Below are 108,843 nucleotides of genomic sequence, written 5' to 3'. Positions count from 1 at the left end.
TCGACGGTAGCGTTGGCCACTGCGGCGGCGGCGGCGAAGGTCTGCTGTTCCTCTACCGTTGTGCTTAGATTGGTTAGGGCCTGCCGGCGCTTCGATTTAGTCGCCTTCAGCTTGAGGTCGGCAGCGGCCTCAGCCAAGTGCGCTTTGCTGACCTCCAAGGCGACCTGGTAGTCGACCGGATCGATGACGTAGAGAACATCGCCCTGCCGCACATATTGGTTGTCGTCCACATGCAGCTCGACGATCTGACCGGAGACCTGGGGAGCGACGTTCGCGACCTGGACGCGGACGTTGCCGTTGCGTGTCCACGGCCCGAGCACGTAGGTCTGCCACGTGACGATTGCGACCAGGACTGCAATCATGGCAATCACCAGCGTGGCCAGACGCTTGCCAGCCGCAGCCAGGAATCGCAGCAGGGTTTGCGATGGCGTGGCAGATGGCAGGCCTAGCGCAAAGCGATCGTCGCCACGGTCTTCGGGCTCTGAGCTCTCCAACAGCGTCGGCCCGGCAATGTCCCTTGGTGCTTGCGGCGGGACGACATCGCCGCCTGCCCTGGAGGAGTATTCTTCTGGCAACGGCAGTTTCACGTGCGTATCGTGCATCGACTCCTCCCTAGTAAAACAGCGTCAGAAGACCAAAGACGGCGACATACAGACTGAGCTCAGCGACCTGTGGGCGAATGAAGTACTTCGAGAACCCGATCAGATGCAGGAGAGGACGGAGCAGCAGGACAAGCAAGAGCGCGACGATCGCATCCGAGACGATCGGAGCAACCAGGACGCCGCCAAGGACCAGTTCATCGAACACATGGGTCATGTCTGTTGCTCCCCCGCCGAGGAAGGCGTTGCATGAAAGGCCATCGCCGCCACGACCAAAGCTGCGCATGCCGCAGGCGGTGGAACGCCATAGACCTCAGCGCCAGCGTGCAGGCGATAGGCTGCGTCGATCAGCAATTCGGCGTCCCGCCGGAACAGCGCATGGCGTGCCAAGCGCGCTGTTTCGACGAGCGCAGCGTGCTCCAGCCGCTCCAGTTCGTCGGTACAGCGGCGAAGTGCGGCGGCCTGGTCGAAGCTGCACATGGCCTCATCCAGCACCGCCGGATTGCCCCCCGCAAGGCCTGCGATCTGTCCGACCCGAAGCGCGGCATAAAAGGCGGCCTCTTCCGAAGCCAAGTCTTTGCGCCATTGCGATTGCGGCCGCTCGAGATCCGTGCGCGCCTCTGCCAGCAGCTGCCGGACCTGTCGCGCGGTTGACATCGGAGGCACGACCAGCTGCAAAGCGAACAGCAGGCCGGTCGCGACGCATACGAATATACAGGCGACCAGGAAGGTCTCGGGGTTGTAGTTCTGCGGATTGCTTGGCGAAACGAGCGCGATGATGAACACCATGCTCAAGCGACCGATGCTCGACAGGATGGGGTTTGTCAGCGTTATCAGCAGCGCGCAACCGATGATGAAAGGCGCCATGCCGATCGCCAACATCGGAAACCCGGTCGCGCCGTCCAGAACGGCGAATTGCAGGATTCCGGCCAGTACGCAGGCGAACGGAGCAAGCAGAACCGCCAGCTTGGTGAAGGCCACCTGGTCAGGCGCGGTTGCACCGAGGCCAATCAGGAGCGCCACGAATGCGAGCGCTGCGGCGACCGATGGCCAATCGACCATCTGGAACAGGGTCGATGCCAACACGAAGTAGGTAGCCGCCTTGAAGCCCCCCTCCAAGGCGATGCGACGCGATCGATAGAGTGGCGTTCGCCAGGGCTGCTCCGGAAATCTCCCCGCCTGGAGCCCGTCGAGGTCGCTGCGAGACGCCGCATCCCTTTGGTGGAACTCGGTGGCCAGCAACTCGCGCGCCATCGCGAACAGGACGTCGAGTTGTCGCGGGCGGCCCGTGTCAGCGAGTGGCCGGAGAGTGGCCTCGGCATGCCCTACCGAATTCGGGATGCGACAAGGCAGAGTTGCTAGGGCACGGGCCGCGGAAAATGCCGCGACCAGTTCGACCACAGCCGCCCTGGCCGACGCCGCCCGCGCCTCGCCGCTGCTCGATTCGCTCGCCAGGCTTGCGATGTCGGACCGCAGCTCGGTGACCTCGCGCAGCAGAACCGCCGCGGCCGCCGCGGGCATTGCCTGCCCGCGCAACGCGTTCCAGCCGCTGTCCATGACCCGGTCCTGAAGCGACTTCAATTTGGCGAAAACCTTGGGATGGTGGTCGGGCGCGCCTAGAATGTCGTTGATGAAGGTGATCGCCAGAACGCCGATAACGATTGCCGAGCCGCGCGCGATTCCTGCGTCAAACACTTGTTGCGGAGCATCGATCTGCTCGATCGCGACAATCGCGACAGTCGTAACCCCGAGCGATGCGGCATAGGCACGGTTCCCGTCCAGGGTTCCGACCACGAAGACGCACAGTCCGATCCAAGCGGCGAACACCCAAAGCATGATGACACCGCTTTGCGCAAAAACGCCGACGATGACGAACGATGCGGCCACACCGAGCCCGGTAGCAAGAAGACGGAAGACCGCCTTGTTTAGCCCTTGGCCGCGGGTTGGCAGCGCCAAGATCGCCACCGTGATTGCAGCCGAGGATGGGGCGTCCAACTCAAGCCAGAAGCTGACATAAAGCGCGAGGATGACCGCGAGCCAGATCCGGATTGCGTATGCCCAGGACGGTCCGGGAAATCCCGCAAAAGTGAACGGCCGCAGAGTAGCTGCGATGCTTGGCGTATCCTCCTCCGTCATTGCAAGCCTTCGCGGAGGTTGGTCCTCGGAACCGGAAGGTTCGGCCCGGAACAAGGCATCCCGAACAGGACCTCCCCGCCAACCCAAGAGGACGCGATCGGGTGCATGCCATCGCCCTGCACATCACGGTTCTCCGGTGCCACCGAACGTGGCGTCAACTGGAAAGTCATCTGTAGTATAATGGGAACCGAGTGGTTCTTGAGCATCGTCATGTTTCTCCGCGAATAGGACTCAGGACCACTTCCAATCCTTCGTGTTCACGATCGGCCCGACCTACGGTAGCTGCGAGGCCGTCAGCGCGGATCGTTGCGGGCGGCGCAGTGAGCAATCCATGCCTGCACACCCTGCAATGTTTGGAAGTCGTCCAAGGATCGCGCCGGGATGTCAGGATAGTCGGCCGCGGCCATTCGACTCAAAGCAGTACCAGGACCTAGCTCAAGAAATGCGTTTGCTCCGCTTTCGACACATGCCTGAAGGCAATCGGCCCAACGGACGGTGTGGGATATCTGCGCCGCCAGTTTGCCGAGGCCCTGATAGAAATCGATAACCGGCGTGCCATCGATGCCACTGAGCAGCCGTACATGCGGGGGAGATGCGGCCGCCGGGGTAACGCGAATAAGCTTTTCGCAAAAAACGGCAGAGGCCTTCGCAAGGCGTGGTGTATGGGACGCAACCTCGACTGGCAGAACGATCACGCGCAAGGCGTTCATCGCCCGCGCCTCGATCGCCATGGCGTGTAGTGCGTTGTGGCTTCCGCCCAGCATAAAGGCGTCGGCCGGATTGATAATGGCAATCGCGGCCTCGTACCGTTCGCACAACCCGTCGATCGCTTTACGCGACAGACCGCGAACGAACAGAAGCCCGTCGCCGGGCTGCGATACGGCATCCATCGCCTCGGCCCGGAAAGCGGCGAGGCCCAGTGTTTGGATCGCATCTAACCGGCCGGCGACACCCCAGGCGGCCAGTTCGCCGACGCTGTAGCCTGCGACGACGATCCGATCCGGTATTGCGCCGTTTAGCACGGCCGCGGCCGCCAATGGCTGCAGCGTGCAGAGGATCTGACCGACGCGGTCGTGATGAAACGCCTCCGCGCCATCGGTTCGCACGATCTCGCGGGGATCACGACCACCCAGCAGAGCCGTCGCTTGTTGGAACAAAGCGCCAGCCCGAGGTGCATCGCCCGTCAACGCGAACATACCTGAATGCTGTCTGCCTTGACCCGAACAAAGGATAGCTAGGCTCATGAACGCCACTCAGGCCGGAAACAGCAAGGCGATGGCGGTTGCCATGGTCACGACGCTGAGGATCGTGCTGGCAGTCACCATTGATCCCGCTGCGCCGGGGTCCATGCGGTAGTTCACTGCGAACAGGATCCCGAAGAAACCCGACGGCAACGCCGCCAGCAGAACCGCAATCCTGGCTGTCTCGGCGGGTATCGGCAAGCTGAAGGTGATCGCCGCCGCCAGTAGCGGCCTGGCGATGTCAGCAACCGCAGTGGCGCCGACGATCTTCCAGTCCAGCCGGAACGTCTGCGACGAGAGAATAAGGCCGGTCAGAAATAGGGCGACGCCCGGCGCGGCGTGTCCGATCAGCAGCAGGCAGGCATCGATCACGGCACCAGTTTTCAACCCCGACAGCGACACCAGGATGCCCAACGCAGGCGCGAGGACCACGGGCTTGGTAAGCGCATGCCGGATGGAGCGCAGGACACGTTTAGTCGCCGTCTCTGCTCCGTCCGCTTTCAGGCCGAGGCTCATCTCGACGATGATGAGCGAAAGCGGGCTGACAAGGATCGAGCCACTTGCCAGCGCTATGGCGAGCGGCACAGCGCCGCTTGGCCCGACGACAGCGGACAGGATGGGGAGCCCGACGCCTGCGAGATTCGGGAAGGCTAGCGTCAGCGCCTGAAGGGACGCGTCGGCGGGACTATCCTTCAAGATGATCTTCGCACCAAAATACCAGGCGAAAAACACGCCGAGCATTACGGCGCCGAGAATGACGAATAGTGGCGCTTGAGCCACCATCTCGCTGCGCGAGGCGGAGGCGGTCGCAGCGAACAGCGATGCCGGCAGGGCAAAGTTCATGATCAGAGCGTTGAGGCTGTCGACCTTGTGATTGTCAACAATCCGGTGCCGCCCGGCGCCATAGCCGAGCAGCAGGACGAAGAAGATGGGAGAAAGCGCCAGTAGGATCGCGTTCGACATCACGTTCGTTCCGCTTCGCAGGCGCTGACGAAAAGGCTCATGGCGAGGATATCCGCCGAGCCGCCGGGACTCAGCCGACGGGCGACGAAGCCTTCATGCACGGCGCACGCTCGGGCGCGCCAATCGGGCTTGGCAACACCACCGCGGCGAATGAATTGCCGGGCTTTGTGGCGGGCGAACCGAAGACCGTCCGTTCCTCCGCGGTGCAGGAGATTGGTGTCCTCGAGGGAAGCGATCAGGGCGAAGCAAGCCTCGACCCTCTGGGCCTCTTCGTCATCGGGCGCCGCGAGTGCTCCCTTGCGCAGTGCCGGCAGCCCAATTTCATAGAGACTTGGAAAGCCAAGCGATGCCTCCATCCGCGCCCCACCCGAACCGTAGCGGCGACGCGCCCGCTCGCCGTGGCTGTGAAGCAGGACAGGGCCGTTGACGATGTCACGCCCCCATCGCGACGCAACGACCGCGCCAAGTGAAAGAGCTCCGTCCGCTAGTCCGACAGTTCTTGCGCCGAAAGCCGCGCATAGGAGGCCAAGCCCGAATATGGCACCACGATGCGTGTTGATCCCCGACGTCGCATCCATCATAGCTGCCTCGGCATCGAGGCCGATGATCCTTAGGCGATCCATATCCCATGCCTCTGCCCCAGCATTCGCCAGGGAAGCAAAATATGGCTCGATCGCCCGTGCACTGGCGCGGAACATGTCGGCGTCCATATCGTCGTGGCTGCCGCTGTCGATGTGGCTGACCAAGCCCGGCTTGGGCCAAGTTTCCAGCTCCAGCACCAAGCTGCGCGCGGCGAGTGCGGCGATGACCTCGCCATTGTGCAGGACTATCTGCTGCGGGCGCAGACCATCGAACTTGGGAGCCGAAAGCGCGGTCGCGGTCCTCATGTAGGAATCCTCCCGGAAATGAACTGGTCCGCGCTGAATAGGGTGATCCCGACAATGGTCTTGACCAGCACGTCCCGCCCGCCGGCGTGAAGCTCCCGCCAATTGACGGCGGAGCCGCCACGGATCAACTCACCGTCAAGCCGCATCGGCGCGCTGGCTTCGATGCGCTCCACGGCTTCTGTAAGGCGGCACAGCTGCGTATCGCGGCGGACATACATCGCGAAATCGAGATCCGAGCTATCTGTCAGATAGTCCAGGCCGGTGATCACCTGCCACGCTAGGCTGCCAAAGACCCTGGCTTCAACCCCCTGTCCCGATGCGAGCTGGCCAAGACGCAGCAGCGTTGTTCGCCACGACGGTGGCGCCGCACGGAGGGTGAAGGCCAGGTTCGGCGACGGCGCCACTGCGACGACATCTGCGGGTCTTACCACGACTGCGAGCCGCTTCTTGCCGGCGAAAGGCGGAAGCGGCAGGCCAAGTGGCACACCACGCCCTTCTCCTGCGTTGGCACGACGCCCGACCATTGGCCACCCCCGATCGACCCAGCTCGCAACGATGGGATCTGTGGCCAGTTCTACGCGCGTCCCTACCAAGGCTTTCCATGCGAGCGGGCTAACGTAGACGAGATCGTGGCGGTTCATCGCAGTTCACCGAGATTGGAGGCCGAGGCCGCGGACGCGCTCGGCGATCTCGTAGGCTTTCGGCCGCCCGCCACGCTGCTTGCCAAGCAGACCTCGGCCGTCGTCGATATCAGGTAAACTTGCCAGGAGGGTTTCCAGTTGGTCTACGAGCGGAACCCCAGCGTCCCAGATGACGTGGACCGCGCCGGTCTGAGCGAGATTCTCCAAGCCGGGGGCAAAGACAGGCGTCGACTTGGCCTTCTCTTCCAGTACCTCAAGTGAAAGCTTCGTGACCTTGGACATCGACGGCAGGTCCATCACCACGGGCGTGGCACCGGGCAGTCCGACCAACACCCGAGTGGCAAGCGCCGTTGAAAGAAATGCTCCAGCGGCGGTGTGACCATAGAGAAGGCCGATCGTAGGCCGGCCGTGACTGTCGGCGTAGATGAGGCACTTGCCTAGATGGGCCAGAAATTCGTTCAGGCCCAAAAGCTCGTCGCGCTTGCTCATGCGCTGGCTATCGCTGTCTACGACGACGAGAATAGGCCCGCTGTCACGCGCGATCGAACGCAGGACGTGGGCGGACAGAATGATGGCATCATCGACCCCAAGGGGTAGCCGGTCGGCGACACCCACCACCAATGCAAGCCCGCCAGAGCGCAGGGAGCCTGATCCGTACACCACCCCCTCGTCGTTCTTCACGTCATGACCTGCTGGAAACATCGAGGCAAGAATCTCATCGAGTGTCATGGCTGATCCTCCGAACATGGTCGGCGACAGCAATGAATTGATTGACCGGCAAGGCAGGGACGGCTCCGGCGTCGGCAACACCTTCCGCGGTCCAGATATCGACAGCGTCGGCGCAACTGCCAAAGTCCCGCAGCCGTGCCTCGAGCCGGACCTGCTCGTTCGTGAGCGTATTGAGTTCAAAGCCACCCACCTGCTCCAGTAGCACCAGCGCTGCATCGCGAAATGCCTGAATGGTATCGTCGACGAAGGCATCGGCGGCACCGAGCAGGCGGCGGTGCTTTCCACCCATCGTGCGCCAAACAAGTGCCCGATCGCGCGAATCGAATTCCTCGACGCCGCGATTGGTTTCGATGACCTCCGGACCCGATACCGCGATGCGGCCCTGCTCGGACACGGCCAACGCGGAACAGCAGCCGGCGATCAATCCGCCACCCCCATAGCAGCCGGCGCGGCCGCCGATCAGCCCGATCACCTTTGCGCCAGCGCTACGCGCTTCAATGACAGCACGCATGATCTCGGCAATGGCGAGTTCGCCGGCGTTGGCTTCCTGCAACCTCACCCCGCCTGTATCGAACAGGATCAGCACCGGCATAGAGGCAATGTCGCGCGCGGCGCGCAGCAAACCAGTCAGTTTGGCGCCATGCACCTCGCCAAAGGCTCCGCCCATGAAGCTGCCCTCCTGCGCGGCGATCAGCACGCTGGAGCCGCCAAGGCTACCGTGTCCGACCAGGATGCCATCGTCGAACTGTTCAGGCAGATCGAAAACCTTCAGGTGCGGGCTCACTTCTCGCTTCTCCGGACCGACGAACTCCATGAAGCTTTCTGGATCGAGCAGTAGGCGGACTCGTGTCCGGGCCGAAGCTTCGTACCAGCTGGTAAGGGCGGCGGGCGCTATCGCGGCCTGCATTGAGGTGATGCTCATTGCTCTACCTCCATCAGGCGAACTGCCTGGGCTAGGCGAAGGGACACCGTGTCTGGTCGCGCGCCGCCATCATTGATCGAAAACTTGAGACCGCCGGGCGAATAGCGATCGACGAAATCCGCGACAACGGCGTTCCAGACAGCGCCAAATCCTTCGGCGGTCGTACGGATCTCGACGAGGCATTCGCGCTCGGGCACAACGCGCTCCACCAGCACTTCGAGATTGCCCGAAGCCACCACGCCTATAATCGCCATTTTCCTCGCGCCCCCGGCAGGCTGGCGGGCGTCATGACGTAAGCTGAAATCTTCCATCGGGATGCTCCAGTCACCAGTTGCGAAATTTCGAAGGCGGTGCGTAGAGGCCGCCCGACCAGTGCACGATATCCTTGATGGATCGGGCCGCGAGGATGCTCCGGTCGGCGTCGAGCGGATTGATGCCGAGATCTTCCGGTCTGCGAATGACGCCGCGCTCGCGTAGACGCTGGACCTGCCCGAGGTCGCGGCCTCGTCCGACATCGGTATAGCCAGCGATCCCGCGTATTGCTTGCTCGCGCTCGTCCGAACTGCGGCAGAGCAGCAGATTGGCAATACCTTCTTCGGTAACGATATGGGTGACGTCGTCGCCGTAGATCATCACCGGCGCCAGATCGAGATTCAGCTTTTCTGCCAGTTCAAGTGCGTCGAGCTTCTCGACGAACAGCGGCACGTTCTTGTCGCCGAACGTCTCTCCGATCTGCACAACCAGCTTGCGACCACGCCGCAATAGCACGTGCCCATCAGGATCTGCTTCTTGTCCTGCCATTAGCCAGGGTTCGCTCGGATGCCGGCGACCTCGTGCATCCGCCCCCATATTCGGCGCGCCGCCAAAGCCGGCGATGCGCGACGTGGTGACGGTCGAGGAGTTTCCCTGCAGGTCAATCTGCAGCGTCGAGCCGATGAACATGTCGCAGGCGTACAGACCAGCAGTCTGGCAGTAGGCGCGGTTCGAGCGAAGAGAGCCGTCCGCGCCGGTAAAATAGATGTCAGAACGGGCTCGGATATAGTTTTCCATGCCCACTTCGGAACCGAAGGAGTGGATTTGCTTGACCCAGCCGGATTCTATCGCCGGAATCAGCGCCGGATGAGGGTTCAGAGCGAAGTGGGTTGCCACCTTGCCCTTTAGGCCAAGCTTCTCGCCATAAGTCGGCAGCAGTAGTTCGATCGCGGCAGTGCTGAAGCCGATTCCGTGGTTTAGGCGCTGGACGCCGTAGGGTCCATAAATCCCCTTGATCGCCAGCATGGCGGTCAGGATTTGCCCTTCGGTGATGGCGGCGGGGTCGCGCGTGAACAGCGGTTCGACAAAGAAGCGCTTGTCAGCCTCAACGATGAAATGCACCCGATCGGCCGGGATGTCGACGCGTGGAACTTTGTCGACGATCTGATTGACCTGGGCGACGACAACGCCGTCCTTGAACGCTGTAGCCTCGACGACGGTCGGCGTGTCCTCGGTATTAGGTCCGGTATAGAGATTGCCGTCCCGGTCCGCACTGACCGCGGCGACCAGGGCAACGTTCGGCGTCAAGTCGATGAAATAGCGCGCGAAGAGCTCGAGATAGGTATGTACTGCTCCAAGCTCGATCTTGCCGCCGAACAGCATCGTCGCGATGCGCGCCGACTGTGGACCGGAATAGGCGAAGTCCAGCTTCTTCGCCACGCCACGCTCGAATACATCGAGATGCTCAGGAAGAACGACCCCCGACTGCACCATATGCAGATTATTCACTTTCGCGACGTCGACTGACAGCAGGGCTGCCGACAGCAGGTCGGCCTGCTTCTGGTTATCACCCTCTAGGCAGACCCGGTCGCCTGGCCGAACGATTGCTTCAAGAAGCCGTGTCGCGTCACGAGCTTCGACAATCTTTCCTTTTGCCACCGCCGAACCGGCTTGAACGCGCGCGTCGCGCGCTTCTCTTTCAAGTTGCCAAGTCGCCATAACCTTCTCCCGAATTTCGTTGGAGCGCATCGGCCGCGGATGGATCAATGGTGCTGGTCAACGCGCTCTGGTCTGATCTGGACTGGACGGCCGCAGAAGTCGCTGAAGGCCAAGGGCTGTCCGTCGCGCATACCGAAACCCCGTCGTCTGATTAATGCGAAGGAGCGTCGCCGAGCCGCTGATTGCTACGCCCTGCTCCATCAGCACTTGGCCATCGCGCGCAGCCCTAGCCTCCTGCCGCGGCGTGGTAGGCTGGATCGTCTTCCTGGATGCCATGGAAAGGTGACCACCTTTTGGAGCAAAGAGCCCGAGAGTTGCACTCAAACGAAGGAGGGTCTTTCCAAAACGCCGCGCCGATTCAAGCTTTACCCGTCTTCAAGCTTGCTTAGGCATAGCTACCGGCTTTGCGCGCTGCTGGACGGTGCCAAGGCCGCTGCAGATATTCAAGAGGCTTCCGATTCGGCCGGAGGGACCTCCGGCGTTCATCGCAGAGGTCGTTTGGCGGGCCACCAATTCCAAGCGATCTTGGGCGACATTTACGCTACTGAGCGTCGCCGATAGCAGAAGAGTGCTTCTTCGATAGTGGGTCTGGGGATGTAGCGGTCTCCCGACTCGAACCCCTGAACTCACACAACCATCCTATTTATACGCCCTGACCGCGATTTAACGCACGGCTTGATCGGCTCCCTTCCGGCGGAGGTTGATACAATCTAGCATGATCTCTGAACGGAATTCCCTGCACCAGGGCGGACAAATGCCGGTGGCAGATCATGAAAAGCGACAGCCTCTCCTACCCTCCTCGGGGTCTCTCACGCGAAGAAGCCGCCCGATATGTTGGCGTAGGTATAACCAAATTCGACCAGATGGTTTCTGACCGCCGCATGCCTAAGCCGAAGAAAGTTGACGGCCGGGTGATTTGGGACCGGCTCAAACTCGAAGCAGCGTTTGCCGAACTACCTGGAGACGATGATGAGAATATCGTCGACTTCCTGTTGCAAGGGAATCATCGCAGGGGATAGATTCATTCTGCTATGACTGACAAATATCCTGGCCTCTCCTCCTACACCGATCGCCACGGAAAACTCCGGTGGCGCTATCGGACAAAGGAGCGTGTGGTCAGCTTGCCGGCCCCCAATCAGCCGGGGTTCAAGGACGCATACCAGGCAGCGGTCGAGGGCCGGAAAGTCCCCAGGGCTCCGGTCGTCCGCATGCCTGGAGCCGCCCTGCCCTGCACGTTTGGAGCGGCCTTTCAACGGCTGAAGATCTCAGTCAAGTGGCTGGCCCTTGACGGAGCCAGCAAGCGCAAGAACATGCGGTTGATTGAAGAATTTCTGGAACTGCGGGTGGTCGCAGATTACCCACTTATCTGGCGCGACGTACCGGTCAAGAACCTTAGACGTATCCATGTCGAAGAGCTTCTTGGACGCTTCATTGCCACGCCCCATAAGGCCAAGCATCTGTTGGTGGGCATACGCAAGCTCGTCTATGTCGCTCTTCGGCAAGACTGGATCGAAATCGATCCCACAGCGGCGGTCGAGTGGCGACCCGCTTATGCCGGTTGGAAGGCCTGGTCGCGCGAAGCGATGGCACAATTCGAGAATCGTTGGCCGCTCGGCACTGCGGCGCGCACGTGCTACGGGCTGGCACTTTGGCTCGGCAACCGCCGCAGCGACGTCGCCGGACTGCGCTGGGATCAGAGGGTCACTCGTTGTGTGTTCATTGATGGCGTCGAGAGTCACTTCGATGGCTTTGATATCGTTCAGGCCAAGAACAAGGGACGAACCGGCGGCAAACGGCTTTTTGTGCCGATTACACCGATGCTGTCTGAGATTTTAGATGCGGCCGACAGGCGCGGCGAGACGGTCCTGGTCAACGGCTATGGTGGGCCGTTCTCCGCAAAATCGCTGACTGGAATGATGGCGCATTGGTGTAAGCTTGCCGGTCTGCCGAAGGGGCTGACACTGCATGGGCTAAGGAAGTCGCTCGGCGTTTATCTGGCGGAGGCTGAGGCCTCGACCAGACAGCTGATGGACGTGCTTGGGCACGACGATATTGATCATGCCGAACTCTATTCGCGCGAGGCATCGCAGGTTCGCCTGGCGGTGCAAGGGATGGATCGCGTCGTACGCCTCGTGACCCGCAAGCCGATGCTTGGCGAACCTGTTGGCGAACCTTGTGGCGAACCGGCCAATAAGCAATTGATAAATAACGATAATGGTGGGCCCGGAGGGACTCGAACCCCCAACCAAGCGGTTATGAGCCGCCGGCTCTAACCATTGAGCTACAGGCCCCACGAGCGCTGGATTAGTGTTTTTCCTTGCGCCGCACAAGGCTTTCCGGACGGGCTGGCCGAGATCGCCCAAATCAGCCCATATTCGCATCCTAGTCGACAGGCGCGACTGGATCGCAGACTGAGGAGATTTTCATGACCAGACATCTTTTGCCGCTCGCACTTGCCGGCGCAATCGCTTTTCCGGCGATTGCCACCGCCGCCGATTCGCCGCCCCCGCCCCGCATCATCGTGTCGGGTGAAGGCCAGTCGACCGTGGCGCCCGACCTGGCGCTGCTGACGCTCAGCGTCATGCGTGAGGCCAAGACGGCGCGCGCCGCACTCGACGCCAACAACGACGCCATGGCCGCCGTGATCGCGGCGATGAAATCGGCAGGCATCAAGGACCGCGACCTGCAGACCGCCGGCATCCAGATCAATCCGCGCTACAACTACACCAACAAGCCCGACGGCAGCCAGGAAGCCGAGTTGGTCGCCTACCAGGTGACCAACACGCTGTCCGTGCGCATCCGCGACATCGACAAGACAGGCGAGATTCTCGACAAGGCGGTATCGCTCGGCGTCAACCAGGGCGGCGGCATCTCGTTCTCCAATGAGGACCCGAAGGCAGCCGTCACCGAGGCCCGCAAGAAGGCCGTTGCCGACGCCATGGCCAAGGCCAAGACGCTGGCCGAGGCTGCCGGCGTCAGCATCGGCCGGGTGCTGGAAATCACCGACCAGAACATCGCGCCGGCGCCGATGCCGATCAACGCCAAGGCCTTCGATGCGGCGGGTGCTGCGGTTCCGGTGCAGGCTGGCGAGAATGCCTATGCCGTGCAGGTCACCGTCACCTTTGAGCTCAAGTAGCAGGCGGCCGCTGGCCGGATGCGGCCGGCTGATGGGCTGAGCTGGTCGCCAATTGTTTGCAGACATGAAAAACCTCGGAGGACTTGGTCCTCCGGGGTTTTTTTCGAGCCGCACCCTTCCGCTGAGGGAAAGGGGCTCCTGGCTGACCCTCGAAGAAGGTCGCCGCTACCGATCTTCGCTTAGCGATAAATAACCGGGCAACCGCGCTCATTGGCGAACACGACCACTACGCGATCGCCATACTGGCGGCCGGCGACTTTTACCACGCGGCGGTTGATGTCGACGAGGCGGACGCGGTGCAGGCCCATGCGCTCGGCCTTGTCGAGGGCGCGCTCCGGCGAACAGCGGCGCCAATTGCGCTCGCGGCGAAAGCCGTCATCGTCGTCGCCGGTATAGACGCCGACGCGGCGGTCGTGGTTGTTGCCGAAGCCGAGATAGATCGAGTCCGCATGGGCGGGGACTGCGGCAAGCGTGCCGAGGGCTACGAGACCCGAAAGGGCTGCCGTTTTGATCGTGTTGAACATTGTCTTCTCTCCTTGTTGAGGGCTGGCGCCCGACTTCGTGGAACCGATGGGGGGAGAATGCGCCTTGCAGTCTGAACTCTTTGCGAACCGGCCGTTCATTTTCGGTTAATCTGCCGGACAGGTCGCAAGCAACCGCCCCTTCCGCCACTGCAAACGATCCGGACCGTCAAAAACGTCCGATGGCCCAGAACGGCTGGCGGCCCTGTCCGTTCCAAACCATCAAGGCTCGTCGTCGAGCATATAGTCGAAATAGTCGTCCGGTTCGGCAAGGTCGGTCTCGCTGGCGCGAACCCGGCCGCGAATGGAAATGCCGGCCTCATGCACGGTCTCGGCACTTCCCGACACCAGCCTGTGCCACCAGTAGAGATCGTGTCCCTCGGCAACCAGCCGGTAGGCGCAGGTTTTCGGCAGCCAGCTGATGGTGCGCACATTCTGCGGCGTCAGCCCGACGCAGTCCGGCACCCGCGCCAGCCGGTTGGCATAGTCCGAACAGCGGCAGGTCTGCCCATCGAACAGCCGGCAGCCGACCGATGTCCAGTAGATCTCGCCGGTATCCTCGTCCTCGAGTTTCGACAGGCAGCATTTGCCGCAGCCGTCGCAGAGCGATTCCCACTCGGCCGGCGTCATCGCTTCCAGCGACTTGGTTTTCCAGAACGGGGTTTCCATTATGGGGTGAGATGTGGCCCTCGCTGGCGGTGAGGTCAAGCTGTACCGCCGCCGCAAATGCCGCCTGCACCATACGAAAAACATGAAGTTGCCTTCAAAAGGCCGGTCAATCGTCCTTGGTTGCGGGTAATGCCTGCAAACCGGAACCAATCCGGTCATGGACAGTTTGGGCAGGGATGGGACCCCATAAGGAGAATTTCTGATGAAACGCCAACCACGGATTCTGGCAGGCACTGCTATATGCCTGTTGATGGCATCCGCGCCGTTGGGCGCGTTCCCGCTTCAGGGAAGTGCCGTGTTCGGCCCCTTGCAGCACAATGGCACACCGCTGATCCTGGCCCAGGACGACCCTGCTGCAGATGGTCAGCAGACCGACCAGGAACTGCCACGCAAGAAGAAGCACAAGCAGGCCGAACAGGCGCCGGTAGAGCAGCAGGCCGCACCCGCGGCCGAGCAACCCGCGCCAGCCGTCGAGGAACAGCAGCCCCGCAAGAAGAAGCACGAACAGCAGCAGACCGAGCAGGCTCCCGCTGAACAGGCCGCCCCGGTTGAAGAGCAGCAGCCGCGCAGGAAAAAGCGCAATCAACAGCAGCAGATCGAGGCAGCGCCGGCGGAGCAGGCAGCTCCTGCTGCCGAGCAGGCAGCACCCGCGGTTGATGAACAGCAGCCCAAGCCGCGCAAGAAGAAGCGTGACCAGCAGCAGCAGATCGAGGCTGCACCAGCGGATCAACCGGCCGAACAGGCCGCGCCCGCAACCGACGAACAGCCGCTGAAGCCACGCAAGAAGAAGCGCGACCAGCAGCAGCAGATCGAAGCGGCGCCTGCTGAACAGCCGGCCCAGCAGCCTGCAGAGCAAGCAGCGCCCACCGAACAGGTGGCGCCGGCAAACGACAACAATGCGCGCAAGAAAAAGCGCAAGCAGGATCAGCAGATCGAGGCCGCCCCCGCCGAACAGGCGCCAGCCACCAAGGTTGCCCCTGCCGGAGAACCCGTACCGCAGGCGGAGCCGGTCCAGCCCCCGGCCGATCAGCAAGCCGCTCCCGCCGAGGGCGAACAGCCCAAGGATCAGGCCAAGAAGAATGGCAAGAAACCTGTTGGCGAACAGCCGGTGACAGGCGAACAGCAACCCGCGACTGGCGAACAACAGCCTGCGACCGGTGAACAACCCGCCACCGCCGAGCAGCCAGCGCAGGGCGAGGCCACGACCAATCCCGACGAAGCACCCATTCTGGACAGCCAGAAGGACGCCAGGCGCAAGCACCGCAAGGACCAGGGCGGCCAGGACGCCGATGGCCAGAATGCAGGCGGCCAGACGGGCGAGCAGCCCGCGCAGGACGGCACCCAGGCGCAGAACCCGAAGCCGGCTCCTGTCGATCAGGGACCACCGCCCACCGACGACAAGGCTGCGCAGCAGGAGATCAAGCCTGAAAAGATCGTTCCGGTGACGGAGGAACAGGGCACGCGTGTCGAGCGCGCTCCCGACGAGAATGTTCGCGACCGCCGGCGTCCCAAGGGCGCGGACGTGCTGAAGGAGATCGGCGACCGCGTCATCATCCAGTTCAACAACCAGACGATCGTCGAAAGCAATGACGGCCCGCGTATGAATCGCGGTGCCAAGGATGTCTACTACGAGGATCTCCCGCGCGGCCGCACCCGCGAAACCGTGGTGCGCGCCAACGGCGTCCAGATCGTCACCATCCGCAACCGCAACGGCGACGTCATCCAACGCTCGCGCATCACGCCGGATGGCCGCGAATATGTGCTGAGCTATGTCGACGAGCGGCACTATGACGACGATAATGACTGGCGCGATCCCGGCGACGACCTGCCCCCGATGCGGCTGACCATCCCGCGGCGGGAGTACATCCTCGATTCCGAGGATGTCGAGAGCGATGACGATTACTACGACTTCCTCGAGCAGCCGCCGGTGGAAAAGGTCCAACGCCTCTACTCGGTCGACGAGGTCAAGCGTTCGGCCCGCGTGCGCGACATTGCCCGTCGTGTCGACCTCGACACGCTGAACTTCGAATTTGGCTCGGCTTCGGTCTCCGACACCGAGGTGCAGAAACTGGAAGGCGTCGCCAGCGCCATGGAGAAGCTGTTGAAGAAGAACCCGGCCGAAACCTTCCTCATCGAAGGCCATACCGACGCCGTCGGCACACCGGAAGCGAACCTTGCTTTGTCCGACCGGCGCGCCGAGGCGGTTGCCGAAGCGTTGACCAATGCCTTCGGCATCCCGCCGGAAAACCTGACCACGCAGGGCTATGGCGAGGAGTATCTGAAGGTCAACACGTCGGCGCCCAACCGTGAGAACCGCCGCGTCGCAATCCGCCGCATCACCTCTCTGGTGGCGCCGGTAGCCAGCAACAATTGATCTGATTTTTCAATATCTTGAATGGCTTTCTGGAATCAGATCGGCAAGAAAGACCCATCCCGGCAGACCGGGATGGGTGGACGTACGAACCACAAGCCCAGTCAACAAGAATTGTACAAGCATTAGAGCCGGCTCATTGAATCACGAGGCGGCAAACCCCAGATTCGGGGGTGGGCGTTCCCTGCCCCGTCCCGACTCCAGCGGGACGCATTGAGCCCCGCCGGGCCTCCCGGCGGGGTTTTTTTGCGTCGCAGCGAACGCGACGCGCTTTGGCCTTGCAAACCGCGGCAAGCTGACCGAAATACCCCATTCGACCGAGAAAGCTTGACCGGAACCGCTGCATGAAACGTCTCGAACTCGCCATCGAATCGATCATTCTCGCCTCCCGCTGGCTGCTGGTCGTTTTCTACATCGGGCTGGCGCTGGCGCTGGCCGTCTATGCGCTGTCGTTCGGCAAGAAGCTCTACGAATTCATCACGGTGGCCTTCACGCTCGACGACACCGACACCATCCTGAAAATGCTCGGCCTCATCGACGCGGCGCTGGTCGCCTCGCTGGTGGTGATGGTCATCATCTCCGGCTATGAGAATTTCGTCAGTCGCTTTGACGAGAATGACGGCGAGGTCCATTGGCTGGGCACGATCGATGTCGGCTCGCTGAAGGTCAAGGTCGCCTCGACCATTGTCGCCATTTCCTCGATCCACCTGCTGCAGGTGTTCCTCAACTCGGCCTCCTACACGACCGAGCAACTGATGTGGCTGACCATCATCCACCTCGCCTTCGTCGTCTCTGCATTCATGCTGGCCTATATCGACCGGCTGATGGGCCTGGCCAAGGGCAAGAAGTCCGAGGAATGATCTAGCCCTTCTCCCCGTCACGATACGGGGAGCTGAGGGGGTGGTCCGCGCAGCGGACGAAAAGCCAATTGCTTGGCTTTTCGAACGATGAACGCCGGCAGGCGGATGAGGGACAGCGCCGACGCGGGATTGTCGCTAGTAGATGCTTTTGACGTTCGTCGTCGAATTGGCAAACACCTCGTCCGGCACAAAAAAGTCGCCGGCCAGCGGACCGGTCGCGCCCGGCGCGTAGGCCGTGAAATCCGTCACGCCTTCGGCGCGCAGCACCTCTTCGTCGATGTAGAAATTGCCTGACGTCTCGCGCGACGGCCGCAGGAAGATGGCATGCGCGGCATCGGCCATGATGTCGGGCAAACGGCTCATCGCCGCCACCGTCGCGCCGCCGAGCAGATTGCGCACAGCCGCCGTGTCGATGGTCGAGATCGGCCACAGCGAATTGACCGCAATGCCGTCCTTGGCGAACTCGGCGCTCATCCCCAGCGTGCACATCGACATGCCGAACTTGGCCATGGTGTAGGCGACGTGGTTCTTGAACCATTTTGCCTTCATGTCGAGCGGCGGCGCCAGATTCAGAATGTGAGGATTCTTAGCCAACTTCAGGTGCGGAATGCACATTTTGGAGACCAGAAAGGTGCCACGCGTGTTGATCTGGTGCATCAGATCGTAGCGCTTCATGTCGGTCTCCAGAGTGCCGGTAAGCTGGATGGCGCTGGCATTGTTGACGCAGATGTCAATGCCGCCGAACTTTTCCACGGTCTTTGCAACCGCCTCGGCCACCTGCGCCTCCTCGCGGATATCGCACAGCACAGGCAGCGCCTTGCCGCCCGCCTGCTCGATCTCTTCGGCAGCCGAATAGATCGTGCCCGGCAGCTTCGGGTGCGGCTCCGCAGTCTTGGCCGCGATCGTCACATTGGCGCCGTCACGCGCCGCCCTGAGCGCAATCGCCAGCCCGATGCCGCGCGACCCGCCGGAAATGAACAGCGTCTTACCCTTGAGCGACATTTTTTCCTCCGCGTGCTTTGTCTCGTTGCGCGATCCTTGCCTGTGGCGGCCTAGGACACAAGAGGCTGTGGCGGCAAGCGATGGTGACGCAACGGAGGGCTCACAGAACCTGGGTTCCTCGCCCCCACGGATGTGGGGGAGAGGTGGCTCGGCGAAGCCGAGACGGAGAGGGGGATTACGTGAAAAACGTGACGTGGACCGTCTGGGCGCGCACAAGGCAGAAGCTAATTTCGTTCGCTGGCGCTGCCCCCTCTCCGTCCGCTACGCGGCCATCTCTCCCCCGCTCTTTGCGGGGGCGAGGAACCCAAGCTTTCCTAAACCAGCACCAGCCCCTGCCGCATGGCAATCGCGATAGCATCAGTGCGGTTAGCCGCACCCAGCTTGATCAGAATCGCGGCGACGTGGAACTTCGCCGTGTGCACGGAGATGTTCAGCCGCCGCGCGATCACCTTGTTGGGTGCGCCTTCGGCGAGCAGCGCCAGCACTTCGGCCTCACGCGGCGACAGTGCCGGTCGGGGGGCGTGCTCGTCGGCGAGGTCTTCCTCGGACGGCTCGCCATCACCGGCATGAAAATCCCCGTGGCGCCCGCCGTCGCCTGAGACCCGGTAGCCCGCCGCCGCCAGCCGCACCGCTGCGGCGATCAGCAGATCGTCCGCGCCCGCTTGCATGATAGCGAACACCTCGCCCGCCGGCTGCTCGCCGCCGGCGCGTCCAGTCAGCAGCACCCGTGGCATGGCGGCCGGCACCGCGCCGCCACTCCTGTCGTCAACAATGGCAACATCGGCTCTGCCGTCGCCGGCTGCGACAGGCAACAGATCGTCGCTGGCTGCAAGGGAGGCAGCCAGACGCTCGGCGCGGCCTGCGTCGCCAAGCGCGATCAGCACCACCAGCCGCCGCGAGGCGGGGCCGTCAGCCATGATCCGATCGTTGGCGAACGTGTCCATCAACCCTCTCAGCTCAGCGGCTTCTCACCGATGGTTATGGCGACATCGCGCTGCTCGCCGCCGCGCACCACGCCGAGCGTCACCGCGGCACCCGCGCTATCCGGCCCAAGCTTGCGGATCAGTTCGCGCGGCCCATGCACGGCATCGCCGTTCCACGCCACGATGATGTCGCCCAGCGCAAGGCCGGCGGCCTTGGCCGGGCCATTGTCGTCGAGGCTCATCACCATCGCGCCGCGCGCCGCGCCGTCACGGATCGGGTGCAGGCCGGCGCCGAGATAGCCGCGGGCGACATGACCCTTTTCACGCAGCGTCGCCACCGCCCGCTCGATCGTCTCGTAAGGCATGACCAAGGCGCGGCCACGCGGCCCGAACAGCAGCATGCCGATCAGCGCGCCCTTGGCGTCGAGCACCGGACCGCCCTCGAAACGGCCGCCGGCATTGACGGCAAGATTGATGCGCCGGTCGATGGTGCCGCCGCGCATGGAGCGCCAGGCCGGACCGACCTCACCGACCGAGCCGGACACCGCGAGCGCCGAGCCCTGGCTGCTGCCAATGGCGATGGCGACGTTGCCCGGCCGCACCGCATCCGCCTTGGAGAGCGGCGCGGCACCGACCGCACCTGCCGGCTTCAGAAGCGCGACGCCGGTCGAGGGATCGCGACCAACCAGTTCGGCCTTGACCGTCTCGCCCGAAGCCAATGCAAGTTCGATCTCCTCGCCGGCCTCGACGGCTTCCTCGGCGGTGACGAAATAGCCATCCCGCCAGTGGAAGGCGCTGGCCGTGCGATGGTGATGGGTGGCGAAACTTGCCGTAGCGGGTGCTGCCGCAGCCGCGACATCGGCGATGGCCTCGGAAAAGGCGCTGAGATTGAAGTCGCTCATTTTGGTCTCCTGGGTTTCCTTGCATGCCCCAGATATCGCTCGGCAGCCGGCTCGCAGATACTCGCCTGACGGCTAGTTCAAGGTTTCACTGGCCATCTGGTCAGGTCGCGGCACTTCCAGCCGCTTCGCACATATAGTGCGTGTCGCCCAAAAGTGCTCAGCGGTTTTGGGATGAGACACGCACAGGAAAAAATCACGAACACGCCTGAAAACACGGAGCCCAGCCATGGCCCTCGCCGCCGCCAAATTCCAACCGGACGACACACTGCTCGACGCCTATTCGACGACAGTGGCAGACGCGGTCGACCGCATCGGCCCCGCCGTCTGCCGCATCGAGCGCGTCGGCGGCCAGGGCGGCCATGGCTCCGGCTTCGTCATCGCGCAGGACGGGCTGGTCGTCACCAATTTCCACGTCGTCGGCGACGCCAGGACGGTGCGTGTCTCGATGCCCGACGGCGCCTCCAGCGAGGGCCGCGTGCTTGGCCGCGATCCCGACACCGACATCGCGCTGGTGCGTGCCGACGGCAGCTTTGCCGATGTCGCGCCGCTGGGCGATTCCAAGCGGCTGCGGCGCGGCCAGATCGCGATTGCGATCGGCAATCCGCTCGGCTTCGAATGGACCGTCACCTCAGGCGTCGTCTCGGCGCTCGGCCGCTCGATGCGCGCCTCGACCGGGCGGCTGATCGACGACGTCATCCAGACCGATGCGGCGCTCAACCCCGGCAACTCGGGCGGGCCGCTGGTGTCGTCGGCCGGCGAGGTCATCGGCGTCAACACGGCCATGATCCATGGCGCGCAAGGCATCGCCTTCGCGGTCGCCTCCAACACCGCGAACTTCGTCATTTCGGAGATCATCCGCTTCGGTCGCGTGCGCCGCGCCTTCATCGGCATCTCCGCCGACACCACCAATTTGCCGCGTCGCGCAGCGCTTCTGTCACAGGTGTCGACCAACACCGCGGTGCGGCTGCGCAGCGTCGAGAAGAACGGCCCGGCGGCAAAGGCTGGCCTCAAGGAGGGCGACATCATCGCCGCAATAGACGGCCGCCCGGTCACCGGGGTCGACGACCTCGTGCGCATGCTCGACGCCGAACGCATCGGCCGCGAGACGCTGTGCACCGTGGTGCGCCGCACCGGCGTCAGCCAGGTAACGGTGACGCCGGTGGCGAGGGCGGGCTGAGTCTCATCGCTGCTTGAGCACCCGGCCGAGCAGCGACACCAACAGCCGTGCGAGGTCGCCATTCGGGTCGAGGTCGGGATCGTAGATCGTCATGTCCATGCCGATGCAGCGCTGATCCGCCGCCAGCGCCGACAGGATGGCGACGAGATCGTCGGGATCGATGCCGGGACTGCCGGGCGAATCCACCGCCGGCATGATCGTCTGGTCGAGCACGTCGACATCGAGATGCAGCCAGTACGGACAATCGGCGCGCGCCAGCGTCGCTCTCGTCGCCTCCAGCACTTTTTCGGCGCCGAGTTCCCGCGCGGCAAAGACATCGATGCGCGTGATCGCTGTCGAATTGATGTCGGGCCAGGCAAAATCGGCATCACGGCTCTCGCGTTCGCCGATCTGCACCACCGCCTCGTCGGCCACGAGCGGGCCGGCAATGCCGGGCCACTCGGTCAACAAGGACTCGCCGCGTCCGGTGGCGAGCGCCAGATCCATGCCGGCGGCCGAGCCGAGCGAGGCGTCGACATCGTAATTGCCCGGATGGCGGAAGTCGCTGTGGCCATCGACATGGATAAGCGCGACCGCGCCTGCGCGTCGCGCCGCCGCCAGGGCGCCCAGCAGGATCGAACAATCGCCGCCGATGACTACGGGGAACTCGCCTTGCCCAAGCGCACCGGCGACGATCTCGGCAAGTTCGAGGTTGAAGCGGCGGATCGCCGGACCGTTGCGCAGGCCGGTGCCCGGTTGCGGCTCGGTGCTGTAAGCGGGCCTTTCGAGATCGACCACCCGCCCCGGCGCCAGCACGTCGACCAGACCAGCCTCACTCAGCGCCTGCGGCGCCCGCCAGGTGCCGGGCACATGGCCGGGGTGCAGCGGTCGGAGACCAAGATTGGAGGGCGCACGAACAAGGCAGATGTCACGCATGCGGCAGGACCAGCTTCAACGTCGTCCACCATAAGCCGCGTCGCGTGATCCCGGCCACAGCAGCTGGAGCCGCTGCGGACACTTGCTGCCATCAATCAGGTGCCCGCCGCGCCCTCCGCGAATTGCGCCTGAAACTCAGGGCTGAGCGGGATCGGCTTGATGACGTCGATCAGCACGCCATTGGGATCCCTGGTGATGAAGTGGCGCTGACCGAAGGGTTCGTCGCGCAGCGGGCACAGGATCGGCAAGCCGGCCGCAACGACCCGTTCATAGACTGCGTCCGGATTGCGAACCTCGAAATTGATCAACAGCCCCGATGTGCGGCCGCGCCCCTCCTCGGGGATCGTCTCGTGGTCGCCTTGGACGATGCCGAGATTGACGCGCTTGTCCTCGACCGACTGCAGATGCACATACCAGTCGCTCTCAAACAGCGGCCTGAAACGAAAGTGCTTGATATAGAAGGCTTTAGTGCCTTCCACATCGCCCGTCATCAGCACTGGATAATAGCTCGTCGTCTTCATCTTTCTTTCTCCTGCCAATTAACATACAGTCTGCATGTAAGTTGAAATAACATACAGGCTGCATGTATGCAACGAGAAACTGCCCGCCGTTCCAATCGTGATCGCACCGAAGCGACGCGCGCCGACCTGATCGCCGCGGCGCGCAAACTGTTCATCGAAAAATCCTATGCCGAGACCGGCACGCCGGAGATTGTTGCGGCCGCCGGCGTCACCCGCGGCGCGCTCTATCACCACTTTGCCGACAAGCAGGCGCTGTTTGCCGCCGTGGTCGAGCAGGAGGCGGCAGTGGTGGCGCAAGAGATCGATCGCGCCTCGCCGCCTTCGCTGTTTGCCCGCGATGCGCTGATCGCCGGCTCGGACGCCTATCTCGCCGCCATGCGCATCCCCGGCCGCACGCGGCTTCTGCTGCTCGACGGACCGGCCGTACTCGGCCGCGCCGCCATGGACGCAATAGACGACCGCCACGGCAACCGTTCGCTGCGCGAGGGCTTGGTCGCGGCGATGCGCGAGCAATCGATGATGAGACTGCCGCTGGATGCACTCACCGCCCTACTTGCTTCCGCCTTCGACCGCGCGGCGCTCGCCATCGAGGCCGGTGCGTCAGCCGAAGACTATCGCGTCGTGCTCATGGCGCTGATCGACGGACTGGCTCCGGCTCGTCCACAGGCACCTGGCCCGGTTCGAACTCGTTGAAACAGCCGAGCTGGCTTTTGAACTGGTCGATCAGCCAGGCCGCCGCCGGTTTCGGACTGCGGTCGACGCGGTGCATGGCATAGAGCGGCCCCTTCGCCTCCTTGAACGGTTCGAGGTCAAGCTCGACCAGCGTGCCGCTCGCCAGGTCGTCGGCGATCAGCCAGCGCGGCAACCCGCCCCAGCCCAGTCCGGCGCGCATCAGCACATGCTTGGTGCGCATATCCGTCATCCGCCAGGTGCGGTAGGCAAAGACGCCGTAGTCGCGTCCCTTGGTGCGCTCGGACTGGTCGGAGACGACCAGCTGGATGTGCTCGCGCACATCCTCGAGCGCCACCGGCTTCGGCAGCAGCGCCAGCGGGTGGTTGGCTGCCGCGGCCGGCACCATCGACATGAAGCCGATATTCACCAGATGCACGTCGACCTCGCCCAGCAGCCCGCCAATGCCGAGGTCGGCCTGTCCGCTGAGGACAAGGTCGGGGACCAGACCGAGCGTGCCGGCGTGCAGGCGCAGCATCACCGTTGGAAACTGCGCTTCGAACGCCTTCAGCACCCGCACCAGCACCGGCGCCGGCAGCGCCACGTCGAGCGCCAGCGCGAGCTCCGCCTCCAACCCCTGGTGGTGGCCGTCGACGCGCGAGCGGATGCGCTGCAGCACGCCCACCATGCGCCGCGCATCCTCCAGCATCGCCCTGCCGATCTCGGTCAGCTGCGGCTCGCGCGTGCCTTCACGCTCGAACAGCTTTAGGCCCAGTTGCGCTTCGAGATTGGCGATGCCGTAGCTGATGACGGACTGCGCCCGGTTGAGCTTGCGCCCGGCGGCCGAAAAACTGCCGGTGTCGGCCACCGCCACCAGGATCTGCAATTGGTCGAGGGTCGGATTGGGTTGCATGATATATCTATTTTATGGATGGATAACATAGAAAATATAACAGTTTTTTGAATGGATCGATAGGCCCATATCAAGCGGGACAATTCAATTCCCAACTGGAGAGAACCGTTATGTCCATCCTTCTTGTCACCTCGAGCCCGCGTGGCTCTGCTTCGCACTCGACCCGCATCGCCACCGAATTCGCGCAGAAGCTTGTCGCCGCCGATCCGTCGGCCGAGCTCGTCGTACGTGATCTCGTCGCCACCCCCCTGCCGCACATCGACGCCGATTATTCCACCGGCATCTACACGCCCGTTGAAGCTCGCACCCCGCGCCAGGCCGAGGTCGTTGGTGTTTCCGATGTCGCGCTCGACGAGCTGTTCGCGGCCGACACCGTGATCGTGGCCACCGGCTTCATCAACTTCAACATCTCCTCGACGCTGAAGTCGTGGGTCGACCACATCGCCCGGTCCGGCAGGAGCTTCTCCTATGGTGAGGGCGGCCCCAAGGGGCTCGTCACTGGCAAGAAGGTCTACATCGTGCTCGCCTCCGGCGGCATCTACTCGGAAGGCGCTGCCGTGCAGATGGACCACGCTGTCCCCTACTTGCGCTCGGTGCTCGGCTTTCTCGGCATGACCGATGTCGAAGTCATCCGCATCGAAGGCGTCGGCATGGGCGCCGATGCCGTGACGGCAGCGCTTGCCAAGGCAACTGCCAAGGTCGACGCCGTGGTGGCCGCAACCGCCAGCCAGCAGATCGCAGCGGCGGCGTAAAGCGCCGACGTTCATCCACCTAAAATAGAAAAGGCAGGCGCCTCGGCGCCTGCCTTTTTCGTACTGCTCAGCAAATTGTCCCTAGCAATTGCTTTAAAAACAACGGGTTAGAGAAATTTTATCGATTCAACCTTTGACCCGCCCTACCCAAAAATCTTCTCGCCCTGCTCGTCGACGAGCTGGATGCCCTTCTTGATTGAGATGTCGACGGCATCATCGAGCCCGGCGAAACGGTCGGCGCGGATAAAGCGGTGCTCCTTCATCACGCCGCCGACTTCCTTCGAAACCACGCCGCAGGTCTGGTACTGGCCGTCCGCCTTGTAGGGCGTGGCGCTGACTAGGAATCCCTTGTGCTCGATCTGTTTTGCCGGAGCGGCGTTCTTTGGTTCGCCGGCGTCACCGCCACCACCACTGCCGAAAAGACGTTTCAGAAAAGACATGGGGGATCCTCCAACGGCAATCATCCCGCACCGATAGAAGGTGCAGGATGATTTTCAGTACCGTTCCTCAGTCGAACGGGCAAGGGTCGTATACCACTCCCCCGCCAGAGGTCAGCCGCGCGACAGCGCCTCAAGAGCTTCGGCGGCGCCTTCCAGTATGGCGATCGCTTCGGCCTGCTTTTCGGCCGGTGCATCGACGATCTCGCCGAGCGCTGCGCGCAGCCGGTGGCGGACAGTGCGGAACTCGTCGCGGGCTTCCGAACGGCCGCCGCGGCCACGCCGTCCGCCCTCCTCGCTGTCGTCGTTCCAGCCGAACCACTCGCGCGCCTTGGCCATCTTGCGACCGAAGCGCTCGAGATGCTCGAGCACGCCGTCGATCATTTCGCGGTTTTCGTTGAGGTGCGCCTGCCCCGCCTCGGTGATCGAAAATACCTTCTTGTTGCCGTCCGCGGCCGAGGCGGCATAGCCGGCCTCTTCCAGGAAGGTCAGCGTCGGATAAACGACGCCCGGGCTCGGGCTGTAGATGCCGCTGGTGCGCTCTTCCAGCGCCTTGATGATGTCGTAGCCGTGGCGCGGCGCCTCGGCCAGCAGCGACAGCGTGATCAGCTTGAGATCGCCGTCGGCCAGCATGCGCCCGGCGCGAAACATGTCGCCCGGGCCGCCGCGTCCGCCGCCACGTCCGCCGTGACCGAATGGGCCGAAGCCGCCGCCCCCTCTGCCACCAAATTTGCCGCCGAACTTGCCGGCCATATGCAGGAATGCGCGCTCGGCGCGCTCGCCAAAGGGATGATGTCTGTGCATGAATTGCTCCTTGAGTTATATCTTACGATACATCTTAAGTAGGCTCGCGCCATCGACGAGTCAAGATATATCTTACGATGTATCTAAAGGCAGTGCCAGATGGTTGATTTCACCGACGCCGACAGCTAGAAGGCACGTGAGGGGCCCGACCTCTCCGTAAGCGTCTGACGTCAAGCAACGCATCCAACCCCGGTCTTTCCGGGCAATTTCGCCGGAAACCCGGCGCAATGGATGCCAAATGCGACGGACCGGATACTTCAGGAAAATCCAAAAATGACCACGACCCGTAAGCGCGGCAAGCTGCCGGCGCGCTATGCTGCCATCGTCAGCCCACTGGTGCTGTCGCTGCTGATGACCTTCATCGTCTCGTTCATCTCGACGCTGAAAAGCCTTGGCCCTCAGCCCAACCTGCCCTCTGTCTGGCTCACCGCCTGGGGCTTGTCCTGGCTGGTGGCGTTTCCGACGCTGCTGCTTGTGTTGCCGGCCGTGCGACGCATCGTCGGCTGGCTATGCGAGCTGCCGGCCCGGTAACGCTCACGACGGCAGGCCCGAAAAAAATTTCGGGCTTGCCTCTTTACCAGCGGCCTTTGCGCCGGTTCCAGGCATAGAGAAGGTCAGCAAAGCGATCATAGGCGAACCGGGTCAACGGCAGTGCGATCGGATTGCCGAACAGCGCAGCCAGCCAGCCCTCGCCCGGCGTCACCCTCCAGACGGCAACCGCGACGTCGGCGCCGACCAAGAGTTTGCCCTCGGTATCGGTGGCATGCAGCCGGCGGCGGATGTCCTCTAGCGAGGCGCCGTAGCCGGCTAGAGCCGCCGGTTCGAGGTTGATGTCACGAAACGCGATGCGGCCGGCCTTGATCGCCTCGATCAGCCGCCGTTTCTGCCTGGTGATGCCGCCATCGCAGACCGGACAGCGCGTGTTGTACCAGACAGTCAGCAGAGCGCCCGCCATTAGCCGTGGTCGTGCCGGTGGTGCAGATCGGGATAGTGCGCGTGCGTATGGCGCATCGGCGTATGCCGATGCCGGTGCGAGTGCGGTTCCGTCACCATCCCATCATGATCGTGCTGGTGGTGCTCGTCATGCACATGACTATGCTCATGCTCAAGAGCCTGGTGATCATGCTCATGATCGTGGCGCTCGGACAGATGCAGCCACAGGCCGACGCCCATCAAAAGTCCGGCAATCACCAGCTTCAACGTCAGGGGCTCACCGAGGACAGACACGGCAAGCAGAGCGCCTATGAACGGCGCCAGCGAATAGTAGGCCCCTGTGCGTGCCGTGCCGAGATGGCGCAGCGCCAGGATGAACATAACCAGGCTGATGCCGATGGCGAAGAAACCGGCTGTCGCTGCCGCGGCGACGATGGACATAGCGGGAAATGATGCGCCGGCAATCAAGCCGAGCCCGACATTGACGATGCCTGCCACCAGCCCCTTCAGCATGGCGATCACCACCGGGTCGGTAGCGGAGATTTTCCGGGTGAAATTGTTGTCCAGGCCCCATGCCAGGCAAGCTCCGGCAACCAGCAACGCGCCAAGGTTGAAGGCAACACCCTGGCCTTGCCATGACAACAGAACCGCACCGGCAAGGATGGCGAAGGCACCAAAAAGCAGTCGACGGTCGACATTCTCGCGGTAGATCAGCCAGGCTATCGCCATGGTAGCCAGCCCTTCGAGGTTGAGCAACAAGGCGGAGCTGGATGCGGTATTCAGTGTAAGGCCGAACATCAGAAGCACGGGGGCGACGATGCCACCCATACCGATCGCCAGCGCCAGCCATGGCATGTCCTTGCGGGCCAGTTGTGCTTCGCCGGTGGCTGCCTGCACGCCTCGAAGCAGGCGAAACACAGCCAGCCCTATACCCGCGCCGAGATAGAGCAGGCCCGCCAGCATGAAGGGATTGACAGTATCAAGGAGCAGCTTGGAGAGCGGCGGCGCCGCGCCAAACAAGGCGGCAGAGCCAAGCGCAAGCGGCACACCGGGCCATAGATGCGAATGTGAGAGAGGTTCAGACATGACCCGCATTCTACCACGGCGCCGCGTCCCGTCTTCCCCTTGCGCGCGGCAAATCAGAAATCGTAGCCGAAGCGTTCGAAGTCTCTGACATAGAGCCGCCGTACGATCGCTTTCGCCTCGTCGTCGTACACCGCGCGATAGTCGACCGGCGGGCTGACATTCGATCGGGGAAGCTCGCCGGGAAGGCCGAGCCGCTCGGCCAGGACATTGAACTGCTCGGCTAGCGTTTCGAAGCGCAGGACCTCGTCGATAATCAGCTTTCCATCCCTGTCTGAAATCCAGCTCGTCTGATCCACCCGCGCCAGCCGGTTCTTGCGTTCGAGATAGCGCAGGAACGCCTTGAAGTCCCAGCGTTGCGCCTGGCGATGCCGGCGCCGCGAGGTTTTCCGGCGCAAATGCTGGTAGTTGGAAACCACCAGCGCAAAAGGGTTACGCACCACGGCGAATTTGTAGGCGCCGTCATAGAGCTGGGGCGGCAATTTGCGCCGCAGCCAGGCGGCTCTGTCATGCTGGTTGAAATTGGCCTTCTCCGGCGCCTCTGGCACCGGCAGGCGCGACAGCAGACGCCGCCACGGCGTCGGCGTCGGCTTCAGGCACCATGGCCGCAGCGCACGGGTGATCGAAGTCCCGGCCGTCTTCGGGATGTGGATGAAAATGAAGTTCTTCTCGAGCGAGAGGAGCATTTCCCCTCAATATCGGCAGCTCAGGCGCCGTCAAGCGGCACCCCGCATTGATCTCCCGGAAATGCTTCTGACCTCGTTACTTCACGTTGCCGGTAACTACCCGAGCGAGGTGACGATCTCGCGATAGGCAAATTCCGGGAAAGCCTTGAGCGTTCGCGTCCGGACGCTGCCGCCCGCCCCCAGCATCAGCGCAAAACGCGCCAGCACCGCGTCGTCGGGTGCTTCGACCACGGCCACCATGTCGCATTCGCCCATGGTGAGGTAAAACGCCTTGAACGATCCGCCCATGTCGGCCAGCTGCTTCTTGGCGGCATCGAGCCGTTTTGGTGACTCGCGCACGTTCCTGGCGCCCTGTTCGGTCCAGTTCATCAGCAGGATGTAGGTTGTCATCGCACACCTCCCTCCGGCGCCACGGAGCACGGCTCAGGTCCTGGACCTGCGCCGGGGCGAACATCCGGTTTATCACCCAGAACACGCATCCGACGGGGAAGTATCCGCCCGCAGCGAGCTTCGTGCAAGGACCGCCGCGCCAGCCCGTTGATGCGTGAAGGCGATTTTCTCCCAGGCGCCAGGGCGGCGGCATGGCGACGACCGCAAAACTGTCGGCGCCGACCAGGGAAAGCCGGTTTAAAAATCCGCCTGACTACGGCAATCTCCATAGTGGCCATCGACCTGGCGGAAATCCGCCGCCGATCCAGCCATTGGAGAGCTTCATGCGCGAGACCACCATCGACCTGCCGCCGGGACAGATCGAAATTCCTGCCGCATGGACTGGCGCGGAAATGGCGAAGCATCCCGAAAATTGGCTGGTCGAATTGGACAGGCAGGATGTCGCGGAACTGGAATTGGCGGCAACCGGCTTTCTCGCCCGCTCGCAAGATATCGGCGAGCTGAGCAAGGCCGATTTCCCCTTGCCCCGGCTTGCCGGCCACCTCGCCGCCCTTCGTGAAAAACTCATCACAGGCATTGGGTTCGAGGTGCTTCGCGGCCTCCCGGTCGAGAACTATTCGGCGCAACTGGCGGCAACGATCTTCTGCGGGCTTGGCGCGCACCTTGGCAGCGCACGGTCGCAGAATGCCCAGGGCCACATTCTCGGCCATGTCCGCGACACAGGCGCCGACGCCAGGGATGCCACGACGCGCATATACCAGACGGCGGAGCGCCAGACATTTCACACCGACTCCGCCGACGTCGTCGGTCTGCTCTGCCTTAGAGATGCCATGCAAGGCGGCGAGTCCCTGCTGGTCAGCACGGTGACGATCTACAACGAGATGCGCAAACGACGGCCCGATCTGGTCCGCCTGCTGTTTGATCCGATTGCCACGGACCGGCGCGGCGAGGTGCCGGAAGGCGAAAAGCCCTACTTCGAAATCCCGGTCCTCAACTGGCACGAGGGATTGCTGACCGGCATTTATCAGCGCCAGTATATCGACAGCGCCCAGCGCTTCCCGGATGCCATGCGGCTAAGCCCTGCACATGTCCAAGCGCTGGACCTGTTCGACAGCCTTGCCAATGACCCGGAATTGAACCTGTCGATGCGGCTGCGGCCCGGCGACATGCAGTTTGTCTACAATCATTCGCTGCTTCACGACCGCATGGGTTTTCGGGATTGGCCGGATCCGGACAGGCGGCGCCATATGCTGCGCCTGTGGCTGTCTGTACCCGGCGACCGTCCGCTGCCCGAGTGCTTCAGGCAGCGTTATGGCTCGATCGAGATAGGCGACCGCGGCGGCATCATCGTCAAGGGGACGCGGCTGAACGTGCCGTTGTAGGGCAAGTCAAAGAAACCACGGGAACGAGAAAGGGCGCCTCGATGGGCGCCCTTGATCTCTTTGCAATCGGTAAGTGTCAGCTGTCGAGGAAACTGCGCAGCTTGCGCGACCTGCTCGGGTGCTTGAGCTTGCGCAGGGCCTTGGCTTCGATCTGGCGGATACGCTCGCGGGTGACCGAGAACTGCTGGCCAACTTCTTCGAGCGTGTGGTCGGTGTTCATGCCGATGCCGAAGCGCATGCGCAGCACACGCTCTTCGCGCGGCGTCAGCGAGGCCAGCACGCGCGTGGTGGTTTCGCGCAGATTGGCCTGGATCGCCGCGTCGATCGGCAGGATCGCCATCTTGTCCTCAATGAAATCGCCCAGATGCGAATCCTCCTCGTCGCCGACCGGCGTTTCGAGCGAGATCGGCTCCTTGGCGATCTTCAGCACCTTGCGCACTTTTTCGAGCGGCATTGCGAGCTTTTCGGCCAGTTCCTCCGGCGTCGGCTCGCGGCCGATCTCGTGCAGCATCTGGCGCGACGTCCGCACGATCTTGTTGATCGTTTCGATCATGTGCACCGGGATGCGGATGGTGCGCGCCTGGTCGGCGATCGAACGCGTGATCGCCTGCCGGATCCACCATGTCGCGTAGGTCGAGAACTTGTAACCGCGGCGGTATTCGAATTTGTCGACCGCCTTCATCAGGCCGATATTGCCTTCCTGGATCAGGTCGAGGAACTGCAGGCCGCGATTGGTGTATTTTTTGGCGATGGAGATGACGAGGCGCAGATTGGCCTCGACCATTTCCTTCTTGGCGATCGCGGCTTCGCGCTCGCCCTTCTGCACCTGGTTGACGATCTTGCGGAATTCCAGGATCGAGATCGCCGTCTCGGTGGCGAGGTTCTGGATCTCCGAACGCAGATCCTTGATCGCGTCCTTCTCGTTCTTGGTGAATTCCTTCCAGCCGCGCGAGGTCAGGTTGCCGATCGAGCGCGTCCAGTTCGGGTCGAGCTCGGAGCCCTGATATTCCTTCAGGAACTCCTCGCGGCGCACGCCATAGCTTTCGGCCAGGCGCAGCAGCTTGCCTTCGTTCTGCACCAGACGCTTGTTGATGTCGTAAAGCTGCTCGACCAGCGCCTCGATGCGCGCGGTGTTGAGCGACAGCGACTTCACAGCCTTGATCAGCTGGTCCTTCAGCTCCTTCAGGCGGCGGTCCTGGCTGGGCGACAGCGTGCCGGCCGCGGCCAGGCGGTTCTCGACCTGCTGGTCCTGCAGCTTGCGAAGCTTCTTGTAGGTGTCGGCGATGACGTCGAGCGTCTCCATCACCTGCGGGCGCAGTTCGGCTTCCATCGCCGCCAGCGACAGGCTGGCCTCGTCCTCGTCTTCCTCGTCGTCATCGACCAGGCCGCGCGTGTCGGTGCCGACATTGGTGATGTCGTCCTCGTCGTCACGGCCGCCGCGGCGCGGCTTTTCCTCGGGCTTCGGGGTTTCCTCGATGCGCTCTACCACCGGCGCCTGCTTGGCCTCGGGGCCGGCATAGGTGGCTTCGAGGTCGATGATCTCGCGCAGCAGGATCTTGGATTCGTTGAGCTCGTCGCGCCAGATGATGATGGCTTGGAAGGTCAGCGGGCTTTCGCACAGGCCCGCGATCATCGTCTCGCGGCCGGCCTCGATGCGCTTGGCAATCGCAATTTCGCCCTCGCGCGACAGAAGCTCGACCGAGCCCATTTCGCGCAGATACATGCGCACCGGATCGTCGGTGCGGTCGGTCGGCTCTTTCTTGGTGGTCGTGGCGGCGACGGCGGTGCCGGTCTGCTCGGCCAGTTCGTTGGCGTCTTCCTCGGCGTCGGCAGTGCTGTCGGCGGCCTCGGGCTCCTCGCCCTGGTCGTCATCCTCGACCACGTTGATGCCCATGTCGGACAGCATCGCATTGATGTCCTCAATGCGATCCGGATCGGTCTCTTCCGAAGGCAGCACCGCATTCAGCTCGTCGAGGGTCACATAGCCGCGCTTCTTGGCGGCCTTGATCATCTTCTTGACAGCATCATCGGAAAGGTCGAGCAGAGGCCCATCGGTGGCGCCTTCACGTTCGGTCTCGACCTCTTCCTTTTCCTTTGTCGCCATAGTCTTTATCTTCTCCTAGCGGCCGAACAGCGAAGCCGCGTAAGCTGCCGCACCGGTCAAATTATGCGCTCGTAACGAAACGCGCTTCACCGGGCCGGTAACCGCATCAACTCTTTTGTTTGGTTCATATCGTACCCCAAAACCGGTTTTCACTTTTGGGCGACATGCATTAAGTCCAGATTAACCCTGATATCTGTGGCAGGCTAACAGCCTGTCCAGTGATCAGCACCTCGCATCGCTGCATTTTCCATCGACGCTGGCACGGGTTAACGTTTCGAATCGTCCTGATTCCGTCATTCTGCCAGAAGGTCAAGCGCCTCTCGCATGATTCGCATCAAAAAAGCGAATCAATTACCCGACTTAGAGGCGTCGATTCGACGCGCAGCACATTACATCATTCATTCTTGCGCAGGTTTCGACCTACACACGCCCAGCCTTGCCCGAGGACACGCCGAACCCTTCGATCAGCGCTTCCGTTGCCTGCACATCACGAAATTGCGCCTGAATCTCGACGAGATGCCGGTAGTTTTCGTCTGTGGGATCACTGGCGAGCGCTGCTTCCGCCTGTTTCAGCTCCTTATGTAAGGTGCGCGCGCTGCGCTGCAAGTGCAGCGCCTGGTTGAAGGCGTCGCGGGCATCGTCAAGGGCGGCGGTTTCCAGCGCCGGCCACTGCCTCGCCCGCTGGATCAGCGCCACCGCGCGCCCCCAGATCTCTGCGCAGCCGGCACGCTCGATCGTGCTGACCACCGCACCGCGGTCATTGGCCATGTCATGCGCCATGGCGTCGAGTATGGCGGCGTGCAGCCGCTGCAGATCGCTGTTGGCGAGATCGAGGAACTCGACATGGGCGAAATTCTCGTCGATCAGCGCGGGGTGATTGACGAGGGCGACGATGATCGTCGCCTCGCGCACCGACATCATCTCGCCGCCGCGCTTGACCATGGCGGAACGGCCGAGACTTTCGGTGATCGCGGCGCGCGCGCCGACTCCGCTGCCTTTCGCGAACTGCCCGCCGGGTGCCGGCGTTTTGCCCTGCCCCGGCTTCCAGTCCTGGCGCGGTTGCCGAACAAAGCGCTGGGCGCTGAAGAAGGTTTGCTCCCGCTCGCGCATCCACTGCTGGTAGTGATAGCGCTGGCTCTCATCGCGGATGCGGCTGGTCAGTTCGCGCAGCGTCTTTGTCAGCCCTGCCCGCCGCTCGGGCGTGTCGAAGACGCCACCGGATGTCTCGCGCATCCACAACAACTCAGCGAGCGGCCGCGCTTCCGCCAGAACATTACGAAAAGCGTCCGGTCCCTCGGCCTTGACCAGATCGTCGGGATCCTTGCCCTCGGGCAACAGTGCAAAGTGCACCGAACGTCCCGACTGCACCGACGGCAGCGCAAGATCAGCGGCCCGCCATGCCGCCTTCAGCCCGGCCTGGTCGCCGTCGAAGCACAGCATCGGCTCGGGCGCCATGCGCCACAACAATTCGAGCTGGTTTTCGGTCAGCGCGGTGCCGAGCGGCGCCACGGCATTTTCGAAGCCGGCCTGCGCCAACGCGATGACGTCCATATAGCCTTCGACGGCAATCACCGTGCCGCCCTTGGCCAAGGCTTTGCGGGCGCGGGCGAAATTGTAGAGCACATTGCCCTTGTGGAAGAGCTCGGTGTCGGGCGAGTTCATGTATTTGGCCAGCGCATCGGGCGCCAGCGCGCGGCCGCCAAAGGCGATGATCTTGCCCCTGGAATCCGGGATCGGGAACATGATGCGGTCACGGAACCAGTCATAGGAGACCGGGATATCGTCGCCATGGCGCACCAGCCCGCAGGCCTCGATGTCGGCCTTGGGCACACCCTTGGCAGCAAGATGCTCTTTCAGCGCATTGCGGCTGTCCGGTGCGAAACCCAGCCGGAACGATTGCTGCGTCGCCGGCGTCAGCCCGCGGTCTCTGAGGTAGGCGCGCGCCTTGGCGCCTTCCGGCCCCTGCAGCCGTTCCTGGAAGAAGACAGTCGCCATCTCCATGACGTCGGTCAGGCTGGCGCGCTCCTTCTCGCGCTGTTCCTCCCGTTCATCGCGCACCGGCATCGGCACGCCGGCCATCTCGGCGATCTTCTCGACCGCCTCAGGAAAGCTCATTCCGTCAAGTTCGGTCAGGAACTTGAAATGATCGCCGGACACCGAACAGCCGAAACAGTGGTAACGGCCCTTCTTGTCCTCGCAGTGAAAGGACGGGCTCTTCTCGCCATGGAACGGACAGCATGCCCAGTAATCGCCGCGCGAAGCGTTGGTCTTCCTCCTGTCCCATGCGACGCGCTGGCCGATAACCGATGAAATCGGCACACGGTCGCGTATCTCGTCGAGAAAGGCGGGCGGAAAGCGCATCGGGAAACTCGTTTCCCCACCATATAATCATGCCGGCGAAATCCGACGACCCCGAATACCGGCCATACCCGGTTTCCACAGGCAAAAAGAAAGGCGGCCGTATCGGGCCGCCTCCCTTTCAGGTCCAACAGTGCGGCCTACTGCGCGGCAATGGCGCCGAAGATGATGCCGGACAGGACGCTGACCAGCACATAGTCATTGCCGACGCGGATCCACTCCTGGCCTCGGCCGGGACGATGCAGGCCATAACGGCCATAGTCGCGTATCGGCTGGTGCTGTCTCCAGCTCGAATATTTCTGGCCATTGCGCCAGTTGTTGCGCTTCACGACCAACTTCCTTTCGAAACGCTTGTGGATCACGCGCTTCTGGATCACGCGCTTCTTGAAATCCCTGTTGGTGGGCTTCTGCCAGTCGACATTGGTGTAGTTCGACTGCGGTGCGACCGGCGCGTTCACCGGTGCGGCCTGGCCGGTCAGCGAAGTAGCAGTCAGCATCGAGAAAGCGAGGGCGGAAAGAACAATGCGTTTCATAACGGGGCTCCTTGGTTGTCGATGCCAGAGGAGTAGCGTTCGAAGGATGAACTGAAACTGAACACCAGCATTACAATTATGTAATGAAATCCTCCATTTAACGAAGATATTTCAACATCATCGCGAAATGTGGGGCCGACACACAAGCGAACCCGTCTCGACGCAGTCGCACAGCGTAAGCGCTCAAAATTCCCGCATTTCCGACACCCGTTGTCGTGCGCCGACGCGCCCTTGAAATCGACAATATTTTATTACCCGGCTAAACTAATCGAGCTATTATCAACTGCAGCCATGATCATGATTCGCACCTCCACGTTCACTGCTGTTCGCGTTGCTGCTTCTCTTCGCATGCAGGCGTCGACATGAGCGGTTCCGTCGTCCTCCTGCATCTGGCCGGCGCCGTGGCGCTGATGCTGTTTGCCACCCGCATGGTGAAAACAGGCGTGGAACGTGCCTATGGCGACGTGCTGCGACACAAACTGCGCGCCACCATGCGCAATCCGATCATGGCGGTGCTGGCCGGCTGCGGCCTGTCGATCGCGCTGCAGAGCTCCACCGCCGTCACGCTTCTGGTCGGCTCCTTCGCCGGCGCCGGCATCGTGTCCGGCATATCGGGCCAGCTTGCGGTGCGCGGCGCCGAGATCGGCTCGGCGCTGGTGGTCAAGCTCTTGACCTTCGATCTCACGCTGCTGGTGCCGATCTGCCTTGTCGCCGGCACCGTCATGTTCATGGCCACCGAGCGGCGCGACTGGCGCCAGTCCGGCCGCATCCTGGTCGGCATCGGCCTCCTGCTTCTGTCGCTGGAGATGATCGGCCAGGCATCGGAGCCGCTGCGCCAGAGCACGCTGATGCCGCTCATCGTCAACTATTTCTCCGGCGATTTCGTCACCGCCTATCTGCTTGCAGCCCTGATCACCTGGCTGTTCCATTCCTCGATCGCCGCGGTATTGCTCCTGGTCACGCTCGCCGGCCGCGGCTTCATACCGCCGGAACTCGGCATCGTGCTGGTGCTCGGCGTCAATCTCGGCTCCTCGATCATCGCGCCGCTGCTCACCCGCAGCGCCGAGCCCGGCGTGCGCGTCGTGCCGATCGGCAATCTGTTGATGCGCGGCATGGGCTCGCTGGTCATGCTGATCCTGTTCATGACGCTGAAGCCGCCGGTCGCCTTCCTCGGCACCACCGTGCCCGACCAGATCGTCAACGCCCACATCCTGTTCAACGTGCTGATCCTGCTTGCTGGCCTGCCACTTGCCAGCCTGGTCTATCGCGCTTCGGAGAAGATCGTGGCGATGGGCACCAAACCGGTGCCGGCCGCAGCACTCGACGTGGTCGAGCTGTCCGCGCTCAACGACAGCGCGCTCGACGTGCCGAGCCAGGCACTGGCCAACGCCACCCGCGAGGTGGTGCGGGTGTGCGAGACCGTTGAGATCATGCTCAAGCGCATCATCGAGCTCTATGAAAGCGCCGACGGCGACAAGATCAAGGCGCTGGCCGCCCTCGACGACCGCGTCGACAGGAAGCACGCGGCGATCAAGCTCTATCTGGCCAAACTGACCAGGAACTCGCTCACAGAGGACGAGGCCCTGCGCTGCCAGGAATTGATCGGCGCCTGCGTCAAGCTCGAGCAGGTCGGCGACATCATCGTGCGCAACATGCTGGTGCATGTGAAGAAGAAGCTCGAGCGCGGGCTGGAGTTCACGCCCGAGGGCTGGAGCGAGTTGCTCGCCTTCCATACTTCGGTGCTGGCCAATGCCAGGCTTGCCTTCAACGTGCTGGTCTCGCGCGATCCGGAAACCGCGCGCCAGCTGGTGCTGGAGAAGGACCGGTTGCGCGACCGCGAGAAGGAAACCAGCGCCAGCCATTTCGTGCGCCTGCGCGACGGCACCGCCAAGAGCGTCGAGACCAGCTCCATCCACCTCGACACCATCCGCGACCTGAAGCAGATCAACTCGCTGCTGGCGTCGATGGCCTACCCGGTGCTGGAAGAGCGCGGCCTGCTCGGCGGGTCGAGATTGAAGGCGAGCTAGGCCCGAACCAGCGCCGGCAAAATTAGTCTTTGCGCCTCCAGCCATCCGTCGGCTAAGCATCGGCCAGGCCACCGGGAGGAAAATCGATGGACACTCATTCGCGCAGCTTTGCCAAGGCGCTGTCGTGGCGCGCCACAGGCACCATCGACACGATGATCATCTCACTTGTCATCACCGGCAGCATCAAGCTTGCCGCAGCCATCGGCGCCACCGAGGTCGTCACCAAATCCCTGCTGTATTACCTTCATGAGCGGGCGTGGCTGAAAATCCCCTACGGCAGAAAGAATGCCGCTTAGGCTTGGCGGCCGACCGCCCGATCGGAATGAGCCCGATCAAGAAAAGCTAAAGCGGCGTCGACAATTTCTGCATTGCCGGCAAGCACCATCCATGATTTGAGGCGACCTCATTCAAGGATCGCTTCCGCGCCATGCTTCCGCTCATTGCCCTGTTCATTGCCGCCTTCGCCTTCGGCACCACCGAATTCGTCATCGCCGGTGTATTGCCGCAAGTGGCCGATGGTCTCGGTGTGTCGATCCCGACCTCCGGCTATCTCGTCTCCGGCTATGCCGGCGGCATCGCGGTCGGCGGACCACTGCTGGCGCTCGCCACCAAGCGCATTTCCCGCAAAACCCTGCTGCTTGGCCTCACCGTCGCCTTCACCATCGGCCAGGCCGCCTGCGCGCTGGCGCCCGACTTTACCTCGATGCTGCTGCTGCGCATTGCCGTTGCCGTCGCGCATGGCGCCTATTTCGGCGTCGCCATGGTGGTGGCTGTCAGCCTTGTCCCCGAGGACAAGCGCGGCATGGCGGTCGCCGTCATTCTCTCCGGCCTCACCGTCTCCAATGTCATCGGCGTGCCGGCCGGCACCGCGATTGGCAATCTCTGGGGCTGGCGCGCCACCTTCTGGGTGATGTGCGCGCTGGGTGTGGTGTCGTTTGCCGCCATGGCCGCGCTGCTGCCGCGCAAAACGGGCGCATCGAGCCCGTCCACCAGCCTTGGCAGCGAGGTTCGTGTGCTGGCGCGTCAGCAGGTCTGGACCTCGCTCATCCTGATGCTGATGCTGATGATCGGCCAGTTCGGCCTGTTCACCTACATCACCCCGACACTGCTCGAGGTCACCCACCTCGACGAGAGCCTGATTCCCTGGGTACTGCTGCTCAACGGCGTCGGCGCCACGATCGGCGTCTTCCTCGGTGGCAAACTGTCGGACTGGAAGCTGATGCCGTCGCTGATCACCATGCTTGCCCTGCAGGCGGTGATGCTTTGCGTGATCTATGTGGTCAGCCCCTACCCCGTGCCGATGGTCGTTGCGATTTTCCTCTGGGGTGGCCTCAACTTCGCCATCGGCACGCCGATCCAGACCCGCATCCTGGCCTGGACGGCGGACGCCTCCAACCTCGCCTCATCGCTCATCCCCTCGGGCTTCAATGTCGGCATCGCGCTCGCGGCATCGCTGGGCGCTGCCATGCTCAATGCCGGTTACGGCTATCGCAGCCTGCCGGTGGTCGGCGCCGCGGCCATGCTGGTCGCGGTGGCGGTGGCGCTGGCCTCCTACATCTGGGAAGGGCGCAGCCGGGCAGCCCCGCCGCTGCCTGCCGCGGCGGAGTAGCAGCACCGATCGCCGTTGGCTGCATCAGACCGGAGCGGGCGCGTGTCCGGGGCTGCCCGCAAGGATCGACACGAGGCTACGCAAGCCCTGTTCGAGCCTTTCGCGGCTAGCCGCCGCGCCGAGTGCCAGGCGCACGCCTTTGGCTGGATCAGGCGCGACGGAAAACTCCTCCGCCGGACTGAGCGCCAATCCCCGGCGCCGTGCGAGATCGGCGAGTTCCAAAGAACCCAACCGCCCGTCGAGCGGATACCAAAGATGCAGGCTGGATGGCGCTGAGGCGAACCCTCGGGGCAGGATCATGCGCGCCACCTCCAGTCTCGCTTGCGCTTCGACGCGCACCGCGGTGGTGATCTCGACGGCAAGGCCATTGCGTATCCATTCGCAGGCAAGGCCAGTCATCAGCGGCGGGGCCATCATCGTGGTCCCGCGGATTGCTTCGGCTATCGGCTCGATGGTCTCGGCGCCCGGCCCCACCAAAAACGCGGTGCGCAGGAACGGGGAGACGCATTTCGCCATCGTCGCGATATGGATGGTGCGCTCGGGCGCCAGGCTGAGGAAGGACGGCGGAGGCGCTGCAACCAGGGGGCTGTACGGATCGTCCTCGATGATGGTCAGACCCAGCCTGCCTGCCACCCGCGCCAGATCGCGGCGTCGACCCTCAGGCATGACCAGCGCCGACGGATTGTGCATCGTCGGATTGAGATAGAGGACACGGGCGCCGTGCCGCCGCACCGCGTCCTCGAGATAGTCCGGCCGCATGCCTTGATCGTCACGTCCCACACCGGCCAGTTCGCGCTTCGTCGTCCTGGCAAGCGCTTTCAGGCCTGGATAGGTCAGCGCATCGGTGACGATGGTGTCGCCCTCGCGGGTTTGCGACAGAAGAACGGCTGCCAGCAAAGCCTGCGCGCCTGAACCGACAACCACACGACCGACCGGCAGCCTGTCGCCGGATGCAGAGAGCCACGCGGAACCGGCGGCACGCTCGGCGGGCGAGCCTGGCCCGGGATGGTAGGCCAGAAGCGCCTCCGCGCTCGAACGGCGCAGCAGTCCGTCTATGCCGCTGCGGATCAATGCCGGCAGGCTGAGGCCCGCAGGCGCAGGCGGGATGTTCATGCTCAGATCCAGGATCGGTTCCTCGGCTTCCCCCGGCGTGACGAACGTGCCGCGCCCCGCGGCGGCGTCGATGAGATTGCGGCGGCGCGCCTCGGTGAACGCTCTCGTGACGGTGGTCAGATCGACCCCCAGCAACCGGGCCAGTTCACGCTGCGCAGGCAATCTGTCCCCTGGCTGCAGGCGACCGGTCGAGCGGGCGTCGGCAAGCGCGTCGACGATCCTGAGATAGATCGGCCCCGAGCCATCTCCCAACCCGGAAAACCATCCGAACTCGCCGTCACCAGTCATCCTGCTACCGCATTCATTTCTCGGATCCATACATTTTGTCGCATTGTATGCATACAATCATGATACTAGTATGTATCACGGACCTCAAGGCCGGATGAGAGTGCCCTTGATGAGGTCGGTTGGAGTGACCATCATGCACGATCACGCGCACTATCCCCCGCTTGTGCCATGGCAAGTCGGAATTCGCGGCCGTTGCCCCCGCTGCGGAGAAGGCAGGCTGTTCAACGGGTTTCTGACGCTTGCGCCAAAATGCGAGGTTTGCGGGCTCGACTACTCTTTTGCAGATCCGGCCGACGGCCCTGCCTTCTTCGTGATCTGCTTCGCCTGCGTGCCTTCCGTGCTGTTCGCCGTCTGGGCGCAAGTGACCTTTGAACCCTCCATGTGGTTCCATGTCTTCGTTTCTTTGCCCATAGTTTTTGCCACATGCATTCCACCCCTGCGGCCGCTCAAGGGTTGGCTGGTGGCAAGTCAGTTTTACCACAAGGCGGAAGAGGGTAGGCTGGCCAAGCCCGGCGAATAGCGCCTGACCCGCGCGCTACAGATCGATCCGGAACAACAAGCTCTCGGCGCCGCCATACACGGCGTCCTTGGTGAACGGCCCAACTAACCGGCCCCCATTGGCCAGCACCACCTTCTGCGAGGCCGGATTGTCGAGGTCGGTGGTGAGCTCTACATAGGCGAGGCCGACTGCCCTCGCCTCGGGAAGCATCAGCCGCAGCGCTTCAGTGGCATAGCCGCGTCCTCGCTTCCAGGGCACCACGGCATAGCCGATATGGCCGAGCACATGCGACGGCAGCGCAGCCGTACCGGGCTGCCAGCGAAAGCCGATCGAGCCGGCGGCCTCGCCGTCCCAGATCCACCGCCGGAAGCCAGGCAGCCGCGGCACTGTCGTGCCGTCGGGCAGAGCGATCGGCGGCCCCTTGGCTTCGGGATCGTCGAGGCTTGCGAGGAATGCCACCGGATCCTCTTCGATCGCCACAAGCTGCTCGCGCGTTGCCTCTTCGAGCCGCACATTATCCGGCGACCAGCCGCGCTCGAGCGCGGCCTTGTAGGATGGCAGATGTTCGAGCGCGGGTTTGACGATTTCGATCATGACGACAGACGGCTTGGCGTCCGGCCCGCAGGCCGGACGTAGCGAGAGACAATACCTACTGCAGCAGGCCTTTGACGATGCCGCTCGCCTTGCCGAAATCCATCTGGCCGGCATATTTCTGCTTCAGCGCGGCGATCACCTTGCCCATGTCCTTCTGGCTCGCCGCACCAGTGGCTGCGATCGCCTCGCGGGCCGCCGCCGTCACTGCGGCGTCGTCCAGCTGCGTCGGCAGGAAGCCGCGGATGATCTCCATCTCGCCGCGCTCCTGCGCCGCCAGTTCCGGCCGCTTGCCGTCCTCGAAGGCCTTGGCCGATTCCTCGCGCTGCTTCACCATCTTGGCCAGGATCTGCAGGATCTCCTCGTCGCTGGCCGGCTCCTTGCCCGAACCGCGATTGGCGATGTCGCGGTCGTGGATGGCGGCCTGGATCAGCCGCAGCGTCGGCAGCCGGTGCTTGTCCTGCGCCTTCATCGCGGTCTTCAGGGATTCGGCGATTTTTGCGCGCATGATGCTTTCTCCTTCAAACGGCGCGGACAATAACCGTGGCGAACCTGTAAAGCAAACCCGCCAAGCCTATGATATCGTTCGACGAAACAAATGTCCGCCGTTTTGGCCCGGCATCATTGACCGCTCTGGCGCCTTCCCCTATGTACTCGGCCTTGCATAAGACAATGAATTTACGCGCGCAGGCTCGAGAAATCGGCCGCGCCGTTTGCTGCGCCGATGGCCCGCCATCGAAGCGCGCAACCTGACAGGAGCGCCGCCATGGCCGAGATAACGCCCGGACTGACCCCGCCTTGGGCAACCGAAAAGCCGACCGCCCTTCTGGTGCTGGCCGACGGCACGGTCATCGAGGGCCGCGGCCTTGGCGCCACCGGTTCCGCCGTTGCCGAAGTCTGCTTCAACACCGCGCTCACCGGTTACCAGGAAATCCTCACCGACCCGTCCTATGCCGGCCAGATCGTCACCTTCACCTTCCCGCATATCGGCAACATCGGCACCAATGACGAGGACATCGAAGACTTGAACCCGGTCGCCCGCGCCGGCGCCGTCGGCGCGGTGTTCAAGGCCGATGTCACCAACCCGTCCAACTACCGCGCCGGCACCGGGCTCGACCAATGGCTGAAGAAGCGCGGCATCGTCGCGCTCTCCGGCATCGACACCCGCGCACTGACCGCGCTGATCCGCGAAAAAGGCATGCCCAATGCCGTCATCGCGCATGCACCCGACGGCGTCTTTGACCTTGATGATCTCAAGCGCCGCGCGGCCGCATGGTCCGGCCTGATCGGGCTCGACCTCGCCAAGGAAGTCACCTCGGGCCAGTCCTCGGTCTGGCGCGAAACGCCCTGGGTCTGGAATGAAGGCTTTGGCGAACAGGCCGAGCCGTCGATGCACGTCGTCGCCATCGACTACGGCGTTAAGCGCAACATACTGCGCCTGCTTTCCGGCCTCGGCGCCAAGGTCACCGTGGTGCCTGCCAACACCGGTTCGGAAGAGATCCTGGCCATGCAGCCGGACGGCATTTTCCTCTCCAATGGCCCCGGTGATCCCGAAGCCACCGGCGACTACGCCGTGCCGGTGATCCAGGACCTGCTCAAGACCGACATCCCGGTGTTCGGCATCTGCCTCGGTCACCAGATGCTGGCGCTGGCGCTGGGCGGCAAGACCGCCAAGATGCATCAGGGCCACCACGGCGCCAACCACCCGGTCAAGGATCACACCACCGGCAAGGTCGAGATCGTCTCGATGAACCACGGCTTTGCCGTCGATGCCGACTCGCTGCCCGAAGGTGTCGAGGAAACCCATGTCTCGCTGTTCGACGGTTCGAACTGCGGCATTGCGCTCACCGGCCGCCCGGTGTTCTCGGTCCAGCACCACCCCGAAGCTTCACCCGGCCCGCAGGACTCGCACTATCTGTTCCGCCGCTTCGTCAACCTGATCCGTGAAAAGCGCGGCGAGGAATTGCTGGCCGAGCGGGCCTGAGCCTACGCCACCGGCCGGCCTTCGCTCGCCTCCAGAATGGCGAACCATTGCTGGCGGTCGAGGGTAATCTCCAGCGCTTTGACCATGGCCGCCAGCCGTTCCGGCTTCATCGTGCCGAGCACCGGCACCAGCCGCGCCGGGTGGCGCAGCAGCCAGGCGATGGCAACCGCCGCGAGATCGCCCACGCCGGTTTCAGCTGCCACTGCCGCGATTGCTGCCCTGACCCGCGCCTCGCGGCCTTCCTTGCCGGTAAACAGCGAGCCGCCGCCGAGCGGCGACCAGATCATCGGCGCATAGCCAAGGCGCTGCGCATGATCCAGGCTGCCATCGGTCAGCGCATTGGTTTTCAGCACCGACATCTCGATCTGATTGGTGGCCAATGCAAACGGCAGCTGCGAGGCCAACAGGTCGAACTGCGACGGGGTGAAATTGGAAACGCCAACCGCCCTCACCTTGCCCGACTTGACCAGGCCGGCAAGGGCCGCCGCCGTCTCGTCGGCATCCATCAGCGGGTCCGGCCGGTGCAGCAGCAACAGGTCGAGATAGTCGGTGCCGAGGTTGCTGAGCGAGCGGTCGACCGAAGCCGTTATGTGACCGGCACTGGTGTCGTAATGCTTCAGTCGGTTTTGCGGCCGGTTGTCGGAGGCCAGCATGATGTCGCACTTCGAGATTAGCTCGATGCTGTCGCGCCTGCCCTTCCAGCGCGACAGTCCGGCGCCGAAGGCGGCTTCGACCTCGTAATTGCCGTAGATATCGGCATGGTCGAAGCTGGTCAGGCCAAGGTCGACTGCGTTGCCGATCAACCGGGCGACCTGATCGGCATCCGGGCGGGCGGCACTGTCGAGCAGGCGCCAAGCGCCGAACACCAGGCGCGATAGCGACACCCCATCCTTGGTCAGCTTTATGCGGCTGTCATGGCTCATACCTGCGCTCCATCTTCAGCTACGCCGGTGGCGGCGCTTCTCACCGCCGTCGGCCGCGCCACTTTCGTCACAAAGACGATAACTGCAAGCGTGAGGAAACACGCGCCGAGCAGATAGGGCGCGCCACCGAAGACGACCGGCGCATTCGGCCCGGTGAACCAGGAAAAGATCGCGGTATAAAGCAGCGGCGTGATGATCGAGGTGATCGAGAAGATCGAGGTCATCGCGCCCTGCAATTCGCCCTGCGCCGAAGGCGGCACCTTGGCGGCGGCAAGGCTCCTCAGCGGCGGATCGGCCAGCGCTTCCAGGCAGCCGACGACGATCACCGCATAGATCATCCAGCCTTGCGAGGCGAAGGCGTAACCGAAGGCGCTGGCCGCCGTGAATGTCAGGCCGATGACCGCCGTCCTCCATTCGCCAAGTTTGGGAATCACGCGCGGCAGCACCGTCGCCATGACGATCGCACCGCACAGGCCGAAGGCGCCAAGCGAGAAGCCGATCTGCTGCTCGCTCCAGCCATAGCGATAGTTGGAAACGAACGACCACACCGCCGGATACATCATATGGCCGAGCGTCATCAGGAAGAAGGTCAGCCCGATCCAACCTATGCCTTTGTATTGGCGCATCTGCAGCAGCGTGCCGACCGGGTTGGCGCGTTTCCATTCGAAGCGGCGGCGGTGCTTTTGCTCCAGTGTTTCCGGCAGGAAGAACAGCGCGATCAAAAAATTCACGAAGGCAAGCCCAGCGGCGAAATAGAACGGCACGCGCGGCCCGAACGTGCCGAGCAGCCCGCCCAGCACCGGCCCGATGACGAAGCCGACGCCGAAGGCTATTCCGAGCAGGCCGAAATTCTTGGCCCGGTTGTCGTCGTTGGAGATATCGGCGATGAAGGCCGACGTCGTCGAATAGCTGGCGCCAGAAATCCCGGCCAGCACACGGCCGATGAACAGCATCGGATAGGACCAGGCGATGGCGCAAATCAGATTGTCGATCGAGAAGGTGAGCACGGAAGCAAGCAGGATCGGCCGCCGCCCGAAGCGATCGCTCAAGCCGCCCATGATCGGCGCGAAGAAGAACTGCATCGCGGCATAGACGAAGAACAGCCAGCCGCCCTCGATCGCCGCTTCGCTGATGCCGACGCCGCTCAATTCCCTGAGAAAGGCGGGCAGCACCGGCATGATCATGCCGAAGCCGATAATGTCGAGCAGCAGCGTGGTGAAGACGAGCGCAAGGCCCCGCCTGGCGGTTTTGGGGTCGATCATGATGGCGTCTGCTCCCTGGGACCGCCCTTGGGCGGGCGCTCGTTATAAGCGAGGCGTCACTTTGGAACAATAGGAGAACGCCTTAGGCGTTCTCCTCCTGACATCTGTTGCCGGTGATGAATCGGCCGTCGACGGATGCGCTTTCAACCCTGGCGACTGAAGCGTGCGAGCGCCTCAGATTGGACCTGTCAGCGTGTTGCAATCCGACAGCTTGCCGCTCTTGTAGCCGCGCGCCAGCCAGGTCTGCCGCTGCTGCGAGGTACCGTGGTTGAAGCTTTCCGGCACGACATAGCCCTGCATCTTCTTCTGCAGCGTGTCGTCGCCGATCTGCTTGGCGGCGTTCAGCGCCTCTTCGATGTCGCCTTGTTCCAGAATGCCCTTCTGCGCGGTGAAGTGTGCCCACACGCCGGCGAAGCAGTCTGCCTGTAGCTCGATGCGCACCGACATCTGGTTGGCCTCGGCCTCGCCCATGGACTGCCGCATCTGGTTGAACTTGGGCAGGATGCCGGTGAGGTTCTGCACATGGTGACCGACCTCATGCGCGATCACATAGGCCTGGGCGAAATCGCCCGAGGCGCCGAACTGCTGGTCGAGCTGCTGGAAGAAGGTGGTGTCGAGATAGACCTTGTGGTCGCCGGGACAATAGAACGGACCGGCGGCCGTCGAGGCGGAGCCGCAGGCCGAGCGGATTTGCCCGCTGAACAGCACCAGCTTCGGGTCCTCGTACTTCAGGCCCTGTGACTGGAAGATGCCGGTCCAGGTCTCTTCGGTCTCGGCCAGCACCGTCGCCACGAACTGCTTCATCTCGTCGGAAGCAGGCGTACCGGCACCCTCGTCCTGGCCGCCGCTGTTGTCGGTGATCTGGCCGCCGCCGCCCGGTAGTACGCCGCCGCTGTCGCCTGTGCCCAGGATCTGCGATGGATCGAAGCCGAAATACCATCCGGCCAGCACCACGAGGATGACGAGCAGGATGCTGCCACCGCCACCGGTGCGGCCGCCGATCGGGACGCGGAACTGGCCAGGGCTGCCGCCGCCGAAACCACCGCCGCCGCTGTCGCTGCGCTCGTCCTCGACATTGTCACTCTGACGGCGGCCCTTCCAGAGCATGGCAACTCCCCGTGATGCAAAATTCCCGGCAGACCCGGCCGATGGTATGGCCCGGTCCGACCCAACAAACGAATATCCCAATGGTTGCATCAAGTCACAGTATTTTTCGCGGCAGCGGCATCGCGGCTTCGCCTCTGGCCGAGGCGGCCTGCGCACTGTAGCATCCGGTTCGAAAGGGGGTGTCGGGGGCTTGCGGACGATCAGCCGATTTCTGTTGCTGGCGGTGCTGTTGTGCCTCGGCTCATGGCCGGTTTGCTCCGTCACGCTCGATTCCAGCGTCGCCGTCACCGATCCCGACACGCTGCAGGCGCTCGAGCGTGGCGGCCTGTCGATCAGCCGCCTGCTCGGCCCGGCGCTCGGCCTGACGCGTGAGGTCGACAATCGCGGCCTGTTTTCGGTGCGTGCGCTGACCCCGGTGCGCAACGCCGTAAAGCAGGAGATCGCCGACGAACCGGCCGGCAGTCCCGACCCCTATGTCGCCGCGATGGCGAAGTCGAAGGACCCCAGCCAGAAATTCAACCCGAAATACATCGACGATGACGGCTCGACGCTGGACCTGACCGGCGTCGTCAACCGCATGGACCGCGGCTATCTCGGCCACACCGAATGCGGAGAGATCAGGCTGATCTATCGTTTCCATTATTCGGTGGCGGAGAAGCCGGCGAAGGGAAAGCCAATCGGGGGAAAGACTGCCCAGCGCATTTCATCGCGCCTGCCGCTGACCATGAGCCTGGTCTTCAATGCCAAGCCTGGTGAGGCCCGCGCCCGCGCTTCGAGAGACCGTCCAAGCGCTACCGCCGCGTCGTGTGCGGACGTCGCCGAGCGCTGGCTGGCCGCCGGCCAGAAAGATCTTGCGCCCGATCAGCTGGCGGCGTGGCTGCGCTCCGATGAAGGTCCGCTGTCCAACGCCATGTTGAATTCCTCGCAGATCATGCGGCTTGAACTCAACATGCAGGTTCTGCGGCTGTCGGCGTCGAGCCGGCGCGATTTCGGCGGCCATGCCGAATATCTCCTGAAAATTTTCAAATGGGATCCGGCGAGCTCGACTTTCCAGGAATCAAAGATGGAGAACCAGATCGACAGGAAGATCGTGCTGGCCGATCGGCCGGCCTTCGCCAAATGGCTGCTCACCGACCGCAACATCTATGATCTCGATCGCGGCCGGCTGGTGATCGACGACAAATTCCTGGCGACCAGCGCCGTCTCGGTCGCGCCCGGCGGCATGGCCAGATCGCAAAACAACATCGCCTATGGGCTGCTCGACGATGCGGCAATAGAGAAGGCGCTGAAGGACTACGTCGCCAGGGGCAACGAACTGCGCAGTGTGAAATCGGTGGCTGGCTTCAATCTTCGCCTGAACGAGATGACCTGCACCGGCTGCCACCAGACGCATGGCATTGCTGGCTTCCACTATACCGGCGCCGATCCGGCCAGCGAGCCGCGCCGCAACGCCGTCTTCGTGCCGGGGTCGGCTGTGTTCTTCGCCGACCTGCCGCGCCGCCGCGCAATCGTCGAGGACTTCGCCGCCGGCGGTCATCCTGATTTCACCAGAGGTTTCGCCGCCCGCCCGGATGCCAAATATGCCGAGGCGCTGAAAGGCACCGACCTCTACAATGGCTGGGGCTCGATCTGCTATCGCGGCGAGGATGCGAGCTTCAAGGACTGGAGCTGCGGCGCCGGCCTGCGCTGCGCCGGTGTCCATGAAAGCGCCATCCATCCGGGCTTCGGCACCTGCGTCAGCGAAAAGGGCACCGCCGTCGGCGACCCCGTCGAGTTCGGCGAGATCAAGATGTCGACATGGGGCAGCGACCAGTATTGCCGCCTCTCGCCCGCTACGGCAAAGGCCTGTGCCATCGATCCGGCGCGCGACAAGAAACCGGTGATCAAGCTCGCCGGCTACGGCGCGGCGCGCCAGCGCTACGACAATCCCGAGCAGAAGACCGGCGGCTTTCCCGGCGGCATGCTGCGCAAGGCGAGCTGCGACAAGCTTCCCGAGGAGGCGACATGCGGCCGCCTCGCCAAGACCGGCTTCAACGATTGCATCGCATCGGGCAAGGATCACAAATCCTGCACCAGCGAATTCACCAAGACCGCCGGCCTGCGCGCCTGCGACAAGGCGCACCCGTGCCGCGAGGACTATATCTGCACCGCCGGCTACGACGATCTGGCCGAAGCCAAGCCCGGCAAGGGCACCTGCATCCCGCCCTACTTCATCTTCCAGTTCCGCGTCGACGGCCATCCGCGCAGTTGGGTGCAGGATGTGAGCGAAGAATAGGCTGCGCGCTTGCGACGGGAATTCAGCTCTTCTGCTTGGCGCCGGCGCTCTTGCCGTCCGAACTCCTGGAGCGTTCCTCGAAACGCGCGGCGCCCTTCTTCAGTGGCCGGCCAGTTTCGGCTTCGGTCTTGCGCTCGTCCTTTGCGGCAGCCTGTTTCAATCCCTTGGCAGCCTGTTTGCCCTTCGCGGTCGGTGCCTGTTCGACGCCCATGATTTCCTCCTTGTCGCGTGACGCGATCTCAGGAGCAACGTGCGTCGAATGCGGAGGTTCCGGTGGACTTTGGTCCGGGGTCGGCGAGCCTTAGCGCGGCGCGGTCATCGCTTTGCGGAAGGCTTCGAGCGTCTCGGCGCTGACATGATGCTCAATGCCTTCGGCATCGATGCGCGCCGTCTCGGCGCTGACGCCCAGCGAGCGCAAAAAGGCCTCCACCGTCTGGTGGCGAATGCGGCTTTCCTCCGCCACCTTGCGGCCGGCATCGGTCAGGAACACGCCGCGATAGGGTTTTCTGGAGACAAGCCCGTCAGCGCACAGCCTGGTCAGCATCTTGGCCACCGTCGGCTGGGCGACGCCCAGCCTTGCCGCGATATCAACCTGGCGCGCCTCGTTGCCGTCCTCGATGAGATCGGCGATCAGCTCGACATAATCCTCTACCAGCGCGCTGCGGCGCGCTTCGCGCGTATGCCGGAAGCCTTCGGAATGGACATCGGCGTCCGGAAGCGGCTCCTCGCGTCGAACCGGTTTATGCTTCAGCGCCAATACCTGTTCCCTCTTTGGCTTTCGACAAATCAATCGCCCTTTGCCATTCATAGCACGGGCTTAACTGTTCCAGCCGTTTATTTGCATTCCAGGGCAGGCGCAACCGGCGTTTGCGATCACCCCCAGCGCGTCCATCGGCTGCCCTTATAGGAAGCACATACAATGAAATATAGCCTATTGCATAATGTTGAGCCCTGGCATAGATAGGATGACATCAACCAATCCATCCAGTGGAAAGCCCTCCATGTCCGAAGCCGACGCAACCGTGGGATCAGCCTGGCGATTTGACAGGCCGGAGGACAATCCGCCGAGCCTGCGCGAGGTGAATTCCACGATCGCGGTGCCGCAGACCGGCGTCTGGTTCCGCCGCCTGTTCGCCTTCATGGGACCGGGCTACATGGTTTCGGTCGGCTATATGGATCCGGGCAACTGGGCGACCGACCTCGCCGGCGGCGCGCAGTTCGGTTACACGCTTTTGTTCATCATCATGCTGTCCAACCTGATGGCGATCCTGCTGCAGGCGCTTGCCGCCCGGCTTGGCATCGCCACCGGCCGTGACCTCGCCCAGGCCTGCCGCGCCTACTATCCCCGCCCGGTCAGTTTCGTGCTGTGGATCGCCTGCGAGCTCGCCATCATCGCCTGCGACCTCGCCGAAGTCATCGGCACGGCGATTGCGCTGCAGCTTCTGTTCGGCATTCCGCTCATCGGCGGCGCCATGCTGACGGCGCTCGACGCCTTCATAGTGCTTTTGTTGATGAACAAGGGTTTCCGCTATCTCGAAGCCTTCGTCATCGCGCTTTTGATCATCATCTTCGGCTGCTTCGCCATCCAGATCTTCGCCGCCGCCCCGCCGGTCGGCTCGATCCTGCATTCGATGTTCGTGCCGTCGACGGAGATCGTCACCAACCCGGCGATGCTCTACATCGCCATCGGCATCATCGGCGCCACCGTCATGCCGCACAATCTCTATCTGCATTCCTCGATCGTGCAGACGCGTGCATATGAACGGACCGAAAAAGGCAAGCGCGATGCCATCAAATGGGCGACGACGGACTCGACCATCGCGCTTGTCCTGGCGCTGTTCGTCAACGCCTCCATCCTGATCGTCTCGGCTGTCGCCTTCCACGGCACCGGCCACCAGGATGTCGCCGAAATCGGCCAGGCCTTCGAGCTACTGTCGCCACTGCTGGGCCTCGGCATCGCCTCGATCCTGTTTGCGGTGGCGTTGCTCGCCTCCGGCCTCAACTCGACCGTCACCGCAACGCTTGCCGGCCAGATCGTCATGGAAGGCTTTCTGCGCCTGCGCATCCCGCAATGGGCGCGCCGGCTGCTGACGCGCGGTATTGCCATCGTCCCGGTGGTGGTCGTCACCGCGCTCTACGGCGAAAAGGGCACCGGCCAGTTGCTGGTCTTCAGCCAGGTGATCCTGTCGATGCAGCTTCCCTTCGCGGTCATCCCGCTGGTGCAGTTCGTCTCCGACAAGAAGAAGATGGGCAACCTTGCCATTCCGCGCGGCGTCGCCGCGCTTGCCTGGGTGGTCGCGGCGATCATCCTGGTGCTCAACTTCAAGCTGCTCTACGACACCATCTTCGGCGTCGGTTGATTTTTCTGCTTCTTCCGAGCGAGACAAACCGGCGCTTCGCGCTATTTTGTAGCGCATCATGACAAGTGTCGAAGACGCAAGAAAATTCTATGCGCAGCTGATGGCGGCCAGTGCCGGCTCGGTCGATCCGCGCCTCGAAGAGGCTTTCGCCGCAGTGCCGCGCGAGGCCTTTCTCGGTCCCGGCCCGTGGACGGTGGTCGCCGGCAGGGCGCTCATCACCGGCACCGGCAAGATCATGACGCCGAGCGCCGATCCGGTTCACATCTATCAGGATGTGCTGGTGGCGCTCGATGCCGACAAAGGCATCAACAATGGCGAACCCTCGCTGCACGCCATGTGGATCGGCAGGATCGCCCCCAGACCAGGCGAGGCCGTCACCCATGTCGGCGCCGGCACCGGCTACTACACCGCCTTGCTGGCCCGGCTGGTTTCACCGGGCCGGGTGACCGCCTTCGAACTGGAGGCCGACCTTGCCGCCAAAGCGACAAAGAACCTCGAAACCTATCGCAACGTGAGCGTCGTCCGTGCCGATGCGGTCACGAGCGATCTGCCGCCATCCGACATCATCTATGTCAACGCTGGCGTCGTCGCCCCACCGGTTAGATGGCTGCGGGCGCTGAAGCCCGGCGGCCGTATGATCTTCCCCTGGCGCCCGGCCCAGAGCGTCGGCCTTGCGGTGATGGTGACCCGCACCGACAAGGGCTTTGCCTGCGACCCGTTCATGCGCTCATGGTTCATCCCCTGCGTAGGCGCCTCGGTCGCCGGCTCAGCGGCTAAAATCCCCGACCTCCAGCAAGCGGCGCGAAGCCGCTCCATCTGGCTGACATCGGACAGGGCGCCGGACCGGACCGCCACTGCTGTCATCGGCGACGTCTGGTTTTCGTCGCAGGCGCTTGGCGGCAGGCGACAGCGGCAATAGGTGTCGTTTTTTGCCGTTACCTGTCGGATGGCCGCTGACTTGTGCGTCCTTGGATCGAAGTCCGGCCCTGACGGCGCGGACCAAAGAGAAGGAAAAATCCAATGCGAAAGATCATCGCCGCCACCTTCGTCAGCCTGGACGGCGTCATGCAAGCGCCAGGTGGTCCCGAGGAAGATCCGGTCGGCGGCTTCAAGTTCGGCGGTTGGACCTTCCACTACTTTGACGAGGTGGCCGGCGTCGCCATGGAAGAACTGTTCTCCAAACCTTTCGCCCTGCTGCTCGGCCGCAGAACCTACGACATCTTCGCCGCATACTGGCCTTACCAGAACGATCCGATCGGAGATGCCTTCAATCCTGCGACCAAATATGTGGCGACGCATCGGCCTGACACACTCACCTGGGAGAACACGCAATGGCTTGGCGACGATATCGTCGCGGCGTTGCGCCGCCTCAAAAAGGAGGATGGACCTGACCTGCTCATCCAGGGTTCGGGCGAGCTGATCCAGACCTTGCTCGCCAACGGGCTGATCGACGAGATCCGGCTGATGATCTTCCCGCTGCTGCTGGGCAAGGGCAAGCGGCTGTTCGATGGTGGCGCGATGCCGGGCCGCCTTCAAGCTCGTCAAGTCGCAGGCCACGACCACCGGCGTCATCATGGCGACCTACGAACGCGGCGGCGAGATCAAGGTCGGGTCGTTTGTCACGCAGGAGCCGTCCGACGCTGAACTCGAGCGACGCAAGAACTGGAAGTAGCTTTACAGGACTTGGGTTCCTCGCCCCGCAAAGCGGGGGAGAGGTGGCCGCGAAGCGGCCGGAGCGGGGGCTTCGTAGGGCGGATACCTTGTGAAAACTTGGCACCGCAGCGCCAATCCCCCTCTCCGTCTCGGCTTCGCCGAGCCACCTCTCCCCCACAWTCGTGGGGGCGAGGAACTAGTGGCCTGGCCTATGCCGCCACCGCCCGCCGCGCCAGTCCATCCCGGATATACCGCGCAAACTCCTGCGCCGCCGGGGCCGCGCCAAATCTTGGCAGATGCAGGTTGATCGAGAAATTCGGCAGCGGCGGTAGCCCGGCATCGAAGGGCAGAATGTCGAGATCGGCAGGCACGGTGGAGGCGAGCCAGGCGGTGACCGCGAGGTCGGAGCGCACCGTCGCCGTCGTCGCGTCGATGTTGCCGTTTTCGAACACGGTGCGCCATTCCAAACCATGCTCGTTCAGCGCCGACAACACCACCGGGCGGAAGGCACAGGTGTCGGCGACGATCGACACCGGCAGCGGCCGTTTGGCGCGGGCAACGCCGCCCTTGGCCCCGACCCAGACCAGCCGGTCGATGGCGAGGCACTCGCCGGCCGTCGGGCCAACCCGTTCCTCAATGACGGCAAGATCGATCGTGCCGGCCGCAAGGGCAGCGGTAAGGTCCGGCGAGGCAGCGCAGAGCAGCGAGATTTCGACCCGTGGATAGGCTTCCGAATAGGCCTTCAGCACCGGCGCCAGCAAGGTGCCGACGAGGTCGTAGGGCACGCCGAGCCGCACCTGGCCGGCAACCTCCGTGCCCGCCATCTCGGCCCAGATCTCGTCATTGAGGCCGAGCAGCCGCTTTGCCTTGCCGAACAGCCGCTCGCCAGGCCGCGTCAGCCGCAAGCCGCGCCGGTCGCGCTCGAACAGGCTGCAGCCGAGCGCCTCTTCAAGCCGCTTGACCTGCTGGCTGACGGCGCCTTGCGTCAAATGCAGCGCATTCGCCGCCGCCGTCATGCTGGCCTTGTCGGCGACGGTGACGAAGGTGCGGATCAGCGCCGTGTCGAGGTTTCGGATCATGGCTTGCATTATACCTGCTAATGCTGGGCATCGCAAACATTGCATTTACTGAAGTAGCTGCGCGGCTACGATGGCAGCCCACCGAGGATATCAGTATGTTCGAGCCCATCATTCCCCTTGTCGTTTTCGCAATCATTGCAACCGGCACGCCTGGCATTGCGACCACGCTGTCGACGGCCTCCGGTGCGCAATTCGGCTTCCGCCGTTCCGTCCCGCTGATGACGGGCAGCGCCACCGGTCTTGCCACGGTAACGGGAGCCGCGGCCGCCGGGCTCGCCGGACTGCTGCTCGCCGTGCCATCGCTACAGCTGGCGATGAAACTTGTCGGCTCGCTCTATCTCGTCTGGCTGGCGATCAAGATCGGCCGCGCCGGGCCGCCCAATCTCGATGTCACGATGGCCAAGCCCACCAGTTTCCTCAGCGGCGCCGGCATCCAATGGCTGAATCCCAAGGGTTGGGCGATGGGCCTGGGCGCCGCGGCTTCGTTCGCAGCCCTTGCCGACGGACCGGGACAACTCGCACTGCTGCTCGGCTCGACCTTTGGCCTGGCGGCCGCCGTGATGTTGTCCATCTGGTGCGTCGCCGGCATGGTGCTGGCACGGCTGCTCAAGACCGAATGGCAATGGCGCGCGCTCAACATCGTGCTGGCGCTGGTGCTGGCGGCGTCGATCATTCCGATGTGGCGGGGGGCTTAGCGCTAGTTCCTCGCCCCCATGAAATGGGGGAGAGGTGGCTCGGCGAAGCCGAGACGGAGAGGGGGCTGGCGCAACGATGGTAGCGAGACTCCGCAAGGCATCAGCCCTACGAAGCCCCCTCTCCGGCCGCTTCGCGGCCACCTCTCCCCGCTTTGCGGGGCGAGGAACCCAAGTCCTGTCAGCTCAAGCCGCGTAGCGCGCAGCCGGCTTGTCGGCGTGCAGGTTGCCGTAGAAGGCCTGCCTTGCGCCAAGGAAGGTGTCGAGCTTGGCCGCATCGGCAAGCGCCGGCACGGTGACGGCTTCACCCCGGGACAGACCAACGAGCGCGGCATCGACCATGTCGTCGGCGCTCATGATGATTTCCTTCGGCAGCTGGTCGATATCGCTGCCGGCAAGCTCCCAGAAATCGGTGCGGGTCGCACCCGGCAGCACTGCCTGCACCTTCACATTGGTGCCCGCGACCTCGCGGTGCAGTCCCTCGGTGAAGTTGACGACATAGGCCTTGGTGCCGCTGTAGATGCCGCCGAACGAGGTCTCATAGGCGAGCACCGAGGCGATGTTGACGATGGCGCCGCGGTTGCGCGCCAAAAGCCCCGGCAGCACGGCGCGGGTCAGGCGGGTCAAGGCAATGACATTGACCTTAATCATGCGCTCGGCCTCGTCTGCGTCGGCCGTTGCCACCACGGCCTGGCCGCCGATGCCGGCATTGTTGACCAGAAGCGTCACGCTGTCGTCGGCCGCGATCGCCTGTTCGACGCGGCGCATATCATTGTCGTCGGCGAGATCGGCGGCAATCACGCTGACCTTGCGCTGGTAGGCATAACGAAGCTTTTCAGCCAGTTCCTCGAGCCGGTCGGCGCGCCGCGCCACCAGCACCAGATCGTAGCCGTGCCCTGCCAGCCGGTCGGCATAGACCGCGCCGATGCCCGCCGATGCGCCGGTGATGACTGCCGTGCCCTTGTTGTCCTGTCCACTCATTGTCCTGTTCCTTTTGGTGCTGCCCGGCGAGACGGAAATCTCTCATCCCGCCGCCTGATTTCTAATTAGTGGCATATACAACTATCAACGAAATAGGTATATGCCACTATCTTGTCAACGGCGGCGACAGAAACTATTTCTGCGGCATGCCGGCAGACGCTTTGCCGGCCAAGGAGCCGTGATGACCAAGACTGCGATGCCGGGATTCAGCCCTTGCAACAACGCCACGCTGCGGCGCGCCGCGCGCAAGCTCAGCCGCTTTTATGACGATGTGATCGCGCCTTCGGGCCTGAAGGGCACGCAATACGGCCTGCTCTACCAGATCTATGTCGGCAGCGAGCCGGCGATGGGCACCATAGCCGAAGAGATGGTCATGGATCTGTCGGCGCTCGGCCACACACTGAAGCCGCTGATCCGCGACGGCTATATCGAGACCTTCGCCGACAAGGACGATCGCCGCATCAAGCGTGTGCGCCTGACAAGCCAGGGCCTCGCCAAGCTCGAAGAGGCGACGAAATTGTGGAGCCTTGCCCAGCAGCGTTTTGAGGACATGGTCGGCAAGGACCGGGCGGCAGAGCTGCGCGCCATGCTGGATGAAGTCGCGGCGCTGGATTACGAAATGCCGGCGGCCGCCCTTCAGGACTGAAAGAGCGGCCGTCAGTAAGGTTCTACAAGCAGGTTACTCCGCCGGCACGGCGACCGGGCGGGCCGCCCAGCGGCCAGCCAGCACCACGCCAAGCCCGATCAGCGGGAAGATTGCGGCGATGAGGCCGAGATCGGCCGGCACGCCGTAGCGCAGCACGGCACCGCCGACCACCGCGCCCAGCGCAACGCCGAGATAGAGCGCCGACGCGTTGAGCGACAGCACGATCGGTGCTGCGTCGGGCGCCAGCTTGATGATGCGGCTAGCCTGCGCCGGCGGGAACGCCCAGCCGACCATGCCCCACGGCACCATCATGGCCATCAGCACCGGCCCGGCGATGTGCTGCGGCAGGAAGGTCGGCACGACCGAGAGCATGACCAGCATCGCGGCACTCAGCGCCAGCGACCAGCCGACGGTGCGCGTCGCACCGAACCGGTCGGCCGCCTGACCGCCGGCAATGTTGCCGATGACGGCGCCGACACCGAAGGCGAGCAGCATGCCGGGCAGCGCCAGCGGGCTCAAACCGCCGCTCTGGATGGCCAGCGGTGCGATGTAGGAAAAGACCGAGAAAGCGCCGATCAGGGCGAGAGCCGTGGTCAACAGGATCGGCATGACGCCGGGGCGCAGCGCCGCGGCCAGCCGGCGCCGCAGCGGCAGCCTGGTGCCGACAATGCCGCGCGGCAGCCGATACCACAGGATGGCGCCGACCAGCGCGCCAAGCCCGGCGATGGCAAAGAAGGTACCGCGCCAGCCGGCAATCGTCGCGACCAGCGCACCGAGCGGGGCGCCAAGCGCCACCGCCACGGTGGTGCCGCCGACAACCACGGCAATGGCTCGCGCCCGGTGATGGTCATCGACCAGCGCCACCGCCGTGCCTTGCGCGGTCGCCGCGAACAGGCCCGACGACAGCGCCATGATGATACGGGCAATGAGCAGCAGTTCGAAGGAGGAGCTTAGTGCTGCCACCAGATTGCCGATGACAAAGAACACCAGCGTCCACAGGATGACGCGGCGCCGGTCCCATTCGCCGGTCAGCGTCGCCAGGATCGGCGTGCCGATGGCGTAGGCGAGCGCGAAAGCGGTGATCAGCGTGCCGGCCAGCGGAATCGAAATGCCCGCGTCGCCAGCGATATCGGGCAGCAGACTGGAAATCACGAAGCCTTCGGTCGAGATCGTGAACGATCCGAGCGCAAGCCAGAAGAGGCGCTTGTCCATTGGGGGTGTCCTTAGTTCAAAAGTTATTGAACAATTGGACATAACAGGGCATGATGTCAATGAAGCCAGGCGAAAATAGCTGAAGCCTGCTGACAGCCCTGTGTCAGGACAGCCATTGGGCCAATAGCGAAACGGAGAAACAGTATGTACGGGCACAGAAAGAGCCACGCGTTGAAATCGCCACCGACTGTGCTTAGTTTCGGGCCATGACCTTGCCGCACCCCAACACAGACCAGATCAGCCTGCCGATCGTGCTCGCCGTGCTTGGCGACCCGACCCGGCTCGCCATCGTGCGCTATCTCGCCAGCAAGGAAGGCGTGGCGCTGAACTGCAGCCAGTTCCTCGACTTCGGCTCGAAGACCAACCTCAGCTATCACCTGGCCAAACTGCGCGAAGCCGGCGTCACCCGCGCCGAAGTGGTCGGCACCAACCGCATGATCACGCTGCGCCGCACCGATCTCGACGCCCGCTTCCCCGGCCTGCTCGACAGCGTCATCGCCGCGGCTGGCGACGACCCTGCTTTGCCCGCGGTCGGCGGCCACGACATCGAACTGCCGGCCTAGCCGGTTTCGAAGTCAAGTTCTCCTAGCGCTGCCAAAACCCGATATGCGGGGCGAGGAGTTCCTCGTCCATCTCGGGGAAGGGACCGTGGACCTCGACCGGCTTCTGCCCGGAGGCGAGGACCGTGCGCGACGAGAGGTTCATCGTCGGATTCTCGGCATGGTCGCCAGTCAGCGCGAGAAGCTTGGTTTCCTCATAGCCGTAAACCAGCCGGCCGATATTGGCCCAGTAGAGCGTTCCAGTGCACATCGCACAGGGCTCGCCAGTGGTGACCAGCGTGCAGGACCAGAGGAATTCCGGCGGATAGGCGTCCGCGGCACGCCGGGCGAGTTCGGTTTCGGCGTGGCGCACGGTGTTGATGTTGCCTTGCCGCATCAGGATGCGATCGTCGGGACCGACGAGCACACAGCCGAAAGGATGATGCCCGTGCGCGGCAGTCTCGCGCGCGACCTCATTGGCGGCGCGCAGGTGGGCAACCATCTGGTCGCGGGTCATCGCCTGGTCCCTCCAAGGCTGTCTTGAGCAGATCTCCCCCAGATGAACTCTGGAACGGTGTGGACGCTAACAGATGGCGTGCTTCGACGAAAGCCAAGGGGCTTCCGGCTGAGGCAGGGGCTTGATAACGAAGACGGGCCGCAAATACTCCAGTGCGGCTGCACCAGGGAGCCCGCCGCATGCGCATAGCCGTTCTCGCCGACATCCACGGCAATGTGCTGGCACTGGATGCCGTGCTCGCCGATCTCGAGCGGCGTGGCGGCGCCGATCTCACCATCAATCTCGGCGATTGCGTCTCCGGCCCGCTGTGGCCGCGTGAGACGTTCGAGCGGCTCGAAGCGCTCGACCTGCCGACCGTGCGCGGCAACCACGACCGCCGCGTCGCCGTCGACCCCGCCGACGAGACGATGTGGGCTTCCGACCGCTACGCGCAGGAACGGCTGACATCGGCGCAGCGCGAGGCGCTGTTTGCTTTGCCTTTCATGTTGGAGATCATTCCCGGCGTGGTCGCGTTCCATGCCCGGCCCGACCATGACGAACAATATCTGCTCGACGCGATCGTCGATGGCCAACTGGTGCGCGCGCCGCTTGCAGCTATCGAGCGGCGGCTGAAGGGGCTCGCCTGCCGCATTGTGCTGTGCGGACACAGCCACCGCCCGGAGCTGATCCGCATCCCCGGCGGCCCCGTGATCTTCAACCCCGGCAGTGTCGGCGCCCCCGCCTATGACGACGACACCCCGCCGGCGCATGTTTCGGAGCAAGGCAGTCCGCATGCGCGCTACGGCATCGTGACCCTGGATGGTGGCGGACCCGACCGTTTCGAGACCATCGCCGTCGACTATGACCACGAGGCGGCAGCCATTCAGGCCGAACAGGCGGGGCGGCCGGAATGGGCGCATGCGCTGAGAACCGGCTTCATGCCCAAATCCTCTGGGCAAGGCTCCGTGTGACTGCACCGCCCCCTTGCCTGCGCCTCCCGGCACCAAACATCGGACGCATTTTGGACTTACATGGCGCCGCATCGTCCCTTATAAAACCGCCCGGGCATGTGGCAGGACCTGCCGCGGCTAGAGCAATTCCAGGAAAAGTGTGAAGCGGTTTTCCGTCCGGAATTGCGAAGGGCAAAGGTACAGAGTATCAGTGCACGGCCAATGATGAGGCGCATCCTTACGCTCCGAACTAGTTTGCATGCGCTGATTGCCGCTCCGCTGCTGACGGCGGCATGGCTGGCTATTGTCCCGGCCCACGCCGAAGAGGCGCCCTTCATCTCCTTCGTCACCGGGCTTGCTCCCGACGATCTGCTCAACATCCGCGCCAAGCCATCTCCGATCGGCAAGACCGAGGCGCGGGTGGCTGCCGGTGCGAGCGTGCGCAACCTCGGCTGCAACGACATTGACGGACATCCCTGGTGCAAGGTTGTTTCAGACAATCCCAGCGCCACCGGCTGGGCGCCGGCGCGCTATCTCGTCCCGGTCAATCCGGCGACCGTGCCCGAATCTGACCAGCCGGCGGATGCGCCCACAGTCGCCACGGCCACCGATGCCAACCCGGACGCCACGACGCCTCCCCCACCGCCCGCACCTGCGCCGCCGCCTGACCTGACGCAGCGTCTCGGCGGCTCGGATCCAGACGCGCCAAAGTCCGCCGCCGAGATCGGCAGGATCGCGATGGACGATGCCTATGGCATGGCATTCGCGGCGATCGAACCCTCCCCTGCTCCGCCCGCGCTCGGCATCCCCTGCGCGCGCCATGTCGGCGAGCCGATGACCCAGTGCCAAATAAGCGTCGCCCATACCGGCGGCGACAGCGCCGTGACCGTGACCTGGCCGGACGGCGGCGCGCGCATCATCAACTTCCATGGTGGCTTGCCAGCCGGCTCCGACTCTGCCGACGAATTCCGCTTCACCCGCGAAGGCAGCCTGAACATGATCCGCATCGGCGTGGCCGAACGGTTCGAGATTACCGATACGCTGGCGTTCGGCGACTAGGGGAATAAGGCAGTAGGGCAGTAAGGCAGTATGTGAAAGGCCGAGAGGCCGCTGCCCTACTGCCCTACTGCCCTACTGCCCTACTGCCCTACTGCCCTACTGCCCTACTGCCCTACTGCCCCCACAATCCCGCATTTTCGGGGTTACATCCGCCAAAACTCTTCCCTATAAGGCCCTCCTAGCCTGATACCAGAATCGCAAGCACAACCGGCCGGGTCTTCCCGTCCCGGTTTTTCGTGCAAGCCGCTCGCCGAACGGAACTCATAACGATGCCAAGACGCACTGACATCAAGTCGATCCTGATCATCGGGGCCGGCCCCATCGTCATCGGCCAGGCCTGCGAGTTCGACTATTCCGGCACCCAGGCCTGCAAGGCGCTGAAGGAGGAAGGTTTCAGGGTCATCCTGGTCAATTCCAACCCGGCCACGATCATGACCGACCCGGAACTGGCCGACGCCACCTATATCGAGCCGATCACGCCGGAAGTGGTCGCCAAGATCATCGCCAAGGAGCGGCCGGATGCGCTGCTGCCGACCATGGGCGGCCAGACCGCGCTCAACACCGCTTTGTCGTTGCGCCGCATGGGCGTGCTGGAGCGGTACAATGTCGAGATGATCGGCGCCGATGCCACGGCCATCGACAAGGCCGAGGACCGCGCGCTGTTTCGCGAGGCGATGAAGAAGATCGGCCTGGAAACGCCGAAGTCGATGCTGGCCAACGCCACCGACGTCAAGAACACCGACCGCAAGATGCATGAGGCCGAGCGCGCCGCCGTCAAGGCCGAGGCCCCTGCCGATCTCGATGCCGCGCTCGATGCGCTTGAAACCCGCTGGAACCTCGGCGAAGGCGACCGCAAGCAGCGCTACATCAGCCACGGCATGGCGATTGCCGCCCAGGCGCTCGACCATGTCGGCCTGCCCGCCATCATCCGCCCGTCCTTCACCATGGGCGGCACCGGTGGCGGCATCGCCTACAACCGCGCCGAATTCTACGACATCGTCCAGTCCGGCCTCGACGCTTCGCCGACCACCGAAGTGCTGATCGAGGAAAGCGTCCTCGGCTGGAAGGAGTATGAGATGGAAGTCGTCCGCGACAAGGCGGACAATTGCATCATCGTCTGCTCGATCGAGAATATCGACCCGATGGGCGTGCATACGGGCGATTCCATCACCGTCGCCCCTGCCCTGACGCTCACCGACAAAGAATACCAGATGATGCGCAACGCCTCGATCGCGGTGCTGCGCGAGATCGGCGTCGAGACCGGCGGCTCCAACGTGCAGTTCGCCGTCAACCCGGCCGATGGCCGCCTCGTCGTCATCGAGATGAACCCGCGCGTCTCGCGCTCGTCCGCTTTGGCCTCCAAGGCGACCGGCTTCCCCATCGCCAAGATCGCGGCAAAGCTCGCCGTCGGCTACACGCTGGACGAGCTGGAGAACGACATCACCGGCGGCGCGACGCCGGCCTCGTTCGAGCCGAGCATCGACTACGTCGTGACAAAGATCCCGCGCTTTGCCTTCGAGAAATTCCCCGGCGCCGAACCGGTGCTGACCACCGCCATGAAGTCGGTCGGCGAAGTCATGGCCATCGGCCGCACCTTCCAGGAGTCCTTGCAGAAGGCGATGCGTGGTCTTGAGACAGGCCTCACCGGCCTCGACGAGATCGAGATCCCCGGCCTTGGTCATGGCACTGCGCCCGCCAGCCACGTTGACGACCGCAACGCCATCCGCGCCGCTTTGGGCACGCCGACGCCCGACCGGCTGCGCATGGTGGCGCAGGCGATCCGCATGGGCACCTCGCTCGAAGACGTGCACGCCATGTGCAAGATCGACCCGTGGTTCCTCGAACAGATCGCCGGCATCCTCGCCATGGAAGCCCGCATCCGTGAGCACGGCATTCCCCAGGACGCCGTCAACCTGCGCATGCTGAAGGCCATGGGCTTCTCCGACGCCCGCCTCGCGTCGCTGACGAAGACCGACGCCGAAGTGATTCAGAAGATTCGCGAAAAGCTCGACGTTCATCCGGTTTATAAGCGCATCGACACCTGCGCCGCCGAGTTCGCTTCGCCCACCGCCTATATGTACTCGACCTACGAAGTGCCCTTCGCCGGCGCGCTTGCCAACGAAGCGCAGGTCTCATCGCGCAAGAAGGTTGTCATTCTCGGCGGCGGTCCCAACCGCATCGGCCAGGGCATCGAATTCGACTATTGCTGCTGCCATGCCGCCTTCGCCCTGCGCGACGCCGGCTACGAAGCGATCATGATCAACTGCAACCCCGAGACCGTGTCGACCGACTACGACACCTCCGACCGGCTCTACTTCGAGCCGCTGACGGCGGAGGACGTGCTGGAGATCCTGCGCGCCGAACAGGCGTCGGGCGAACTGGTCGGCGTCATCGTCCAGTTCGGCGGCCAGACGCCGCTGAAGCTCGCCGACGCGCTGGAGAAGGCCGGCATCCCGATCCTCGGGACGTCGCCCGACATGATCGATCTCGCCGAAGACCGCGACCGCTTCCAGAAGCTGCTGCACAAGCTCAACCTCACCCAGCCGAAGAACGGCATCGCCTATTCGGTCGAGCAGGCCCGTCTCGTCGCCGGCGAGCTCGGCTTCCCGCTGGTGGTGCGTCCCTCCTATGTCCTCGGCGGCCGCGCCATGCAGATCATCCACGACGAGGGCATGCTGCAGAGCTACCTGCTCGACACCGTGCCCGGCCTGGTGCCGGAGGACATCAAGCAGAAATACCCCAACGACAAGACCGGCCAGATCAACACGCTGCTGGGCAAGAACCCGCTTTTGTTCGACACCTATCTCTCCGGCGCCATCGAGGTCGATGTCGACTGCCTCTGCGACGGCAAGGACACGTTCGTGTCGGGTATCCTCGAGCATATCGAGGAGGCCGGCATCCATTCGGGCGACTCGGCCTGCTCGCTGCCGGTTCACTCCCTGCCTTCGGAACTGGTCGACGAACTGGAGCGCCAGACAGCCGCGCTCGCCCGCGCACTCAATGTCGGCGGCCTGATGAACGTGCAGTATGCGATCAAGGACGGTACGGTCTATGTGCTGGAGGTCAATCCGCGGGCGTCACGCACCGTGCCCTTCGTCGCCAAGACCATCGGCCGGCCCATTGCGAAAATCGCCGCCCGCATCATGGCCGGCGAAAAGCTGGAAGACGCCTTCGCCCATTACGGCGCCATGCCCGACCCGAGAAACCCCGGCCACATCGCGGTCAAGGAAGCCGTCTTCCCCTTCGCCCGCTTCCCCGGCGTCGACATCCTGCTCGGCCCGGAAATGCGCTCGACCGGCGAGGTCATGGGTCTCGACCGCGACTTTGCTCTGGCCTTCGCCAAGAGCCAGCTCGGCGCCGGCGTCGACCTGCCACGCTCCGGCACGCTGTTCGTCTCGGTGCGCGACGAGGACAAGAAAGGCATATTGCCGGCGGTGAAGCGCCTCGCCGGCCAGGGTTTTAAAGTGCTGGCGACGTCCGGCACGCAGCGCTTCCTCGCCGAAAACGGCGTCGACGCCCAGAAGATCAACAAGGTGCTTGAGGGACGCCCCCACATCGAAGACGCCATTCGCAACCGCCAGGTCCAGATCGTCTTCAACACCACGGACGGCCAGAAGGCGGTGTCGGACTCCAAGTCGCTGCGGCGTGCGACGTTGATGCAGAAGGTGCCATATTACACGACGCTGTCGGGCGCTGCTGCGGTGGCGGAGGCGATTGCGGCGCTGAAGGCAGGGAGCCTCGAGGTCAGGCCGCTGCAGGAGTATTTTGCGTGAGTATGGCTGATCTCCCCACCCGTGGGAGATCAATGGCAGCCAGAGGGGTTGCTGCGCCTATTGGGTTTCAGCGCCTCCAGCGGTCCCTAACCAATCGCCCGCAACACCCGCAGTTCCCCCGGGCGTTTTTGTATGGCTGCCAGCGAACCGAGGCCGAGCCAGTCAGCCACGTTGGACGTGAACTTGCGGGGGCCGTCTATCTGGACTTCGCCGCTGGCGATTGCACCGGCAAGGCCCTGCGAACCGATCCAGATGCGCACCATGGTCTTGAGCGGCGCTTCGATCTGCACATCGATCTCGAAACCCGGGTCGATGTAGCAGAGGTCGACATCCCGGCGTTCGAACACCAGCCAATGCAGCCGCTTGCCTTCCGCCGCATCGGGGAAATGGAAGCGGACGACGAAACGGTCGGGCAGGCTTGGCAGGCGGCGGACGTTGCGCCTTATGTCCCACATCAGGAAATCGGTATCGACGTCGGCGAGCGACGGTTCGACATCGATCCATTCCTGTCCCCAGACAGCGATGGCGCGCACCACCTCGCCCAGAGCCAACCCCGCCTCCGTCAGCCGGTAGACGACCGGCTTGCCGGCGCCCTCACTGCCCCGGGACACGAGACCGTAGGATTCGAACTCCTTCAGCCTCTGCGCCAGGATCGTGCGCGATATCAGCGGCACCCCGCGCCGGATCTCGTTGAAGCCGGTCGATCCTTCGAGCAGCTGGCGCAGCACCAGCACGGTCCAGCGGTTGCACAGGATGTCCGCCGCCATCGAGAGCGGACAGTACTGACCGTAGCCATTGTGCTCCTGCATATCGACCGGTCCGCCCCGCGAAACCGCCAGAGAAAACTGCCAGAAAGACTGCTTGAGATTCTATAGGCCCCCGCAGGCCGCGCTACCAGTCCGGTTTCCGGACTAGTTGTGCTCGCCTTCCGGTGCGAGCATCGTTCGCGACGCCGGCGATTGCGGCGATCGAGAGAGGGTTCGAACCATGGCACAGGCTGACCCGGACATCCTGACGACCATCGCCGAGCTTCGCGACATCGTTGGCCCGGTGGGCGAGAAGGTGGCCAACAAGACGATCGACCATATCGACGGGATCTGCGCGACCTTCATTTCCATGTCGCCATACCTCGTCATGGCGACGAAGGGTCAGGACGGTCTGCTCGATCTCTCACCCAAGGGGGATCCCGCCGGTTTTGTCGAGGTGCTGGACCGCAAGACGCTTGCCATTCCCGACCGTCTCGGCAACGGCCGTTTCGACAGCTACGAGAATCTCATCGCGGACCCGTCGCTTGCCCTGATCTTCCTCATTCCGGGCCACACCGACACGCTTCGTGTCGCCGGAGAAGGCCGTATCAGCCGCGCCCCCGAACTGCTCGCCCGCTATCCGGTGAATGGAAAGGAACCGCGCTTCGTTCTTCTTGTCACGGTGCGCGAGGCCTTCCTGCATTGCGCCAAGAGCATTGTGCGGGCCGGCCTGTGGCGCCAGGAAACATGGCGCGACTCGTCCTGCGTTCCCTCGCTTGCACAGGCGATGGTCGCGCATGGCAAGCTGGCGCTTGGCGTTGCCGAGATGCAGGAGATCATCGACAGGGACGGCAAGACCCGGCTCTATTGAAGCGCGTGGTTACCCCACCGCCACACATTCAATCTCGATATCGAACTCCATCGGCCATGACGCCACGGGGACAAAACTGCGCGCCGGCGGATTGACGCTGAAGTACTTCGCATAGACCCGGTTGATGGCGTTGTAGAAGCCGGAATTGACGGCGTAGATGCGCACCATCACGACGTTGTCCAGCGAGGTGCCGGCCGCTTCCAGGCAATGTTTCAGCGCCTTCAGCGATGCCTCTGTCTGCGTTTCGATGTCGCCGCGCATCATCTCGCCGGTCACCATGTCCACCGGCGGCGTGGCCGAGATGAACACGAAGCCATTGGCCCTGACCGCCGTCGAGCACGGCAGCCCAAGCGCCCGCACCTTGGCCGACATGACGGGCACTTCGATGACTTCTTTCTTCATGGCATTCTCCCTGGGTTTGCCAGCGAGCTTATCGCGCGCCCGGCCGAACGCCAGCGCCGAGCCATGGTCCAGAGCTCACCCCACCGCCACACACTCGATCTCGATATCGAATTCCATCGGCCATGACGCCACCGGCACGAAGGTCCGCGATGGCGGGTTTTCCGGGAAATGCCGGGCATAGACGCGGTTGATGGCGTTGTAGAAGCCGGCATTGGCGGCGTAGATGCGCACCATCAGCACGTTTTCCAGTGAGCTTCCCGCTGCTTCCAGGCAGTGTTTCAGCGCCTTTAGCGATGCCTCGGTCTGCACCTCGATGTCGCCCTTGACCAGTTTGCCGGTCAAGAGATCGAGCGGCGGCGTGCCGGAGACGAAGACCAGCCCCGCCCCTTTGGTCACCAGCGACAGCGGCACGCCAAGCGCCCGCACTGCAGCCGACAGCACCGGCACTTCGATGATTTCCTTGGGCATGATGGATCTCCTTTGGTTGGGAGCGAGCCTATCGCGGCGGCGGAGGAACGCCAGCGGCGTTCTTCCCTTCTCCCTTGTGGGAGAAGGTGGATCGGCGCGATAGCGCCGAGACGGATGAGGGGTGTTCCAGGAAACACCAACGCCTCACTCCGCTGGAACACCCCTCATCCGTCGCCTTCGGCGACACCTTCTCCCACAAGGGGAGAAGGAAAGGCCGGCGCCTCGCTCACCCCTGCCCTGGATACGGCATGCCGTCCTTGTGCAGGAACCGCCCATCCGAACTCGGGCTCATCATGTCGATGTCAGAGCAGGTGATGACATCGTCGGGGTTCCGCGAGCCGACTTCGAGATAGCGCGCGGTCGCCGAGGAGCGGTTGATCATGTGATGGCCGTTGCCGCTGTTCTTGGCGAAGGTCGCGCAGTCGCCTGCCTTGAGCAGCGTCTCGCCGCCATCCTCGACCAGCACCAGTTCGCCTTCCAGCACATAGACGAGCTCGTCCTCATGGCTGTGCCAGTGGCGCTGGCTCGACCATCCACCGGGCGGAGTGTCATCAGGTTGACGCCGAAATCGCCGAGGCCGCCCGCATCGCCCAGGCGCTGGCGCGTGCGGTTGGCGCATGGGGCGTCGAAGGGCGCGGGGTAGCCCGAGCCTTTGCGCACGGGCACGGTGGACAGGTCGATCTTGGGCATGGCTGCCTCCAAAGTTCTGCATCGCATTGTAAATTATAGCTGCCGCCGAAGCGCGCTTTACCTTCTCCCCCTGTGAGAGAAGGTGGCCTCGCGAAGCGAGGTCGGATGAGGGGTGTTCCAGCTTGGCGATACGCCCGTGTTACAACCGCCTCATCCGCACAGAGAAGGCGACAATCGCCACCGTCTCATTCCTTCCAGCACCCCTCATCCGTCTCGGCGCTGCGCGCCGATCCACCTTCTCCCACAAGGGGAGAAGGTGAAGCCGCCACCCTCAATGACAACACCCATATTGCAGCTGCTCGTGCCAATCCGGCCGCCCTTCCGGCGTGAAATCCATCAAATTCCACAGGATCTCGCAGGGACCGAGGGCGCGGGGGTCCTGGCCGGGATCCGTTGGCGCGAAGCCGAGCTCGGACGACCAGAAATGCCTGATGCCGTCTCCATCGCGGTGAAACACCGACATCAGCGGCAGCTGCGCACCGTCATCGGCCTCGGCGTGGTAGTCGCGCTTGAAGGTATTGCCGGCGGAGGAAACGAACCGGATGTTCCTCCAGCCGCGGTCGCGGCCGAGCGCAACCATGTTTTCCAGCGCGGTCTTGGCCACCACGGCGAAGTTGAAGCCGGCGCCTTCGAGATGGCCGATGGCGCCGTCGAGCTGATCGAGCAGTGCCGTGCAGGACGGGCAAGGCTGGTCCTTCCTTGCCAGCTTCGCGGTTTCGCCGCTTGCCGCCACATCACGCGTTTCCTGCGGATGGCGCGGAAACATCATGTTGTAGAGGAGAAGCGAATCCTTGCCCGGTTCAAACAACTCCGACAGTTTTATCCGCGCCGGCCTGCCGTCCGCATCCAGCCCATCGAAGACATAATCCTGCGGAACCAGCCCGCCCGGCGGCAAAGCGCGCCTGGCGACAGCCACGGCCTCCATGGCGCGGCGCAATTCTAGTTCCTTCTGCAGGAGTTTTTCGCGGGCGGTGCGATATCTGGCGGATTCGTTGGGGAAGGTGATCATGATCGTCTCCTTGGCGTCGCGCGGCGTCCCGGCGCGGATTGCTCTACGGCCCAAGGACGTTTCACTGCGATCGGTTCCGACATTTTTGATCCGGGAAACGGGCCCGCCTTGCCGTATTCTTCCTGTCAGCTAGATCTCTGTGGATCAGGGGAGCACACATGCACGAGCAGAACGCCGAAGAGATCGACCTGCGTTGCCCGCAGATCGTCGCCGACAACGCAGCCAGGGGCCTCAGGCTGCGCAAGCAGTTCGGCCGCGGCGGTACCGAGATCGGCGTCGCCCGTGCCACCGAATTGAAGAACCGCGAAAAGCTGGCGCCCTCCACCATCCGCCGCATGGTCAGCTATTTCGCCCGCCACGAGGTCGACAAGCGCGGCAAGAACTATGGCAATGAAGACAATCCGTCGGCCGGCCATATCGCCTGGCTGTTGTGGGGCGGCGATGAGGGCCGCGCCTGGGCGCTCGATCTCAAAAAGAAGATCGGCAACGCTCCTGATATTTGAAGGCTGGCAGTAAACGACTGGCGGGCCCCAAACCCCCGCCTGGGACCCGCCAAGGAGTGGCTGAACACATGCCGGTGCAGCCCCTCCACATCAGCCAGTCGTCGATCCGCCATCGGTCGAAAGGCATGGATGCTGAAGTAGCATCCGGTTGCAGCGGCCTATGTGAAGCAGTTCACAAATCGAAGGATTTCAACAGCCGTTCTAGCCCTCCCAAGGGACTTGAATCATTCCCAGCCGCTCGTAGAGCCTGAGCGCGGCGGCGTTCTCGACCGTGTTGGTCTTGAGGTCGACATGGGCAGCGCCTCGATCGCGAAAGGCGTTGAAAGCCTGCCACATCAGCGCTTCGCCAATGCCTTTGCCGCGCGCCTCGGGGTGAACGGCGAGGTCCTTGACGAAGGCTCTCGTCCAGCACAGCGCTGCCGCCGCCAGCCTTCCCTTGGCGTCGATGACCAGGAAACACAGCGCCGGGTCGAATTCGGCATCGCTGGAGATACGCGGCCACCATTCGTCGAACGGTCCGTCGGTGCCGTCGTCGAACACCTCGGTCAAAAGCGCATGCAAGGGCAGTGCGTCACCGTGTTCGAAGCAGCGCATGGCAAAACCGTCCGGCCAATGCGGTGCAACGAGTGTCTCGTCGAGGATCTTGCGCAGCCGGATGTCGTTTGGAGCCGGCGGGCGCGGTTCAGGCATAGCGCTCAGGCGTCGGGCTGCAGCCGGCGGCGCTTGCGGTCGACGCCGAGGCCGGTGGCCTCGAGCAGGCCCTTGCGCTTGGCGTCGAAATAATAGCCGGTCTGGTAGAGCCAATCGGCCTTCTTGGCGTTGCCGTCGGCACACAACCAGGCGCCGCGCAGATATTTGACCGCGTACTTCAGATTGGTCTCGGCGTCGAAGAGGCCCTTGGCCGGCCCATCATAGCCCATGCCGCGCGCCGTCGCGTGCTTGATCTGCATCAGGCCCCAATGGCCGTTATTGTAAGCCTTGGGATTGTAGGTGCTTTCGCGGTTGACGACATGGCGCACCAGATCGACCGGCACCTCGTAGAGTGCGGCGTATTTCTGGATCAGCTGGTCGATGTCGCCGCGCATGCCGGTCGTACGCTCTTCTGCTGGCGCGGAGCTGAGCGGGGCGGCCGGGAACTGCACCAGGGCAGCCGGATTCTGCGGCCCGACATAGGCCACCTGCTGCACGCCGGGCAAGGTTTTCTGGCCGCCTGCGGCAGTCGCCGGCATGACAAGCCCGGCGGTCGTGTATGTCTCAGCAGTGACTGGCTGCCCGGCTTTGGCCGGCGCCGGCGCCTGCCAGGCATTGGCGGTCATTGCCGCGGGCATGGCTGCCACGGTCGGCGTCGCGCCGGCAAAGGCCGCGGTTGTAACAACCGGCTGCGCGGCGGCATCGAGCGCTGGTGTGGCAGGTGTCACTTCGGTCACCTGGACGGGCGATATGCCCGAGGATTGCGGCAGCACCGAAACCGTGTCGGGCAGCGGCACCGTGAAGCCGGCATCGCTGCCGGCGGCAGTCGCGGTTTCAGTCGGCGCAGGCGTAGCCTTCACCTGCGAAGTCGATTGGCAGCCGCTGAGTGCGGCCGCACCGACGATCACGCAGATCGCAATAAGGTTGAATTTTGCTGGCAAGCCGCGGGGGTCCGGTTTGTCGGGTTGTTAAGAAGTCCTTACACCAGCGATTCCTGGTGAGCAATCGGGGCCATCTGGTGGTTTTCGGGTGGCGAGAGCTGGGCCCAGATGCCATATTGTTCTGCATATGTACCGGTCGGTATGCCGGTTTTCGCCACTTTGCGGAAAGGAACGCATCATGGAAACGACATCTTCGATCACAGCCGGCCACGCAGTGTTAGAAACAGTGATCGGCTTCATGGGCATCGCCTGGAGCGAAAAGGGCCTGATCCGGCTCTGCCTGCCCGAAAAGAGCCGCGAAGCGGTGGAGCGCCGGCTGATGCGCCATGCCGGCGTCGCAGCCAATACGACCGCCAACATTGGGCAGCCGCAATGGGTCGTCGAACTCATCGCCTCAATCAAGGCCTACGCCTCAGGTGAGGACGTCGATTTCTCCGACGTGCCGGTCGATCTGGATGGCGTCGACGACTTCCGCCTGGCCATCTACGACGCGGCGCGAAAACTCGGTTATGGCGAAACAACCACCTATGGCGAACTGGCCAAGCGCGCCGGCCAACCCGGCCTGCCGCGCGAAACCGGCGCAGCGCTTGGCGCCAACCCGGTGCCGCTGGTCATCCCCTGTCACCGCATCCTGGCCGCGGGCGGCAAGATCGGCGGCTTCTCGGCGCCCGGCGGCTCGACCACCAAGGAAAAGATGCTGGCCATGGAAGGCGTGCGCGTCGGCCCGCCACCCCCGGCGCAGGTCTCGTTCGGGTTCTAAGAGCTTGAAATGGTATGCCGGCTGGGTATGTTGAGATTCAGGTCAGGCCGCGCCGAGAACTATGGTCTTCGAGAACCGGAGCGGAGCGTACTTAATGTACGTGAGCACCGGAAGCGCAGAAGACCATCGTTCGCAGGCCGGCCTCACCTGAATATCAATATGCCCTAATGACGGCGCAGGAAGCGGCGATGAAAATGGTCGTTCTCGATCCGCTTGCAGAGATAGACCGGGCAGGATTTCGTATCGGCGCTCGGCACATAGGCGCGCTTCCTGACCTCGCCGAAATTGCAGAACGCCTGGCTCTGCACATAGCGGTCGAAGAGCGGCAGGCCCGGCACCCGCGTCGACTGGTAGCGCAGAATCACCGCACCCTGGCGGGCGATCGTGCCTTGCACCCTGTCGCAGCTCATATGGGTGGGGTCGTAGCGCGAAATCGCCTGCGCCTCGGCCGCCGCCAGCGTCAGGCAGGCGGCAAGCAGAATGGTTTTCACTATCGCTTTCATGGTCGTCTCCCAAAACCGGACTAACGCCGCGCAGCGTGCCGATCTTCCCGATTGCTCAACGCTTTCATGCGATTGGGGCGGCCTTTGGGCGGCGCCACGGCGTCGCCTTTTTTCGAGCCATCTTGTTTTTGGTGCAAAACCCGCCTATATCAGGTCCATTGATATTTCGGCCGATCGATCCGGGCCTCGCGATCTTCGCGTTTGCTGACGTCTATCTCCAAAATCTCGATACACACCGGCTGAACCTCGGTTCGGTCAAACCAAAGCAAATGCGAGGACTATTCATATGGCAACTGGTACGGTCAAGTGGTTCAATGCCACCAAGGGCTTCGGCTTCATTCAGCCTGATTCGGGCGGCGCGGACGTTTTCGTCCACATCTCCGCTGTCGAGCGCGCTGGACTGTCGACCCTGGTCGAAGGCCAGAAAATCAACTTCGAGATCGAGCAGGACCGCCGCACTGGCAAGTCGTCCGCTGGTTCTCTGAGCAAGGCAGCCTGATTTTGCAAACAGCGCGCGCCGAACGAGAGTTCGGGGCGCGCGGCAAGTCACGGATGTACTGACAGTCGCGCGAGAAGCGCGCTGGAGCGGAGAGACCCGATCAGCTGGATCAGCAGATAGCTGCCAGCCCGGACTTGAAGCTCCCGATCAGGCTACCGAAAATGGGAAGGCGGGATTTATCCCGCCTTTTTGTTTGTCTGGGGTTAGCATCCTTCCCCCCCCGTTTGCGGGGAGTTGAGGAGTGGTCCGCGAAGCGGACGAAAAGCCAATTGCTTGGCTTTTCGAATGACGAACGCCCGGCAGGGCGATGAGGGGCAGCGCCACCTCATCAGAACTCCCCATCACCAGACCAATTTATGGAAAGCCGGCGCCGCCCCTCATCTGGCTGCCGCCATCTTCCCCCCGTGAACGGGGAGAAGGACGCTAATCATCAGCGCCGCAGATGCAACGGCACCACCTTGTTGTCAGCGCCCAGCAGCGCCTCGATCGACAGTGGCTGCCGGTTGAGGAGCGTACCCGCCAGCGCCGGGCGCCCGAGGTGATACCCCTGCAGCAGGTCAACACCACCATCTAGCGCGACGCGCAGATGCACGGATTGCTCGATGCCTTCGACCAACACCTTCGCGCCGCGATCGTGCAGCGACGAGACAAGCGGCCGGAAGAAACGCTCGGCAGCAGTGTGGCGGCAGAATTCGGCGAACCAGCCGCCGTCGATCTTGACGATATCCGGTTGAAGCAGGTTCATCCGCTCCGCGGTCGAATGGCCGGTGCCGAAATCGTCGATGGCGATGCGAACGCCGTGGCGCCGCATCTCGCGCACCAGCGGGGCCAGCACATGATCGTCGGCGGCCTGCTCGGTGATTTCGCAGACCAGCATGCCGGTGTGCAGGTCGAGATCGCCGAGATGCCGGGTCATCAGCCGGATCTCGGCCAGCGCACGCCCGAGATGATCGTTGATCATCGGGTTGTAGTTGAAGAACAGGTCGAGCCCTTCGACGCCGATGTTGCGGAAATTTCTCAGATGCAGCATCCGGCACATCGTCTCGACAAACAGCCGGTCGGCCGCCGCGACGCTGTCGAAGAACACGGCCGGCGCAACCGGCATGGCCGCGCGGTGCGGTTCGATCAGCGCCTCGACCGCGACCGCGGCCAGCGCTCCACCGCGTGGCGCAAAGATCGGCTGGTAGGCGCTCTTCAGCCGAAACGCGCCATGGACGCCATATTCGATGCCCACCTCGTCGGCAAAGATCGCTTCTGCGACGTCACGCCGCCGCTCGCGGTGCCCGGTCATGGCCCGATCCTGCGCCCGAACACCCTGCCCGGCCGCGCTGCAGCGGTCCGCCCGACAGGCGCCTTGACTGGCTCGGCCGCCGCGCCAGGTGCCTGTGCATCCTTGCCGAAAACGCGAAAGCTGGTCGGCGCCAGTTCCGGCTTCGCCAGCACGAAACCCTGCACCATCGAGGCGCCCGATTTCTCGGCCAGTTCAAGCTGCCAGCCCTCCTCGATGCCCTCGAACACGGTGCGGATGCCTTGCTGTTCGAAGTTCGTCACCATGGTGGTCAACAGGGCAAAGCCGGCGCCGGACTCCATCAGCTGCGTGATCCAGTGCGCATCGAATTTGACGATGTCTGGCTTGAGTTCCTTGATGCGGTTGATGTCGGATTCATCGGCGCCGTAGTCATCGACAGCGATGCGGAAGCCATTGGCCCGCAGCGCCTCGACGAAGCTGTAAAGCGTTTCCTGTGACGCCGACTTCTGCTCGGTCACCTCGCACACGATGCGGCGCGGATCGATCCCGGCCTCGTGCAGCACCAGCCGCATGTCGCGCAGCGCGTTGTCGGCGATGGAACGCTCGGTAAACACCGACGGGTCGAAATTGATGAAGATCGAGGCCTCTTGCGGCAGGCAGGCGCCGGCGTTGAGCAAATGCAGCGTGCGCGTCAGCGCCTCGATATGCAGGCGGTCGCCGGCCGGACAGGTCGAGAAGAAATTCATCGGCGATTGCGGCTCGCCGTCGCGGAACGGCCGGATCAGCCCCTCGAACGCCACCACCGACAATTTGCCCTCTTTGAAGGCAAAGATCGGCTGGAAGGCGCTTTGCAGCGTATAGATGCCCCAGACACCTGAAGAGGTGCCGTCATCGTTGCGGATGGTGTGGGCAAGCCCGATGCTGCGCGACAAGGGTCCCTCGCTCCGCGAGACAGGCGAAATGGCTGGCGATCCTGCCGTCAAAGGTTTTAGCGGCCGTTGATGAATTTATTCTTGCCGCGGACGCGCTCTGTGGATTGCTTCACACGAACGAGGTGTAATCCCGGCGCAGGCGGTGTTCCAAAGCCGATCTTCACAGGTCCTTGACCCTTGGCTCATCCGACAATGCTTGCACTTGGCGGGTTGATGCGACATGAGAAGCGCCGCAGCTGTTCCCGGCTGCGCCGACCCCTTTGGAGATATCTGGTCATGGCCTTTCTTGCCGACGCCCTTTCCCGCGTGAAGCCTTCCGCCACCATCGCGGTGACGCAGAAAGCCCGCGAGCTGAAAAATGCCGGCCGTGACATTATCGGCCTCGGCGCCGGCGAACCGGATTTCGATACGCCAGACAACATCAAGAATGCGGCGATCGAGGCGATCCGCCGTGGTGAGACCAAGTACCCGCCGGTTTCGGGCATCGTGCCGCTGCGCGAGGCGATCGCCAAAAAGTTCAAGCGCGAGAACAATCTCGACTACAAGCCCGAGCAGACCATCGTCGGCACCGGCGGCAAGCAGATCCTGTTCAATGCTTTCATGGCGACGCTGAACCCGGGCGACGAGGTCATCATCCCCCGCCCCTATTGGGTCAGCTACCCCGAAATGGTGGCGATCTGCGGCGGCACATCGGTGTTTGCCGACACCTCGATCGACAATGGTTTCAAGCTGACGCCGGCTGTGCTGGAAAAGGCGATCACGCCGAAGACCAAATGGCTGCTGATGAACTCGCCGTCCAACCCGTCGGGCGCCGCCTATACGGAGGCCGAGCTGCGCGCTCTGGCCGATGTGCTCTTGAAGCATCCGCACGTCTGGACGCTGACCGACGACATGTACGAGCACCTGACCTATGGCGACTTCGTCTTCAGGACCATCGCCGAGGTCGAGCCGAAACTTTATGAGCGCACGCTGACCATGAACGGCGTGTCGAAAGCCTATGCCATGACCGGCTGGCGCATCGGCTATGCGGCGGGTCCGGTACAGCTGATCAAGGCCATGGACATGATCCAGGGCCAGCAGACCTCCGGCGCCTGCACCATCGCGCAATGGGCGTCGGTCGAGGCACTCAACGGTCCGCAGGATTTCGTCGCCAAGAACAAGGCGATCTTCCAAGGGCGACGCGATCTCGTCGTGTCGATGCTCAACCAGGCGCGCGGCATTACATGCCCGTCGCCGGAAGGCGCCTTCTACGTTTATCCGTCCTGCGCACAGCTGATCGGCAAGAAGACCAAGGCCGGTAAGGTCATCGACACCGACGAAGCCTTCTGCTCGGAACTGCTCGAGGCCGAGGGCGTCGCGGTGGTGTTCGGCTCGGCCTTCGGCCTCGGCCCCAACTTCCGCATCTCCTACGCCACGTCGGAGACGCTGCTGGAGGAAGCCTGCACGCGCATCCAGCGCTTTACCGCGTCGCTGACCTGATCAGGCCAGCCTGAAACAGAAAACCCGGCGTCATCGCCGGGTTTTTTGTTGGCGCCTCACGCCTCTTGCTCCGGCATAGCCGGTGGCGCTCAGCCGCCATATTGTTCCGGGGTCACCGCTTCCATCCAATCGGCATGGACGCCATCCAGCGCTTCCTGCATGGCGACATGGGTCATCGTCGTCTTCGGACCCGCGCCGTGCCAGTGCTTTTCGCCGGGTTCGAACGAGATGACGTCACCGGCCCTGATCTCTTGGATCGGCCCGCCCCATGTCTGCGCAAGGCCGGCGCCCGCGGTGACATAGAGCGTCTGGCCAAGCGGATGCGTGTGCCAGTGGGTGCGTGCGCCGGGCTCGAAGCTGACCAGCGTAGCCCTGAGCCGCGCCGGCGCTTCCTTCTCGATAATCGGCGTCTGCAGCACTCGGCCGGTGAAATACTTGTCCGGCGCGATGATGGTCGGCACGCTGCCGCAGGCAATGATCTTCATCTGGCGATCCTCAATCCGGCAAAACCTTGCCCCTGCCTACCACCCCAGCCGCGGCCAGAACAGGCCGGCACGCCCACGATAGGCCTTGTACGAGTCGGCAAGCGGCGTGCGCGAAAATTTCTTCTCTTCGTCCAGCGCCGCAAACACGTAGAGGATGGCGATCCCGGCGACCGGCACCACCGCCCAGATCGACCAGGTCGCGATCCCCCATCCGATCCAGAAGACGATGTAGGACGTGTAGAAGGGGTGGCGGACATAGCCATAGGGGCCGTCGGTGAGCAGGCTGTGCGGATTGTCGGGTGCGAAGGCGAAGCGCAGCCGCGCCTTGCGCGACGTGACAATCGCCCACCAGAACAGGGCAGAACTCGCCAGTTCGATGGCAAGTCCGGTGAGTTTTGCCGAAACCGGCTGCGACTGGATCCACAGTATGGCGAGAAAGAACAGCGCCGTGGCGACGACCGCTGCCGATATCGCCATGGCGCCTGGAGACATGGCCTGCGGTTGGAAATGCGCCCGCATCGACCAGACATATTGGCCAAGCGTCGCGATGCTGCAGATCGAGACAAGAAGATCGAGGACTGGTTCCATTGTCGAGATTCCGCGGTGGTTGCCATGCAGCCGGTGGGCACGCCGACTGTCGATTTCCAGAAATCCTTTCTTAACCACATGTTTAAAGAACATATAGAGCCCCCGATGCGATGTTGGCCTTCAGGCAAATCTGAGGGTCTAATCCAGCATGAGCGTCACTGACCGCACCATCCGCACGCCGCAGGCCGATTTGCGCCTCAGCCAGTCGTCGGGTTCCGGCATGCCCATCGTCATGATCCATGGCTCGGGCGCCTCGCGCGCCGTGTTTGCCCGCCAGTTCGACAGTCCGCTCGCCGATACCCACCGCCTGATCGCCTTCGATCTTCCTGGCCATGGCGATTCTTCCGATGCCCGCGACCCGGCTGCCGCCTATACGATTACCGGTCTCGCGCAGACGACGGCCCGCCTTCTCGACGCGCTGGGCATCGACCGCGCCATCGTCTTCGGCTGGTCGCTCGGCGGCCATGTGGCGATCGAACTTGCCAGCTTCCACCATGCGGTGAACGGTCTGGTGCTGACCGGGGCGCCGCCGGTGTCGCGAGGACCGCTCGGAATGCTGCGCGGCTTTCACGCAAACTGGGACATGCTGCTCGCCTCCAAGAAGGTCTACTCGGAACGCGACATCGAGCGCTTTGAGGCGCTTTGCTTCGGCGACACCGCAAGTCCGTCTTTCCGCGAAGCCATAAGGCGCACCGACGGCAGGCTGCGTGCGGGCGTGGCGCGCAGCATGTTTGCCGGCAAGGGCGCCGACCAGAAACAGGTGGTGGAACACGCCCCGTTCCCGGTTGCGGTGATCAACGGAGAGCATGATCCGCTGGTACGGCTGAGCTACTTCGAGACGGTGGCCTACGCCTCGCTATGGGAGCAGTGCCATATCATACCAGGCGCCGGCCATGCGCCCTTCTGGGAACGCCCGGACCTGTTCAACCCGCTGTTGTCGCGCTACGCCGAGACGGTGGTGAGGCAGACCGCAGCCACGCCGGCGCGCCGCACCCAGGCTGGCTGAAAATCTCCCGACGGTTTCTGATCCAGGCTCTGGCCCTGTCCGCCTGGACGGCGGCGCATTTCTATTTTCCTTGCCCTGTCGCCTAACCCGTGGGACGATGGGTTTGGGCAGGTGGCTAAATGAAAACAACCCCGCCCGCGACGGTCGAACAGGCCGGCCGCCGCTCACGACAGGGTGCGATCGGCGCAAAACCGTTTCCACTTTTGCTGATCGTACTCCAAGGCCAACGCCTGAGTGGAGGTCAGCCATGGGTACTCGCGCCGGAGGACGACGCACGGGACCGAAATGCATTGCCATAGTCGGTCCCTTTGCAAGCGGTAAGACGACACTTCTCGAAGCCATCCTCGCCCGTACGGGCGCCATCCCCCGCCAAAATCCCGTTTCATCGGGAAGCACAGTTTCGGATCATTCGCCCGAGGCGCGGGCGCACGCAATGAGCGTCGAGGCGACCTTTGCCACCACCGAATTCATGGGCGAGCAGATCACCTTCGTCGACTGTCCCGGCTCGATCGAATTCTCCTTCGAGGCCGAGCCGGTGCTGGCCGCTTGCGACCTCGCCGTGGTCGTCGCCGAGGCCGACGAGAAGAAGATCCCCGCCTTGCAGCTCATCATGCGCAAGCTCGACGATCTCGGCGTGCCGCGCATCCTGTTCCTTAACAAGGTCGACAAGGCGATTGCCGGCGTGCGCGACACGCTGAAGATGTTGCAGCCGACGAGCGCGGCGCCGCTGCTGCTGCGCCAGATTCCGCTGCGCAAGGACAATGTGGTGATCGGTTCGATCGACCTGGCGCTGGAGCGCGCCTACATCTACCGCGAATATGCCGAAAGCCAGGTCGCCGAGATTCCGGGCGACGAAAAGGCGCGCGAGCTGGAAGCCCGCTTCTCGATGCTGGAGACGCTCGCCGATCATGACGACCAGCTTATGGAGCAGTTGCTGGAGGAGATCGAGCCGCCCAAGGACGCGGTCTTCGACGACCTTTCCGCCGACCTGCGCGCCGGCACGATAACGCCCGTGCTGATCGGCACCGCCGAAAAGGGCAATGGCGTGCTGCGCCTGCTGAAGGCGATCCGCCATGACGCGCCGGATGTCGAGGCGACGCGCAAGCGGCTCGGCGTCCCGGACGGCAACCAGACCGTGGTCCAGGTGATGAAGACCATCCACACCGCGCATGGCGGCAAACTGTCGGTGTCGCGCGTGCTCTCCGGCCAGGTCGCCGATGCCGCCGAGCTTTATTTGTCCAACGGCGAGACAGCGAAGGTCTCCGGCATCTACAAGATGCTCGGCAAGGACCAGTCCAAGCTCACTGCCGCCAAGGCCGGCGACACGGTGGCGCTGGGCAAGCTGGACGAGGTCAAGACCGGCGAGACATTGAGCTCCACCAAGGGCGGCATCAAGCCGCTGCTGACGCTCACGCCGCCGCAGCCGGTCTTTGCCTTTGCCCTGCGGCCCAAGGAGCGCAAGGACGAGGTCAAGATGTCGGCCGCCATCCAGCGCCTGGCTGAGGAAGATCCCTCGCTCAGCCTGCGCCACAACCAGGACTCGGCAGAGACCGTTCTGTCCGGCCATGGCGAGATGCATCTGCGGGTCGTGCGCGAGCGGCTGGAAGGCAAGAACCAGATCCCGGTCGAAGGCCATGCCCCTGCCGTTCCGTATCGCGAGACCATCCGCAAGACGGTGCAGCAGCGCGGCCGCCACAAGAAGCAGTCGGGCGGCCATGGCCAGTTCGGCGATGTGGTGATCGAGATCAAGCCGCTGCCGCGTGGCTCCGGCTTCCAGTTCTCGGACACCATCACCGGCGGCGTCGTGCCCAAGACTTACATCCAGTCGGTCGAGACCGGCGTTCGCGACTATCTGAAATCCGGCCCGCTCGGGTTCCCTGTGGTCGATGTCGCCGTCAACCTCTCCGACGGCTCCTACCATGCCGTCGATTCCTCCGACATGGCCTTCCAGATGGCGGCCAAGCTGGCGATGAAGGAAGGCATGGCGGCGTGCTCGCCGGTGCTGCTCGAACCGGTGATGAAGGTCGAGATCGTCACGCCATCCGAAGCTACGTCGAAGATCATTGCGCTGATCCCGCAAAGGCGCGGCCAAATCCTCGGCTACGACGCGCGGCCAGACTGGCCGGGATGGGATGTCGTCGAGGCGACCATGCCGCAGGCCGAGATCGGCGATCTGATCATCGAACTGCGCTCGGCGACCGCCGGCGTCGCCAGCTACCGCTGCGCCTTCGATCATATGGCCGAGCTTACCGGACGGTTGGCCGACGAGGCGATGAACTCCAACGGCAAGGCTGCCTAGAGCAATTCCAGGAAAAGTGTGAAGCGGTTTTCCGTCCGGAATTGCGTAGAACAAAAGGCTGAGCGGTCGCCGTTTTCTTGAAACGGCGCACCGCTCCAGCCCGCGCCTGATCCGCACAAAAAACGGCGCCCGGATGATCCGGACGCCGCTCCTATTGCGGACCGTCTTCTTGGGAGGAAAACGGCAGGTCCGCCGCATGTATCCGCCGCGCCTGGCGGCACTGGCAGACGAATAGGTTCGGACGCGGTAGCCGCCTGAGCCCGGGTCTTCCGAGTGATGCCCCCATCTCCCGGACGAACCACACCGCGTCCTGTGATCTGCTTAAACGATGAATCGCGCTTGCGACATGTTACCTGAGGTTACATGTCACTGTTACGCGGCAATTCTGACCAGTTTTTTCACCGGCTGCGGCAGGCCTGAAAACAAAAAAGCCGGATCAACGAAGATCCGGATGAGTTTGATTGGAAGTGCCTGTTAGGGCTAACCTCCAGAGGGGAACACTCGAGGGCGCTAATGGGAGGAGAACGCGCCCAGGAGATGATCTATATATGTGCTCATCATGCCTAAGAAACAAGCATCTATTTTGCAACACACGCATGCAAAAAGGCATAGGCTGTGGTCTAACCCATTTTAGAGCCCGATAGGACCAGAAAGAACCTTCAAACGGCCTGTGCGACCAGCCCATTGCTGTCACAGAACCGTAACACGACCCGATTTTGCGCCGAAGCGCGAAAACGCCAAATGACACGGAATCAGGCAGAGCGCGTTTATTTTTGCGGCAGCGGCCAGAATCGGAACGCCGGCCGCTGGCAAGGGAGACCTGAAATGCGAACACCGCAGGCGATCGCCGGCAGCGCGGTCTTCTTCATCGTAGCGCCTTGCGTCGTCGCCGGTGTGGTGCCCTGGCTGCTGACGGACCACTACCGCCTGCCGCTGTCGACTGTGCCCGGTTTCGTTCCGCTCGGCTGGCTTCTGATCGTCGCGGCCATCGCCCTGCTCGTGCATTCCTTCGCCCGCTTCGCGCTCGAAGGCCTCGGCACGCCGGCACCCGTTGCACCCACCGAGAAGTTGGTGATCGGCGGCGTCTACCGCCATGTCCGCAACCCGATGTATGTCGCCGTGCTGTCGATCATCCTCGCCCAGGCGCTGCTGTTTTCGAGCTGGAGCCTCGTCGCCTATGCCGTCATCGGCGGGGTCGTCATGAGTTCCTTCGTCAGGTTCTACGAAGAGCCGACGCTGGCCAGCCGCTACGGCGCCGAGTACGAGACCTACCGACGCAACGTCCCCGGGTGGCTGCCACGGCTGACGCCGTGGCGGGGGTAAGCCGAGGAACAAGTAGTGCCGCAGGCCTGTTTTAGAACGACCAACTGCGCGCCTTGGCGATGATGAAATCGCGAAACACGTGCAGCTTGGCCTGGTTCTTCATCGCATCGGGATAGGCGAAATAGGTGTCGAAGGACGGCACCTCGGTTTCTGGCAAAAGCTGCACCAGATCCGACTCCTTGGAGATCACATAGTCGGGCAGCATGGCGATGCCGGCGCCGCCCTGCACGGCGCGCTTGATCGACAAGATGTCGTTGATCTGCAGCGTCGGCACCCTTTGCCCGCCTTCGAAATCACCGATCGTCTCCAGCCAGTTCAGCTCCGACAGATGCGACGGCACCGGCACGCCGAAAGTGACGATGCGATGGTTCTTCAGGTCGGCGACCGAGGACGGCTTGCCGTGCTTGCCGACATAGGCCGGCGAGGCATAGAGGTGGAAATGCACGGTGAACAGGCGGCGCTGGATCAGGTCGGGCTGCTGCGGCTGGCGCAGCCGGATCGCGCAATCCGCCTGGCGCATGGTGAGGTCGAGTTCCTCATTGGCGAGAATCAGCTGCAGGCTGATTTCGGGATAGAGTTCGATGAACTCCTGCACCCGCTCGGTCAGCCAACCGGCGCCGAGGCCCACCGTGGTCGTCACCCGGAGCACGCCGGACGGCCGGTCCTTGGCCTCGGTCAGCCGCGACTTGATGGTCTCCAGCTTCATCAGCACGTCATGCGCCGTGCGAAACAGCATCTCGCCCTGCTCGGTCAGCACCAGGCCGCGGGCATGGCGATTGAACAGCGGCACGCCGACATCATGTTCGAGCGCGCTGACCTGGCGTGAAATCGCCGATTGCGACAGATGCAATGTCTCGGCGGCATGGGTGAACGACCCAGCCTCCGCCGCTGCGTGAAACACGCGAAGCTTGTCCCAGTCCAACGCCATTGAGTTCCCCTCGTTCTGTTTTTGGCGTCTGAATGAAAAATCAGGCTTTTGAACGGCTTGCTCTGCCGTCTTGATAGATTTTATTCCGCCGCTTCGCGGTGCACCTCGATGCCGGCCAGGTACTTTTCCGCCTCAAGCGCGGCCATGCAGCCGAGCCCGGCGGCGGTCACCGCCTGGCGGTAGATGTCGTCGGTCACGTCACCGGCGGCGAACACGCCGGGCACGTCGGTGCGGGTCGAATTAGGCGCCGTCCACAGATAGCCGTTCGGCTTCTGCTTCAGCTTGCCGACAAACAGCTCCACCGCCGGCGCATGGCCGATCGCCACGAACACGCCGTCGACCTTGAGATGGCTGATCTCGCCGGTCACCGCATTTTTAAGCTTCAGCCCTTCGACCGAAGGCGGCATCGGCGTCTTGCCGGGCCGGCCGGTGATCTCGTCGACGATCGTGTCCCAGATGATGCGGACATTGTCCTTCTTCAGCAGCCGCTCACGCAGGATGCGCTCGGCGCGGAAATCGTTGCGGCGATGGATGACGGTCACGCTCTTGGCCAGATTGGAGAGGTAGAGCGCCTCCTCCACCGCCGAATTGCCGCCGCCGATCACCGCGACATCCTTGCCGCGGTAGAAGAAGCCATCGCAGGTGGCGCAGGCCGACACGCCGAAGCCCATGAAGGTCTGCTCGGTCGGGATGCCCAGCCACTTCGCCTGCGCGCCGGTGGCGATGATCAGCGCGTCCGCCGTGTAGGTGGTGCCGGAATCGCCCTTGGCTCGGAACGGCCGCACGTTGAGATCGACCTCGGTGATGATGTCGTTGATGATGTCGGTGCCGACATGCTCGGCCTGCTTCAGCATCTGTTCCATCAGCCACGGACCCTGGATCGGATCGGCGAAGCCGGGATAATTTTCGACATCGGTGGTGATCATCAGCTGGCCGCCCTGCTGCAGGCCGGCGACGAGCATCGGCTTCAGCATGGCGCGCGCGGCATAGACCGCGGCGGTATAACCGGCTGGACCGGAACCGATGATGAGGACTGGCGCGTGCTTGGTGGTCATCTAAAGCCTCTGCGGGGCAGACAATCGAGTGTGCCGTGGAAAAAGACGTGAAATGTCGCTGGTACATGTAAGGGTTGCCAACCACGCCAGCAAGACGAACGGGCCGTCGTCCCCGGAAAGCTTCGGCCCACAGGCTTATTCGCGCGATTGCCCCTTTCGTTACCGCCCTAAAATCGCCCGACCAAGGGCTGGCATCGACACAAAAGTCGTTTAATGACGAGATCGCGAAAGATTCTTGCGTTTAAGCTGAGACAGCCATGCCCCTGAAAGCCGACCTCGACGCCATCGACTGGAAGATTCTGCGCGAGCTTCAGGCCGATGGGCGAATGACCAATGTCGAACTGTCGAGCCGTGTCGGCATTTCCGCCCCGCCTTGCCTGCGCCGTGTCCGGCGGCTGGAGGAAACCGGCATCATCCGTGGCTATCGCGCTCTGCTCAACGCCCCGGCGCTCGGCATGGACGTCGTCGCCTTTTGCCTGATCGGCCTGCACCACCAGGCCGATGCCGAGCTCAAGACCTTCGCCGAGCGCACCCGCGGCTGGCCGATCGTGCGCGATGCCTGGATGGTATCGGGCGAATCCGACTTTCTGCTGCATTGCGTGGCAAGCGACCTCGGCACGTTCCAGACCTTCGTCATCGAGCAGCTGGCCTCGGCGCCCAATGTCGACACGGTGCGCACCGCACTCACCATCCGCCGCGTCAAGGATGAGGGGCTGGTGGCGTTCTAAGCCACGCCCAGGCCTGCGATTACGTCGCACAGTCTGCGGTAATCATTGCCCGTCATCAGCTTGCGCGTCGTGAAACTGCCGTCCGGGGCCGTTTTGTTGAACCTGCCGCCGACCAGCCAGCCTTCCACCAGCCCGGCCCTTCGACCCGCCTCCATGTCGTCAGCCTTGTCGCCGACGATGATCGATCGGCCAACGTCCACTCCAAGCAGATCACGAGCACGCAAAAGCATGCCTGGATTGGGCTTGCGCATCGGATGATCGCCTATCGCCAGTTCACCCGTGCCGCTTGAATGGTAGGCACAGGCAAACACCATATCGATATGACATTGGTCAGCTTCGAGAAGTGCAAGCAGCCGGCTATTCACGGCGGCGAATTCAGGCCAACCGAAGTAGCCGCGCGCGATGCCCGACTGGTTCGACACAATAATTGCGGGAAGGCCGGCCAGATTGGCCGTTCGGATCACCGGTAGTATTTCCGGCCGCAGCACGATGTCAGCGGGATCGTCAGGATAGCCGGTATCGACATTGATGGTGCCGTCGCGGTCGAGGAACAGTGCCGGTATGTTGGTTGGAAACACTCGCGAACCGACCCGCTCGACCCAGAGGCCGGGCTCGGCCAGCGGATACGAGCCGGTGGCGCCGGTGTCAGCCATCGCTGAGACGCGCTTCGACCACTTCGCACAGATAATGATAGAGGCACAGATGCCCCTGCTGGATGATCGGCGTCGAGGTCGAGGGCACGTTGAGCAGGATGTCTGTAAGCGGCGCAAGCTTGCCGCCGGTGTCGCCGGTCAGGCTGACCACCGTCATGTCCATCATCCGCGCCTGCTCGGCGGCGGCAAGGATGCTCGGCGAATTGCCGCTGGTCGAGATCGCCAAAAGCACGCCGCCGGCCGCCCCATGCGCTTCGACCTGGCGCGAAAACACCGTGTCGAAGCCGTAATCATTGCCCCAGGCGGTCAGCATCCCGGCATTGGCCGGCAGCGCGATGACATTGTAAGCCTTGCGCTCTTTCAGGAAACGGCCGACCAGTTCGGTGGCGATGTGGATGGCGTCGCTGGCCGAGCCGCCATTGCCGCAGACCAGCAGTGCCTTGCCGGACGAAAGCGCCGACACCACAGCGCTCACCGCGCGTTCCATCTCATCAGTCAGGTCACGCTCGGCCGTGGCGGTGATCGCGGCCGCCGAGCGGACCAGGTAATCGTTCAGTCCGGACATGAAATCCCTCAGTTGGTGGCGCCGCCGGCGCGCAATTTGCCGATGGTGCCGGTGGTGCTCTTGCCCGCGACGAGGTCGACCAGCACGACGCGACCGCCGGCCTTTTGCACCACATCGGCGCCGACCACGGTCTCGACGGTGTAGTCGGCACCCTTGACTAGAATGTCGGGCAGCAGCGCCTCGATCAGCGCCAGCGGCGTATCCTCTTCGAAGACGACGACGGCATCGACGGAAGCCAGGGCTGCGAGCACGCAGGCGCGGTCATGCTGGTCGTTGACCGGACGCCCCGGCCCTTTCAGCCGCCGCACCGAGGCATCGCTGTTGAGCCCGAGCACCAGCCTGTCGCACTGGCTGCGGGCCGCGTGCAGCAGGCTGACATGGCCGGCATGCAATATGTCGAAACAGCCATTGGTGAAGCCGACGCTGAGGCCCTCGTCCTTCCACGCCCCGACCATGCGCGCCGCCGATGCGGCATCGAGAATGGCGTCCTTGTGCGCGGTCGGGCCATGCGAGCGAAACAGCGCGCCGGTGAGTTCCTCGACGGCGAGCCGCGCCGTGCCGCGTTTGCCCACCACCACGCCGCCGGCGGCGTTGGCGATAGAGGCGGCCATGACGCGGTCAGCGCCCGCGGCCAGGGCCAGCGCGAAGCTCGCGATCACCGTGTCGCCAGCGCCCGACACGTCGAACACTTCGCGCGCCTGGGTGGCGATGTGGCGCGCCTCATCAGACCCGACGACGCTCATGCCCTTTTCGCTGCGGGTGGCGACGACGAAGTCGAAGCCATGCGCGGCGATCAATTCGCGTGCGGCCGCCACGATCTCCTCATCGGCGAAAACCGGATGACCGACCGCTTCGCCGAGCTCCTTGCGGTTGGGCGTGATGGCGGTCGCACCGGCATAGCGTGCATAGTCGCGCCCCTTCGGGTCGACCAGCACCGGTTTTCCCGCCTCGCGGCAGATGGCGATCAGTTCGGCCGCCACACCGTCGAGCAATATGCCCTTGCCGTAGTCGGACAGGATGACGATGTCCGCGTGCGCCAAAGCGGCCCGGAAATGCCGGATCAGGCCTGTCCGCTCCTTGTCGTCGAGCGGCTTGATCTCTTCCTCGTCGAAGCGCAGCACCTGCTGGTTGAGCGCGCTGAAGCGGCTCTTCGACGACGTCATGCGGCCACGCGCCTGCGCCAGGCCAGACGTGTCGGCGCCAAGCTCGCCAAGCATGCGCACCACGTTGTCACCGGCCACATCGGTGCCGATCACCGAGACGGGAATAGCACTGGCGCCCAGCGAAACAATGTTGGCGACGACATTGCCGGCGCCGCCCATCGTCGATGTCTCGCCACGCCCATGCAGAACCGGGATCGGCGCTTCCGGCGAGATACGCTCGATAACGCCGTTGACGAAACGGTCGAGGATGAAGTCGCCGACGACCAGCACGGCGACGTCGCCAAAGCAGGCAATGGCGCGGTGCAAAGGTTCGGGCGAAGGCGGATTGTGCTTGATCATGTCACTGGCAATTTGTGGGAAAGGCCAATCTCAATCGTTCTGAAAATTGTCAATTTACGGGCCGGATCGCTCATGCGCAGCCGATATACCGCAAATCCGCGCAGCGCAACGTCAGGACGGCCGTCAGCTCTTCTGCAGCGCGACATGGACGCCCAGTCCGACCAGCACCGCGCCGCCCGCCCGCTGCATCATGCGCTGCGCCCGGCTGGACCGCTTGAGCCGGCCGATCACCATGCCAGCCAGGAAGACACAGACAATGTCGGCCGAGGAAAACATCAGATTGACGATGGTGCCCAAAACGACGAATTGCAGCCAGACCGGCAACGCTGCCGAGGCATCGATGAACTGCGGCAGGAAGGCCATGAAGAAGATCGCTGTCTTCGGATTGAGCACCTCGACCGTGATGCTCTCGAAAAAGGCGCGGCGTGCAGATTTGCGCTCGATAACGGGCAATGCCGCATCCCCCTCCCCGCGTTTGCGAAACAGCGAAACGCCGAGCCAGATCAGATAGAGCGCGCCGACGAGCTTGACCGCCATGTAGAGCGGCGGCACGGCGTGGAACAGCACTGACAGGCCGGCGGCAGCAGCAAAAACATGGAAATAGCCGCCAAGATGGATGCCGAGCGCCGCCGTCAGCCCCGACCAGCGCCCGCGCGCCATGGTCTGCGCGGCGGCATAGAGCATGGCCGGTCCCGGAATATAGGCGAAGATCGCCGTGGTGGCGAAAAACGCGATGAGCAGTTCGGTCGACGGCATTTTTTGCTCCTGATGATCCGGCGCCCCGGCGGCGCTGAGGTGATTGCAAGGATGAAGAGGTTGGTGCCGCCGGCTTTCCCCGGAAGCACGGCCACGAAGGCGACAGGTCGTGTCTTGCGGCCCTCAGCCTCGCCGTCTTCATGCTGGCGATACCACAGATAAGGATACCGCCAAACGTCGGCGGCAGCGGGTCTATTCACGATCCAACTCTTGAGAGTACTCCTCAAGCATCTCAACATGCTCAGACGGCGCATCCTTCGCCCCATAGGCGTGGCGGCTGTCGTTGACGAAGCGAGCCTCGTAAGCCTCGATGCTCATCAGGACGTATCTCGGCTTGTTGTGACGGGTGATGGAGACGGGCTGCTGACTGGCTGCAGCAAGCACGTCCCCGAGATTCTGTTTCAGATCGGTCGATGGATAGTGTTTCATCGCAAACTCCGTTCTGCACATAATAGACAAAACAGACAAAATAGACAAGAACAGCAATGAGACGGGTGGCCGCCCGCTTCATCGACAGCCCGGCTGGCCTCCCTTATAAGGACCGGAATCGCAAGCAACCAGAGGCCTTCATGATCATCGTCACGGGCGGCGCCGGCATGATCGGCTCCAACATCGTCGCCGCACTCAATGCCGAGGGTCATGACGACATAATCGTCGTCGACGACCTCACCGATGGCCACAAGATCGCCAATCTGGCCGATTTGCAGATAGCCGACTATCTCGACAAGGACGAATTCCTGCCGCGTGTTGAAGCCGGCGGGCTCGGCCGCATCAAGGCCGTGTTCCACCAGGGCGCCTGCTCGACCACCACCGAGTGGAACGGCAAATTCATGATGGATGTGAACTACGCTTACTCGAAGCGCCTGCTGCATGCCTGCTTGTCGCTGCGCGTGCCTTTCCTCTACGCCTCATCGGCCTCCGTCTATGGCGGCGGCTCGGAGTTTCGCGAGGATCCCGCACTCGAGCGGCCGCTCAACGTCTACGCCTATTCGAAGAAACTGTTCGACGACTATGTCCGGCGCACCGTCTTCGATACCGACCATTCGCAGGTCGCCGGTCTGCGCTATTTCAACGTCTACGGGCCGCGCGAGGCGCATAAGGGCGCCATGGCCTCGGTCGCCTTCCATCTGTTCAACCAGGTCGGGCGCGGCGAGAACCCAAAACTGTTCGGCGCCTATGACGGCTTTGGCCCAGGCGAACAGAGCCGCGACTTCATCCATGTCGGCGATGTCGCCGATGTCAATCTTTGGCTATGGAAGCGTGGCGCAAGCGGCATCTTCAATTGCGGCACCGGCCGCGCCCAGCCGTTCCGTGCCATCGCCGAAACCGTCATCGACACGCTGGGTAAGGGCGAGATCGAGTTCATCGAATTCCCCGACCATCTCAAGGGCAGCTACCAGAGTTTTACCCAGGCTGATATGTCCCGCTTGCGCGCAGCCGGCTATAATGGGCAATTCCGCAGCGTGGAAACCGGCGTCAGAGACTATGTCGAATGGCTGAAAGCCCAACGATCCTCGTGATCGGCCCACGCTGGGTGGGCGACATGGTCATGGCGCAGTGCCTGTTCTCGGCGCTGAAGGAACTTCATCCCAACGCCGCCATCGACGTGCTGGCCCCGGCCTGGGCAGCGCCCTTGGTCAAGCGCATGCCTGAACTGCGCCAGCAGATCGATTTCCCGCTGAAACCCGGCGCGCTCGAATTCACCATCCGCCGCCGCTTTGGCCGCCTGCTGCGCGGTCGCTACGACATGGCGTATGTGCTCCCGGGCAGCTGGAAATCGGCGCTGATCCCGTTCTTTGCCCGCATTCCGCGCCGCTTCGGCAATTTGCGCGAAATGCGCTATGGCCTGCTGACCGACATCGTGCCACTGCCCGACAGCGTCAAGCGGCGCACCGCGCAAGCCTATTTCGGTCTTGCCCAGGGCGGACATTTCCGGCCGCCGCGGCTGACCGTCGATGCCGGCAATCAGAAAGAGCTTCTGGCCCGCTTCGATCTGCAGCCGAGAAAATTCATCGCCATGATGCCCGGCGCCGAGTTCGGTCCGGCCAAGCGCTGGCCGAGTGAAAGCTATGCCGGCCTTGCCCGCGAGATGATGGCGAAGGGCTTCAAAGTGGCGCTGTTCGGCTCGAAGAACGATTGCGACGTCACCGCCGAGATTTCGGCGCTCGCACCCGGTGTCGTCGACCTCGCCGGCAAAACGCGGCTGGAAGACGCCATCGACCTGATCGCGGCGGCCAGGCTGGCGGTGTCCAACGACAGCGGGCTGATGCATGTCGCAGCTGCCGTCGGCACGCCGGTCGTTGCCGTCTACGGTTCGACCTCGCCGGAAAACACGCCGCCGCTCGCCAAGCAGCGCGAGCTGATCTGGCTGCATCTGTCCTGCTCGCCCTGCCATCAGAAGGTGTGCCCGCTCGGCCATCTCAACTGCCTGAAGACGCTCGATGTCGCCAAAGTAGCGGCGGCGGCGGACCGATTGCTGGAAGTCCCGGCCGCGGCATGAAGGTGCTGATCGTCAAGACATCGTCGATGGGCGACGTCATCCACACCTTCCCCGCGCTCGAGGATGCGCGCCGCAACCGCCCCGATATTGCCTTCGGCTGGTGCGTCGAAGAGGCGTTTGCCGGCATCGTCGCGCTGCATCCGGGGATCCGAACCATCCACAAGGTGGCGATCCGGCGCTGGCGCAAGCAGCTTTTAGACAGCAGTACCTGGCGCGAGATGGCCGGTCTGCGCCGGAAACTGCACGCCGGCCAGTACGATCTGGTCATCGATGCGCAAGGGTTGTTGAAGTCGGCCTTTGTCGCCATCCAGGCCGGCGCGCCGGTTGCCGGTTTCGACCGCGCAAGTGCTCGTGAGCCTTCGGCAACATTGTTTTACCAGCACAAATACGCCGTGCCGCGCGACTTGCACGCCATTGAACGCACGCGGCGGCTGTTCGGACTGGCGCTCGGCTACGAGCCTGATCTTTCGACGCTGGCATCGGGGATTGTGCCGCCTCCGGGCGGACTGGCCGGCATCGGCGGCAAAACGGCCTTCCTGCTGCACGGCACCAGCCGCGAGGACAAGAAATGGCCAACGGAAGACTGGATCGAAACCGCCCGCCTGCTGGCTGAACGGGGAACGACGCCGGTCACGACTTGGTCGAACGAGCGCGAGAAAGCCGTGGCCGAGGCGATCGCCAGGGCCGTGCCGTCAACCATCGTGGTGCCGAAATCACCGCTGGCGGACATCGCAGCGATCCTTGGCCGCGCGACGCTGGTGATCGGCGCCGACACCGGCCTGACCCACCTCGCCAGCGCCTTTGGCCTGCCGACAGTCGCGGTGTTCCTGGCGACGGAGCCGGGTTTGACCGGCCCACGCGGGCAGTATGCCTCAACGCTGCTGGCCGCATCAGGGCAGCGCCTGGCCCCGGCTGAGGTGGTGGCGGAAGCTGAAAAGCAACTGGCGCTCAAATCACGAGCGCCAGCTTAGAACCTTTCAGAATTATCTGAGGTGCTAGATGAACTGCACCTGGACGATCTCGTAGCCCCGTGCACCGCCGGGCGCATTGACCTCGATGGCGTCGCCGACTTCCTTGCCGATGAGCGCGCGCGCGATCGGCGAGGAGATCGAGATGCGGCCCGATTTCACGTCCGCTTCCTGGTCGCCGACGATCTGATAGGTCTTCTTTTCCTCGGTGTCCTCGTCGACCAGCACCACCGTGGCGCCGAACTTGACCTTGTCGCCGCTGAGCTTGGTGACGTCGATCACTTCGGCGCGTGCAATATAGTCTTCGAGCTCGTTGACACGGCCCTCATTGAGACTCTGCGACTCCTTGGCGGCATGATATTCGGCATTTTCGGACAGGTCGCCATGCGAACGCGCTTCGGAGATCGCCTCGATGATGCGCGGCCGCTCTTCCTGCTGGCGCCAACGCAGTTCTTCCTTCAATGACGCGAAGCCCTCGCCTGTCATCGGGACCTTGTTCATGATGCCTGACCTTTCCTGCCGCCACCCCCGCGTTTCGGGGAAAGCCTTGTCGATGGGTACAAAAAGAAAACGGGTCCGGCAGCCTCGGGCTAACGGAACCGTTTCACCGCAATTTCCCTCAATATAGCGATCTTCGCGCGCTTTTCACGCTGAAAAAGCGGGCTTTTGAAAAATCATGAGCCGATTGTGCAGTTGCCGCCACGGCATGCGCGTTGTGTTGCGGCTGAGACGGCAAAAAGCCGGCTGCGATTGCTCGCAACCGGCCCAGAGAAGCCGTTGGGGTGGGGTCAGCTTCTCATGAAATGGTAGATCTGTTCGGCCAGCATGCCGTATTCGCGCGAGCCCTTGCCGGTGCGCTTCTCGATTTCGGCCAGCTGCTCCTGGGCGCCGGCGAGGTCGCCGATCTGCAGATGCGCCTCGCCGAGATATTCGCGCACCAGCGTGTAGTCGGGATTGATGCGCAGCGCTTCCTCGTAATAGCCGAGGCCGACCGTGACGCGGCCGGAATGCCGGTGCGAATAGCCGAGATAGTTGAGGATGCGCGGATCCTGCTTGTTCTCGGCAAGGCTGAGCACGGCGATCGCCTCATCATAACGCCCTGCCATCGCCAAATCGTGGCCGGCCTCATAGATGTTGTTGTCGTCGAGCATGCCGTATTTCGGCGCGACGCACTTCTTCAGCTTCTTGTCCCAGACCTCGCCCTTCTTGCATTTCGTGCTCCCGCCGTCGCTGCCGCCTCCGCCACCCTCGCCGGCGGTAAATGCTGGTGCCGCAAATAGCGGCAGAGCGACAACAGCCAGTACCTGAATCAGCAAACGTCTACGCATCGAAGCCTCCTTGAGGGATAATGATGAAATGCTAACGCCAGGCGGGCGCCATTTCATCCCGGAAAAGCCGCGCCACCAAAACTATTTCGCAAAACCACTTCAAAAGACAGGCACGCGGGTCGGAATCCCGCCGGGCGGTGAGCCCAGCCGGCCGAACGGACGTGACGCGCGCTGCAAATCCGCTATCATCCGCGAAATGACCAGCGGAGTGCGCGAGAGTGCAACAGCGCCGTGAACGGGAATGGGAGCTATCGATCGGCCCGGACACCGTGCGCCTGTTCATTCTCAAGGCGAAGGCGCTGAGCGCGGCGGTCAACGAAGATTATGACGATGGCGCCGAGCACGAGGTCGAGTTCGACGGCGACAGGCACGACAACCACCACCATGACGGGCTTGCCGAGGAAAGCTCGGAAAACCTCACCGAAGAAGAGCTGCGCGAACTGATCAACGACCTCAATGTCGACGAAGCCGCCGAACTCATCGCGCTGGCCTGGGTCGGCCGCGGCGACTATGACGCGGCGGAATGGACTGATGCGGTCGCAGCCGCCCGCGAGCGCGCCAACAAGCGCACGGCGAAATATTTGCTTGGCATGCCGCTGCTGGCCGACTGGCTGGAAGAAGGGCTGGAGGCGATCGGCGCGTAACGCGGGGGTAACCGTTCGTGATGGGCCGCAGGCAACCTCCCGCCGCTTGCGCCGTTGAGGGCGATGGGGTCGTTTGTCTTTTCCAGAACATTCCGGATTGCACTGGTCATGGCCGTCACGGCCCTGCTGTTGACGTCCCTGCTGCTGACGCAAGCCGACGCCAAACAGCGTCGCAAGCATCACACGCCACTGTCACAACGGTTGGAACAGCTGTTTTCACCGCGGGCCGACCAGCCGGTGAAGCCGCGCAGCAAGCACCGCCAGAAGCCCAGGGCCAAGCGGCATATCACGCCAAACCAGGTGCAACAGACGAAGCCGGATCCAAAACCCTCACCCGCCGATATTCCGGTACAGCCCTCGCGCGTTGTTCCGGTGCCTGAGGCACGTCCCGCAGAGGTGAAGACCAACGCCGCAACGACCGAAGAGCAAAAGACCGAAGGTCCGAAGACCATCGGCGCGCCCAACCGCTCCAATGACGATCGGTTCAATGAAGAAAAATCCCGTGAGAGAAAGCAGGCTCGGCCCGAACCGCCAGCTCCCGAACCGTCAGGGCCGAAGCCGTCGACCGATACGGAAAGCGAGCCCGAGCCGCCGGCCGTGGTGCCGATTCCGACACAAAAGCCCGACGTCGCAAACCCGGAGGTTAAGCCACCGGTCGTTGCTCCGCAACCGCCCAAAAAACCCGCGGATGCCGACGACGAGAAAATGCTGCCCGACCCGCGCTCTGCCGATCTGCCCGACGCCAAAATGCCGGCGGAGGAAGTCGCCTGTCGTGAGCGGCTAACGGCGCTTGGCGTCGAGTTCGACGAGCACAAGGCGGAGAGCAATCCCGATATCGGCTGCTCGATCCCCTATCCCATCATGTTGAAGTCGCTCGGAAAATCCATCGCCATCGGCCCCGCGACCGAGCTCAACTGCCCGATGGCCGAAGCCGCCGCCCGCTTTGCCGCCAATGCCATCCAGCCGGCAGCAAAAGCCGAATTCGGCGCTGACCTGAAATCGATCAACCAGGCATCGGCCTTCGTCTGCCGGCCGCGCCACGGCACGCGCAAACTGTCGGAACACGCCTTCGGCAACGCCCTCGACATCGCCAGCTTCACCCTGTCGGACGGCAGGAAGATCGAGGTCGGCCCGGCGCCGCCCGAAAAGGACGCGAAATTCCTCAACGCGGTGCGCAAGGCCGCCTGCGGGCCGTTCAAGACCGTGCTCGGACCGGGCGCCGATGCCGACCATTCCCTGCATTTCCATCTCGATCTCGAACCGCGCCGGCACGGCGGGACATTCTGCCAGTAGGCCGGCAGGGTCACCCACGCGCCGCATTTCGGCCGCAGGCATGAACGCTTGCGCTGAGTTTTCCTTTACCCTTGATCGTTAAAATGCCGGATATCCGTCAAAGGGATTCCGTCAATGGCCGGCAGATTTCGCGCGGTTTTTCTCGTCACCTTGCGCCAATCGAAACGCGCAGCGATGGTGGCCGCCGGCCTTGCGCTCGCCGCCGTTTCGGCCTGCAACACCGGCAGCGTGCTGAATTTGGAGCCGGCCGTCGATGTGGGCTCGCAGACCGCGGCTGTGCCGCAAGCCGAACCGCAATATGAAGGCATGCAGAAGCTCGTCCCGTCCAACCCCTACATGACCGCAGCCTATCCGCGCATGGACGAGCCGATGTCCGAGCCCGAACAGATGCCGGCCAGCGAAACCGACTGCCGTGGCGAATTGCGGCGCCTCGGCGTCGTCTACACCGACGTCCAGCCGATCCATGAAGGACAATGCGGTATCGATTACCCGGTCAAGGTCTCGGCCATTGGCGGCATCCAGATGAAGCCGGCGGCGACCTTGACCTGCGACATGGCCGCCAGCTTTGCCGCATGGACCAGGAACGAGCTGGTCCCCTCCGCCCGCTGGCGCTATTTCTCGGGCGTCAAGACCATCCACCAGGGCTCGAGCTATTCCTGCCGCAACATCGCCGGCGAAGGGGTTTTGTCCGAACACGGCAAGGGCAACGCGCTCGACGTCATGAGCATAGAGCTCAACAATGGCGACGACATCGACGTGCGCAAGCCCGGCCTATTTGCCTTCCGCACCCGTGGTTTCCTCAACAATGTGCGCGCCGACGGCTGCCAGTATTTCACCACCGTGCTCGGCCCCGGCTACAATTACGACCACCGCAACCATTTCCATTTCGACATCAAGAACCGCAAGAGCGGCTACCGCGCCTGCCGCTAGCCGGCTCTTTGCCAAAGCCCGGTTGCGCCGCATAAGGTGACGCTTCGCAAGCAGGCGGCGACAGGTGGGACAGAAAAGCCTCAGACGACGCGCAACGATCTGGCTTGCGGCTTTCGTGGCCGCCTGGCTGGCGCTTGCCTATGTCGCGGCACCTGAGTTCTGGACGTTTCGCGACCGCGACTTTCGCAAGCAGACCTTCGAAATGGTGGCGCACACGCCGCAAGGCATTCCGGGCGACCCGATCAATGTCGGCCTAGTCGGCAGCGAAAAGGAGCTTGTGCATGCCTTCGCCGTCGCCGGCTGGGACACGGCAGATGGCGTGACGCTGAAGACCGCGATCGAAATCGGGGAAAGCGTGCTGTTCGATCGTCCCTATCCCGACGCCCCGGTCAGCCGGTTGCTGTTCGAAGGCCGCGCCCAGGACCTCGCCTTTGAAAAACCGGTCGGCAACAGTGCCGACCGGCGTCATCATGTCCGCTTCTGGCAGACCGATGCCACTGGCGACGATGGCCGCCCGCTCTGGCTGGGCTCGGCCAGCTTCGATCGTGGCGTTGGGCTGAGCCACGACACCGGCGCCATCACCCATCATATCGGCCCCGACATCGACGCCGAGCGCGATCTCGTGATCCACGACCTGACTGCGGCCGGCATGGTGATCTCGGCGAGCGATATCCCGGGCATCGGCGCCACCAAAGCCGGACGCAATGGCGGCGGCGATCCCTATTTCACCGACGGCAAGGCCATTATCGGCGTGCTCAGGCAAATCCCCTGAACCACTGTCATTTTTCAAAAATCGACGCGGACTATTTTCCAGCGGCCTGCGGCAATGCTATTGAGCCCTGATGCTATACGTCGAAATCGCTACCGTGGTCGTCCTCATCTGTGTGAACGGCCTTCTGTCGATGTCCGAGCTCGCCATCGTTTCGTCGCGCCCGGCACGGCTCAAGGCGATGATCGACCGCGGCGTCAATGGCGCCGGGCGCGCGCTGGCGCTCGGCTCCAACCCCGGCAAGTTCCTGTCGTCGGTGCAGATCGGCATCACCTTGGTCGGCGTGCTGTCAGGCGCCTTCTCCGGCGCCACGCTGGGCGACAGGCTGTCGGTGTACCTGGCCTCGACCGGCATCCGCGAAAACATCGCCGATCCGCTCGGCGTCGGCATCGTCGTTGCCATCATCACCTATTTCTCGCTGATCGTCGGCGAACTGGTGCCCAAGCAGATCGCGTTGCGCGATCCCGAACGCGTCGCCGCCCGCGCGGCGCCGGCGATGACCATCCTTGCCACCGTCTCGGCGCCACTGGTGTTCCTGCTCGACATTTCCGGCCGCGCCATATTGTGGCTGCTTGGCCAGCGCGGCGAAAGCGACGAGAAGGTCACCGACGAGGAGATCAAGATGCTGGTCGCCGAGGCCGAGCACCACGGCACCATCGAATCCGACGAACGGCGTATGATTGCCGGCGTCATGCGGCTCGGCGATCGCGCTGTGCGCGCGGTGATGACGCCGCGCACCGAGGTCGACTGGATCAACCTGCAGGCGGATGAGAGCGCCATCCGCAAGCTGTTGATGGACACCCAGCATTCGCGCCTGCCGGCGGGCGATGGCGGCGTCGATGTCATGGTCGGCGTCGTCCAGACCCGCGACGTGCTGGCGGCGATCCTTGCCGGCCGCGCGCTCGACCCGCGCAAGCACGTGCGCGCCGCCCCCATTGTCTATGACCAGGCCGACGCGCTGGACGTGCTGCAGAAGCTGAAGGATTCCGACGTGCCGATGGCGCTGGTGCATGACGAATACGGTCATTTCGAAGGCATCGTCACTCCCGCAGACATTCTCGAAGCCATCACCGGCGTCTTCCGCGCCGACCTCGACGCCGGCGAGGAGGAAAACGCCGTCAAGCGCGAGGACGGCTCATGGCTGCTCGCCGGCTACATGCAGGCCGACGAGATGGCCGAGGTTCTCGGCATCGACCTGCCGGAAAACCGCGACTATGAGACCGTCGCCGGCTATGTGCTGTCGCACATGCATCATCTGCCGGCGACCGGCGAATGCGTCGACGCGCAGGGCTGGCGCTTCGAGGTGGTCGACCTCGACGGCCGCCGCATCGACAAGCTGATCGCCACCCGCCTGCCCAGCGGCCATCGCGAAGTGGTGCGCTGACAACAGCGCCCTTTCACACCGCGGCTTCGATCGGTTCGGCAAGTCTGGGATTGGACCGCGAGGCGATCAGGCAACTGGCGACGATCAGGGCGGCACCCGCCAGCGTCGTCCAGGTCGCAGCCTCGTCGAAGAACAGCCAGCCAAACACGATCGCCCAGATGAAGGCCGAATATTCCGTCGGGATCAGATATTGCGCTTCTGCCCGCGCATAGGACCAGCTCATCAGGAACTGGCCGGAGAGCGACAACGCCGTCACACCCGCAAGGGGAAGCCAGAGATTGCCCGGCAGGGCGACCGCCAGCCAGGGTGCGGCGGGGAGAAGGACGGCGGCAACGCACAGGTTCTGGAACAGCATGATCTCGACTGGCTTGGCCACCAGCGCCTGCCGCCGCGAGAGGATCAGATTGTAGGCGTAGAACACCGTCGATGCGAGCACAGCCACCGTGCCAAGCAGAGCATCCCCGGTGTAACTGCCTTGCCCGAACTGTCCGGCCATGATGATGATGACACCGGCAATGCCGGCCAGCGACGCCCAGATCGCCTGGCGCTGGATGCGTTCGCCCAACAGCAGCGCGGCCAGCAGAAGAGCAAACAGCGGAGCTACGAAACTAAGCCCGATCCCATCCGCCAGCGGCAACCTGGCAAGCCCCCAGAAGAACGACAGCAGGACGATGCAGACGACGACGGCGCGCAGCGCATGCAGCTTGAGCACCGAAGAATCGGGAAGCACGCGCGGCCCCGCCGCCCAGGCCGTGCCCGCGACGACGGTTGCAAGCATGCTTCGCCACAGCACCGTGTTGTAGACACCGACGGCGATGACCAGAACCTTCATTGCCGCATCCATGGCGGACAGAAGGAAGATCGCCAGCGCGCAGACCAGCACCGGGATCATAGGGGAAACGACGCCTGTCAGGCTGGGTGACTTCACGGGGACTGCTCATGTGATGGATCGCAGCCGGATATATCAGGGCAAAAAAGCAGGGCCAGATGGCAGCCCTGTCCATATGGCGGTCCAAGGCAAGTTTGCCCTCAATGCGCGTCCGGCGGCGGCGCCTTTGGCGTAACGTTGCGCAAGAATGGGACCAGCGCAGTGGCAATGACGAAGGCGACCATGATGACCAGGAAGGCATCGGCATAGGCCATGGTCGAGGCCTCGCGATAGGCCAACTGCCAGAGCTGCTTCAGCGCCGCGGCATGACCATCGTCGACGGCGCCCGGCAACTGCCCATAGCGTGCGCCCACATTGTCGAGCAGCCGCATCGCCGCCTCGTTTTGCGGCGTCAGGTGCGAGGCGATGGTCAGAAAATGGAAGTTGGTGCGATCATTCAGGATCGCGCCGCAAATGGCGATACCGACGGCGCCGCCGAGATTGCGCATCGTGTTGAAAAGGCCGCTGGCATATTTCAGCCGCTCCGGCGGCAGGCTGCCAAGGCCGAGATTGACGCTCGGCGCCACGGCAAACACCTGCGGAAAGCCACGGAAGATTTGCGGCAGCAGCAGCTGTGCGGCGCCCCACTGGCTGGTGATGGCGGAAAAACTCCACATCGAGGCGCCAAAGGAGGCCAGGCCGAACATCATCAGCCAGCGCGTATCGAAGCGCTTGGCGAGGAAGATGTAGACGGGCACGCCGACCATCGACGCGACGCCGGTGGAAAACACCGCGAGCCCCGTCTGATAGGCGTCGTAGCCGCGGACATAACCCAGGAACAAAGGCGTCAGATAGATCGTGGCAAAGATGCCGATGCCGGTGACGAAGGAGAGAAAGCAGCCAATGGCGAAGTTGCGGTTGCCGAAGGCGCGAAAGTCGACCACCGGCTGCGCATAGGTCAGGCTGCGGATGACGAACAGGACCAGGGTAACGCTGGCCAAGATGGCGCCATTGCGGATCGTTGCGTCGTCGAACCAGTTCCAGCGCGTGCCCTCTTCCAGCACATATTCGGCCGTGCCGAGACTGACGGCCATCAGCACCATGCCGATATAGTCGGCGCCCTTCAGCAGCGACGGATCGGCCTTGTCGATCTTGACAAGCAGCGCGACGAGGATGGTGATGATGGTGCCGGGAACGACGTTGACATAAAACAGCCAGTGCCAGTTTAGCGTGTCGGTGATCCAGCCGCCGATGACAGGCCCGAGCGTTGGCGCGATCGACGCGATGCTGCCGACCACCGCTGCCGCATAGACGCGCCTCGGACCCTGGAAATAGTGGAATGACGAGGTGAACACCGTCGGGATCATCGACGCACCGAGCAGCCCCTGCAGCGCGCGGAACACGATCATGCTTTCGATGCTCCAGGCGAAGCCGCACAGCATGCTGGCCAGCGTGAAGCCGGCTGCCGAGAATGTGAACAGCCAACGCGTCGAGAACACCCGGGTGAGCCAGCCCGACAGCGGGATGACGATGATTTCCGCCACGAGGTAGGAGGTCTGAACCCAGCCGATCTGGTCCTGCGCCGCCGACAGGCCGCCGCCAATATCCTGCAGCGAGGATGCAACGATCTGGATGTCGAGCAGCGCGATGAACATGCCCACGCACATCACCATGAACGGCAGGATGCTGGTGATGAAAGACTGCGGGCGCTCGGACATGACGCCCTCAGTGCGAAGCGGTATCGACGGTGACCGTGGTCGACAGGCCCGGCCGCAGCGCGACCTTTTGCGCCTGGTCCTGGTCGATCGTGATCCGGACGGGAACGCGCTGGACGATCTTGGTGAAATTACCGGTCGCATTCTGCGGCGGAATCACGCTGAAGATCGCTCCGGTCGCCGGCCCCAGGCTGGTGACGTGGCCTTTCAGCGGCGCGTCGGGCGCGATGTCGGTGTAGACCGTCGCGGCCTGGCCGTCGGTCATGGCGCGCAACTGGTCTTCCTTGAAATTGGCGTCGACCCACAGGCCCGATGCGGGCACGATCGTCAGAAGATAGCTGCCCGGCGAGACGTAGCTGCCGACCTGCGCCAACCTGTTGCCAACCACGCCGTCGATGGGTGAGCGTATCTCGGTGAAGCCGAGATCGAGCTCTGCCGTATCGACATCCGCCTTGGCCGCCGCTACTGCGGCGGTCGCTTCGGCGATCTGGGTGTTGAGCACGTCGAGCTGCTGCTTGGCGGCTGCCAGCCCCGCGCGCGAGGCGGCGACGGTAGCCTTGGCCTGACCGTCGGCGGCAAGGCTTCGCTGCGCATCCTGCTGCGTTCCGGCCCTGGTGGTGGCCAGCACCTCATAGCGCTTGGCATCCTGGGCGGTGAAGGTCGCGGCAGCACTCTTGGCCTCGAGATCGGCCTCGGCCTGCTCGATCACCGAATTCTGCAGCGAGACCTGGGCGCGCAGATTGTCGAGGGCCGATTGCTGTTGTTGGACGGACGCCTGCGCGTGCTCCAGCGCCGCCTTGAACGGCCGGTCGTCGATGCGGATGATGAGCTGTCCTGCGGCGACATGCTGGTTGTCCTCGACGAGGATCTGATCGATGTGGCCGGCGACCCGCGGCGCCAGCGGCGTCACATTGCCGCCGACATAGGCGTCGTCTGTGGAGACAAGGAAACGGCCTGCCTGCCACCAGTCGACGCCGTACCATCCAGCGAGGCCGATCGCCACCAGCGCGCCCAGCATCAGCAACGGCTTGCGGCGCGATTTGGCATGCGCAAGTATTTGCACAGTCGACGGCTGCGCTGGCTGCAACTCGGCAGCGGATAAAACCTTGTTCATTTGCCCCGCGCCTCTTCGCGACTTTGGTCAAACAATGTGTTGTCGATGAGTGGAAAGCCCGAGCCTTCGCTGCTGAAGCGATAGCGCTGCCGCATGCGGTCGGTCGCCGTCGGCCCCGTCGCCAGGGTGAAGCCCTCGCTATCGAGTTCGCCGCCGGTTTGGCGGTCGACCAGAACCGGCTCGGCCCAGCGTCCATCCACTCTGTCCACCACGACCAGGCTCGGGCCTTCAGGGGCCAGATGCTTGTTGCCCCAGGCGAGCAGCGAAAGCAGAACCGGGCGGAAATCGCGCGCCTTGGCGGTCAGAACATACTCATGGCGAAGTGGCCGTTCGCAGTAGACGCGCTTCTCGAACAGGCCGCGCTCGACCAGGCTGTTCAGCCGCCGCGTGAGAATGTTGGGCGCGATATCCAGGCTCTTCTGAAACTGGTCGAAGCGCGTCAGGCCCTGGAACGCGTCCCTGAGCAAAAGAATGCTCCACCACTCACCGACAGCATCGAGACTGCGGGCGATCGGGCATGGGCGGTTTTCGAAGCTTGTCTTTGCAACCATGACAGAGGTCTCTTTCAAAATGAAAGTGACACATAGCTACGTTAGTTTCATTATGCAAGTCACTCAGTCGTGATCGCGGAGAGGAGCGCTCGAAAGGAGGGCGCGAGCACCACCGACACGGCAGCTCAAAGTTGGCAGGCAAGCCCGCGATGTGGCGTCAGGACGATTTGGTCAGATGCTCGCGTGCCTGCGCATGCTCGCCGAACCGCGCAAGGCAGAGGCATGAGTGAAGGGGCTCGGGGCCGGTATAAATTCCGGCCCCGCTCGCACAATAGGTTCGCTATCGGCCTGCGCCATACTCACCCATGATTGATCCATCGGAAGATTGGGAAACGCGGCCAAAGCCTCTATATCGAAGGGCATGGATGCATCGAACGAACACGCCCGGAACGACGAGCTTCTCCAAGACATCCAGCGCCTGTCCTTCGAGTATTTTCTCAATGAGGCCAACCCTGCCAATGGCCTGGTCGCCGACCGCAACACGGCCGCGTCGCCTGCCAGCATAGCCGCCGTCGGGCTCGCTCTGTCGTCCTATCCCGTCGGCGTCGAGCGCGGGTTCATGACGCGCGCCGCCGCAATCGAGCGGACGCTCGCTACCCTTCGCTTCTTCTGGAACGCCCCGCACGGGCCGGAGCCCGATGCCACCGGCTATAAGGGTTTCTACTATCATTTCCTCGACATGCAGACCGGCCGCCGCGTCTGGAAGTGCGAACTGTCGACGGTCGATACCGCACTTCTGCTGGCCGGCGTCCTGGCCGCCGGCGCCTATTTTGACCAGGACGACGAATCCGAACTGGAGATCCGCCAGCTCGCCGATGCGCTCTACCGCCGCACCGACTGGCGTTGGGCGCAAAATGGCGGCGCCACCGTCACCCATGGCTGGCGGCCCGAAAAAGGTTTTCTGCGCTATCGCTGGCAAGGATTTGACGAGGCGCTGATCCTCTACGTGCTTGGTTTGGGATCGCCGACACACGCGCTGCCGCCTGAGAGCTACGCGGCCTGGCTGTCCACCTACAAGTGGAAGACCATTTACGGCCGGGAGCTGATCTATGCCGGGCCGCTCTTCATTCACCAGTTCTCGCATATCTGGATTGACTTTCGCGGCATCCGCGATGCCTTCATGCGCGATCACGACACAGACTATTTCCAGAACAGCCGCCAGGCGACCTACCTGCAGCGCGACTATGCCATCCGCAATCCGAAGGGACTAAGCGGTTATGGCGAGAATTGCTGGGGCGTCACCGCCAGCGACGGCCCAGGCCCGATCAAACGGGAAATGACGATCGATGGCCGTCGCTTCTACGGTTATCTCGCGCGCGGCGCACCGTTCGGCCCCGATGACGGCACGCTGTCGCCATGGGCGGCGATCGCCTCCTTGCCTTTTGCGCCGGAGATCGTGCTGCCGGCAATGCGCCATTTTCACGAGATGGACCTGTACGCGGGCAATCCTTACGGTTTCGTCGCAAGCTTCAATCCCACCATCGAGGCCGCCGACGGTCGCGCCTGCGGCTGGGTATCGCCGGACCATGTCGGCATCAATCAGGGGCCGATCGCCCTGATGATCGAGAATTACCGAACGGACTTCCTGTGGCGGCTGATGCGCCGCGTGCCGGCTATCACAACAGGTCTGCGCCACGCCGGTTTTTCCGGCGGTTGGCTGTGACGGACAGCGATCTATTCCGCACCATCGTCAATGAAAAAAGGGCGGCGCAAGCGCCGCCCTTGGGAAGATGATTGATCCTTGGGAGGATAAGGCTCAGGCCGCCTGGGCTTCGCCAGCAATCGCGTCGGCCTGACGCGCAGCCTTGAGCACCCGGGCCCACCAGGCAACGTCGTTGACCAAGGCAGCGCCTGCCTGATTCAGATGCTCGATCTCCTCGAGCTTCTTTTCGCCCTGGCGGACCGCCAGGAAGTCACCCCAGGCGATGTGGACGGCGGACTTGACCGGCGCCATCTGCAGCTCGACGGCGGCAAGGCGCAGATGTTCGACAGCACGCGAACCGCCGACACTGCCATAGCCGACAAAACCGGCCGGCTTCTTGTTCCATTCATTGGCGGCGTAGTCGATGGCGTTCTTCAGCACGGCCGTCGGGCCATGATTGTACTCGGCGGCGGTGAAGATGAAGCCGTCGAACTCGGCGACCTTCTTTTGCCAGCGCTGCGCAACTTCGTTCTGCGAGGGCGCCCAGGCGGACGAAGCAACTTCGTCGAAGAAGGGCAGCGGCCAGTCACGCAGGTCGACGATCTCGACGTCGATGTCGGCATGCGACTTGGCAATCTTGGCGATCCACTGGGCGGGCACATCGGCGAAACGCGCGGCGCGTGTCGAACCGACGACAATGGCGATTTTGGGCTTGGACATGGGGCTCTCCATATATGTAAAAGCTGGTATCGTTTGGATACCGGCGCTATATGAGATACTGTCAAACCACTGCGCAAGGAGGCACCGTTTTGTTACTGAGGCACCCGCATAACACCGAAGACTGCCGCGCCGTCTCGGAAATCCTGCAACGCGTCGGCGACAAATGGACCGTCCTGGTCGTCGGAAAGCTCGGCGGCGGGCCGCTGCGTTTCAATGAATTGCGCGCTGCTGTCGGCGGCATTTCGCAGAAGATGCTGACCACGACTTTGCGTGGCTTGGAGCGCGACGGTTTCGTCACTCGGACCGTATTCCCGACCATCCCGCCACGCGTCGATTACGAGCTGACCGAGCTTGGCCATGAGCTGCTGATCCCGGTCGGCGCGCTGGGCGAATGGGCGCGCAAAAACACCGTGCGCGTCCAGGCGGCGCGTGAAAAATTCGACGGCGTTCACGCCTGAAAATCTCTGCGTTGCAAGGGTTTACGAATTTCCGCAGCAAAGGCGCGTGGCCCAGGTCTGACCGGATTCGCCTTGCCTCGCTGGCGGCACCATCGCGACGCAACCGATGCGTCTCGTTCGCCGGCGCATCATCATTTTGAAGCTGATAAGCGGCTTCCGCGGAGGCACTCAGGCCTTTGGCGCGGGGGTACTACAACACACCGCGCCACACGTCTGGACGTTTGCAGCCCGCCGGGAAGTCCGCTGGTCGCCGACGGTCCGGTCGTCCTTGCAGGCGACACTCGGAAGTTCTTTCCTGATCTCGGTATAGGCGGTGGTGCCGAGCAGACAGATCACCGCGACAAGGGCCGCCACGAGCCAGCCGTTCAGTATGTGTTGACGCATTGTCTTCCCCCCGCCATCCGCAGAATCGGATGGGAAGGCAACCATTGGATGTCGCGCAGCGCATCGTCCGCGCGGGGGATGTTACATAAGCGCAATCCTGGCAGAATCGACTTGCGTCAGCTTTCGGTCGGAATCGGCTTCGGCTTGCCGTCGCTATCCAGCGCCACCATGACGAAATCGGCGTGGGTGACCTTTTCCATCAGGTCGGAGAGGTAGCGCTGCGCCCAGGCCTCGACCTTGAGCGTCATCGAGGTGCGGCCGACGCGCTCGACATGGGTGTAGATGCACAGCGTGTCGCCGATCTTCATCGCCTTGGCGAAGGACATCTCTTTGACCGCCGCCGTCACCACGCGGCCCTTGGCGCGCTCGGCGGCACGGATGCCGCAGGCAAGATCCATCTGCGCCATCACCCAGCCGCCAAAGATGTCGCCGGCCGCATTGGCATCGGCCGGCATGGCAAGCGTGCGCAACGTCAGATCGCCGATCGGCCGACCGTCCGCGTAATGCACCATGCCGTTGTCCCCTTGAGATCGATTGCCCTCGATTCCGTAGCGTCACGGCGCTGACAGGTCAACGCGATGCGCGAGCCCCGTTGTGCGCGATGTCGTTTCCTTGGTGACATTTCAGAACCATGCGCCTTCCAGTCGCATTTTTCACAACGCATGCCGGAAGGCGCGGCGACGCGGCAAGCCTGCCGCGTCTAGGCTGCGGCCAGTTTTCCGGAGCCGTCCAAATTCACATGCAGACCTATGACTTCATCATCGTCGGCTCCGGCTCGGCCGGCTCGGTTCTCGCCGACAAACTGTCGGCTTCCGGCCGTTACTCCGTGATGGTGCTGGAAGCCGGCGGCACCGACCGCCGCTTTTACGTGCAGATGCCGCTCGGCTACGGCAAGACCTTCTTCGACCCGGCGGTCAACTGGAACTACAAGCCCGAACCGGATCCCGGTCTCGGCGGCAATGTCGACCATTGGCCGCGCGGCAAGCTGCTAGGCGGCTCAAGCTCGATCAACGCCATGGTCTGGATCAGGGGCGCGCGCGAGGATTTTGACGACTGGCGCGACGCCGGCAATCCCGGCTGGGGCTATGACGATCTGCTGCCGGGCTTCAAGGCGCTCGAGGACAATGAGGCCGGCGCCGACGCATGGCGCGGCACTGGCGGGCCGCTGCACATCACCGACACGACGAACGCCGTCCATCCGCTGACCAAACGCTATCTCGCCGCCGGCCAGCAGGCCGGCCTGCCGCTCAACCCCGACTTCAACGGCGCTGCCCAGGAAGGCGTCGGAATCTACCAGATCTCGACCAAGGGTGGCCGCCGCATGTCGGCGGCGCGCGCCTTCCTGCGCCCGGCGATGAAGCGCAGCAACGTCCGCGTCGAAACGAATGCGCTGGCAAGCAAAATTCTGTTCGAAGGCAAGCGCGCCGTCGGCATCGAGTATTTGCAGAACGGCGAGACGAAGACGGCGCGGGCCGGCCGCGAGGTGATCCTGTCCGCCGGTTCGATCAACTCGCCCCAGCTGCTGCAGCTGTCCGGCGTCGGCCCCTCGGCGCTGCTCAAGGGCCTCGGCATTCCGGTCGTCCACGCCAACGAAAATGTCGGCGCGCATCTGCAGGACCATGTCGGCATCAACTACACTTTCAAGGGCAAAGTGCCGACGCTCAACCAGATCCTGCGGCCGTGGTGGGGTAAGCTCTTGGTCGGCATGCAATACATCCTGACCCGCTCTGGGCCGCTTTCGTTGTCGATGAACCATGGCGGCGGTTTCTTCCGCACCGACCCGGCGTTCTCGCGCCCCAACATGCAGCTTTACTTCCAGGCCTTCTCGACCGTCATTCCGAAGAGCGGCGAGCGGCCGATCCTGACGCCGGACCCGTGGCCGGGCTTTTCCATCGGCCTGTCCAATTGCCGCCCGTCGAGCCGGGGCGAGATCATGATCCGCTCCAGCAACCCGCGCGATTACCCCAAAATCGTCGCCAACGCCTATTCCACCAATGCCGATGTCGACGAGATGCTGGCGGCGGTGAAATTCGTGCGCAAGATCGCCTCGATGCCCGCCATGGCGGAGATCATCACCGAAGAGGTTTTGCCGGGGCCATCGATCCAGTCGGACGCCGATCTGATCACGGATTTCAGGAAACGCTCGGGCACCGTCTATCACCCAGTCTCGACCTGCCGCATGGGCCCTGATGCCGGGAGCGCCGTCGTCGACTCGCGCCTGAAAGTACACGGCCTCGAAGGCTTGCGCGTCATCGACGCCTCGATCTTTCCCGCCAACATCACCGGCAACACCAACGCCGCCGCCATCATGACCGGGTGGAAGGGCGCCGAACTGGTTCTGGAGGACCAAAAATGAAGATCACCGACGTCAAGACCTGGGTTGTCGGCAATCCGCCGCCCGGCATCGGCGGCAAGTATTTCATCTTCGTCAAGCTGACCACCGATGGTGGTGTCGTCGGCTATGGCGAGGCCTACAACGCCACCTTCTCGGCCCACATTACGGCCAAGCTCGTCGAAGACATGGCCGAGCGCTATCTGATCGGCCACGATCCGCACGACATCGAGAACTTCTTCCGCCGCGCCTATTCCTCTGGTTTCACCCAGCGCCCCGACGTGACCGGCATGGGCTGTTTCTCGGCGCTGGAAATGGCCTGCTGGGACATTGTCGGCAAGGAGGCCAACAAGCCGGTCTACAAA

Annotated in this window: 113 protein-coding genes, 1 tRNA gene and 3 pseudogenes (2 of these 117 only partly in view); 46 read left to right on the top strand and 71 right to left on the bottom strand. The window is 63.4% G+C overall.

The features are described 5' to 3' along the window. The 11 genes from AC1DZ8_RS13045 to mdcA all read right to left on the bottom strand — a co-directional run. Positions 1-602, bottom strand: partial view of an HlyD family secretion protein gene (locus tag AC1DZ8_RS13045; RefSeq protein ID WP_477306250.1) — the 5' portion only. The gene continues 688 nt to the left of window position 1, outside the view; only the first 602 of its 1,290 coding nucleotides appear in the window; its start codon is at positions 600-602; its stop codon lies off the left edge, out of view. Between the two features lie 10 nt (positions 603-612). After that, a complete protein-coding gene (locus AC1DZ8_RS13040) occupies positions 613-816 on the bottom strand; it encodes a DUF1656 domain-containing protein (protein ID WP_112392553.1) in 204 nt (67 codons plus the stop codon). Continuing rightward, positions 813-2,735 (bottom strand): FUSC family protein, encoded by a 1,923-nt coding sequence (locus AC1DZ8_RS13035; RefSeq protein ID WP_477306248.1) that lies wholly within the window; start codon positions 2,733-2,735, stop codon positions 813-815. Before AC1DZ8_RS13035 ends, AC1DZ8_RS13040 begins: the two co-directional genes overlap by 4 nt. A 293-nt stretch (positions 2,736-3,028) precedes the next feature. Next, complete coding sequence (locus AC1DZ8_RS13030; protein ID WP_477306246.1) at positions 3,029-3,979, bottom strand: acyltransferase domain-containing protein; 951 nt, start codon at positions 3,977-3,979, stop codon at positions 3,029-3,031. A gap of 9 nt (positions 3,980-3,988) precedes the next feature. Beyond that, the gene (locus tag AC1DZ8_RS13025) at positions 3,989-4,939 is read right to left on the bottom strand and encodes an AEC family transporter (RefSeq protein ID WP_477306244.1); all 951 of its coding nucleotides are present in this window, start codon (positions 4,937-4,939) and stop codon (positions 3,989-3,991) included. Continuing rightward, positions 4,939-5,826 (bottom strand): triphosphoribosyl-dephospho-CoA synthase MdcB, encoded by an 888-nt coding sequence (gene mdcB, locus AC1DZ8_RS13020; protein WP_477306242.1) that lies wholly within the window; start codon positions 5,824-5,826, stop codon positions 4,939-4,941. Before mdcB ends, AC1DZ8_RS13025 begins: the two co-directional genes overlap by 1 nt. Continuing rightward, positions 5,823-6,467 (bottom strand): malonate decarboxylase holo-[acyl-carrier-protein] synthase, encoded by a 645-nt coding sequence (mdcG, locus tag AC1DZ8_RS13015; protein WP_477306240.1) that lies wholly within the window; start codon positions 6,465-6,467, stop codon positions 5,823-5,825. The genes mdcB and mdcG overlap by 4 nt, the downstream gene beginning before the upstream one ends. Positions 6,468-6,473: 6 nt before the next feature. Continuing rightward, complete coding sequence (locus AC1DZ8_RS13010; RefSeq protein WP_112623273.1) at positions 6,474-7,196, bottom strand: biotin-independent malonate decarboxylase subunit gamma; 723 nt, start codon at positions 7,194-7,196, stop codon at positions 6,474-6,476. Beyond that, positions 7,183-8,112: a biotin-independent malonate decarboxylase subunit beta gene (locus AC1DZ8_RS13005; protein ID WP_477306286.1), complete on the bottom strand. Its 930-nt coding sequence runs from the start codon at positions 8,110-8,112 to the stop codon at positions 7,183-7,185. Before AC1DZ8_RS13005 ends, AC1DZ8_RS13010 begins: the two co-directional genes overlap by 14 nt. A 2-nt stretch (positions 8,113-8,114) precedes the next feature. Further along, on the bottom strand, positions 8,115-8,429 hold the full coding sequence (gene mdcC / locus AC1DZ8_RS13000; protein WP_112392559.1) for a malonate decarboxylase acyl carrier protein: 315 nt from the start codon (positions 8,427-8,429) through the stop codon (positions 8,115-8,117). A 13-nt stretch (positions 8,430-8,442) separates the two neighbouring features. Then, positions 8,443-10,089, bottom strand: a complete 1,647-nt coding sequence (gene mdcA / locus AC1DZ8_RS12995; protein WP_477306237.1) for a malonate decarboxylase subunit alpha — start codon at positions 10,087-10,089, stop codon at positions 8,443-8,445. A gap of 770 nt (positions 10,090-10,859) precedes the next feature. Between mdcA and AC1DZ8_RS12990 the strand changes: the two genes are divergently transcribed. After that, positions 10,860-11,108 (top strand): hypothetical protein, encoded by a 249-nt coding sequence (locus tag AC1DZ8_RS12990; RefSeq protein ID WP_477306235.1) that lies wholly within the window; start codon positions 10,860-10,862, stop codon positions 11,106-11,108. 246 nt (positions 11,109-11,354) lie between these two features. Here AC1DZ8_RS12990 and AC1DZ8_RS12985 read toward each other — a convergent pair whose 3' ends face one another. Beyond that, positions 11,355-11,591 (bottom strand): hypothetical protein, encoded by a 237-nt coding sequence (locus AC1DZ8_RS12985; RefSeq protein WP_477306233.1) that lies wholly within the window; start codon positions 11,589-11,591, stop codon positions 11,355-11,357. An 81-nt stretch (positions 11,592-11,672) separates the two neighbouring features. On the opposite strand from AC1DZ8_RS12985, the pseudogene AC1DZ8_RS12980 reads away from it, so the two are divergent. Next, positions 11,673-12,161, top strand: a pseudogene (locus AC1DZ8_RS12980) (tyrosine-type recombinase/integrase); the annotation flags it as partial. Between the two features lie 143 nt (positions 12,162-12,304). Here AC1DZ8_RS12980 and AC1DZ8_RS12975 read toward each other — a convergent pair. Further along, positions 12,305-12,380, bottom strand: a tRNA-Ile gene (locus tag AC1DZ8_RS12975). A 134-nt stretch (positions 12,381-12,514) separates the two neighbouring features. Between AC1DZ8_RS12975 and AC1DZ8_RS12970 the strand changes: the two genes are divergently transcribed. Beyond that, positions 12,515-13,225, top strand: a complete 711-nt coding sequence (locus tag AC1DZ8_RS12970; RefSeq protein WP_477306231.1) for an SIMPL domain-containing protein — start codon at positions 12,515-12,517, stop codon at positions 13,223-13,225. 179 nt (positions 13,226-13,404) lie between these two features. On the opposite strand, the gene AC1DZ8_RS12965 is transcribed toward AC1DZ8_RS12970, so the two are convergent. From AC1DZ8_RS12965 to AC1DZ8_RS12955, 3 genes are all read right to left on the bottom strand, one after another. Continuing rightward, positions 13,405-13,749 carry a hypothetical protein gene (locus tag AC1DZ8_RS12965; protein WP_477306229.1) on the bottom strand — a complete coding sequence of 115 codons (345 nt, stop codon included), beginning with the start codon at positions 13,747-13,749 and terminating at the stop codon, positions 13,405-13,407. Between the two features lie 219 nt (positions 13,750-13,968). Next, on the bottom strand, positions 13,969-14,415 hold the full coding sequence (locus tag AC1DZ8_RS12960; protein WP_477306227.1) for a YcgN family cysteine cluster protein: 447 nt from the start codon (positions 14,413-14,415) through the stop codon (positions 13,969-13,971). Between the two features lie 106 nt (positions 14,416-14,521). Continuing rightward, positions 14,522-15,559, bottom strand: coding sequence for a hypothetical protein (locus AC1DZ8_RS12955; protein ID WP_477306225.1), 1,038 nt, complete (start codon positions 15,557-15,559; stop codon positions 14,522-14,524). Here AC1DZ8_RS12955 and AC1DZ8_RS12950 point away from each other — a divergent pair. Both AC1DZ8_RS12950 and AC1DZ8_RS12945 read left to right on the top strand, forming a co-directional pair. Further along, positions 15,524-16,789 carry an OmpA family protein gene (locus tag AC1DZ8_RS12950; protein WP_477306223.1) on the top strand — a complete coding sequence of 422 codons (1,266 nt, stop codon included), beginning with the start codon at positions 15,524-15,526 and terminating at the stop codon, positions 16,787-16,789. The two genes, AC1DZ8_RS12955 and AC1DZ8_RS12950, sit on opposite strands and share 36 nt — an antisense overlap. A 341-nt stretch (positions 16,790-17,130) precedes the next feature. Then, positions 17,131-17,646 carry a TIGR00645 family protein gene (locus tag AC1DZ8_RS12945; RefSeq protein ID WP_352556526.1) on the top strand — a complete coding sequence of 172 codons (516 nt, stop codon included), beginning with the start codon at positions 17,131-17,133 and terminating at the stop codon, positions 17,644-17,646. Between the two features lie 135 nt (positions 17,647-17,781). Here the strand turns inward: AC1DZ8_RS12945 and AC1DZ8_RS12940 are convergent, their stop codons facing one another. The 3 genes from AC1DZ8_RS12940 to AC1DZ8_RS12930 all read right to left on the bottom strand — a co-directional run bounded on the left by AC1DZ8_RS12940 (position 17,782) and on the right by AC1DZ8_RS12930 (position 20,473). Then, on the bottom strand, positions 17,782-18,648 hold the full coding sequence (locus tag AC1DZ8_RS12940; protein ID WP_477306220.1) for an SDR family oxidoreductase: 867 nt from the start codon (positions 18,646-18,648) through the stop codon (positions 17,782-17,784). Between the two features lie 314 nt (positions 18,649-18,962). Further along, complete coding sequence (locus AC1DZ8_RS12935; RefSeq protein WP_477306219.1) at positions 18,963-19,592, bottom strand: helix-turn-helix transcriptional regulator; 630 nt, start codon at positions 19,590-19,592, stop codon at positions 18,963-18,965. An 8-nt stretch (positions 19,593-19,600) separates the two neighbouring features. Then, positions 19,601-20,473, bottom strand: a complete 873-nt coding sequence (locus AC1DZ8_RS12930) for a S1C family serine protease (protein ID WP_477306217.1) — start codon at positions 20,471-20,473, stop codon at positions 19,601-19,603. A 226-nt stretch (positions 20,474-20,699) separates the two neighbouring features. On the opposite strand from AC1DZ8_RS12930, the gene AC1DZ8_RS12925 reads away from it, so the two are divergent. After that, positions 20,700-21,650: a S1C family serine protease gene (locus tag AC1DZ8_RS12925; RefSeq protein WP_477306215.1), complete on the top strand. Its 951-nt coding sequence runs from the start codon at positions 20,700-20,702 to the stop codon at positions 21,648-21,650. 3 nt (positions 21,651-21,653) lie between these two features. Here the strand turns inward: AC1DZ8_RS12925 and AC1DZ8_RS12920 are convergent, their stop codons facing one another. Together AC1DZ8_RS12920 and AC1DZ8_RS12915 are read right to left on the bottom strand one after the other, a co-directional pair. Next, complete coding sequence (locus AC1DZ8_RS12920; protein ID WP_477306213.1) at positions 21,654-22,565, bottom strand: arginase family protein; 912 nt, start codon at positions 22,563-22,565, stop codon at positions 21,654-21,656. A gap of 95 nt (positions 22,566-22,660) precedes the next feature. Next, the gene (locus AC1DZ8_RS12915; protein ID WP_477306211.1) at positions 22,661-23,086 is read right to left on the bottom strand and encodes a VOC family protein; all 426 of its coding nucleotides are present in this window, start codon (positions 23,084-23,086) and stop codon (positions 22,661-22,663) included. A gap of 66 nt (positions 23,087-23,152) precedes the next feature. Between AC1DZ8_RS12915 and AC1DZ8_RS12910 the strand changes: the two genes are divergently transcribed. Next, positions 23,153-23,779 carry a TetR/AcrR family transcriptional regulator gene (locus AC1DZ8_RS12910; protein ID WP_477306209.1) on the top strand — a complete coding sequence of 209 codons (627 nt, stop codon included), beginning with the start codon at positions 23,153-23,155 and terminating at the stop codon, positions 23,777-23,779. Here the strand turns inward: AC1DZ8_RS12910 and AC1DZ8_RS12905 are convergent. Next, positions 23,712-24,668, bottom strand: coding sequence for a LysR family transcriptional regulator (locus AC1DZ8_RS12905; RefSeq protein ID WP_477306207.1), 957 nt, complete (start codon positions 24,666-24,668; stop codon positions 23,712-23,714). The two genes, AC1DZ8_RS12910 and AC1DZ8_RS12905, sit on opposite strands and share 68 nt — an antisense overlap. 110 nt (positions 24,669-24,778) lie before the next feature. Between AC1DZ8_RS12905 and AC1DZ8_RS12900 the strand changes: the two genes are divergently transcribed. Continuing rightward, entirely contained in the window at positions 24,779-25,420 is a 642-nt protein-coding gene (locus AC1DZ8_RS12900) for an FMN-dependent NADH-azoreductase (protein ID WP_477306205.1), read from the top strand. Positions 25,421-25,563: 143 nt separating this feature from the next. On the opposite strand, the gene AC1DZ8_RS12895 is transcribed toward AC1DZ8_RS12900, so the two are convergent. Continuing rightward, positions 25,564-25,860: an HlyU family transcriptional regulator gene (locus AC1DZ8_RS12895; protein ID WP_477306203.1), complete on the bottom strand. Its 297-nt coding sequence runs from the start codon at positions 25,858-25,860 to the stop codon at positions 25,564-25,566. Between the two features lie 111 nt (positions 25,861-25,971). Next, positions 25,972-26,661 (bottom strand): PadR family transcriptional regulator, encoded by a 690-nt coding sequence (locus AC1DZ8_RS12890; RefSeq protein WP_477306201.1) that lies wholly within the window; start codon positions 26,659-26,661, stop codon positions 25,972-25,974. Between the two features lie 273 nt (positions 26,662-26,934). Here AC1DZ8_RS12890 and AC1DZ8_RS12885 point away from each other — a divergent pair, with 273 nt between their 5' ends. Then, positions 26,935-27,192, top strand: coding sequence for a DUF2798 domain-containing protein (locus tag AC1DZ8_RS12885; RefSeq protein WP_112563373.1), 258 nt, complete (start codon positions 26,935-26,937; stop codon positions 27,190-27,192). Between the two features lie 43 nt (positions 27,193-27,235). Here AC1DZ8_RS12885 and AC1DZ8_RS12880 read toward each other — a convergent pair whose 3' ends face one another. The 4 genes from AC1DZ8_RS12880 to AC1DZ8_RS12865 form a co-directional block, all read right to left on the bottom strand. Continuing rightward, a complete protein-coding gene (locus AC1DZ8_RS12880) occupies positions 27,236-27,616 on the bottom strand; it encodes a thiol-disulfide oxidoreductase DCC family protein (protein ID WP_477306198.1) in 381 nt (126 codons plus the stop codon). Further along, positions 27,616-28,680, bottom strand: a complete 1,065-nt coding sequence (locus tag AC1DZ8_RS12875) for a DMT family transporter (protein WP_477400978.1) — start codon at positions 28,678-28,680, stop codon at positions 27,616-27,618. The genes AC1DZ8_RS12880 and AC1DZ8_RS12875 overlap by 1 nt, the downstream gene beginning before the upstream one ends. Positions 28,681-28,733: 53 nt before the next feature. Continuing rightward, entirely contained in the window at positions 28,734-29,363 is a 630-nt protein-coding gene (locus AC1DZ8_RS12870; protein ID WP_477306195.1) for a sulfotransferase family 2 domain-containing protein, read from the bottom strand. A 96-nt stretch (positions 29,364-29,459) separates the two neighbouring features. Then, complete coding sequence (locus AC1DZ8_RS12865; protein WP_112563285.1) at positions 29,460-29,753, bottom strand: GYD domain-containing protein; 294 nt, start codon at positions 29,751-29,753, stop codon at positions 29,460-29,462. 323 nt (positions 29,754-30,076) lie between these two features. On the opposite strand from AC1DZ8_RS12865, the gene AC1DZ8_RS12860 reads away from it, so the two are divergent. Further along, the gene (locus AC1DZ8_RS12860) at positions 30,077-31,135 is read left to right on the top strand and encodes a TauD/TfdA family dioxygenase (protein WP_477306192.1); all 1,059 of its coding nucleotides are present in this window, start codon (positions 30,077-30,079) and stop codon (positions 31,133-31,135) included. A gap of 76 nt (positions 31,136-31,211) precedes the next feature. Here the strand turns inward: AC1DZ8_RS12860 and rpoD are convergent, their stop codons facing one another. The 3 genes from rpoD to AC1DZ8_RS12845 form a co-directional block, all read right to left on the bottom strand. Continuing rightward, positions 31,212-33,239 (bottom strand): RNA polymerase sigma factor RpoD, encoded by a 2,028-nt coding sequence (gene rpoD, locus AC1DZ8_RS12855; protein ID WP_477400976.1) that lies wholly within the window; start codon positions 33,237-33,239, stop codon positions 31,212-31,214. A 420-nt stretch (positions 33,240-33,659) separates the two neighbouring features. After that, positions 33,660-35,600: a DNA primase gene (dnaG, locus tag AC1DZ8_RS12850; protein ID WP_477306188.1), complete on the bottom strand. Its 1,941-nt coding sequence runs from the start codon at positions 35,598-35,600 to the stop codon at positions 33,660-33,662. Between the two features lie 137 nt (positions 35,601-35,737). Then, on the bottom strand, positions 35,738-36,130 hold the full coding sequence (locus tag AC1DZ8_RS12845; RefSeq protein WP_477306186.1) for an RcnB family protein: 393 nt from the start codon (positions 36,128-36,130) through the stop codon (positions 35,738-35,740). Between the two features lie 362 nt (positions 36,131-36,492). Here AC1DZ8_RS12845 and AC1DZ8_RS12840 point away from each other — a divergent pair, with 362 nt between their 5' ends. The 3 genes from AC1DZ8_RS12840 to AC1DZ8_RS12830 all read left to right on the top strand — a co-directional run bounded on the left by AC1DZ8_RS12840 (position 36,493) and on the right by AC1DZ8_RS12830 (position 39,766). Continuing rightward, complete coding sequence (locus AC1DZ8_RS12840) at positions 36,493-38,157, top strand: Na/Pi cotransporter family protein (RefSeq protein ID WP_477306184.1); 1,665 nt, start codon at positions 36,493-36,495, stop codon at positions 38,155-38,157. A gap of 86 nt (positions 38,158-38,243) precedes the next feature. Beyond that, complete coding sequence (locus AC1DZ8_RS12835) at positions 38,244-38,453, top strand: DUF2061 domain-containing protein (protein WP_142866937.1); 210 nt, start codon at positions 38,244-38,246, stop codon at positions 38,451-38,453. Positions 38,454-38,584: 131 nt separating this feature from the next. After that, positions 38,585-39,766, top strand: coding sequence for an MFS transporter (locus tag AC1DZ8_RS12830; protein ID WP_477306181.1), 1,182 nt, complete (start codon positions 38,585-38,587; stop codon positions 39,764-39,766). Positions 39,767-39,790: 24 nt separating this feature from the next. Here AC1DZ8_RS12830 and AC1DZ8_RS12825 read toward each other — a convergent pair whose 3' ends face one another. Then, the gene (locus AC1DZ8_RS12825) at positions 39,791-41,167 is read right to left on the bottom strand and encodes an aminotransferase-like domain-containing protein (protein WP_477306180.1); all 1,377 of its coding nucleotides are present in this window, start codon (positions 41,165-41,167) and stop codon (positions 39,791-39,793) included. A 133-nt stretch (positions 41,168-41,300) separates the two neighbouring features. Between AC1DZ8_RS12825 and AC1DZ8_RS12820 the strand changes: the two genes are divergently transcribed. Continuing rightward, positions 41,301-41,687: a DUF983 domain-containing protein gene (locus AC1DZ8_RS12820; protein WP_477306178.1), complete on the top strand. Its 387-nt coding sequence runs from the start codon at positions 41,301-41,303 to the stop codon at positions 41,685-41,687. Between the two features lie 15 nt (positions 41,688-41,702). Here AC1DZ8_RS12820 and AC1DZ8_RS12815 read toward each other — a convergent pair whose 3' ends face one another. Together AC1DZ8_RS12815 and AC1DZ8_RS12810 are read right to left on the bottom strand one after the other, a co-directional pair. Then, positions 41,703-42,260: a GNAT family N-acetyltransferase gene (locus AC1DZ8_RS12815; protein ID WP_477306176.1), complete on the bottom strand. Its 558-nt coding sequence runs from the start codon at positions 42,258-42,260 to the stop codon at positions 41,703-41,705. Positions 42,261-42,315: 55 nt separating this feature from the next. Next, complete coding sequence (locus AC1DZ8_RS12810) at positions 42,316-42,765, bottom strand: GatB/YqeY domain-containing protein (protein ID WP_477306174.1); 450 nt, start codon at positions 42,763-42,765, stop codon at positions 42,316-42,318. 258 nt (positions 42,766-43,023) lie between these two features. Here AC1DZ8_RS12810 and carA point away from each other — a divergent pair, with 258 nt between their 5' ends. Continuing rightward, entirely contained in the window at positions 43,024-44,241 is a 1,218-nt protein-coding gene (carA, locus tag AC1DZ8_RS12805) for a glutamine-hydrolyzing carbamoyl-phosphate synthase small subunit (RefSeq protein ID WP_477306172.1), read from the top strand. Positions 44,242-44,243: 2 nt separating this feature from the next. On the opposite strand, the gene AC1DZ8_RS12800 is transcribed toward carA, so the two are convergent. The 3 genes from AC1DZ8_RS12800 to ypfJ form a co-directional block, all read right to left on the bottom strand. Next, positions 44,244-45,164 (bottom strand): aldo/keto reductase, encoded by a 921-nt coding sequence (locus tag AC1DZ8_RS12800; protein ID WP_477306170.1) that lies wholly within the window; start codon positions 45,162-45,164, stop codon positions 44,244-44,246. Further along, positions 45,161-46,426, bottom strand: coding sequence for a TCR/Tet family MFS transporter (locus AC1DZ8_RS12795; RefSeq protein WP_477400973.1), 1,266 nt, complete (start codon positions 46,424-46,426; stop codon positions 45,161-45,163). The genes AC1DZ8_RS12800 and AC1DZ8_RS12795 overlap by 4 nt, the downstream gene beginning before the upstream one ends. A gap of 174 nt (positions 46,427-46,600) precedes the next feature. Then, positions 46,601-47,533, bottom strand: a complete 933-nt coding sequence (gene ypfJ, locus AC1DZ8_RS12790; protein WP_477306166.1) for a KPN_02809 family neutral zinc metallopeptidase — start codon at positions 47,531-47,533, stop codon at positions 46,601-46,603. A gap of 190 nt (positions 47,534-47,723) precedes the next feature. Between ypfJ and AC1DZ8_RS12785 the strand changes: the two genes are divergently transcribed. Further along, positions 47,724-49,808 (top strand): hypothetical protein, encoded by a 2,085-nt coding sequence (locus AC1DZ8_RS12785; RefSeq protein WP_477306164.1) that lies wholly within the window; start codon positions 47,724-47,726, stop codon positions 49,806-49,808. A gap of 22 nt (positions 49,809-49,830) precedes the next feature. Here AC1DZ8_RS12785 and AC1DZ8_RS12780 read toward each other — a convergent pair whose 3' ends face one another. Continuing rightward, positions 49,831-50,019 (bottom strand): hypothetical protein, encoded by a 189-nt coding sequence (locus AC1DZ8_RS12780; protein WP_352589710.1) that lies wholly within the window; start codon positions 50,017-50,019, stop codon positions 49,831-49,833. 90 nt (positions 50,020-50,109) lie between these two features. Further along, positions 50,110-50,565: a manganese-binding transcriptional regulator MntR gene (gene mntR, locus AC1DZ8_RS12775; protein WP_477306162.1), complete on the bottom strand. Its 456-nt coding sequence runs from the start codon at positions 50,563-50,565 to the stop codon at positions 50,110-50,112. A gap of 244 nt (positions 50,566-50,809) precedes the next feature. Here mntR and AC1DZ8_RS12770 point away from each other — a divergent pair, with 244 nt between their 5' ends. From AC1DZ8_RS12770 to AC1DZ8_RS12760, 3 genes and pseudogenes are all read left to right on the top strand, one after another. Continuing rightward, entirely contained in the window at positions 50,810-52,168 is a 1,359-nt protein-coding gene (locus tag AC1DZ8_RS12770) for an Nramp family divalent metal transporter (RefSeq protein ID WP_477306161.1), read from the top strand. A gap of 58 nt (positions 52,169-52,226) precedes the next feature. Then, positions 52,227-53,087 carry a protein-L-isoaspartate O-methyltransferase family protein gene (locus AC1DZ8_RS12765; protein ID WP_477306159.1) on the top strand — a complete coding sequence of 287 codons (861 nt, stop codon included), beginning with the start codon at positions 52,227-52,229 and terminating at the stop codon, positions 53,085-53,087. A gap of 101 nt (positions 53,088-53,188) precedes the next feature. Then, positions 53,189-53,840: pseudogene (locus AC1DZ8_RS12760) on the top strand (dihydrofolate reductase family protein). Positions 53,841-54,030: 190 nt separating this feature from the next. Here AC1DZ8_RS12760 and AC1DZ8_RS12755 read toward each other — a convergent pair. Next, positions 54,031-54,909 carry a LysR family transcriptional regulator gene (locus tag AC1DZ8_RS12755; RefSeq protein WP_477306157.1) on the bottom strand — a complete coding sequence of 293 codons (879 nt, stop codon included), beginning with the start codon at positions 54,907-54,909 and terminating at the stop codon, positions 54,031-54,033. A gap of 86 nt (positions 54,910-54,995) precedes the next feature. Here AC1DZ8_RS12755 and AC1DZ8_RS12750 point away from each other — a divergent pair, with 86 nt between their 5' ends. Further along, positions 54,996-55,595: a LysE family translocator gene (locus AC1DZ8_RS12750; RefSeq protein ID WP_112396989.1), complete on the top strand. Its 600-nt coding sequence runs from the start codon at positions 54,996-54,998 to the stop codon at positions 55,593-55,595. Positions 55,596-55,778: 183 nt separating this feature from the next. Here the strand turns inward: AC1DZ8_RS12750 and AC1DZ8_RS12745 are convergent, their stop codons facing one another. Further along, positions 55,779-56,573, bottom strand: coding sequence for an SDR family NAD(P)-dependent oxidoreductase (locus tag AC1DZ8_RS12745; protein WP_477306154.1), 795 nt, complete (start codon positions 56,571-56,573; stop codon positions 55,779-55,781). Positions 56,574-56,754: 181 nt separating this feature from the next. Between AC1DZ8_RS12745 and AC1DZ8_RS12740 the strand changes: the two genes are divergently transcribed. Then, a complete protein-coding gene (locus AC1DZ8_RS12740; protein WP_477306152.1) occupies positions 56,755-57,219 on the top strand; it encodes a MarR family winged helix-turn-helix transcriptional regulator in 465 nt (154 codons plus the stop codon). 33 nt (positions 57,220-57,252) lie between these two features. Here AC1DZ8_RS12740 and AC1DZ8_RS12735 read toward each other — a convergent pair whose 3' ends face one another. Next, the gene (locus AC1DZ8_RS12735) at positions 57,253-58,431 is read right to left on the bottom strand and encodes an MFS transporter (RefSeq protein ID WP_477306150.1); all 1,179 of its coding nucleotides are present in this window, start codon (positions 58,429-58,431) and stop codon (positions 57,253-57,255) included. 206 nt (positions 58,432-58,637) lie between these two features. On the opposite strand from AC1DZ8_RS12735, the gene AC1DZ8_RS12730 reads away from it, so the two are divergent. Beyond that, a complete protein-coding gene (locus AC1DZ8_RS12730; RefSeq protein WP_477306148.1) occupies positions 58,638-58,994 on the top strand; it encodes an ArsR/SmtB family transcription factor in 357 nt (118 codons plus the stop codon). A 22-nt stretch (positions 58,995-59,016) separates the two neighbouring features. On the opposite strand, the gene AC1DZ8_RS12725 is transcribed toward AC1DZ8_RS12730, so the two are convergent. Further along, positions 59,017-59,487: a nucleoside deaminase gene (locus AC1DZ8_RS12725; protein WP_477400969.1), complete on the bottom strand. Its 471-nt coding sequence runs from the start codon at positions 59,485-59,487 to the stop codon at positions 59,017-59,019. Positions 59,488-59,666: 179 nt separating this feature from the next. On the opposite strand from AC1DZ8_RS12725, the gene AC1DZ8_RS12720 reads away from it, so the two are divergent. From AC1DZ8_RS12720 to carB, 3 genes are all read left to right on the top strand, one after another. After that, positions 59,667-60,437, top strand: a complete 771-nt coding sequence (locus tag AC1DZ8_RS12720) for a metallophosphoesterase family protein (RefSeq protein WP_477310097.1) — start codon at positions 59,667-59,669, stop codon at positions 60,435-60,437. A 201-nt stretch (positions 60,438-60,638) separates the two neighbouring features. After that, positions 60,639-61,475 carry an SH3 domain-containing protein gene (locus AC1DZ8_RS12715; protein ID WP_477310128.1) on the top strand — a complete coding sequence of 279 codons (837 nt, stop codon included), beginning with the start codon at positions 60,639-60,641 and terminating at the stop codon, positions 61,473-61,475. A 269-nt stretch (positions 61,476-61,744) separates the two neighbouring features. Next, positions 61,745-65,248 carry a carbamoyl-phosphate synthase large subunit gene (gene carB, locus AC1DZ8_RS12710; RefSeq protein ID WP_477310099.1) on the top strand — a complete coding sequence of 1,168 codons (3,504 nt, stop codon included), beginning with the start codon at positions 61,745-61,747 and terminating at the stop codon, positions 65,246-65,248. A gap of 86 nt (positions 65,249-65,334) precedes the next feature. On the opposite strand, the gene AC1DZ8_RS12705 is transcribed toward carB, so the two are convergent. Next, complete coding sequence (locus AC1DZ8_RS12705; RefSeq protein ID WP_477310101.1) at positions 65,335-66,057, bottom strand: winged helix-turn-helix transcriptional regulator; 723 nt, start codon at positions 66,055-66,057, stop codon at positions 65,335-65,337. A gap of 178 nt (positions 66,058-66,235) precedes the next feature. On the opposite strand from AC1DZ8_RS12705, the gene AC1DZ8_RS12700 reads away from it, so the two are divergent. Further along, positions 66,236-66,865: an MSMEG_1061 family FMN-dependent PPOX-type flavoprotein gene (locus AC1DZ8_RS12700; RefSeq protein ID WP_477310103.1), complete on the top strand. Its 630-nt coding sequence runs from the start codon at positions 66,236-66,238 to the stop codon at positions 66,863-66,865. Between the two features lie 9 nt (positions 66,866-66,874). Here AC1DZ8_RS12700 and AC1DZ8_RS12695 read toward each other — a convergent pair whose 3' ends face one another. The 4 genes and pseudogenes from AC1DZ8_RS12695 to AC1DZ8_RS12680 all read right to left on the bottom strand — a co-directional run bounded on the left by AC1DZ8_RS12695 (position 66,875) and on the right by AC1DZ8_RS12680 (position 69,434). Further along, entirely contained in the window at positions 66,875-67,267 is a 393-nt protein-coding gene (locus AC1DZ8_RS12695; protein WP_477310105.1) for a RidA family protein, read from the bottom strand. A 75-nt stretch (positions 67,268-67,342) separates the two neighbouring features. Next, positions 67,343-67,735, bottom strand: a complete 393-nt coding sequence (locus AC1DZ8_RS12690) for a RidA family protein (protein WP_477310107.1) — start codon at positions 67,733-67,735, stop codon at positions 67,343-67,345. A 226-nt stretch (positions 67,736-67,961) separates the two neighbouring features. Further along, positions 67,962-68,425 (bottom strand): annotated as a pseudogene (locus AC1DZ8_RS12685) (cupin domain-containing protein). 271 nt (positions 68,426-68,696) lie between these two features. Next, the gene (locus AC1DZ8_RS12680) at positions 68,697-69,434 is read right to left on the bottom strand and encodes a DUF899 family protein (protein ID WP_477310130.1); all 738 of its coding nucleotides are present in this window, start codon (positions 69,432-69,434) and stop codon (positions 68,697-68,699) included. A 158-nt stretch (positions 69,435-69,592) separates the two neighbouring features. Here AC1DZ8_RS12680 and AC1DZ8_RS12675 point away from each other — a divergent pair, with 158 nt between their 5' ends. Next, positions 69,593-69,937 carry a hypothetical protein gene (locus AC1DZ8_RS12675; RefSeq protein WP_477310109.1) on the top strand — a complete coding sequence of 115 codons (345 nt, stop codon included), beginning with the start codon at positions 69,593-69,595 and terminating at the stop codon, positions 69,935-69,937. Between the two features lie 201 nt (positions 69,938-70,138). On the opposite strand, the gene AC1DZ8_RS12670 is transcribed toward AC1DZ8_RS12675, so the two are convergent. After that, positions 70,139-70,627: a GNAT family N-acetyltransferase gene (locus AC1DZ8_RS12670; RefSeq protein ID WP_477400966.1), complete on the bottom strand. Its 489-nt coding sequence runs from the start codon at positions 70,625-70,627 to the stop codon at positions 70,139-70,141. A 5-nt stretch (positions 70,628-70,632) separates the two neighbouring features. Beyond that, positions 70,633-71,568: a transglycosylase SLT domain-containing protein gene (locus tag AC1DZ8_RS12665; protein ID WP_477310113.1), complete on the bottom strand. Its 936-nt coding sequence runs from the start codon at positions 71,566-71,568 to the stop codon at positions 70,633-70,635. Between the two features lie 178 nt (positions 71,569-71,746). On the opposite strand from AC1DZ8_RS12665, the gene AC1DZ8_RS12660 reads away from it, so the two are divergent. Next, complete coding sequence (locus AC1DZ8_RS12660) at positions 71,747-72,328, top strand: methylated-DNA--[protein]-cysteine S-methyltransferase (RefSeq protein WP_477310115.1); 582 nt, start codon at positions 71,747-71,749, stop codon at positions 72,326-72,328. 164 nt (positions 72,329-72,492) lie between these two features. On the opposite strand, the gene AC1DZ8_RS12655 is transcribed toward AC1DZ8_RS12660, so the two are convergent. Continuing rightward, positions 72,493-72,819, bottom strand: coding sequence for a hypothetical protein (locus AC1DZ8_RS12655; RefSeq protein WP_477310132.1), 327 nt, complete (start codon positions 72,817-72,819; stop codon positions 72,493-72,495). Positions 72,820-73,117: 298 nt separating this feature from the next. On the opposite strand from AC1DZ8_RS12655, the gene AC1DZ8_RS12650 reads away from it, so the two are divergent. Beyond that, positions 73,118-73,330, top strand: coding sequence for a cold-shock protein (locus tag AC1DZ8_RS12650; protein ID WP_015316174.1), 213 nt, complete (start codon positions 73,118-73,120; stop codon positions 73,328-73,330). A 430-nt stretch (positions 73,331-73,760) separates the two neighbouring features. Here the strand turns inward: AC1DZ8_RS12650 and AC1DZ8_RS12645 are convergent, their stop codons facing one another. Beyond that, positions 73,761-74,621 carry an EAL domain-containing protein gene (locus AC1DZ8_RS12645; protein WP_477310118.1) on the bottom strand — a complete coding sequence of 287 codons (861 nt, stop codon included), beginning with the start codon at positions 74,619-74,621 and terminating at the stop codon, positions 73,761-73,763. Further along, complete coding sequence (locus tag AC1DZ8_RS12640; RefSeq protein ID WP_477310120.1) at positions 74,618-75,511, bottom strand: EAL domain-containing protein; 894 nt, start codon at positions 75,509-75,511, stop codon at positions 74,618-74,620. Before AC1DZ8_RS12640 ends, AC1DZ8_RS12645 begins: the two co-directional genes overlap by 4 nt. 276 nt (positions 75,512-75,787) lie before the next feature. Between AC1DZ8_RS12640 and AC1DZ8_RS12635 the strand changes: the two genes are divergently transcribed. Continuing rightward, positions 75,788-76,990 carry a pyridoxal phosphate-dependent aminotransferase gene (locus tag AC1DZ8_RS12635; protein ID WP_477310122.1) on the top strand — a complete coding sequence of 401 codons (1,203 nt, stop codon included), beginning with the start codon at positions 75,788-75,790 and terminating at the stop codon, positions 76,988-76,990. Positions 76,991-77,079: 89 nt separating this feature from the next. Here the strand turns inward: AC1DZ8_RS12635 and AC1DZ8_RS12630 are convergent, their stop codons facing one another. Together AC1DZ8_RS12630 and AC1DZ8_RS12625 are read right to left on the bottom strand one after the other, a co-directional pair. Further along, positions 77,080-77,475, bottom strand: a complete 396-nt coding sequence (locus AC1DZ8_RS12630) for a (R)-mandelonitrile lyase (RefSeq protein ID WP_477310124.1) — start codon at positions 77,473-77,475, stop codon at positions 77,080-77,082. Positions 77,476-77,511: 36 nt separating this feature from the next. After that, complete coding sequence (locus AC1DZ8_RS12625) at positions 77,512-78,063, bottom strand: methyltransferase family protein (protein ID WP_477400963.1); 552 nt, start codon at positions 78,061-78,063, stop codon at positions 77,512-77,514. 148 nt (positions 78,064-78,211) lie between these two features. Between AC1DZ8_RS12625 and AC1DZ8_RS12620 the strand changes: the two genes are divergently transcribed. From AC1DZ8_RS12620 to AC1DZ8_RS12610, 3 genes are all read left to right on the top strand, one after another. Next, positions 78,212-79,069 (top strand): alpha/beta fold hydrolase, encoded by an 858-nt coding sequence (locus tag AC1DZ8_RS12620; RefSeq protein WP_477400961.1) that lies wholly within the window; start codon positions 78,212-78,214, stop codon positions 79,067-79,069. 247 nt (positions 79,070-79,316) lie between these two features. Next, the gene (locus AC1DZ8_RS12615; RefSeq protein ID WP_477302963.1) at positions 79,317-81,368 is read left to right on the top strand and encodes an elongation factor G; all 2,052 of its coding nucleotides are present in this window, start codon (positions 79,317-79,319) and stop codon (positions 81,366-81,368) included. Between the two features lie 825 nt (positions 81,369-82,193). Further along, complete coding sequence (locus tag AC1DZ8_RS12610) at positions 82,194-82,691, top strand: methyltransferase family protein (protein ID WP_477302965.1); 498 nt, start codon at positions 82,194-82,196, stop codon at positions 82,689-82,691. A 31-nt stretch (positions 82,692-82,722) separates the two neighbouring features. Here AC1DZ8_RS12610 and AC1DZ8_RS12605 read toward each other — a convergent pair whose 3' ends face one another. Beyond that, the gene (locus tag AC1DZ8_RS12605; RefSeq protein ID WP_477400959.1) at positions 82,723-83,619 is read right to left on the bottom strand and encodes a LysR family transcriptional regulator; all 897 of its coding nucleotides are present in this window, start codon (positions 83,617-83,619) and stop codon (positions 82,723-82,725) included. 80 nt (positions 83,620-83,699) lie between these two features. Continuing rightward, the gene (gene trxB, locus AC1DZ8_RS12600) at positions 83,700-84,674 is read right to left on the bottom strand and encodes a thioredoxin-disulfide reductase (protein WP_477302967.1); all 975 of its coding nucleotides are present in this window, start codon (positions 84,672-84,674) and stop codon (positions 83,700-83,702) included. Between the two features lie 257 nt (positions 84,675-84,931). Between trxB and AC1DZ8_RS12595 the strand changes: the two genes are divergently transcribed. Next, entirely contained in the window at positions 84,932-85,402 is a 471-nt protein-coding gene (locus AC1DZ8_RS12595) for an Lrp/AsnC family transcriptional regulator (protein WP_454585545.1), read from the top strand. Here AC1DZ8_RS12595 and AC1DZ8_RS12590 read toward each other — a convergent pair. The 5 genes from AC1DZ8_RS12590 to AC1DZ8_RS12570 form a co-directional block, all read right to left on the bottom strand. Then, the gene (locus AC1DZ8_RS12590) at positions 85,399-86,055 is read right to left on the bottom strand and encodes a D-glycero-alpha-D-manno-heptose-1,7-bisphosphate 7-phosphatase (protein WP_477302969.1); all 657 of its coding nucleotides are present in this window, start codon (positions 86,053-86,055) and stop codon (positions 85,399-85,401) included. The genes AC1DZ8_RS12595 and AC1DZ8_RS12590 overlap by 4 nt on opposite strands. Continuing rightward, positions 86,048-86,620, bottom strand: a complete 573-nt coding sequence (locus AC1DZ8_RS12585; protein ID WP_477302971.1) for a D-sedoheptulose-7-phosphate isomerase — start codon at positions 86,618-86,620, stop codon at positions 86,048-86,050. The genes AC1DZ8_RS12590 and AC1DZ8_RS12585 overlap by 8 nt, the downstream gene beginning before the upstream one ends. An 8-nt stretch (positions 86,621-86,628) precedes the next feature. Continuing rightward, positions 86,629-88,122 (bottom strand): D-glycero-beta-D-manno-heptose-7-phosphate kinase, encoded by a 1,494-nt coding sequence (gene rfaE1 / locus AC1DZ8_RS12580; RefSeq protein ID WP_477302973.1) that lies wholly within the window; start codon positions 88,120-88,122, stop codon positions 86,629-86,631. A 123-nt stretch (positions 88,123-88,245) separates the two neighbouring features. Then, positions 88,246-88,878 carry a LysE family translocator gene (locus AC1DZ8_RS12575; protein ID WP_477302975.1) on the bottom strand — a complete coding sequence of 211 codons (633 nt, stop codon included), beginning with the start codon at positions 88,876-88,878 and terminating at the stop codon, positions 88,246-88,248. A 192-nt stretch (positions 88,879-89,070) separates the two neighbouring features. Beyond that, complete coding sequence (locus AC1DZ8_RS12570) at positions 89,071-89,307, bottom strand: type II toxin-antitoxin system Phd/YefM family antitoxin (protein ID WP_477302977.1); 237 nt, start codon at positions 89,305-89,307, stop codon at positions 89,071-89,073. A gap of 140 nt (positions 89,308-89,447) precedes the next feature. On the opposite strand from AC1DZ8_RS12570, the gene rfaD reads away from it, so the two are divergent. From rfaD to waaC, 3 genes are read left to right on the top strand one after another with little or no spacing between them, the layout of a single operon-like run. Next, a complete protein-coding gene (rfaD, locus tag AC1DZ8_RS12565) occupies positions 89,448-90,398 on the top strand; it encodes an ADP-glyceromanno-heptose 6-epimerase (protein WP_477302979.1) in 951 nt (316 codons plus the stop codon). Further along, on the top strand, positions 90,371-91,378 hold the full coding sequence (gene waaF / locus AC1DZ8_RS12560; RefSeq protein ID WP_477302981.1) for a lipopolysaccharide heptosyltransferase II: 1,008 nt from the start codon (positions 90,371-90,373) through the stop codon (positions 91,376-91,378). The genes rfaD and waaF overlap by 28 nt, the downstream gene beginning before the upstream one ends. Next, the gene (waaC, locus tag AC1DZ8_RS12555) at positions 91,375-92,349 is read left to right on the top strand and encodes a lipopolysaccharide heptosyltransferase I (RefSeq protein WP_477302983.1); all 975 of its coding nucleotides are present in this window, start codon (positions 91,375-91,377) and stop codon (positions 92,347-92,349) included. Before waaF ends, waaC begins: the two co-directional genes overlap by 4 nt. 24 nt (positions 92,350-92,373) lie before the next feature. Here the strand turns inward: waaC and greA are convergent, their stop codons facing one another. Continuing rightward, positions 92,374-92,847: a transcription elongation factor GreA gene (greA, locus tag AC1DZ8_RS12550; protein WP_181058741.1), complete on the bottom strand. Its 474-nt coding sequence runs from the start codon at positions 92,845-92,847 to the stop codon at positions 92,374-92,376. A gap of 287 nt (positions 92,848-93,134) precedes the next feature. After that, positions 93,135-93,674: a tetratricopeptide repeat protein gene (locus tag AC1DZ8_RS12545; RefSeq protein ID WP_477302986.1), complete on the bottom strand. Its 540-nt coding sequence runs from the start codon at positions 93,672-93,674 to the stop codon at positions 93,135-93,137. A 218-nt stretch (positions 93,675-93,892) separates the two neighbouring features. On the opposite strand from AC1DZ8_RS12545, the gene AC1DZ8_RS12540 reads away from it, so the two are divergent. The 5 genes from AC1DZ8_RS12540 (at position 93,893) to AC1DZ8_RS12520 (ending at position 98,694) form a co-directional block, all read left to right on the top strand. Beyond that, the gene (locus tag AC1DZ8_RS12540) at positions 93,893-94,318 is read left to right on the top strand and encodes a DUF3775 domain-containing protein (protein ID WP_477302988.1); all 426 of its coding nucleotides are present in this window, start codon (positions 93,893-93,895) and stop codon (positions 94,316-94,318) included. Positions 94,319-94,426: 108 nt separating this feature from the next. After that, a complete protein-coding gene (locus tag AC1DZ8_RS12535) occupies positions 94,427-95,611 on the top strand; it encodes an extensin-like domain-containing protein (protein ID WP_477302990.1) in 1,185 nt (394 codons plus the stop codon). A 114-nt stretch (positions 95,612-95,725) separates the two neighbouring features. After that, complete coding sequence (locus tag AC1DZ8_RS12530) at positions 95,726-96,541, top strand: extensin-like domain-containing protein (protein WP_477302992.1); 816 nt, start codon at positions 95,726-95,728, stop codon at positions 96,539-96,541. A 64-nt stretch (positions 96,542-96,605) separates the two neighbouring features. Then, the gene (locus AC1DZ8_RS12525; RefSeq protein ID WP_477302994.1) at positions 96,606-97,313 is read left to right on the top strand and encodes an LssY C-terminal domain-containing protein; all 708 of its coding nucleotides are present in this window, start codon (positions 96,606-96,608) and stop codon (positions 97,311-97,313) included. A 70-nt stretch (positions 97,314-97,383) separates the two neighbouring features. Continuing rightward, positions 97,384-98,694, top strand: coding sequence for a hemolysin family protein (locus AC1DZ8_RS12520; RefSeq protein WP_477302996.1), 1,311 nt, complete (start codon positions 97,384-97,386; stop codon positions 98,692-98,694). A 13-nt stretch (positions 98,695-98,707) separates the two neighbouring features. On the opposite strand, the gene AC1DZ8_RS12515 is transcribed toward AC1DZ8_RS12520, so the two are convergent. The 4 genes from AC1DZ8_RS12515 to AC1DZ8_RS12500 all read right to left on the bottom strand — a co-directional run bounded on the left by AC1DZ8_RS12515 (position 98,708) and on the right by AC1DZ8_RS12500 (position 102,942). Then, positions 98,708-99,586: a DMT family transporter gene (locus tag AC1DZ8_RS12515; protein WP_477303863.1), complete on the bottom strand. Its 879-nt coding sequence runs from the start codon at positions 99,584-99,586 to the stop codon at positions 98,708-98,710. Positions 99,587-99,723: 137 nt separating this feature from the next. Further along, a complete protein-coding gene (locus tag AC1DZ8_RS12510) occupies positions 99,724-101,280 on the bottom strand; it encodes a DHA2 family efflux MFS transporter permease subunit (protein WP_477302998.1) in 1,557 nt (518 codons plus the stop codon). A 7-nt stretch (positions 101,281-101,287) separates the two neighbouring features. Further along, entirely contained in the window at positions 101,288-102,391 is a 1,104-nt protein-coding gene (locus tag AC1DZ8_RS12505) for an HlyD family secretion protein (protein WP_477303000.1), read from the bottom strand. Beyond that, positions 102,388-102,942, bottom strand: a complete 555-nt coding sequence (locus tag AC1DZ8_RS12500; RefSeq protein WP_477400954.1) for a winged helix-turn-helix transcriptional regulator — start codon at positions 102,940-102,942, stop codon at positions 102,388-102,390. The genes AC1DZ8_RS12505 and AC1DZ8_RS12500 overlap by 4 nt, the downstream gene beginning before the upstream one ends. 361 nt (positions 102,943-103,303) lie before the next feature. Between AC1DZ8_RS12500 and AC1DZ8_RS12495 the strand changes: the two genes are divergently transcribed. Next, complete coding sequence (locus tag AC1DZ8_RS12495; protein ID WP_477303004.1) at positions 103,304-104,605, top strand: glucoamylase family protein; 1,302 nt, start codon at positions 103,304-103,306, stop codon at positions 104,603-104,605. Between the two features lie 93 nt (positions 104,606-104,698). Here the strand turns inward: AC1DZ8_RS12495 and AC1DZ8_RS12490 are convergent, their stop codons facing one another. Then, a complete protein-coding gene (locus AC1DZ8_RS12490) occupies positions 104,699-105,304 on the bottom strand; it encodes an NADPH-dependent FMN reductase (RefSeq protein ID WP_477303006.1) in 606 nt (201 codons plus the stop codon). 89 nt (positions 105,305-105,393) lie between these two features. Between AC1DZ8_RS12490 and AC1DZ8_RS12485 the strand changes: the two genes are divergently transcribed. After that, on the top strand, positions 105,394-105,762 hold the full coding sequence (locus AC1DZ8_RS12485) for a winged helix-turn-helix transcriptional regulator (RefSeq protein ID WP_477303008.1): 369 nt from the start codon (positions 105,394-105,396) through the stop codon (positions 105,760-105,762). Between the two features lie 168 nt (positions 105,763-105,930). Here AC1DZ8_RS12485 and AC1DZ8_RS12480 read toward each other — a convergent pair whose 3' ends face one another. Both AC1DZ8_RS12480 and AC1DZ8_RS12475 read right to left on the bottom strand, forming a co-directional pair. Further along, the gene (locus tag AC1DZ8_RS12480; protein WP_477303010.1) at positions 105,931-106,146 is read right to left on the bottom strand and encodes a hypothetical protein; all 216 of its coding nucleotides are present in this window, start codon (positions 106,144-106,146) and stop codon (positions 105,931-105,933) included. Between the two features lie 116 nt (positions 106,147-106,262). Beyond that, positions 106,263-106,658, bottom strand: coding sequence for an acyl-CoA thioesterase (locus tag AC1DZ8_RS12475; RefSeq protein ID WP_023671995.1), 396 nt, complete (start codon positions 106,656-106,658; stop codon positions 106,263-106,265). A gap of 227 nt (positions 106,659-106,885) precedes the next feature. On the opposite strand from AC1DZ8_RS12475, the gene AC1DZ8_RS12470 reads away from it, so the two are divergent. After that, entirely contained in the window at positions 106,886-108,502 is a 1,617-nt protein-coding gene (locus AC1DZ8_RS12470; protein WP_477400952.1) for a GMC family oxidoreductase, read from the top strand. Next, positions 108,499-108,843, top strand: the 5' end (the start) of a protein-coding gene (locus AC1DZ8_RS12465; RefSeq protein ID WP_477303014.1) for a mandelate racemase/muconate lactonizing enzyme family protein. 870 nt of this gene lie beyond the right edge of the window; only the first 345 of its 1,215 coding nucleotides appear in the window; its start codon is at positions 108,499-108,501; its stop codon lies beyond the right edge, outside the window. Before AC1DZ8_RS12470 ends, AC1DZ8_RS12465 begins: the two co-directional genes overlap by 4 nt.

The organism is Mesorhizobium sp. P2_F7 (assembly GCF_056403695.1).
Note: the sequence above shows the minus strand (reverse complement) of the source record. Positions and strands in the feature narration are given on the sequence as shown.

What these genes read in the sequence shown, in the direction of transcription:
- AC1DZ8_RS13040 (WP_112392553.1), bottom strand. Translation starts at nt 816, where the DNA reads ATGACCCATGTGTTCGATGAACTGGTCCTTGGCGGCGTCCTGGTTGCT.
- AC1DZ8_RS13035 (WP_477306248.1), bottom strand. Translation starts at nt 2,735, where the DNA reads ATGACGGAGGAGGATACGCCAAGCATCGCAGCTACTCTGCGGCCGTTC.
- AC1DZ8_RS13030 (WP_477306246.1), bottom strand. Translation starts at nt 3,979, where the DNA reads ATGAGCCTAGCTATCCTTTGTTCGGGTCAAGGCAGACAGCATTCAGGT.
- AC1DZ8_RS13025 (WP_477306244.1), bottom strand. Translation starts at nt 4,939, where the DNA reads ATGTCGAACGCGATCCTACTGGCGCTTTCTCCCATCTTCTTCGTCCTG.
- mdcB (WP_477306242.1), bottom strand. Translation starts at nt 5,826, where the DNA reads ATGAGGACCGCGACCGCGCTTTCGGCTCCCAAGTTCGATGGTCTGCGC.
- mdcG (WP_477306240.1), bottom strand. Translation starts at nt 6,467, where the DNA reads ATGAACCGCCACGATCTCGTCTACGTTAGCCCGCTCGCATGGAAAGCC.
- AC1DZ8_RS13010 (WP_112623273.1), bottom strand. Translation starts at nt 7,196, where the DNA reads ATGACACTCGATGAGATTCTTGCCTCGATGTTTCCAGCAGGTCATGAC.
- mdcC (WP_112392559.1), bottom strand. Translation starts at nt 8,429, where the DNA reads ATGGAAGATTTCAGCTTACGTCATGACGCCCGCCAGCCTGCCGGGGGC.
- mdcA (WP_477306237.1), bottom strand. Translation starts at nt 10,089, where the DNA reads ATGGCGACTTGGCAACTTGAAAGAGAAGCGCGCGACGCGCGCGTTCAA.
- AC1DZ8_RS12990 (WP_477306235.1), top strand. Translation starts at nt 10,860, where the DNA reads ATGAAAAGCGACAGCCTCTCCTACCCTCCTCGGGGTCTCTCACGCGAA.
- AC1DZ8_RS12970 (WP_477306231.1), top strand. Translation starts at nt 12,515, where the DNA reads ATGACCAGACATCTTTTGCCGCTCGCACTTGCCGGCGCAATCGCTTTT.
- AC1DZ8_RS12965 (WP_477306229.1), bottom strand. Translation starts at nt 13,749, where the DNA reads ATGTTCAACACGATCAAAACGGCAGCCCTTTCGGGTCTCGTAGCCCTC.
- AC1DZ8_RS12960 (WP_477306227.1), bottom strand. Translation starts at nt 14,415, where the DNA reads ATGGAAACCCCGTTCTGGAAAACCAAGTCGCTGGAAGCGATGACGCCG.
- AC1DZ8_RS12945 (WP_352556526.1), top strand. Translation starts at nt 17,131, where the DNA reads ATGAAACGTCTCGAACTCGCCATCGAATCGATCATTCTCGCCTCCCGC.
- AC1DZ8_RS12940 (WP_477306220.1), bottom strand. Translation starts at nt 18,648, where the DNA reads ATGTCGCTCAAGGGTAAGACGCTGTTCATTTCCGGCGGGTCGCGCGGC.
- AC1DZ8_RS12935 (WP_477306219.1), bottom strand. Translation starts at nt 19,592, where the DNA reads ATGGACACGTTCGCCAACGATCGGATCATGGCTGACGGCCCCGCCTCG.
- AC1DZ8_RS12930 (WP_477306217.1), bottom strand. Translation starts at nt 20,473, where the DNA reads ATGAGCGACTTCAATCTCAGCGCCTTTTCCGAGGCCATCGCCGATGTC.
- AC1DZ8_RS12925 (WP_477306215.1), top strand. Translation starts at nt 20,700, where the DNA reads ATGGCCCTCGCCGCCGCCAAATTCCAACCGGACGACACACTGCTCGAC.
- AC1DZ8_RS12920 (WP_477306213.1), bottom strand. Translation starts at nt 22,565, where the DNA reads ATGCGTGACATCTGCCTTGTTCGTGCGCCCTCCAATCTTGGTCTCCGA.
- AC1DZ8_RS12915 (WP_477306211.1), bottom strand. Translation starts at nt 23,086, where the DNA reads ATGAAGACGACGAGCTATTATCCAGTGCTGATGACGGGCGATGTGGAA.
- AC1DZ8_RS12910 (WP_477306209.1), top strand. Translation starts at nt 23,153, where the DNA reads ATGCAACGAGAAACTGCCCGCCGTTCCAATCGTGATCGCACCGAAGCG.
- AC1DZ8_RS12905 (WP_477306207.1), bottom strand. Translation starts at nt 24,668, where the DNA reads ATGCAACCCAATCCGACCCTCGACCAATTGCAGATCCTGGTGGCGGTG.
- AC1DZ8_RS12900 (WP_477306205.1), top strand. Translation starts at nt 24,779, where the DNA reads ATGTCCATCCTTCTTGTCACCTCGAGCCCGCGTGGCTCTGCTTCGCAC.
- AC1DZ8_RS12895 (WP_477306203.1), bottom strand. Translation starts at nt 25,860, where the DNA reads ATGTCTTTTCTGAAACGTCTTTTCGGCAGTGGTGGTGGCGGTGACGCC.
- AC1DZ8_RS12890 (WP_477306201.1), bottom strand. Translation starts at nt 26,661, where the DNA reads ATGCACAGACATCATCCCTTTGGCGAGCGCGCCGAGCGCGCATTCCTG.
- AC1DZ8_RS12885 (WP_112563373.1), top strand. Translation starts at nt 26,935, where the DNA reads ATGACCACGACCCGTAAGCGCGGCAAGCTGCCGGCGCGCTATGCTGCC.
- AC1DZ8_RS12880 (WP_477306198.1), bottom strand. Translation starts at nt 27,616, where the DNA reads ATGGCGGGCGCTCTGCTGACTGTCTGGTACAACACGCGCTGTCCGGTC.
- AC1DZ8_RS12875 (WP_477400978.1), bottom strand. Translation starts at nt 28,680, where the DNA reads ATGTCTGAACCTCTCTCACATTCGCATCTATGGCCCGGTGTGCCGCTT.
- AC1DZ8_RS12870 (WP_477306195.1), bottom strand. Translation starts at nt 29,363, where the DNA reads ATGCTCCTCTCGCTCGAGAAGAACTTCATTTTCATCCACATCCCGAAG.
- AC1DZ8_RS12865 (WP_112563285.1), bottom strand. Translation starts at nt 29,753, where the DNA reads ATGACAACCTACATCCTGCTGATGAACTGGACCGAACAGGGCGCCAGG.
- AC1DZ8_RS12860 (WP_477306192.1), top strand. Translation starts at nt 30,077, where the DNA reads ATGCGCGAGACCACCATCGACCTGCCGCCGGGACAGATCGAAATTCCT.
- rpoD (WP_477400976.1), bottom strand. Translation starts at nt 33,239, where the DNA reads ATGGCGACAAAGGAAAAGGAAGAGGTCGAGACCGAACGTGAAGGCGCC.
- dnaG (WP_477306188.1), bottom strand. Translation starts at nt 35,600, where the DNA reads ATGCGCTTTCCGCCCGCCTTTCTCGACGAGATACGCGACCGTGTGCCG.
- AC1DZ8_RS12845 (WP_477306186.1), bottom strand. Translation starts at nt 36,130, where the DNA reads ATGAAACGCATTGTTCTTTCCGCCCTCGCTTTCTCGATGCTGACTGCT.
- AC1DZ8_RS12840 (WP_477306184.1), top strand. Translation starts at nt 36,493, where the DNA reads ATGAGCGGTTCCGTCGTCCTCCTGCATCTGGCCGGCGCCGTGGCGCTG.
- AC1DZ8_RS12835 (WP_142866937.1), top strand. Translation starts at nt 38,244, where the DNA reads ATGGACACTCATTCGCGCAGCTTTGCCAAGGCGCTGTCGTGGCGCGCC.
- AC1DZ8_RS12830 (WP_477306181.1), top strand. Translation starts at nt 38,585, where the DNA reads ATGCTTCCGCTCATTGCCCTGTTCATTGCCGCCTTCGCCTTCGGCACC.
- AC1DZ8_RS12825 (WP_477306180.1), bottom strand. Translation starts at nt 41,167, where the DNA reads ATGACTGGTGACGGCGAGTTCGGATGGTTTTCCGGGTTGGGAGATGGC.
- AC1DZ8_RS12820 (WP_477306178.1), top strand. Translation starts at nt 41,301, where the DNA reads ATGCACGATCACGCGCACTATCCCCCGCTTGTGCCATGGCAAGTCGGA.
- AC1DZ8_RS12815 (WP_477306176.1), bottom strand. Translation starts at nt 42,260, where the DNA reads ATGATCGAAATCGTCAAACCCGCGCTCGAACATCTGCCATCCTACAAG.
- AC1DZ8_RS12810 (WP_477306174.1), bottom strand. Translation starts at nt 42,765, where the DNA reads ATGCGCGCAAAAATCGCCGAATCCCTGAAGACCGCGATGAAGGCGCAG.
- carA (WP_477306172.1), top strand. Translation starts at nt 43,024, where the DNA reads ATGGCCGAGATAACGCCCGGACTGACCCCGCCTTGGGCAACCGAAAAG.
- AC1DZ8_RS12800 (WP_477306170.1), bottom strand. Translation starts at nt 45,164, where the DNA reads ATGAGCCATGACAGCCGCATAAAGCTGACCAAGGATGGGGTGTCGCTA.
- AC1DZ8_RS12795 (WP_477400973.1), bottom strand. Translation starts at nt 46,426, where the DNA reads ATGATCGACCCCAAAACCGCCAGGCGGGGCCTTGCGCTCGTCTTCACC.
- ypfJ (WP_477306166.1), bottom strand. Translation starts at nt 47,533, where the DNA reads ATGCTCTGGAAGGGCCGCCGTCAGAGTGACAATGTCGAGGACGAGCGC.
- AC1DZ8_RS12780 (WP_352589710.1), bottom strand. Translation starts at nt 50,019, where the DNA reads ATGGGCGTCGAACAGGCACCGACCGCGAAGGGCAAACAGGCTGCCAAG.
- AC1DZ8_RS12770 (WP_477306161.1), top strand. Translation starts at nt 50,810, where the DNA reads ATGTCCGAAGCCGACGCAACCGTGGGATCAGCCTGGCGATTTGACAGG.
- AC1DZ8_RS12765 (WP_477306159.1), top strand. Translation starts at nt 52,227, where the DNA reads ATGACAAGTGTCGAAGACGCAAGAAAATTCTATGCGCAGCTGATGGCG.
- AC1DZ8_RS12755 (WP_477306157.1), bottom strand. Translation starts at nt 54,909, where the DNA reads ATGCAAGCCATGATCCGAAACCTCGACACGGCGCTGATCCGCACCTTC.
- AC1DZ8_RS12750 (WP_112396989.1), top strand. Translation starts at nt 54,996, where the DNA reads ATGTTCGAGCCCATCATTCCCCTTGTCGTTTTCGCAATCATTGCAACC.
- AC1DZ8_RS12745 (WP_477306154.1), bottom strand. Translation starts at nt 56,573, where the DNA reads ATGAGTGGACAGGACAACAAGGGCACGGCAGTCATCACCGGCGCATCG.
- AC1DZ8_RS12740 (WP_477306152.1), top strand. Translation starts at nt 56,755, where the DNA reads ATGACCAAGACTGCGATGCCGGGATTCAGCCCTTGCAACAACGCCACG.
- AC1DZ8_RS12735 (WP_477306150.1), bottom strand. Translation starts at nt 58,431, where the DNA reads ATGGACAAGCGCCTCTTCTGGCTTGCGCTCGGATCGTTCACGATCTCG.
- AC1DZ8_RS12730 (WP_477306148.1), top strand. Translation starts at nt 58,638, where the DNA reads ATGACCTTGCCGCACCCCAACACAGACCAGATCAGCCTGCCGATCGTG.
- AC1DZ8_RS12725 (WP_477400969.1), bottom strand. Translation starts at nt 59,487, where the DNA reads ATGACCCGCGACCAGATGGTTGCCCACCTGCGCGCCGCCAATGAGGTC.
- AC1DZ8_RS12720 (WP_477310097.1), top strand. Translation starts at nt 59,667, where the DNA reads ATGCGCATAGCCGTTCTCGCCGACATCCACGGCAATGTGCTGGCACTG.
- AC1DZ8_RS12715 (WP_477310128.1), top strand. Translation starts at nt 60,639, where the DNA reads ATGATGAGGCGCATCCTTACGCTCCGAACTAGTTTGCATGCGCTGATT.
- carB (WP_477310099.1), top strand. Translation starts at nt 61,745, where the DNA reads ATGCCAAGACGCACTGACATCAAGTCGATCCTGATCATCGGGGCCGGC.
- AC1DZ8_RS12705 (WP_477310101.1), bottom strand. Translation starts at nt 66,057, where the DNA reads ATGCAGGAGCACAATGGCTACGGTCAGTACTGTCCGCTCTCGATGGCG.
- AC1DZ8_RS12700 (WP_477310103.1), top strand. Translation starts at nt 66,236, where the DNA reads ATGGCACAGGCTGACCCGGACATCCTGACGACCATCGCCGAGCTTCGC.
- AC1DZ8_RS12695 (WP_477310105.1), bottom strand. Translation starts at nt 67,267, where the DNA reads ATGAAGAAAGAAGTCATCGAAGTGCCCGTCATGTCGGCCAAGGTGCGG.
- AC1DZ8_RS12690 (WP_477310107.1), bottom strand. Translation starts at nt 67,735, where the DNA reads ATGCCCAAGGAAATCATCGAAGTGCCGGTGCTGTCGGCTGCAGTGCGG.
- AC1DZ8_RS12680 (WP_477310130.1), bottom strand. Translation starts at nt 69,434, where the DNA reads ATGATCACCTTCCCCAACGAATCCGCCAGATATCGCACCGCCCGCGAA.
- AC1DZ8_RS12675 (WP_477310109.1), top strand. Translation starts at nt 69,593, where the DNA reads ATGCACGAGCAGAACGCCGAAGAGATCGACCTGCGTTGCCCGCAGATC.
- AC1DZ8_RS12670 (WP_477400966.1), bottom strand. Translation starts at nt 70,627, where the DNA reads ATGCCTGAACCGCGCCCGCCGGCTCCAAACGACATCCGGCTGCGCAAG.
- AC1DZ8_RS12660 (WP_477310115.1), top strand. Translation starts at nt 71,747, where the DNA reads ATGGAAACGACATCTTCGATCACAGCCGGCCACGCAGTGTTAGAAACA.
- AC1DZ8_RS12650 (WP_015316174.1), top strand. Translation starts at nt 73,118, where the DNA reads ATGGCAACTGGTACGGTCAAGTGGTTCAATGCCACCAAGGGCTTCGGC.
- AC1DZ8_RS12645 (WP_477310118.1), bottom strand. Translation starts at nt 74,621, where the DNA reads ATGACCGGGCACCGCGAGCGGCGGCGTGACGTCGCAGAAGCGATCTTT.
- AC1DZ8_RS12635 (WP_477310122.1), top strand. Translation starts at nt 75,788, where the DNA reads ATGGCCTTTCTTGCCGACGCCCTTTCCCGCGTGAAGCCTTCCGCCACC.
- AC1DZ8_RS12630 (WP_477310124.1), bottom strand. Translation starts at nt 77,475, where the DNA reads ATGAAGATCATTGCCTGCGGCAGCGTGCCGACCATCATCGCGCCGGAC.
- AC1DZ8_RS12625 (WP_477400963.1), bottom strand. Translation starts at nt 78,063, where the DNA reads ATGGAACCAGTCCTCGATCTTCTTGTCTCGATCTGCAGCATCGCGACG.
- AC1DZ8_RS12620 (WP_477400961.1), top strand. Translation starts at nt 78,212, where the DNA reads ATGAGCGTCACTGACCGCACCATCCGCACGCCGCAGGCCGATTTGCGC.
- AC1DZ8_RS12615 (WP_477302963.1), top strand. Translation starts at nt 79,317, where the DNA reads ATGGGTACTCGCGCCGGAGGACGACGCACGGGACCGAAATGCATTGCC.
- AC1DZ8_RS12610 (WP_477302965.1), top strand. Translation starts at nt 82,194, where the DNA reads ATGCGAACACCGCAGGCGATCGCCGGCAGCGCGGTCTTCTTCATCGTA.
- AC1DZ8_RS12605 (WP_477400959.1), bottom strand. Translation starts at nt 83,619, where the DNA reads ATGGCGTTGGACTGGGACAAGCTTCGCGTGTTTCACGCAGCGGCGGAG.
- trxB (WP_477302967.1), bottom strand. Translation starts at nt 84,674, where the DNA reads ATGACCACCAAGCACGCGCCAGTCCTCATCATCGGTTCCGGTCCAGCC.
- AC1DZ8_RS12595 (WP_454585545.1), top strand. Translation starts at nt 84,932, where the DNA reads ATGCCCCTGAAAGCCGACCTCGACGCCATCGACTGGAAGATTCTGCGC.
- AC1DZ8_RS12590 (WP_477302969.1), bottom strand. Translation starts at nt 86,055, where the DNA reads ATGGCTGACACCGGCGCCACCGGCTCGTATCCGCTGGCCGAGCCCGGC.
- AC1DZ8_RS12585 (WP_477302971.1), bottom strand. Translation starts at nt 86,620, where the DNA reads ATGTCCGGACTGAACGATTACCTGGTCCGCTCGGCGGCCGCGATCACC.
- rfaE1 (WP_477302973.1), bottom strand. Translation starts at nt 88,122, where the DNA reads ATGATCAAGCACAATCCGCCTTCGCCCGAACCTTTGCACCGCGCCATT.
- AC1DZ8_RS12575 (WP_477302975.1), bottom strand. Translation starts at nt 88,878, where the DNA reads ATGCCGTCGACCGAACTGCTCATCGCGTTTTTCGCCACCACGGCGATC.
- AC1DZ8_RS12570 (WP_477302977.1), bottom strand. Translation starts at nt 89,307, where the DNA reads ATGAAACACTATCCATCGACCGATCTGAAACAGAATCTCGGGGACGTG.
- rfaD (WP_477302979.1), top strand. Translation starts at nt 89,448, where the DNA reads ATGATCATCGTCACGGGCGGCGCCGGCATGATCGGCTCCAACATCGTC.
- waaF (WP_477302981.1), top strand. Translation starts at nt 90,371, where the DNA reads ATGGCTGAAAGCCCAACGATCCTCGTGATCGGCCCACGCTGGGTGGGC.
- waaC (WP_477302983.1), top strand. Translation starts at nt 91,375, where the DNA reads ATGAAGGTGCTGATCGTCAAGACATCGTCGATGGGCGACGTCATCCAC.
- greA (WP_181058741.1), bottom strand. Translation starts at nt 92,847, where the DNA reads ATGAACAAGGTCCCGATGACAGGCGAGGGCTTCGCGTCATTGAAGGAA.
- AC1DZ8_RS12545 (WP_477302986.1), bottom strand. Translation starts at nt 93,674, where the DNA reads ATGCGTAGACGTTTGCTGATTCAGGTACTGGCTGTTGTCGCTCTGCCG.
- AC1DZ8_RS12535 (WP_477302990.1), top strand. Translation starts at nt 94,427, where the DNA reads ATGGCCGTCACGGCCCTGCTGTTGACGTCCCTGCTGCTGACGCAAGCC.
- AC1DZ8_RS12530 (WP_477302992.1), top strand. Translation starts at nt 95,726, where the DNA reads ATGGCCGGCAGATTTCGCGCGGTTTTTCTCGTCACCTTGCGCCAATCG.
- AC1DZ8_RS12520 (WP_477302996.1), top strand. Translation starts at nt 97,384, where the DNA reads ATGCTATACGTCGAAATCGCTACCGTGGTCGTCCTCATCTGTGTGAAC.
- AC1DZ8_RS12515 (WP_477303863.1), bottom strand. Translation starts at nt 99,586, where the DNA reads ATGATCCCGGTGCTGGTCTGCGCGCTGGCGATCTTCCTTCTGTCCGCC.
- AC1DZ8_RS12510 (WP_477302998.1), bottom strand. Translation starts at nt 101,280, where the DNA reads ATGTCCGAGCGCCCGCAGTCTTTCATCACCAGCATCCTGCCGTTCATG.
- AC1DZ8_RS12505 (WP_477303000.1), bottom strand. Translation starts at nt 102,391, where the DNA reads ATGAACAAGGTTTTATCCGCTGCCGAGTTGCAGCCAGCGCAGCCGTCG.
- AC1DZ8_RS12500 (WP_477400954.1), bottom strand. Translation starts at nt 102,942, where the DNA reads ATGGTTGCAAAGACAAGCTTCGAAAACCGCCCATGCCCGATCGCCCGC.
- AC1DZ8_RS12495 (WP_477303004.1), top strand. Translation starts at nt 103,304, where the DNA reads ATGGATGCATCGAACGAACACGCCCGGAACGACGAGCTTCTCCAAGAC.
- AC1DZ8_RS12490 (WP_477303006.1), bottom strand. Translation starts at nt 105,304, where the DNA reads ATGTCCAAGCCCAAAATCGCCATTGTCGTCGGTTCGACACGCGCCGCG.
- AC1DZ8_RS12480 (WP_477303010.1), bottom strand. Translation starts at nt 106,146, where the DNA reads ATGCGTCAACACATACTGAACGGCTGGCTCGTGGCGGCCCTTGTCGCG.
- AC1DZ8_RS12475 (WP_023671995.1), bottom strand. Translation starts at nt 106,658, where the DNA reads ATGGTGCATTACGCGGACGGTCGGCCGATCGGCGATCTGACGTTGCGC.
- AC1DZ8_RS12470 (WP_477400952.1), top strand. Translation starts at nt 106,886, where the DNA reads ATGCAGACCTATGACTTCATCATCGTCGGCTCCGGCTCGGCCGGCTCG.